We start from the raw sequence: 115,343 nt of genomic DNA on the forward strand, positions 1-115,343 counted from the left end.
TTCTTCCTAATCCCGTTATCTTGTACAAACATGAGTTGGATCTTCTGCCCGTTCAGCATACTCTAAGCCATGCGCTAAACGCCAAGCAAAGATTTCTGGTAATCCTTTTTCGATAATTGCTGCACAGGTTTTTTGATAATTATAAGTAACTTCCCGCAAAGTCACCCCTTGAGTCTCAGTTTCATAAATTACATAAGTTGCATTTGGTCGTCCATGTCGAGGTTCTCCAACAGAACCAACATTAACAATATTTTTCAGCGCAGATGAAAAGTTAATTTTCCGTGATTCTGCTGGATTATTAACCTGAACTTGTAACTCACCAGCATTAAGATTACGAGTATAAGGAACGTGAGTATGTCCACAAAATAGCACGTCTGCACCTGTGGAAAGTACCCTTTCTAAAGCTACAAAAGCATCCAATTCAGGTAATAAATATTCATGGTTGCTATGGGGACTACCGTGAACAAAGGCTAAGTTTTGCCATTGGAGACTATGGGGTAAATTAGCTAAAAATTCCCGGTTTTCTGGATGAATTTCTTTATTAGTCCATTCATGAGCTTTTAGTCCTCTTTTTTCTGCCAATATTGAAGGATAACTACAATCGCAAGCATTCAATCCTTCCACAATATCTTCATCCCAACAACCAGCGCAGGTAGGAATATCTAAGGAGCGAATTTGGTTAATTACAGCATTGGGGTGGGGTCCATATCCCACTAAATCACCAACACAAAAAATTTTTTCCGCTTTTTGATTGTCAATATCTAATAATACAGCATCTAAGGCTTCGTAATTACCATGAATACATGACATGACAGCTATTTTCATACTTCTGGACCTTCTAATAAAATTTGTTGTACTTGTTGTTGATATTGCAAAATCAATGATTCAGATAAACAGCAATCTGATAATGTTGCTTTTAAAGCGGTTTCATTTAAGTTTTTTCCGGCTATTTCTATGCCACTAAACCGCTGAGGTCTACCTTCTAAATAGCGTGGTAAGTCTAATTCTAAAAAATCTGTTTGGGGAACACCAGAGACAAAATCACAGTAAAGAGAACGTCCATCATTAACATCAAAAATTGCCTTAGCACGGGTAACAATACCATAAGCACCGTGAGTTATTTCATACCAAAATTCATCTAAACTATTTTCATCAATTACTTGCCCCGTAGTTTCTACCCGCCATAAATTTTCTACCATTATAGTTGGAATTGGTGAACCATAGATAATTTCATTTGCCCAACTATCATATTCAGAGTTTTTTAACTCCGCTGGAATAATTGCTATAGCGTGGTAAGTGAGATGATCTAATATTTTTGATATGCTATTTAACTCTAGATAAGAACCTAATTCAACATAAACACTCTCTGCTGTGGAAATGTGATGGAGAAATTCAATTTCTTGACCATCACCAAATATTTTCAGATCAGGAAAATCAGTAGCTATTTTAGTTTGATCAATGGGAATATTCCCCGTTCCTGGACAAAAATAAATTACTTTTTCAATAGATTTAATATCTCGAATTTGTTGACAGATCCAGGTAGTTTTCCCAGATCCAAATAATCCAGCGACAACGGTAATAATTGGTAAAGACATAATCAATATAAATTATAATTTATGAGGTAAAATTTCCACAGAATTAAAAAAACAACTTCTTACTCCAGTATGACAGGCAATATCACCAACTTGCTCAATTTTGATGAGAATTGTATCACCATCACAATCATAAAAAAGCTCTTTTACTTTTTGAATATGTGCAGATGTTGCCCCCTTATGCCACAACTGAGAACGGGAACGACTCCAATAATGAACTTCACCTGTAGCCAGGGTTTTTTGAATTGATTCTGCATTCATCCAAGCCATCATTAAAACAGTACCATCGAGGTAATCTTGAGCTATAGCCGGAATTAACCCTTGCTCATTAAACTTCAAATTTCCAATCATGATAAATTATCCCTTTTCATCTGCGTTTATCTGCGTTTATCTGCGTTCAAATATCATTATAATGTAGAGATAAAAAATATCCTATCTCTACATTACGCAAAATTGTTAAATTTGCATCAGCCAAGACCTGTTATTTAAAATTAGCACTGTGGCGAATTAAACTCATAAATTCTCCACGAGTGCGTGCGTCTTCAGAAAACACACCACGCATAGCACTGGTAACAGTCCAAGAACCTGGTTTTTGCACTCCTCTCATCACCATACACATATGAGTTGCTTCAATTACCACTGCAACTCCTTGAGGTTTGAGTAAACCTTGCAGTGCGTCAGCAATTTGTAAAGTCAGCCGTTCTTGCACTTGTAAACGTCGAGCATACATTTCACAAATGCGGGCAATTTTTGATAATCCTATCACTTTACCATTAGGAATATAAGCGATATGAGCGCGGCCAATGATTGGTAATATGTGGTGTTCACAGGAACTGAAAAGATCAATATCCCTGACTAAAACCATTTCATTTGCATTTTCTGTAAATACTGCTCCATTTAGCAGTTCATCTATAGATTGATCATATCCACTTGTAAGAAACTTTAACGCTTTAACAACTCTTTTCGGAGTATCTTTTAGTCCCTCACGGTCTGGATTTTCTCCTAATCCAATTAGCAAAGTCCGTACAGCTTGCATCATTTCTGCTTCTGTTACAGTTGGCTGTTGCTGATTAGATAAAGATGAAATTACATCAGCAGCAGAAGTTAGTTCTGGACGAATAGATAGAGTCATTATTTGAGTTTGATAGGATGAGTTATAACACAAGTTAATAGTTAAATATCTATGAATTTCTATTAACTAAAGAAAGAGAATTTATGAACACTTTTAAACTATAACAAACATTTGTTAAGTTTTGTGTAAATCTCATTAGTATCCAGTTTTCTGCCAACAAAAACTACCTGATTTTTCGGTGCAGCACACCATTCGTCAGCGTTTAATGTGTAACGATGTCCACTCAGTTGAAAGATATGACGTAAATCACTATCACTAAACCATAAAATACCCTTAGCTCGAAATACATTGTCTGGCAGTTCTTCAGTGAGGAAATTCTCAAACTTATGCACATCGAATGGTTTATCACTTTGGAAAGAAATGGAAACAAACCCATCATTGTCTAAATGATCGGAGTGATGATGATGATGTTCATGATGATGTTCATGTTTATGAGTATCTTCATCATCAATGGCAATGTACTTATCTTTTGGTGTTAAACCTACATCTAAAATTAGAGGTAAAGCAACTTTACCATATTGAGTATGTAAAATTTTCGCTCCATCTTTCACGTCATGGATGCAATTTTCTACTTCTTGTAGTTTTTCTGGGGTAACAAGGTCTGTTTTATTGAGGAGAATAATATCCCCATAGGTAATCTGTTTTAAAGCTGCTTCACTCTGGAAATGTTCTTCGTCAAATGCTTCAGCATCTACCACTGTGAGAATCGAATCTATGTTAGTTAAATCTCTCAATTCTGTGCCAAAAAAAGTTAAGATAATTGGTAAAGGGTCAGCAACACCAGTGGTTTCAATTACTAGATAATCAATGCGTTCTTCTCGTTCTAAAACTCGATAAACAGCATCAACTAAACCATCATTAATTGTACAACATATACAGCCATTACTAAGTTCTACCATATCTTGATCTACAGAAATTAGTAATTGACTATCAATGTTGATATCACCAAATTCATTGACGAGAACAGCGACTTTTAAATCTTGTTTATTCTGAAGAATTTGATTTAAAAGCGTAGTTTTACCACTTCCAAGAAATCCCGTAATAATAGTAATTGGCATTCCTTGTTTGGGAATTTCAGGAATTGTATTTGTTGTATTGAGAGTGATGGTATTCATATCAAAATCTAGTGGTTTTATTGGTTGAATGTTTAAATCAGTGTTCTTAAAAGATTACTGACTTCTTTGATCCTAATCTTTTGCTGCTTGTAAATGATCTACAAGTTCAGTTAAAGTCAGAATTCCTAAATCTCCAGCTTGTCTACTTCTAATACTCAAAGTTTTGCTTTCTACTTCTTTCTTACCAACAACAGCAACAACGGGAATTTTTTCTAATTGTGCTATGCGAATTTGTTTGCCTAACCGTTCACCACTGCTATCTACTTCTACCCTAAATCCGGCTTTTTTTAAGTCTGTTGCTACTGATTTTGCATATTCTCGAAAGTCATCACTTACAGGTAACAACCGCAATTGTACAGGTGCTAACCACAAGGGAAAATCCCCTGCATAGTTCTCAATTAAAATGCCAAAAAAGCGTTCCAAAGAACCAAAAATAGCCCGATGAATCATAATTGGTCTTTGCCGACTACCATCAGCAGCAATATATTCCATATCAAACCTTTCTGGCAAATTAAAATCTACCTGAATAGTTGAACATTGCCACAAACGACCAATAGCATCTTTTATTTTAATGTCTATCTTTGGTCCATAGAAAGCTCCACCACCTGCATCAACAACATAATTCCAGCCTTTAGTATTTAAAGCTTGTTCTAGTGCTGTTGTGGCTAATTCCCAAACATCATCAGTTCCGACTGATTTATCAGGACGGGTAGAAAGATTGACCTCATATTCTTTAAAACCAAAATCTGATAAAATCTGCTCAGTGAGATTTAAAACTCCTAATATCTCATCAGCAATTTGGTCAGGTAAACAGAAGATATGAGCATCATCTTGAGTAAATCCTCTGACTCGCATTAAACCATGTAATGCTCCAGATCGTTCGTAACGATAAACTGTTCCTAATTCTGCCCATCTTAATGGTAATTCTCGATAGGAATGAAGTTGATGTTTATAAGTTAGAACATGAAAAGGGCAATTCATGGGCTTAATTTGATAAGCCTGATTTTCCACATCCATCGAGTCAAACATACTTTCTTGATAAAAGTCAAAATGACCCGATGTTTTCCATAGGTTGAGATTGGCTATATGAGGTGTATACAGTAATTGATAACCAGATTCTAGATGAGCTTCGCGCCAATAATCTTCAATTATGTAGCGAATAATTGCGCCATTGGGATGCCAAAATACTAAACCACCACCGGCTTCTTCTTGAATACTAAATAAGTTAAGTTCCTGACCTAACTTGCGATGATCTCGACGGAGGGCTTCTTCTCTTAGTTGGAGGTAAGCTGCTAATTCTGCTTTTGTTTGCCAAGCTGTCCCGTAAATCCGTTGTAGCTGAGGTTTAGTTTCATCACCTTGCCAATAAGCACCAGCAACATTTAATAATTTAAAGGCATGAGGATCAATTTCACCAGTAAAGTTAATGTGAGGACCCGCACACAAATCCCACCAATAGTTATTCGCTGGTTGAATATCTGTGACAAACAATGAAGTTTCTGAATTACCAGTTTCAGGAGTACCAATGAAGTAGCGGGTGATAATTTCTGATTCGGGTATACGTTCTAAGATTTCTAGCTTGTAAGGCTCGTTTAATTCGGCAATTTCGGCGCGAATTTCGGCTCGTTCCACCTCTTCCCGGATAATAGGTAGGTTAACTTTGATTATCCGTTGCATTTCGATTTCAATTTTGCCTAAGTCATCAGGGGTGATGCTGACTGGACAATCAAAATCGTAGTAAAATCCAATTTCTGTGACAGGTCCAATTGCTACCTTAGTCCCTGGAAATAGTCTTTGTACCGCCATTGCCATGATATGGGCGCTGGTGTGACGAATTCGTGTAAGTTTGTCGTCTTCGTGCAGGTTCAAGCTGTCTTGAGACTGGGTTAATGAACTGACCATATCAAACAAAAATGAGAATCGTTATCAGTCTAGCGCAAAAAAGTGTGAATGTTACTAATTTTGGAGTTGATTTTGGGGAAAATATTTTGAAGTGTTGTTAGCTGGCTTTGACTTCAGTGATACTATGAGAAAAAGATACACTGGGCTTAACGATCGCTGGGACAATTTTTTCACAAGCCATTCTTGCACCGGATAAATTTCTGGCTGTCGGACTAACTTGCAAAGCTGCTAAACCACCCATGATAAATAATTCACAACCAGGCCAACGCAGATAGCTGTCTAAAACTGGCAAACCTTTAACAATTTGGATGGGATAAGCGGTTAAGATATCCTGCAATAATGGTTCAGTGGTGACATCGAATTTAGTACCTGTGGCTAACCAAATATAATCACACTCGAATATATGACCATCGCTACATTCTACCTGCCAATTATGACTTAACCATTCAGCTTTAACTATTTGACAGTTTTCATCAATTCTAATATTACCACGATGATGTTCTTTGCGTAATTGGGTGGCGATTGCTGGTGTCATAGAACCACCGTTTCTAGCTTGCTGGATCATCATCCACCGTTGTTCCCAATCTCCTTCAAAAAATCCTTTCAGATATTTTGGTCCCAACCAACCCGGTTCAGCATCAAATAGCTTTTCTGATAACTGTCTTCGCATCATTAAATTAACTTTTGCACCACGAGCGATCGCACCTACAGCCAAATGTCCACTTGTCAAACCACCACCGACAATTAAGACTCTTTGAGACTTTAACTGTAATTTACGTAAATCTACAGTTTGAGAATGGCAAAGTTTATGTTCTGGATAGGGTGAAGAAATCTGATTTACCCAATCAGGGATATGTATCTTACCACTACCAGTGGCCAACACAACTCGCCGGGCAGTTACCATTTGTCCATCTTCTAACAATAGCTGGAATTGAGGACGAAAATGATCAAATGACGGTTTAACGCTGCGTACAGCCAAAGGAATAACCTGCTCCTGCAACTGATAGGATGTAATCACATCCTCACAAAAATCTTCAAATAGGTGCGTTCCCGGTAAATCATAGGGGGGAAATAGTTCCTCAGACCGAGATTCAGAAAATTTTCTTAACGCGAAGGGGTTGGGGTGGGGATGATGAACAGCAGGAGAACGCAAATGAGGAATTTCCAAGGCCGCAAATTGCTGTTTCCAGCTACTTATCCATGTACCACTGGGGTCAAACACTACAATTTTACCCTTCATTGTTTGCCGTTTTTGCAGCAAATGGGCAACTAAGGTAAGAGCATGAGGACCAGCACCAATAATTGCTAAGTCAATTTTTGCAGGAACTGTAGTCATAATAGATAATAGGGAGATAAGGACTGGCAACCATTACATCAACATCAAAGCCACTTCCTTGGCAAAGTAAGTTAAAATCAAATCAGCACCAGCCCGTTTCATACTGGTTAAAGTCTCTAAAATCACCTTTTTCTCATCAATCCAACCATATTGAGCAGCAGCTTTAATCATGGCGTATTCACCACTCACGTTATAAGCTGCGACTGGTAAATTTGTGGCTGCTTTTACCTGACAGATTATATCTAGATAGGCTAATGCGGGTTTGACCATAATGATGTCTGCACCTTCAGCAATATCCAATTCAATTTCCTTTAAAGCTTCTTTCGCGTTAGCTGAGTCCATTTGATAGGTTTTTTTATCGCCAAATTTGGGAGCAGAATCCAAAGCATCCCGGAATGGTCCATAATAGGCAGAGGCATATTTTGCGGAGTATGCCAAAATCCCTACATTGATATAACCTTCAGCATCTAAAGCCGTGCGAATTGCCCCAATTCTACCATCCATCATATCAGAAGGGGCAACAAAATCAGTTCCCGCTTCCGCTTGGGAAAGTGCCATTTTGACTAACACTTCTAAAGTTTGATCATTGAGAATTTTGCCATTTTCATCAACCAAACCATCATGACCATGAGTAGTAAAAGGGTCAAGAGCTACATCAGTAATAATCAAGATTTCCGGGACTGCTTTTTTAATAGCTTTAACAGTTTCCTGGATTAATCCCTCTGGGTTGTAGCTTTCTGTACCTGTGTCGTCTTTTTGATCTTCGGGGATAACCGGGAAAAGCGCAACAGCATTAATACCCAACCGTGACACTTCCGCAATTTCTTCCAGGAGTAAATCTAGAGAATAGCGATAACATCCTGGCATAGAAGCAATTTCTACTTTTTCTTCTTCCCCCTCCATCACAAACATGGGATAAATCAGATCATCCACACTTAAAGTAGTTTCCCGTACCATTTTCCGTAAAGTTTCAGTCCGACGGAGACGACGGGGACGTTGAGGGAGATTTAAAGGTTGAGACGACATAATAATTCAATAAAAATGATAATCATTATTATAGTCATATTCCACAACTCCCAACAACCAGAAAAATACAACTCTTCCTTTGCGCCTTTGCGCCTTTGCGTGAGAAAAAAATCCCGATTTTTATCGGGAATCAACACTAAGGAACATCAATCGGAATCAAACCATTTTCCGGCACATAACCAGAAAAACAACCATCATCAGAAGAAACCAAAATCAACCGCAGAGGATAATCTGGAGGGACTTGCAAATCAGCCCAGGGTACTGCTATTTCTAAACAAGAACCTAACGCAACTTGGGCGCGAGTAGCACGAGGATACCATAAATGATCGTCTCCTGCTGCTCGAAACTGCACAGATTGACTGAGTAAATTCACTTCTAAATGATGGTGAAATAGATAATTTAAAGGTGCGCTGTCCGGTACTTCTGCCAGAGGTATGGAACTATTCACCATTGTTCTATCTGGATAATACCAAAATAGGTGTAAATCTGGTGGTAAATCCTGACCAGGAACAGCGCCAGTTTTAAAATCTACTCGCACATAAAAATTCAAATGGTCTACCCCATACCATAGCTTTTGAATGACGCTGCTGTTGTGCATCGTTCCCCTTGCGCCACCAACTTCTATCCGTCCGGCTTTGTCCCAATCCTGTTCATCACCTTTACCATCTATAATCGGATGAATAAAGCCTTCTGGTCTATGGTCGGAACGGGCTTCATGGATTTCTAGGGGACTGTGCAGATATGGGGGTATGGGTTCATTTAAGGCTGTGTAAATGCCATAAAGATGTTCCCGAAATAATTGGTCAAAAATGGCATCTTGGTTAGAAGAATGTCCCTCTCCAAACCACCAAAACCAGTCTGAACCTTCAGCCGCATATAGGGCTTCCCAAGCTGCGGGATTGTTTTCTTCTGTGGCTTCGGGATGATTTGCTAAGACTTGTCTAGCTGCGGTGAGATAATCCCAAGCGCGGTTTTTGACTGGATCTCCTATCCATGTGGTAAAATTACCATCTACCCAAGAACCGCTATGGAGTTGTTCACTCTTGATAGTGGCTGTGGGGGGGAATTCGTCAATAAATTCGGAAACGGTGACAAGTTTGATATGGGGTTCATTACTCAAACTTCCATACAATGTTTCCAGGAACTCTTTCCCATCTTGGGGATAAAATTCCCAACAATTTTCTCCGTCAAGGGCAATTGTCACTAACCAAGGTTGATCATCGTCACTTTCTTTTTGTTGTTTAGCGATCGCTTGCAAATGTCCGACTAAATCCGCTGCTGCCTTTTTTGCCGGCATTGCACTGTATGTAAAACCAATTAAATCTGATAATCTGTGATCACGGAAAACTATAGATACATCACCGGCTGGAGTTTGCAGACGGTAGGGACGATAAAGCAATTTTGGTTCTTGGACATTTCCCGCAGTGTCACGATGAAAAAAGTGTTTTAATGACCAACCTAAAACCGCTTCATCTGAGCAAATCCATTGAAAACCTTGTTTAATAATATACGGTAAAATTTCTGGACTAACGGACTGTTCTGAAGGCCATAAACCTCTAGGATCTTGTTCAAATCTATCTATATATAAATCCCAAGATTTTTGTAAATGTCGGGGGATATCTTCTACCCACTGAAACCGCTGGTTGGGTAATGTCATCTGTGGTACTGCAACCCGTCCGGCGTTAGTATCAGCTAATAGAGGTAAAATTGGGTGAGTGTAGGGAGTAGTGGTAACTTCCAATTGTCCACTTTTCTGCATTTTCCGATGTTGGGGAATAATCTGACTGAGGATTTGCCGCTGTTTGGAATAAATGCGCTGGCGATCGCCTAAACTAAAATTACGTCCTTGTTCTAACCATGCTGCAATTTCCGGGTCATTCCAGAACAAAGGATCAATCCAAGCTAAATTATGCCAGGCTAGTAAATCACCATAATCTGATAATTGCCAATTTGCTAAACACCAACTTTGTCCTTGCTCCTGTCTTTGGTAATATAACTGAGCATAACGAGGATGAGGATCAATTAAGGTATGATGGTTAGCATCAAAGAAATGTTGAATAATAAACTCTTTCTGTTCACGGCTTAACTGTTCTACAGGAGTTAAACTAGCAGTTAAATAAGGGTCAAAAGCCGTACCCGCAACATAATCTTCCAGTTGCAAAATTAACGAAGGTACTAAATTTACCGTTTGGTGCAATTTAGGATACTTCTCTAACAATAATACTAAATCTAAATAATCCTTAGTTCCATGTAAACGTACCCAAGGCAAGCGATACTGCTGACTTGTTACCAGTGAACTACCATTCTCAGGAGACTTGTACAAAGGTTGGTGTTGATGCCAGATAAATGCAACGTGCAGAGGATGAGACATAGTTAGGTGACTGTTGACTGGTGACTGTTGACTGTTGACTGGTGACTGGTGACTGTTGACTGGTGACTGTTGACTGGTGACTGTTGACTGTTGACTGGTGACTGGTGACTGTTGACTGGTGATGGGTAATAGGTGATAGAAATATCTTCCCAATTGCCTATTGCCTATTGACTGTTAACCGTCAACCGTCAACCGTTAACCGTCAACCGTCAACCGTCAACCGTCAACCGTCAACAGTGATTTAAATAACTTGTTCGACTTCAGCAATTTCGGGAATCATTTCCTTGAGACGGCGTTCAATACCCATTTTCAGAGTCATGGTTGAACTAGGACAAGAACCACAAGCACCCTGTAGCCGCACTCTCACAATAGGTCCATCCAATTCTACAATTTCTACGTTACCACCATCAGAGATGAGATAAGGACGCATTTCATCTAATACCGTTTCTACATTCGCTATCGTTAGTTCCATAATCTCAGACCTGCTTAGTTAATAAATTGGGAATTATTCAAGTTGCTAATGATCTAGTGTAGGCTGGGAATGGAGAATTGGTCATTAGTCAGTTGTCAGTAGCTGAATATTGGAATAAACAAACTCAGTAATTGATTGAGGAGTTTCAATCTTTCCATTTTCATATTCTGCGACTACCTGCTTGGTTAAAATGTAATAATCACCAAACTTTTGATATGTATCCGTAAACTTGAGGATGCTATTAACATCACTTGTTTGCGAATTCCGAAAAACTACATGATATGCAGAAGGCAGATAACCAGAGTCTGTATCTAGGAATTCCCCAGAATTAATCTCTAAAGCCATCCGACCTATCACCCGAATTTCCTGATAAATTTTTTGGTTATGGATATTATAACAAGAATCAGTAGTTTCACTTTTGACAAAAACCGTTACTGCGTCTGTTTCTGCTGTCTCACCTAAACTAAACTCATGTTGACCGTAAGCAGTTTGAAAATTGCTTCTTTGACAGCGGGTAACTATTTCCTGTAACTGAATATCAATTCCTGCTTCTATTTGTGGATTTGCAACTCCTGTAATTTCTACATTCAAGTTACGGTCAATCTGAATTTTACCAGTATAAACTTCGCCTTCCTGTAGCAGTTGCACATCGGCAGCATAACCAGGAAAGTTTTCATCCCAAGTATAACGACTTTCATGAGCAGTTTGGAATAAAGTTTCTGCCGTTGACTGAATTGCCATATCACCACTTTGACTGCGCTTTTCTACTAGTTTAATTTAAAGCTGATAATTCCTTGTTATTTTAACATATTAATTGTCTGAATCAGGATTTCCAGGATTTAAGGATGTACAGGATGGGTATTTACTGTTATTTTCACATATTAATTGTCTGAATCAGGATGTCCAAGATTTAAGGATGTACAGGATTTTTATTATCTCAATATTGTCAAGATTATCCTTAACTACCCCTTGACAAATTTCTGAATTTAGCCTATCATTAAATTATAGTGGGAATCTATGTCGCCATATATAGTCAGGTTATTAACAAGATCATAGAAAAACAGATATCAAACATTCCCAAAAACTCATCAACCCAACCATTATCAAACATCCTGAAAATCCTTAAATCCTGGACATCCTGATTCAGACAAAATTCCGTAGGGGCAAACCCCCCGTGGTTGCCCCAAAAACGCGGATTCCCCCCGTGGTTGCCCCAAAAACGCGGATTCCCCCCGTGGTTGCCCAAATAACGGGGTAGGCACGGGGGCGCTACCCCTACATCAAATCCAAATCTGGCCTGTTTATCTCACCCAAAGACGCAAAGACAAACCAAAAATCTCACAATCACATCCTGTTAATCCTTTAATCCTGGACATCCTGATTCAGACAAAATTCCGTAGGGGCAAACCCCCCGTGGTTGCCCCAAAAACGCGGATTCCCCCCGTGGTTGCCCCAAAAACGCGGATTCCCCCCGTGGTTGCCCAAATAACGGGGTAGGCACGGGGGCGCTACCCCTACATCAAATCCAAATCTGGCCTGTTTATCTCACCCAAAGACGCAAAGACAAACTAAAAATCTCACAATCACATCCTGTTAATCCTTAAATCCTGGACATCCTGATTCAGACAAAATTCCGTAGGGGCAATCCCCCCGTGGTTGCCCCAAAAACGCGGATTCCCCCCGTGGTTGCCCCAAAAACGCGGATTCCCCCCGTGGTTGCCCCAAAAACGCGGATTCCCCCCGTGGTTGCCCAAATAACGAGGTAGGCACGGGGGCGCTACCCCTACATCAAATCCAAATCTGGCCTGTTTATCTCACCCAAAGACGCAAAGACAAACCAAAAATCTCACAATCACATCCTGTTAATCCTTTAATCCTGGACATCCTGATTCAGACAAAATTCCGTAGGGGCAATCCCCCCGTGGTTGCCCCAAAAACGCGGATTCCCCCCGTGGTTGCCCAAATAACGGGGTAGGCACGGGGGCGCTACCCCTACATCAAATCCAAATCTGGCCTGTTTATCTCACCCAAAGACGCAAAGACAAACCAAAAATCTCACAATCACATCCTGTTAATCCTTTAATCCTGGACATCCTGATTCAGACAAAATTCCGTAGGGGCAATCCCCCCGTGGTTGCCCCAAAAACGCGGATTCCCCCCGTGGTTGCCCAAATAACGGGGTAGGCACGGGGGCGCTACCCCTACATCAAATCCAAATCTGGCCTGTTTATCTCACCCAAAGACGCAAAGACAAACTAAAAATCTCACAATCACATCCTGTTAATCCTTAAATCCTGGACATCCTGATTCAGACAAAATTCCGTAGGGGCAAACCCCCCGTGGTTGCCCCAAAAACGCGGATTCCCACCGTGGTTGCCCAAATAACGGGGTAGGCACGGGGGCGCTACCCCTACATCAAATCCAAATCTGGCCTGTTTATCTCACCCAAAGACGCAAAGACAAACCAAAAATCTCACAATCACATCCTGTTAATCCTTAAATCCTGGACATCCTGATTCAGACAAAATATTATTGTTGTCATCGAAAGCCTCCCGTGAGCATTCCCCAGCAGACCCAGGGAACGAGGGAAGATTGATATTAACGCAACTGGGATAACAAGGTTTTCATTTTAGGAGTAGATAGCAATTTCTGAGTATCAGCAATTATTTTATCACCCCAAAGATTCTTTTTTAGAAAGTTGACATCAGCAAAGTTTTTGTCTAATTTTAATGCCGTTTCTGCTAATTGATAAGCCTGTTGTTCTTCTCCTTTTCCATACAAAGCAACAGCTAAAGCTAACATAGGTTCAGAAAATTGATTGTTAATTTTCATAGCTTGTTGCCATTGTTTAATCGCTGTTTCTTTGTCCCCTTGTTCATATTTTATAAGGCCTATATTATTGACAGCGGCTAAACTGTTAGCATTTTTGGCAACTGCTTGATTATAATCAGATATTGCGGCTGTGTAGTTTCCTTGCTTATGATAAATAATTCCCCGGCTGATGTAGGCATCGGCATTGTTAGGATTAATCTTGAGAGCTAGGTTGAAATCATCTATTGCTCCTTGCTTATCTCCTAATTCATTACGGACAATTCCCCGGTTGTAGTAGGCTTCGGCATCGTTAGGATTAATCTTGATAGCTTGGTTGTAATCATCTATTTCTCCTGGCTTATCTCCTAATTCATTACGGACAATTCCCCGGTTGTAGTAGGCTTCGGCATCGTTAGGATTAATCTTGATAGCTTGGTTGTAATCATCTATTGCTCCTTGCTTATCTCCTAATTTATAACGGGCATTTCCCCGGTTGTAGTAGGCTTCGGCATCGTTAGGATTAATCTTGATAGCTTGGTTGTAATCATCTATTGCACCTTGCTTATCTCCTAATTCATTACGGACAATTCCCCGGTTGTAGTAGGCTTCGGCATCGTTAGGATTAATCTTGATAGCTTGGTTGTAATCATCTATTGCTCCTGGCTTATCTCCTAATTCATTACGGACAATTCCCCGGTTGTTGTAGGCACTTGCATAGTTAGGATTAATCTTGATAGCTTGGTTGTAATCATCTATTGCACCTTGCTTATCTCCTAATTCATTACGGACAATTCCCCGGTTGTAGTAGGCTTCGGCATCGTTAGGATTAATCTTGATAGCTTGGTTGTAATCATCTATTGCTCCTGGCTTATCTCCTAAATCCTTACGGACATTTCCCCGGTTGTTGTAGGCACTTGCATAGTTAGGATTAATCTTGATAGCTTGGGTGTAATCATCTATTGCACCTTGCTTATCTCCTAATTCATTACGGACAATTCCCCGGTTGTTGTAGGCTTGGGCTAAGTTAGGATTAAACTTGATAGCTAGGGTGTAATCATCTATTGCTCCTTGCTTATCCCCTAAATCATCACGGACAATTCCCCGGTTGGTGTAAAATGCTGCACGGGGACTGAGTTCAATGGCTTTATTTATCGCTGCTGCTGCTTCTTTATATCTTTTTAAATCACTTAAAACTCCACGCTTCTGATTATACAAATTAGGATTATTGGGCTGGAGTTGAATGGCTTGATTTATGGCTGCTAAGGCTTTATCCAGTTGGTTTGATTCTCGATAAACTAAACTTAAATTATTCCAAGCAGGCACAAAATCAGGTTGAGATTGCACCGCTTGCTGTAATGCAGTTATAGCCTCTGGATATTCTCCACTCATAGCTAACGCCAAACCCTTGCCATAATAAGCCAGGTGAATAAACTTTGGTTTTTGCTTAATTGCTGCGTCAAAAGCCTGTATTGCTTCTGGATAACGACGTAACCGCCACAGTTGATTTCCTCTTTCTAACCATTGACTGGCGGTAGTATTGCCTTGGGAAACATCTACTGATAAAATCGCTGTTTGAATAGACTTAACTTCTTGTTGATTTAGTTCTGGTGGTGGGGTGGTTTCTACCTTTTGTGCTTGGGTATTCAGTCGGGTAGCTAATGCCAAAAATGTACTCACCGGAATACCCAAACTATTACCTAATTGGATAGTTTCTTTACTACTACTATTATTATCAATAGCAGCTTCTCCCTCTGTTCTGCCATGAATACCAATTACCCGCCCTTGGGAATCTAAAACAGGTCCCCCACTCATACCGCCAAAGGTGATACTACTATAAACTAATTCATATCCTCCTGTTAAGGAAGCTGCACTTTGGGCTGTACCAGAACTGTTATTGTTAAAATCTGATTGGGTAGTTTGAAATAATCCTTGTTCCTTACTATAAATCTGTCCCAATGTGAACCGCCAAGGTGATTTTTCTCCTAACCTGGGATAACCCGCCGTGAACATATATTCATAATCTTGTATGGGATAATTTGCTAGGGTCGCAACTTGATAATTTTCCCGACTGGTGAATTTAACTACTGCTAAATCTACCCCTTCTTCTAATTTAATGGTGCTTGGTTCTACAGGATATGGTTCACCATCTACTGTGAGGATTTTATAGGTATTTGGCTCACATGGTCCTACTTTATCTGGTGGTTTACAAACTACATGAGCAGCAGTTAAAACGGTGTAAATATCTCCTTGCTTCGCAATAATTACCCCTGAACCATTAGCACCGCTACTACTATCAATTCTGACGGTAATTTGTCTAGCTTTTGCTTCTAATTCTCCTAACCACCCTGTTAATGGTACTTCTGCTATTTGCTGTTTAATATCTGGTATAGGTAAATTATAAGCGGTGAGAATTTCTGGTTTGACCTGAGCTAAAACGGTTTTAATGGGTATTCCCCAACTCAGTTTTCGCAGTTGTTGAATTTCTGTATTTGTGGGGCGGTTTCCGTTGGTATAAACATAAGCAGAATTAGACAAAGGATAGGAACTAATCCCATTAATTCCTATTAAATTTCCTGTATTACTAATAATTGCACCGCCACTCATTCCCGGTTGAATATCGCTAGTATAGCCAATTTCATAACCATCTTTTAAACTGGGTTGAGAAATTATTTGTTGTATTTTTCCTGTTGTTAATACTAATTTATCCTCAGATACAGCATAGCCTGCGGCCATAACTTGTGTTTCTAAGTTAATATCAAAAGAGGCGATTCTGTCAGCAATTTCTGATGGTAAACAATATTTTTGATTAGATGTAAATTCTACTATAGCTAAATCGAATTTATCAAAATTAGTATTAGGTAAAATTTTACCTGCATATTTTTGACCATCGGCTGTGATAATATTGATATTATTAATTCTTCTGACAACGTGGGAATTAGTAACTACTAAATAAGAATTATCTTTTCTAGCGAAAATTGTCCCGGAAGCGCCTCTTTCTTTGTCTCTGACTCTAACTGTAATTTGTTTAGCAATGGTTTGTAATTGTGGGTCTGAATAAATACCGTTTTCTGGGTCTGCTGGTTGTAATTTGCACCTTTGCGATGTCTGTGTAAGTAGTTTTGTTATCTTGGTTTGGGTTTCTGTTGCTGACACTGGATAAGGTAGCAGCAGTAAGCAGGAGATCATGGCGATTTGACGTTTCATGATTAGTTAAATAGTGTTTTTATTAGTAGTGATTTACCCACGCTTAATCCCCATTGGAAAGGCTACGGTGTACACACAAGTCCTATTTAAGATTAAATCGGCGGTTAGAAACCGCAACTACACAGGCAAAACCCACACTTCGACAAGCTCAGTGACCGCCTCCGTGGGTTGAAAATAAGTATTTTTTCTTAGTCCACGGAGGTGGACTTTGTTTGTGTGGTTCCGTGATTTCTAATCGCTAGGGCTTGTCTTGGGTAATCAGATCATTTGTGTGTACACCGTAGCCTTGTAAAGGGGGGAAACCGGAGTTTAGTCCCCCCCGTGAAGCAGGGAAACCGGAATCTTATCCCCTCCCCTTTACAAGGGGAGGGTTAGGGTGGGGTAATTTGTTATTTAGAGATTTTTTTGAGATATTCACCCAGATTCAAGTAAGTATTTTCACCTGAATTTTGCCAAGTTAGGTCTGAAGTTCTACCTTCTTTGATGTCATTAAGTTCGGCTAAAACTGTAGTGGGATTTACACCTGGCCTGACACTAAATAAAATATTGTTTTTATTGCATTCACCAGGTTTAGCCGCACAGATAACTCCCAAACCATTCAACTTACCGGTAGTTAAATAATCTAATCGGCCTTGTTGGTGAAATTGCTGGAATTTTTTACTTACTTGTTCACAGCGTTTTTTAGGAGTCCATTCGCTACTGGGAAAGGAGTCAGATTTCCAAGCAATAATGGGTACATAAGGCTCAGGTTTTTTGTCGGGAACGAAGGCCATGGTAGTGGGAACTCTTTCCGTATTACTTTTGTAAGAAATTGAACGACAAGCAAAACTAACTTCTTGCTTGGGAATCTCTTGACTCAAACCAGGGTTAACACTAAGGGTAACTGTCAATGCGGTGAATGCTAAGACACTAGTTAATGCTGGTAGTTGCATAATGCTTGACCTTTGATTACTGAATTTTGGTGATTATGGTAGTATTTAACTAGATTTATGTTATCTAAACTTTATACTTGGCGTAGAAATATGCACGCCTATAACTGATTATATACTAATTCTTATCAAAGATTAAGGCGTTTACCCAGAAGTTAACTTTATGATACAATCCTGTTTAATAGGTGAAGTGAACAGACTTATATATATAAATACCTGTTTTTGGTTAATGGATTAACTCTGTACCTTTATCATTTACCATACTATCTGTTATGTACTACTATTGTACCAGACCGCACTGCCCTAGTCCAGAAAACCGTTTTCCCGACTCTCCAGATTCTAATACTACCTCAGAAATATTCTGTCAAGCTTGTGGAATGCCCCTAATATTAAAGGGGAGAAAAGGACATTATCAAACTATTAACAGTAAACCAAAAAGTTTTTCCCAAAGAGTGATTTTTACGGAGTGCTGACGCTATTGCTACAGACGCAGCAGGCATCACTAACAAAATACGACAGATACTCATGTACTATAGAATACCAAATATATAAGAAATAGTTATCATAATTTGCACTGGATCAAAATATGAAATGATGAAAGTAGTGTGTAGCATATTGGCTGAAAAAATTGACTGTTTCATCTCTAACAAAAGCCACGCGGGGCGAGTCTACAGAAGAACTCGTTTTAACCGACTCAGAAACTCTTGATGAGGTTATTCAGTGTTTAGTAGAAAATTTTTCGATTGAAACGCAAGGAGCCTGTGACCAACAAACTTTATTCGAGATTCTGGTTAAAGCAGCCAGCACTGGAGACAGTATTGAAAACACAGCTAAATTGTTAAAAAATATTCCGACAGCTAATGATATTAGATATCATCTCAATAAAATTAACAATTTTGAGGAATTAGAAGCGCAAATAAATCAAGCATTAAAAAGTCGAATTCCTTTAGGATTAAAAAAAGGGTGTTTGAAAATAGCGATTGATTTAAATTTAATTTGTTATTATGGTCAACCAACATCGTCAGAATTACCCTACATATATCGAAGTGAAGCTAAATCTGGTACTAATTCATTTTATGCCTATGCCACTTTATATGTTATTAGTAATAATAAGCGTGTAACTCTAGCAATAAGAGGTGTTCGCCAATTAGATACTAGTGTGGCTTTAATTACTTATTTATTAGCAGAACTTGAATCCCTAAAAATAAATGTAAAAAAACTCTATTTGGATAGGGGATTTTTTAATACTCCTGTAATTAGATGGTTACAGGCATTAGATATTCCCTTTCTTATGCCTGCTATCAAGACTGGAAAAAAAGGAGGAATCAAACAATTCCTCAAGGGTAAAAAAAGTTATAAAACTACCTATACTATTACAAGAGACAAAGATGATTTTGTCACATTTGATTTATGGATCGTCTGTAAATATAGAAAGGGAAAGCATAAAAAGCATGGGGTTCAATACTTTGTTTATGTTGCTTATAAGGTCAAAACAAATTTAAATTATATCTATCAAGATTATCGAAAAAGATTTGGCATTGAAACCAGTTATCGTCTGAAAAATATTTGTCGAATTAAGACGAATAACAAAAATCCAGTCTTGAGATTACTATTCATTGGAATATCCTTTCTTCTAATTAACATCTGGGTGAATCTACTATGGCTCAAAATCAGTCGTAAAAGGAAAGGTAGTAGATTAATTTATCGCACACTTTTTACACTCAAACAGATGTTAGCCTTTTTATCTCAAGCCCTACAGAAGAAATATCAAGTCGTTGAAAGCATTTATATTCCATCCGGTTAGCGTCAAGAAATTATTAACCAGCTAATCATAAGTAATTATTATCTATACTATGTCTGCTGATTAGAGTATCGGGAATAAAAAAGTATTTTATACTACACAGTATTTGGCGATCTCCCTTCAGGAAAAAACTTTTTGGTTTACTGATTAAACCTCTGGGAAAAGGAGGATTTGGTGCTACTTTTCAAGCTATTGATTTAGATTCTGTGAATCAGCGTCAATGTGTGATCAAACGATTGAATATTAATGACAACCCGGAAATTGCTGACAAAATTGTTGAAGCAATCAAAGCAGCTTTTGATCGAGAAGCTCAGGCTTTAGAATTTTTAGGTGATAATAGCGGAAATATTCCCACTTTATATGATTATTTTTCTTTTACCGCTCCTGCTTTTGGTCAACAAGAAGAGCTTGAGTTTAAATATTTAGTACAACAATATATCCAAGGTGAAGATCTGTCTCAGGAACTCAGAAGAAAAGTTCGTTTTTCAGAAACAGATATTTTAGATTTTTTAAAGCAAATTTTACCAGTTTTACAATTTATTCATGACCAAAATTCTATCCATCGAGATATTAAACCCAGTAATATTGTTAGAGAAACAGCAACACAAAAACTATTTTTAATTGATTTTGGGGCGGTGAAACAAGTTGTTTCTGGTGAAACAAATATAAAAAAATCTGTACCTATTTTTACAAAAGTGTACGCTTCTCCTGAACAAAGACCTGAAGAAGGAAGAATAGGAGAAATTTATCCGTCTAGTGATTTATATAGTTTGGCTGTTACTTGTCTGGAGTTACTCACAGGTACAACTCCTGTTGATTACCTTGACAATAATTACCAAAATTGGCGACAACAAGCTAGTATAATTATTAGCCATTCTCTAGCTAATATTTTAGATAAAATGCTCAAGATTAACCCTAGACACCGGTTTCAATCAGCAGCAGAAGTTATGACAGCTGTAAATGAATCTCAAATAACCACACAACCAGATCATTCAGTCAATAATAATAATACAAAGCCCATCAATAAATCATCTCACAATTTAAAATATTTACTCATAAAATCGGCTTTTTTAATAACTTTAATAACTATTGGTGTGATGGGTATTAATAGTTATTTGCAACCATCAATTAAAGTAGTAGAATATGCAAAAGCTGGGGTTAAATTTAAATATCCTAAAAATTGGCAAGAAACACCAGCAATAGATAAAATAACGCGAATTATCCCGAAAAATACGATTTCATCTTCTCTAACTCCAGAATTTTTTATCACTATAGATGAGTTATTCCAGTCGGAGTCTTTGGAAGATTATACTAAGTTTTCTATCGGACAAATTGAAGCATTAGGACAAAATGCGAAAATTATCAAATCTGGACGAATACAACTTGGTGAAACACAAGGTCATCAAGTAGTTTATGAGAGCAGAGATAATATCCACAAGGTAAATTTCCAAGAAATGCAAGTATGGATTGTTAATGGTAAAAAAGCCTATATTCTCACCTATCGCGCTGAAGATAAATCCTATCCAAAGTTTGCGAAAACTGTGGAAGACACCATAATTAAATCCTTTAGACTGGAAAAATCCACATCCGAAAAATCCACAAGTCCAATCTGGTAATTAAGTCTTAATTACAAAAAAAAGGAATAAGGAACAGGGAACAGATAAAAAACACTGACAACTGACAACTTATTACTCCACATTGGGCAATAATACTACATTTTAAAGACGTGAAGACCGATCTAGCTATTCCGCTAAATATTTTTACAATGATCTCATTAGACAGTAGTTTGTTATTCTAAAAGCTTATGCAGCCGACTAACCCCGATCAATTTACGGAAAAAGCCTGGGAAGCGATCGCCCATACCCCTGATGTCGCTAAACAGTACCAGCAACAGCAGCTAGAAAGTGAACATCTGATGAAAGGGTTGCTAGAACAGGAAGGACTGGCCAGCGCGATTTTTACTAAAGCTGGGGCAAATCTCCAAAAAGTCCGAGACCGCACCGAGCAGTTCATTCAACGTCAACCCAAGGTATCTGGTAATAGCACTTCCGTTTATTTAGGACGGAGTTTAGATACACTATTAGATCGGGCAGAAAAATATCGTCAGGAATTTAAAGACGAATATATTTCTATTGAACATTTACTGCTGGGTTACGCCAAAGATGACCGTTTTGGAAAGGGTTTATGCCAAGAATTTGGTTTAGACGAAAACAAACTCAAAAATATTATTAAAGAAATTCGGGGGAAGCAAAAAGTGACAGACCAAAATCCAGAAGGTAAATATCAATCACTGGAGAAGTACGGCCGCGATCTCACAGAAGCCGCCCGCAAAGGTCAATTAGACCCCGTAATCGGTCGTGATGATGAAATCCGGCGCACGGTACAAATTCTCTCCCGGAGAACTAAAAATAACCCGGTTTTAATTGGTGAACCGGGCGTGGGTAAAACTGCGATCGCCGAAGGTTTAGCACAGCGTATAGTAGCGGGTGATGTTCCCCAATCTCTCAAAGACCGCAAACTGATCAGTTTAGATATGGGGGCTTTAATTGCGGGGGCAAAATTCCGAGGTGAATTTGAAGAACGTCTCAAAGCCGTATTAAAAGAAGTCACAGAATCAGACGGAAATATTGTTTTATTTATTGATGAAATTCATACTGTTGTCGGTGCAGGTGCAACCCAAGGATCTATGGATGCTGGAAACTTATTAAAACCGATGTTAGCGCGAGGTGAGTTACGCTGTATTGGGGCGACAACTTTAGACGAATACCGCAAATATTTGGAAAAAGATGCCGCTTTAGAAAGACGCTTTCAACAAGTTTATGTAGATCAGCCCAATGTTGTTGATACAATTTCGATCTTACGCGGTTTGAAAGAACGTTATGAAGTTCATCACGGGGTGAGAATTTCTGATAGTGCTTTAGTTGCTGCGGCTACGTTATCTAATCGTTATATTAGCGATCGCTTTCTTCCGGATAAAGCCATTGATTTAGTTGATGAAGCCGCTGCTAGACTGAAAATGGAGATTACATCCAAACCCGAAGAACTAGACGAAATTGATCGGAAAATTCTCCAATTGGAAATGGAAAAACTCTCTTTACAAAAAGAAAGTGATCCTGCTTCCCGTGAACGGTTAGAAAGATTAGAAAAAGAACTCGCAGACCTGAAAGAAGAACAAAGAACTCTCAGCACACAATGGCAATCTGAAAAAGGTATTATCACCAGAATTCAGTCAATTAAAGAAGAAATTGACCGTGTGAATTTAGAAATTCAACAAGCCCGAAGTGAGAGAAACCAGGATCTCATGAAGGCTTCGGAATTACAGTATGGCAAATTACCAGATTTACAAAACCAATTACAAGCCGTAGAAACTGAACTTTCCCACACCCAAGGAACCGGAAAATCTTTACTCAGAGAAGAAGTTACAGAAGCCGATATTGCGGAAATTATTTCTAAATGGACAGGCATTCCCCTAAATAAATTAGTGGAATCAGAAAAAGAAAAACTTCTACATTTAGAAGATGAATTACATCAGCGGGTTGTCGGTCAACATGAAGCCGTTACCGCTGTAGCTGATGCCATTCAGCGTTCTCGGGCTGGACTCTCTGACCCTAACCGTCCCATAGCTAGTTTTGTCTTCCTTGGTCCGACAGGTGTGGGGAAAACTGAACTGGCGAAAGCCTTAGCCTCCTATATGTTCGATACAGAGGAAGCTCTGGTGCGGATTGATATGTCAGAATACATGGAGAAGCACGCCGTTTCTCGTTTAATCGGTGCGCCTCCAGGATATATTGGCTATGAAGAAGGAGGACAACTCACTGAAGCTATTCGTCGTCGTCCCTATGCGGTGATTTTATTCGACGAAATCGAAAAAGCCCACCCCGACGTTTTTAATATTTTCCTGCAAATTCTGGATGATGGCAGGGTAACAGATGCCCAAGGTCGAACGGTAGACTTTAAAAATAGTATCATTATCATGACCAGTAATATCGGTTCTCAATACATCCTTGATCTAGCTGGAGATGATAACCGTTACGATGAAATGCGTAATCGAGTCATGGAAGCGATGCGAAGTAGTTTCCGTCCAGAGTTCTTAAACCGTCTTGATGAATTGATTATTTTCCACAGTTTACAAAAATCGGAATTGCGGCATATTGTCCAGTTACAGGTAGATAGGTTAAAACAAAGATTAACCGACAGAAAAATATCCTTGAAATTATCTAGTTCTGCTCTTGACTTTTTAGCAGAAGTAGGGTATGATCCCGTTTTTGGTGCAAGACCATTAAAAAGAGCGATTCAGCGGGAATTAGAAACCCAAATAGCCAAAGCCATTTTACGCGGTGATTTTAGCGATGGTGACACCATTTTTGTAGATATTCAAAATGAGCGTCTTTCCTTTAATCGCTTACCCGCAGAAGTATTTATGGGTTAGGTCATTAGTCATTGGTCATTGGTCATTGGTCATTGGTCATTGGTCATTGGTCAAATTCCTATCCATGACTAATAACTAATGACTAATAACTAATGACTAATGACTAATAACTAATGACTAATAACTAATGACTAATGACTAATAACTAATGACTAATAACTAAAAAGAAGAATTAGGTCCTGCCAAAAATTCCTCTTCCTCTGGGGTAGATATGCGTCCTAAAATGGCGTTACGATGGGGAAAGCGACCAAATCGGGAAATTATTTCTTTGTGTCGAAAAGCTGATTCAATCGCTCTTACACTATTGGGATCATGACTAAGTTGTTGAAATAGCTTAATGCAATTGCGCTGATCAACTGGGTCTTCACTATGTTCAAAGGGTAAATATATAAACCAGCGTTGCACAGACAATAGTTTACGGTCATAACCCTGACTCGTCGCGTGTTGGGCTAATGACAGTGCTTCCCAGTCAGTTGCAAAGGCTTCTGGAGTATCACGAAACATATTGCGGGGAAATTGATCTAGTAGTAAAATTAAAGCTAAACAGGTTTCTGGTGAGTTCATCCAATCATGTAAATATCCTGCTACCGCTTTTTGGTAATCTTCCAAAAAAAGGTCGCGGACTTTAGCATCGAAATCTGGTGATTTTTCAAACCAAAATGGTTGAATTTTCCCATAATTTGGGTCATTTAGATGACCAAACCAAAAATCTAAAATAGTAGTTGCCTGTGACATTGCTATTATTGATGATTACAAAGCACCTGTCGCATTTTACATAGATTTGCTGGTAATTCCAAATTCATTGCTTGTTCAATAAAAATTGAGGGAATGGGAATATTAGGGGTTGCTTGGACTGTATAGGCTAATAAAGTGCCATTACCCATGTCTTTGAGTTCTAAACTGGCCTGAAAATCGTTAAATGAGCCTTTTTCCATGCGAAACTGGACCTGCTGACCTACGACTTCCACCACACGCACATAAATTTCTACTTGGGCTGTGAAAAATAAAAAGGCTTTTTGTGCGGCTTGATACAGACGTTTAACATCTCCTTTGGAGATGATTTCGCTTTTAGTGATATCGGGAAAATATTGTACCCAGCGGGGGTAATCTGTAATTTGTTGCCAGACATGAGATCTGATCAGGGGAACATACATCCAAGCGGTAACAGCGCCACCCCAGCTAGTATGAGATCGTGTTTTTAGTAATATTTCCCCCTGCATGAGTAATCTTTGCTGATCTTGATTCCAAAAGGGATCTGATAGCAATAACGTGGGGTAGTCGGGATTTTTAAGATTTGAATTTGGCATAATATAATGTAGATATAGTGATTTTGGTAACTTTTTAACTAATTAATTGTGGTCAATTAATTGAGTTTAACTCACTTAATTTTAATTACAGTTCAATTTATCAAGTTTTCGGAGATAATTAGTCTCAAATTCATCTTAACAATGATGGAATCATTATTTTCACCAAATAGAACGAAAGGCACGGAAGCCACTTGGCAATAGATGGGTGGAGGAAGTGCCAACTTAGAATTTATTCGCCGTGACATGATAGAATTAATTAGCAAGTAGGAATAACCATCAACGCTCATAAGTGTTTTATTAAGGAGAAACCCCTGATTTATCTCGTCTCGGCATAGCCGTAGCCTGGGTAAACAAGCAATGGTAAATCATGGAGCGTTTAACATTAAAAATTGATGGACTCACAAAAGCAGCAAAAAAATCAAAAGTAAGCGCAATTGCAATACCTGTCGTACTGGTAGTTGCCTTGAGCGTCTAGGAGGATAATTGACTATCCTTTTTCTTTTTAAGCAGGTCTTAAAGAATCTGCGTGTCTTTAGACCGCAGAGTGTCAAATCCAGCGTAAATTAGAGTTAACAGGAGAAACAGTGAGTCAATCTTCTTTAAATGGCAAATTTATCCAGGGTTTTGGCATTCTTTTGGGTATGAGTGTATCCTTGTTTATACTAAGAGGGTTGGGTATTATTACTTTCCTGCCTGGGGGAGTAATTGTGTTACTGTTCTTGGGAGCGATTTCTTTGGCAATTTTCAGTTACTTACAACGAAAGTGGTGGCGTTTTTAACTAGGACTAGCCCTTTCAAGGTGACTCCCTGCTTTTTTAAGCGAGGAGTCAGTATTAATTACCGACACTGACGATATTTCACGTGGTAAACTAAACCACGATGGGCCAGATCAAAAGAGTCAAGAGTCGCCATCCCTTGACCACTAGCGATCATTGCAGCATTCACCCGCATATTTACACTATCACCACAGGCTGACCAGACATCACCTATAGTCATTAATTTATCTTGAACGTTGTAGTCAGTTTCTCCTCTGAATGTTCTAGAAAAGACGGGGCCACGCTGACCAGCAAAAAAGTATTCTGCTCTTAGTTTCCCCGTTGTCCCGGGAGCAACATAGCCCCGATAATCAGCATCGTAGAGGGAAATTTGAAACCCTTGGGGTACTTGAATAGGAATGCTCAAATTACAGCTTTTGCGTGCTTCTGATGATTTATTGCCCAGAGCGATAAATTTATCAAATAGAATACTTAGCTCTTGACCATCGGGACTAACGTTTACACTAGCAGATCCTTCAGGGCAACCACTACCACCATATCCTGCACCTACGATTTTAACTTTGCTCTCAGCAAAGGCAGGCCCCACAGAAGCTATCATCAGTGCAGCAGCAGCCAGAGAAGCTTGTACAAACTTGATAGATTTATTCTGGAAATTTTGATGATTCATAACTTATGTGTTTTGAATATTTTCAGATCTGTGATCAAAACAGTCAAACAAAAGTTGTTGTTACACAACTTTATGGACATAAGGATGAGGACGAAGATTCAGGTGAATTTGATTCATTCAAAACCAAATTAGTCAATAAACTTAACTTTTTTTAATAATTTCCATTCTGCACTCTCAACTGCCATACCATAAATAAAAAAAATCTTCTTTATGAAATCAACAAGTTTTCATGTTTTAATCAAGATCAGAAAAAGCTCTAATAATACAACGTTTTTGAATTAACTCTTAAGATGTACAAAAATGAAAAAATATATATGTACGGTATGTGGCTATGTATATGACCCCGAAGTAGGCGATTCTGATAGTGGCATAGAACCAGGAACAGCCTTTGAAGATATTCCAGATGATTGGGTTTGTCCAGTTTGTGGTGTAGCCAAAGAAGACTTTGAGTTATATGAAGAGTAATATGGAAATAGATCCCCGACTTCTTTGAGAAGTCGGGGATCTGGATATTGGATATTACGAAAATTTTTGAAGTTGTTACCCTTGCAAATTGTAGTTATCGGTGGTGGGGCAGCGGGATTTTTTGGCGCGATTGCTTGCGCTCAAGCTAATCCCCAAGCCAAAGTTACTTTAATCGAAGCTAGTCGTCAACCTTTGGCGAAAGTGCTGATTTCCGGTGGGGGACGTTGTAACGTTACTCATGCTTGTTTTGAACCAAAAACTTTAGTCCAGAATTACCCTAGAGGTGGTAAAGCCTTGTTGGGTGCATTTACTCGTTTTCAACCTTTAGACACCATAGCCTGGTTTGCAGCCCATGGTGTGAATGTGAAAACAGAAGCAGATGGCCGGATGTTCCCCATTACAGATCGGGCGGAAACTATTGCAGAATGTTTGATTAAGGCGGCTTTTGCTGGGAAAATAGAAGTCCGTATTGGTACACCTGTAACTGCTGTCAGCCACAAAAATGCTGGTTTTGAAATTCTCCTCAAATCGGGAGAAACCAAAGAATGTGATAGACTACTTTTAGCTACAGGTAGCAGTTTAGCGGGTTATAAGATCGCTAGAGAATTAGGTCATGACATCCAACCACCTGTACCTTCTTTGTTTACCTTTAATATTGCTGACCCTCAACTGCGGGAATTAGCAGGAATTAGTGTTAATTCCGTAAATCTTCGGTTATCAAATTCAGGTAAGACCCCATTACAACAAACTGGACCGTTATTAATTACCCATTGGGGTGTGAGTGGTCCAGCAGTGTTAAAACTTTCGGCTTGGGGGGCAAGAATTCTCCATGACAACCGCTATCAATCCAAATTATTGATTAATTGGTTGCCAGATTTATCACAAGAGGAAATTAGACAAAAGCTTTTAACTGTAAAAGCCGAATGGGGACAAAAAGCGATCGCCTTACATCGTGGTGTAGACTTACCTCATCGTCTGTGGCAATACATTATTACCCGTGCGAACATTACCACAGAAGACCGTTGGGCAACCATCACTAACAAAACCTTAAATCAATTAGTCCTAGAAATCTCTCAAGGAGAATACGCAATTACAGGTAAAGGTGCGTTTAAAGAAGAATTTGTCACCTGCGGTGGTGTCAACCTCAAAGAAGTTAACTTTAAAACAATGGAAAGTAAATTAGTCCCCGGCTTGCATTTTGCTGGTGAAATACTAGATATTGATGGTGTCACCGGTGGCTTTAACTTCCAAAGTGCTTGGACAACAGCCTATTTAGCAGGTCAGTCCATGATAGAAAAAATAGGAAACAATTAATTTCTTTCTTCCTTCGCGCCTCTGCGGGAGACAAAAAGATATAACTTTTTTTAGTAAATTACTATGAAATTCAGTAAAATCCTCCACTTGCTTGGTGATTCCGTCACTAAAAATAGCCTAAAACCAGACCAAGATTTAGAAATTACCGGAGTCGCAGCCATAGACGAAGCACCATCTGGAACTCTCAGCTATATAGAAAGTTCTAAATTTGCTGTATTGCTAAATTCTACGGGTGCGAGCGCTGTAATTTTACCTCCAGATGAAAAGTTACAGAGTCAAGCTACAGAAAAGGGGATTGCTTGGTTAACAACAAATGAACCAAAACTGTTGTTTGCAAAAGCGGTAAGTCTTTTTTATCAACCCTACCGTCCTAGCCCCGAAATTCACCCTAGCGCAGTTATTCACCCCACCGCTAACATCGGTAATGATGTCTATATTGGCGCTCATGTTGTAATTTCTCCAGATGTGGAAATTGGCAATCATGCGGTTATTCATCCCAATGTCGTCATTTATCCAGCCGCCAAAATAGGCGATCGCACTACCCTACACGCTAACTGTACGATTCACGAACGGACTCAAATCGGTGCAGATTGTGTTATTCATAGTGGGGCTGTGATTGGTGCAGAAGGCTTTGGCTTTGTGCCAACTCGCACAGGTTGGTTGAAAATGGAACAATCGGGTTACACGGTTTTAGAAGATGGGGTGGAAGTAGGTTGTAATACAGCTATAGACCGTCCCGCTGTGGGAGAAACTAGAGTTGGCAAAAATACGAAAATTGATAATTTAGTCCAGATAGGACATGGTAGTCAAATTGGTTCTGGTTGCGCCATAGCAGGTCAAGCAGGGATGGCTGGCGGTGTAAAATTAGGAAATCGGGTAATTTTAGCGGGACAAGTGGGAATTGCCAATCAAGTTAAAATCGGAGATGGGGCGATCGCTTCGGCTCAATCTGGTGTTCACAGCGACATCGCACCTGGAGAGATTGTCTCCGGTAGTCCAGCTATACCCCACAAACTATACCTTAAGGTAGCGGCTATTTATCGCCGCTTGCCAGAAATATATCAAAATCTCAAACAATTACAAAAGAAGGGAACGGGGAACAGGGAACAGGGAACAGGAAAAACTCATGTTTAAAAACATGAGATTGAAATAATGACACTGTTTTTTTCGGGCTACGCATCTTGTAAAAACATCTTTTTTTTAACTGAAGCTCTAAACTGGTGCAAATGAGTGTTTCTTATCTGTTCCCTTCTTTTGTAAACCTTTATCTATCAATAGTTTTACTTTCTTTCAATAAGCCCTAATTAGTAAATATCAATCCAAGATTAGATTGAGTAGTGACTACCCTGATAACCGACAATTAACTTGTTAAGGTGTTTGAGTAGCGATCGCTAATTTTGCTCCTTTTACCTGACGCACCCGATCCATAACTCCCACTACTTGATCAAGAGTAACGGTTTTATCGGCATTCATAATCACTACCACATCCGTATTTTTCCCCATTAATTTCTTTACTGACATAGGTAAAGTATCTAGTGTTACTGGCTGACGGTTTAAACTTAGATTGCCTACTGCGTCTATAGTGACAGTGATCGGTGCGGCTGATGATTGAGTTTTTGCTGTCCCAGCTTTAGGTAAATTAACTGGTAATCCTTCAGAACGATGTAAAAATAAGGTAGACATGATGAAAAATGTCAAAATTGCAAAGATGACATCAATCATGGGGACAATATTAATCTGGGCTGGTACATCTGGTTCATCTGGTAGACGCATTATGATCTATTTCCTCTTTCATACTGACGACGATAAAGTAATTCTAACTGACCACCATATTCTTGAATCCAAGCAATTTGTCGCAAATACATTCCCCTAAAGCTATTAGCAAAAAATAGGGTAATAATAGCTACAATTAATCCTGCTGCGGTGGATACTAAGGCTTCACTAATCCCAGCGGTGACACCGGCGGTTTTCGTGCCACCGACATCACCGATATTTAATGATGCAAATGAGCCAATTAAACCTAAAACTGTACCTAGCAGTCCTAACAAGGGTGCTAAACCGATAATTGTATCAAAAATGTTTTGAAATCTTTTTAATAAGGGGATTTCTGCCTGTGCTTCACTTTCTAAAGCCAAGCGGAATTCTTCTGGGTTGGCTTCTTCTAATTCTAAGGCGGCTAAAAAAATTCGCGCTATTGGTAAATCAGCATTTTTATGTAGTATGTCCAAAGACGTGACTACATTACCTTGACGATAAAAACTTAATACCTGCTTGACTACGCGATTTTGACGGCCACTAATTCCTATCCAAAAGGTAATCCGTTCAATAATCAGAGCGATTCCCACAACGGAAAAAAATAGCAGTGGCCACATGACCACACCACCAGCTTTAAATACATTGCTAATTTCCATTGACTACTTTCTAATTCTGGACACAGCTAGATTAACAGATTTTTGTTGAGAGTAAGTCATAAATAGGCGATCGCTATGGTAGAGTATATTTATATAGAAATGAGTTACGCCGTTCAAAAAAATTTAAAAATTTAAAAAAAAAGGAAAATTTTTTTTCGAGGTGAAAATTCATTGACTTTTTTGGACAAATGTGATATCTTGATAATGGAAGTGTGTGCCTAGATAATAATTTTGTTTACATCCAATTATACTAATACGACTATATTACCACATCCAGCCCGGTCTGAACCTGAAAATAAAAATTTTTCTTCAAAAAAACTTATTTAAAATAGTCTAATAGATAATTAAAACTTATTAATTAGAGAACTGAATCTAGTTTTCTAATAAATCCGGCAAATCCTTTAATCGGTGTAAATCCTGATTCAGACGATAATTAAACTCAGTCCACAGAAACCATCTTGAAATTTATAATTGCCACGTTACCATGAAAAGTGAAGATAGTCAACGAGTACAAATATTCCTAGACAAGTGGAAAGGTTCTCAGGGAAATGAAAGAGCAAATTATCAGGGTTTCTTCTTAGAACTTTGTGATGCGTTGGCTGTAGATCGTCCAGCACCTAAAGGAAGTATAACAGGCGATCGCTATTGTTTTGATAAAGACATCAAAATATTTAACAAAGATGGTGTCACCACAAACTTTGCAGACTTCTACAAAGAAGGACATTTTTTAATTGAAGCCAAACAAGGGGGAAATGCAGCTAAACGCGGTACAGCCAAACGGGGAACAAAAACCTATGATATCGCCATGGAAAAGGCTTTTTATCAAGCTCAAAGCTATACGCCTTTTGTACCAAGTAAACCGCCTTTTTTGATTACTTGTGATATTGGTTCGCATTTTGAAATCTGGGTAAGTTTTAGTGGTAATTATGGCGGTTATGGAGCGCGGGAAAAAATTGATTTAGAACGGCTTTTAGATGAAAAAGTATTTAATCGTTTCGTTGCTATATTTAATGATCCTCAAAGTCTCAACCCAGAAAAATATCGAGCGCGGGTAACAAGAGAAGTTGCTGATACTTTAGCTAAGTTAGCGCGGTGGTTGGAAGAACAAGGACACGAACCCCAAGAAGTCGCCAATTTCCTCATGCGCTGTATTTTTACAATGTTTGCGGAAGATGTAAAATTATTGAAAGAAAATGTTTTTACTAAAGCCTTAAAAGAGCGTTGGCTTGTTGAACCGAAGACATTTAAACCCCAGATTGAAAAACTTTGGAAGGTGATGAATATTGGCGGAGAATTTAACTTTGATGAAATTCCCCAATTTAATGGCAGCTTTTTTGCCAATGCGACAGCTTTTGATTTACCGAAAGCACAGTTAGAAATCTTGTATGAAGCCGCAAATAAAGATTGGACTGAAGTAGAACCGGCAATTTTTGGAACATTATTAGAACGGGCTTTAGATAAAAAGGAACGCAAAAGTTTAGGAGCGCATTACACACCCAGATCCTATGTAGAGCGTTTGGTGCGGCCTGTTGTTATAGAACCTTTGCGAGAAGAATGGTTATTAGTTGAATCGGAAGTTGATCGGTTTTTAACTCTCAAGGAAAAACAGCAAAAACCCACAAAAGCACAAACAGAAAAAGCTGAAAATGAGATTAGGGAATTTTTAGTCAAATTACAACAAATTCGCATTCTTGATCCGGCTTGTGGTTCGGGAAACTTTTTGTATGTGACCTTAGATTTGATGAAAACATTGGAACAGGAAGTACAAATGCGCTTGCTGGATGTTTTAGGTAAGGTAACAACGAATTTATTAGAGGAATTTGATCCGCGTTTGGCTGGGAGAAAACAAATCAATCCAGCGCAATTTTTAGGAATTGAAATTAATCCTAGAGCGGCTGCTATTGCAGAATTAGTAATTTGGATTGGTTATTTGCAATGGCATTTTAAACGCTATGGAAGTACACCACCACCAGAACCGATTTTACAGGATTTTCATAATATTGAATTTCGTGATGCGGTGTTAGATTATGATGGCAAGGAGTTAGATATTGATCCCAAAACTGGTAAGGTAAGAACTCGTTGGGGTGGAAAAATGATCAAGCATCCTGTGACGGGTGAAGATGTTCCAGATTCGAGTGATCAAATTCCTATTTTTCGTTACATTAATCCTCGTCCTGCTAAATGGCCAGATGCAGATTATATTGTTTCTAATCCGCCATTTATTGGTAATGCACGAATGAGAGATAGATTAGGAGATGGCTATACAGAAACCTTACGTGAAGCTTATCTAGATGTACCTGATACTGTAGATTTTGTCATGTATTGGTGGCATAAAGCAGCACAGTTAGCGCAAGATGATAAAGTTGATAAGTTTGCTTTTATCTCAACTAATACAATTCAACAAGTTCGACAAAGAAAGATAATTGATTTTTATCTAAATCACAAAAATCCTATTCGGTTAATTTTAGCAATTCCTGATCATCCTTGGACTGATGGAGATGCAGGAGTTACTGCTGCTATGACTGGTGCTGAATCAATTAATTCTAAAAGACTTTTAAATATTCCTAAAATTGGTACTTTAGTCTCACATGAAGAAGGAATAACCCCGGAACATTCGGCAGATAAAATTAATATTCAGTGGAAAAATGTAGAGAAAATTTTCAGTAATCTCCAATCTGGAGCAGATGTCGCAGGTACTAACAAGCTAAAAGCAAATTCAAAACTTGCTTGTAGAGGAATGGAAATGAGAGGAGCAGGTTTTCTTCTCACACAAGAACAAGCCCAATTTTTAGGATACACCAAAGACAATGATAATCAGTTACCAGTAATTAAAAGATTTATCAGTGGCAAAGATATTACTGATAAGAATAGAGGTTTATTTACAATTGATCTTTGGGGACTTTCTATTAAGCAAGTTCAAGATATTTATCCAGTTATTTATCAATGGATTTATGAAAGAGTTAAACCAGAAAGAGATGTAAATAGACGAAAATCATCTCGTGATAGCTGGTGGATTTATGGGGAAGCTAGAGCTACTTTTAGACCAGCACTTAATAATCTAAATAAATATATTGCAACTCCAAGAACAGCAAAGCATAGATTTTTCATTTTTCTTCCAGCAGATTTCATAACTGAAAGTGAAGTGATTATGATCGCAATTGACGATTCTTACTTTCTCGGTGTTTTGTCTAGTTATATTCATATTGTTTGGTCATTAGCAGCAGGTGGAGACTTAGGAGGAAATACACCTCGCTATAATAACTCTGTTTGTTTTGATCCTTTTCCTTTCCCAAATCCCACCCCAGAACAAAAACAGAAAATCCGAGAATTAGGAGAAAGATTAGATTCCCACCGTAAACGAGTGCAAACACAATATCCCGAAATCACAATTACCGGAATGTATAACCTGCTAGAAAAACTCCGCAAAGGTGAAACATTTACCGAAGCAGATAAAGCATATAACAATAAAGCCTTAGTTTCCACCCTCAAACAAATTCATGATGAATTAGATAACGCCGTTTTTGATGCTTACCAATGGCAAGATTTAAAAGATAATCAAAAAACAAAAGCAGAAATAGAAGAAATAATTTTAGAACGATTAGTTAACCTCAACGCTGAACGAGCCGAAGAAGAACGTAACGGGATAATTCGCTGGTTGCGTCCCGAATATCAAGCACCAAATGAAACTACCCAACAAGTGCTAACAGAAGTAATGGAAACAGAAGCAACCGTGATTATTCCCAGCGAACAAAAAACCTTTCCCAAAGAACCAAAAGACCAACTTGCAACTATCCGCGACTTACTCCGCACAAATAACAATGAGTGGACAGTTGAACAAATTGCTGCTCAATTTAAAAATGGTGGTAGATACAAAAATGCCATTGCAGACAACTTAGAACGATTAGAATGGTTTGGGATTTTAATCTGTAGAGAAACAGGAGAAACCAAACACTGGCAATATGTAGAAATATAGTGAGTATCAAGACAAGATACCCGACTTCTTTAAGAAGTTAGGGATTTAATATTTGTCAGAATCAGGATTTTATCTTTTTCCAGTCATCATCATTTTGACTCCGCCTTGAGGAGCAAGAGTAAACCCGCGTCTTTGGAGTTTAATAGGTTTATTATCTACTAAGGCTAGTTGATGATTTAGTGCATGAGGATAGACAGTGCGTTTAATAGTTGTAAAAGTAACAAGAATTGGTTTCCTCTCTGTTAAAGCTCATAACCCATTATATAATCATCCAAAACAAAGCCACTACCAAAATCTATTACCTGATTATCAATAATTCTAAAACCAAATCGAGCATAAGCTTTAATCCCTTTTTCATTCCTTTTATTGACATTGAGAATTATTTGTTTCAAATTCATTGCTTGCGCTTTTTGGTATACATGAAATAACATCTTTTGACCATAGCCAAAACCATGTAATGACGGCAACAAATAACATTTATGAAATTTTAAATAACTGATATTATCCATTGTTTCTGAACTGTAAGATAAATAACCAACTAATTTAGAATTATGCAAAACTTGATCATAAAATATCCCTTTACTATAAATTTCATCTTCAATTACCCCTGTCCCATACATTTTAGTTAGCATATACTCAATTTGTTTAGTGCTGAGAATTGAAGAATAGTGGTTATACCAAATTTCTTGACTGATTTTTCTCAGTTCTTCCAAATCAGAATCTAATAACTTAGTAATGGTAATTGATGAATCATTCATGGTGAGAATTGTATTCTACTTAAAATTAAATGTCAGGATTGCCAAAATTAATTTACCATTTAATTGAGATAACATAGGACTCATATTTGATTTCTGTATCTGGTAAACAATACAAAAAAGCAGCTATGACAATGAATGATATATTTGACACCCCAAATCAATCCTTATCTATCCCCAAGGTCAATATTTTGACCATGTTTCGGCTGGGATTGTTTCAAATGGGGTTAAGTATGATGGCTATCTTGACTCTGGGGGTACTTAACCGAGTCATGATTCAGGAAATTGCAATTCCGGCAACTATCGGCAGCTTAGTATTGGCAATCCCTTATTTTATCGCACCAACAAGAATTTTATTTGGGCAAATGTCCGATGCTAAACCATTATTAGGTTATCATCGCACCGCTTACGTTTGGATAGGAGCAGGAATATTTGCGATCGCAGCATTTTTAGCGGTACAAGTAATATGGCAGTTAAATGCCGCTAATATTGGTGATACGTGGGTATGGACTACCCAAACAATCGGTTGGACAGCAGTTCTCAGTTTAGTTTTCGCAGTTTATGGACTGGCCATTTGTGCTAGTGGTACAAATTTTGCCGCTTTATTAGTGGATATCTCTGAAGAAGACAACCGTTCCCAAGTTGTTGGCATTGTTTGGTCAATGTTAATGGTAGGAATTATAGTTGGAGCAATTATCAGTTCTAGCTTATTAAAACAATTAACCACAACCGCCCCCATAGAAACTTTACAATCGGCAATTAATCGTTTATTTGTGATTGTTCCCGGCATAGTTTTTTGTTTAGCAATTGTCGCAACTGTGGGTGTAGAAAAAAAATATTCCCGTTTCTTCAACCGTTCTAATAAAAGCAACAGAGAAGACAGTATTACCCTACAAGGTGCTTGGAAAATCTTAACAGCTAGTCCGCAAACAGGATTGTTTTTCACATTTTTATTAGTGATGACTATTAGCTTGTTTATGCAAGATCCCATTTTAGAACCTTATGCAGGGGAAGTATTTAAAATGCCCTTAGCAGAAAGTACCAAACTCAACGTTTTTTACGGAACAGGGATATTAATTTCCTATGGGATTACAGGTTTTTTCATTGTCCCCCGTTTAGGTAAAGCGCGAACTATAAAATTAGGTTGTATTTTAGTCGCATTTGCTGCTTTATTAATCGGGTTTTCCGGATTTTCTGCTAATCCATCTGTACTGAAATTAACTTTAGTTTTATTTGGTTTAGCGACTGGTTTTGTTACCACCGCAGCAGTTACTTTAATGTTAGACTTAACAATTGCTGAAGCCGCAGGAACATTTATTGGGGCTTGGGGACTTGCTCAGTCTCTCTCTAGAGGCTTTGCAACTGTAATTGGTGGTAGTGTTTTAGATTTGGGACGCAAGTTATTACCCGATAATTTAGTATTAGCTTATGGGTTAGTATTTGGATTAGAAGCGATGGGAATGTTAGTATCAATTTGGTTTTTGAATCGTGTCAATGTCACAGAATTTAAAACTAATACCAAACAAGTTTTAGCCTCTATTCTCGAAAGTGATTTAGATAATTGACAAATAAAAGATTAATTGACTAAGTAGGTATAATTAAATATAATATGGGCAGGCTAGAAGCCCACCCCACAAGAATATTATACTTATTGTGGGGTGGGCATCTTGCCCGCTTATATTAACAATATTATTTTGATATTATTTCAGCCTATCTACTTATCGTCACCAAAAAAACTTATGATAATCTAAATAAATCATAACCAGGGATTATTCTATGAGTTACTATATTGCTCCTAGTTTTCTTGATAAACTTGCAGTTCATATTACCAAAAACTTCTTAAACATTCCTGGGATTCGAGTTCCCCTGATTTTAGGAATTCATGGCCGCAAAGGAGAAGGAAAAACCTTTCAATGCGAGTTAGTTTTTGAGAAAATGGGTATTGAAGTAACTTTGATATCTGGAGGAGAACTAGAAAGTCCAGACGCGGGAGATCCTGCGCGGTTGATTCGGTTGCGTTATCGGGAAACAGCAGAATTAATCAAAGTGCGCGGTAAAATGTGCGTATTAATGATTAATGATTTAGATGCAGGTGCGGGACGTTTTGACGAAGGAACTCAATATACAGTAAATACCCAGTTGGTAAATGCCACACTGATGAATATTGCTGATAATCCCACAGATGTGCAGTTGCCAGGAAGTTATGATTCTAATCCTTTATGTCGTGTGCCGATTATTGTCACCGGTAATGATTTTTCTACTCTCTATGCACCATTAATTCGTGATGGGAGAATGGACAAATTTTACTGGGAACCTAACCGCGATGATAAAGTGGGAATTGTGGGGGGAATTTTTGCAGAAGATGGACTTTCACAACGGGGAATTGAACAATTAGTTGATACTTTTCCTCATCAATCAATTGACTTTTTTAGTGCTTTGCGTTCCCGGATTTATGATGAACAAATTCGGAGTTTTATCCATCAAGTTGGTTTTGAAAATGTTTCTTTGCGGGTTGTCAATAGTTTAGAGGGACCCCCAGCATTTAAAAAGCCAGATTTCACCTTATCTCATTTAATTGAGTCGGGTAAATTTATGGTGGGTGAACAAAAACGGGTAGAAACTTCTCATTTAGTTGATGAATATAATCGCTTGAATCGTGGTAAGGGTTATCAAGAAACCGCTCCTGTTGCGGAAGTTCCAGTTAATAAACCTGTGATTAATCAACCTACTCATTTAAGTTTAGAAACTCAAGCACAAGTTAGACAAATTTTAGCTCAAGGTCACACAATTGGACTTGAACACGTTGATGAACGCCGTTTTCGGACAGGTTCTTGGCAAAGTTGTAGTGCTTTTAATATTGATGCCCATTCCGATGCTATTTCTACTTTAGAATCTTGTTTATCTGAATATAGCGGTGAATATGTGCGTTTAGTAGGAATTGACCCACAAGCAAAAAGACGGGTAGTAGAAACAATTATTCAGCGTCCCAATGGCAAGTAATCAGTATTTTTTGAATTAATCTAGAGACGTTCCATTGAACGTCTCTACATGGAAGTTTATATTAACTAAACTGGAGTTAAAAATAGTTTAGCTTCTGCTTGTCTTCTCCGTTTTAACCCTACTTCCACATTGCTACCAGGATTTCTATATTTTAGAAAAGTTTCTTCAATCTCATCCCACTGCTTATCTCTCAAAACTCTAGTCATACTTTTGAAGTTGTCACTACCATAAAAGTTAGCACCTAAGTTATAACCAAAGCTTAATAAAGCTCCCTGTTGATTTGCATTTAATTCATTCCAAACAGGAATTTTTGCATAGGTGGTAGATAGCTATTCTCTAGCTGAGAAATCAACAGTTCCTCTGCTTGTGCTTTAGTAATTGTTTCACCCAATCTCCATTCACTACCATCTTTTTTGCGAGTAGTTCCCCAACCAATAGTGATAGGTTTACCTCCAGAAAGAGGATCAGGATAAGCCTTGAGAAATAACCCTTCAAATTCTTTAATTAGAGCAACTCCAGGAAGAGGTACTTTTCCAGATGAACCACCATAAAGACCTTTTTGATCCGTATTCAAACTTTTTTCTGGAACCATGTCTAGTTCTGGGGTTTTGTTTGGTGTTGCTATTAGGTTCTCAAGAGATTTATTTAAAGCATTCTGAGTTTTTTGTCCTACTATTCCATCTGAGGTTAAACCCTGTTGTTGTTGAAATTGTTGGACTGCTACGACAGTTTTATTTCCAAAATCACCATCTATTGCACCAGGATTCAATTTAAGTTCTGTTAAGATTCGTTGCAACTGCTCAACTTTTGCACCTTCAGAACCCTTTTTGAGACTTTCATTACTATTGAGAATTAATTTACTGACCATAAAATACTCTGATAAGTGGATATAAACTGATTATTATTTAATAATATACCATAACAATTAAGTAAGTTAGTATTAAAAGTTGTCGTTATGAAAAAGCAAATTCTGATTTGATCTTCCAGCAGTTACCATCATGAATAAGTAGAGTTAAATGAGTTGCTGTGTATTCACAATCAAACTGACGATTTACAAATTCTGGCCAAGCAATGCGAAAATTCTGCTTTGTTAAATCCCGAAATGCTACTGTGAGATGAGGGACAAAGGGACGAGTTTTCTCAACTTGATCAATAATTCCCAAGTTGGTTTCTAGATATGTGATTAAATTAGTTTGCAAACTTAAAAGTGCTTGATTTTTAACTACATTAATGTATATAACACGGGGCGGAAAGGCAGCAAACCCGTTAAATGTAATTGAAACTGACTGCTGTTGAATAGCGAATGCTTGTAGGGATGTTTCTAAACTTGATATAGAAGTATCTGCCCATTCAAAAGGTGGTTGCAAGGTAATATGGGGCGGTGATTTTTGGGCGCTGTCACTGGCATATTTATCTGCAAAATACTGTTTAATGTCGTTTGCATATTCTTGAATATCCTGTGGTGGTAATAGAGCAATAAAAAAGCGACTCATTTAATTTTAAACCTTTCATTGTCTGAATCAGGATGTCCAGGATTTGAGGATTTACAGGATGGTAATTTATCATTTTTTATGTGAATGTTTAGATTAGTTTTCTTATCATTGAAAATTCTTGTTATCTGAATCAGGATGTCCAGGATTTGAGGATGTACAGGATGGTAGTTTATCATTTTTTATGTGAATGTTTAGATTAGCTTTTCTACTTCTTGTCTGAATCAGGATGTCCAGGATTTGAGGATGTACAGGATGGTAGTTTATTATTTTTTATGTGAATGTTTAGATTAATTTTCAGACCATTGAAAAATATTCACTACCCATCAACAATTATATCCTGTTAATCCTTTAATCCTGGAAATCCTGATTCAGACAATTTCCCATCATAGAAAAAATCCCACATCCCATCAAAAATCAAATCCTGTTAATCCTTTAATCCTGAAAATCCTGATTCAGACAATTTCACACACCATCACACAACCGCTTATCCTCCTCACTCAAATCCACATTCGGATTGTGTAAATAATCCTTCAACCAAGCACAACCATCCTTAATTGCCCTATCTAAATCCCGCACAGGCCACAACCGCGCTGTATTGTCCCAGGATGCCGTAGCAATGGTTTTACCGTCGGGGCTGAAACTCACACTCCTGACTGTACCCTGATGCCCTTTAAATTCCTGAATCAATTGCCCCTGCAAGTTCCACAACCGCGCTGTATTGTCCCAGGATGCCGTAGCAATGGTTTTACCGTCGGGGCTGAAACTCACACTTATGACCCGATCCTGATGCCCTTTAAATTCCTGAATCAATTGCCCCTGCAAGTTCCACAACCGCGCTGTTTTGTCATCGGATGCCGTAGCAATGGTTTTACCGTCGGGGCTGAAACTCACACTATTGACTGTACCCTGATGCCCTTTAAATTCCTGAATCAATTGCCCCTGCAAGTTCCACAACCGCGCTGTTTTGTCATCGGATGCCGTAGCAATGGTTTTACCGTCGGGGCTGAAACTCACACTTATGACTGTATCCTGATGCCCTTTAAATTCCTGAATCATTTGCCCCTGCAAGTTCCACAACCGCGCTGTTTTGTCATCGGATGCCGTAGCAATGGTTTTACCGTCGGGGCTGAAACTCACACTATTGACATCACCCTGATGCCCTTTAAATTCCTGAATCAATTGCCCCTGCAAGTTCCACAACCGCGCTGTATTGTCCCAGGATGCCGTAGCAATGGTTTTACCGTCGGGGCTGAAACTCACACTATTGACATCACCCTGATGCCCTTTAAATTCCTGAATCAATTGCCCCTGCAAGTTCCACAACCGCGCTGTTTTGTCATCGGATGCCGTAGCAATGGTTTTACCGTCGGGGCTGAAACTCACACTATTGACATCACCCTGATGCCCTTTAAATTCCTGAATCAATTGCCCCTGCAAGTTCCACAACCGCGCTGTTTTGTCATCGGATGCCGTAGCAATGGTTTTACCGTCGGGGCTGAAACTCACACTATTGACTGTACCCTGATGCCCTTTAAATTCCTGAATCATTTGCCCCTGCAAGTTCCACAACCGCGCTGTTTTGTCATCGGATGCCGTAGCAATGGTTTTACCGTCGGGGCTGAAACTCACACTATTGACTGTACCCTGATGCCCTTTAAATTCCTGAATCAATTGCCCCTGCAAGTTCCACAACCGCGCTGTATTGTCATCGGATGCCGTAGCAATGGTTTTACCGTCGGGGCTGAAACTCACACTTATGACATAACCCTGATGCCCTTTAAATTCCTGAATCAATTGCCCCTGCAAGTTCCACAACCGCGCTGTATTGTCCCAGGATGCCGTAGCAATGGTTTTACCGTCGGGGCTGAAACTCACACTTATGACCCGATCCTGATGCCCTTTAAATTCCTGAATCAATTGCCCCTGCAAGTTCCACAACCGCGCTGTTTTGTCTGAGGATGCCGTAGCAATGGTTTTACCGTCGGGGCTGAAACTCACACTTATGACATCACCCTGATGCCCTTTAAATTCCTGAATCAATTGCCCCTGCAAGTTCCACAACCGCGCTGTTTTGTCTGAGGATGCCGTAGCAATGGTTTTACCGTCGGGGCTGAAACTCACACTTATGACATCACCCTGATGCCCTTTAAATTGGATACGTTCTTTTATGTTGTCGAGGATATTATTTAAGGCATAAATAGGGCTAATGGTGGGATATTTATCCAAAGCTTTATTTTTAACTATAGTTTTTAATGTCTTGCCATTCCGTACAGCAGACACTAAAGATGGTAATTCTTCAAATTGGAATTGTCTTAAAACATTCACTCCACCTTGTTCTAATTTGGTAACTATTAATGCTTCTTGTTGGGCTTTGAGTGCTGCTTGTTTAGCTGTCTCTGCTTTTTTTAATGCGGCATTTGCTGTTTTAAAGGTTTCTCGCGCTTCCTTAGCTTTATTTTCTGCTTGTTGTTGTTGTATCTTTGCTTGTTGTGATTTTGTTTCCGCAGTTTTTATATTATCATTAGCTGTTTTAACTTTTAATTCGGCTTCTGTATTTTTTTGTTTTAGTGTTTCAGCTTGTTTATTTACTGCTTCTAATTTGGTTTTAGCTGCTAATAGATTTTCTCGCGCTTTTTTAGTATTCTGTTCTGCTAACTTAAAGTTTTTTTCTGCTGTTTGTTTATTTTTCTCTGCTGCTTGAGACTTTTTTTCTGAATCTTGAGTTTGACTTGCTAATTTTTGCGTTTGTGCTCGTAATTCAGTTTGTTTTCGTTGAGCAACTTTAGTTTCTCTAAGTTGGTTCATACCATAAACAGAAGCCATAGCTGCAATTACTACGAAACTCATAGCTAAACCAGAACTTAATTTTAATCTTTTTTGTCCTTCATGAATTTTTTTATCAGCTTGAATTTTAGCATCTGCTAATATTTGTTTTGCTGCTTCTGCTTCCTGTAACTGCTTTTGAGTTTCTACTAATTTTTGTAATAACTCATTATCCTTTTGACGAATAAACTCCACCAAATAATCATGGACTAATTGATATCTATTTTCTGGAGATTCCTGAATTAATAATACTAACCCAGATACTACCAATATTTTTAAAACCAAATCTAAATCTTCATTGGTATATGTAGGATTTTTGGGTAGGGGTAATTCATGAATTACCCCTACAGCATTTTGCATAAATCCTGTTAAACTTAACTCTTCAGCTAATTCAGCCGAAGTTTTTAAAGGACGAGTGTTATTTTCATTGGTTAAGAGATATAAAACCAATTCTGCTAATTTTTGATTTTTTTGTCCACATTCTTGAATAACATCTTGTAAAAAACCTTCAACTAATTTTTCTTTGTTATGAATTTTTTCTTGATATTTTTCTAAAGTTGTAATTCTTTGGTTTTCTAATTGCGTTCCCACAATTTGTAATTCTATGGGTCTAATTTCGCCGATATTTCCCGCTAGTTCTGCTACTAATTTATCTATTAAATCTTTTTGTAAGCTGTATTTGCTTCTTTTGGTTAAACTGGTAAATACTGTTGTCGCATCTGTGGGGGAAAAGTTACCCAAATAATAACGAATATCTTTACTCAAGATATCTGTATTATTGACAATATCTGTATTTTTTTCATTCGCAAATTTCCGTTCTAATTCTAATAAATAATGTAAATAATCTTCTCGCAAAGATAGTACAATTTTAACATCATTGGTTATTAAACACCTTCTAAGAAAATCATAAAATGCTTGTCTCTCGGTTTGTTCTTGATTTACAAAGAAAAATTCTTCAAATTGGTCAAATATTAAAACCGTTAATAAATTATTGGTGCTATTTTCTACCAATTTTTTAATAATTGCATCTGTAGAACGTAGGGACAATTCATGAATTGTCCCTACATTTAAAGCCTTTGCTAATTCTCCCAACCAATTATTATAAGACCGTAACAATATGGGTAAAACTTGTTTAGCTTTAATTGTTTCTTGTTCCAGTGCGGGAATTAAACCAGCTTGTAAAATTGAACTTTTACCCACTCCAGACTGGCCATGAATAACAATTAATCTATATCTATCTTCAGCAATTTTACTTCTTAACCGTTTTACATCTTCTTCTCTACCAGAAGCAACTATTTCCTGGGCTATTTCACCAGTATTTTCTTTATCAGAATTTACAGATTGAATAATTTTCCGTTGGGGGTTTAAATAAGATGCACCAACAAACGCCCGAAAACTATATTGTTGTTCTATTTGTAATCTTTCTTGTTTGGTATAGAAAGCTGTTAAATATTCCTCTTGTTGAAAGTAGAGTAAATTTAATTGATTTAAGATATCAATATATAACTGGGGATTATATTCTATTTGGGTGTTGGTTTTTGCGGTTTCTAATATTTTGATACTGGTTGATATTTCACCCAAGCCATGATAGGATTTAGCCAAGAGAAATTGATAATATACTTGTTCATTTTTGGGAATATGTAAAAACCTCTCTCCAAACCTCTCTCCTACAAGGAGAGAGGCTTTATGATCATTATCTCCTGTTCCCTCTCCTACAAGGAAAGAGGCTTTATGATCATTATTTCCTGTTCCCTCTCCTCTTAGGAGAGGGTTAGGGAGAGGTGATTGAATATCATGTAATATTTGTAATGCTGTTTCTGCATGGTTTTTAGCTTCCATGAAATTATCTTTATATAAAGCCAGTTCTGCTAAAAAACCATAATCTTTAGCCAGATAATTATTTTGTTGTTGATGTATTATCAAAGATTCATTAACTAATTGTTCTAAATCATCCCATGCTTGCAATTTAAGATATACTTCACATAACGAAGTAATGTATTGAAATAATGAATCTTGGTTTTTTGTTTGTTTAAAAATCTCTAAACTTTGCTGAAAATAATTCCTTGCTTGTTTCCATAAATTTTGATTATCTACCTGATTTATTGAGGCTTTACGGTAGTAGATTAAACCAAGATTAACTAACAGTGTACCTTGTCTATCTAAATTGTTACTTTCTTGCCAAAAAATCAAACTCTGTTGATAATGTTCTAAAGCTAAATCTAATTTATCATCTAAATAATCACCATAACCAAAAACATATTCTAAACTAGCATTAATAGAGGGGTTTAATAATTCTCCCTGTTGTTCTAAATCTTGTTTTGCAATTGCTAATTCCTGACAAAGATGAGAAAAGAGTATATTGGTTATATCACCTGCAAATATTTTATCTGTTTCTTGTTGAATAAAATCAATTAATTGATGACTAGGAGGTTTAAATTCAATAGTAGTTGCCCAATTTTTAAAATCTGGCGCTAATCTAATTATTTTCTTCAAAACGGCATCATTTACCCAGAAAAATACAGGGAAATTAAAGTTATTTCTAAACTCTTCCCGCGCTTGGTTAGTTGCAGTTAACACTGCATCAATATTTTGCACTGATTCTAAACCAAAGACCATTAATGCTGATGGTGGTTCATAATCTAATTGATATGTCAACTGATCAGCTATATTGGTATATATGGTTTTGATATTTGGTAACAGGTGAATTTTTTTTACTGTTTCTACCTCCTGTAATTTACTAAATATTTGTTCTTGAAAAAAGGTGTAATTACAACGTAATAAAATCAGCGAAAATGCGCCATGAGAGAGGGTAATTACTCTGATTAATTTTCTGGAATTACCCTCGTTTTCTAAATCTAAATTGTCTGGTTGCTGTTGATTATTCATGACTTAAATTTTGGTGATTCTTGTAAAATTGGATTAATGTCAAACCAAGATACATCATTTTCTATATATTCAAAAACAAACAAATCACGAATTAATATATTATATTCTTCATGACCTGCAATGCTTTTAGTTTGTGACACATCCTTTAATAATTGCCATTCATCATTATCAATCCCCAGAGATAAGATATTACACTCTTTTCTAATCACTGTTTCTAAGCAGTCACTAGTAATTGGTAGATCATCATTTTGCAAACAAGTATATAATAAAGATAACAAACTGCGTAAATGACCGCCACTAACTTTACATAGTCTTTCTAAAGTATCCACACTATCAAAAACTTGGGTAATTAAATCCTGGTTATCTTCCCAGTCATCCCAATTGATCTGAGAATAAGGAAAAGCCCTCACCATGATCATTTTTTGTAAAAGTTTAATTCCTAAAGTAAAATCAGATTCATCTCTTTGTTTTGCTGCTACCATTGGTAAAACTTTGGGACTGGCATTAAAACGATCTCTCAATCTAGCTAAAGCATTAGAATAGACTAATACTAAAGGAATTGTATAAACAACATGACATTTTAAACCCTTTAATTTATCACCACGTTCAGCAAAAAGATATTCTGGTTGAAATTGATTATTTGGTTTGAGAGTATTATCTATTTTATCTAATCCATCAACAATAATTACTAAACCTTTTTTACCTTGCTGTTTGAGTTTTTCTTGGGCAGTTTGAATGATGTCTTGATTAATAGAGTCTAAAATTCCATTAGTCCGTGGTTCTAAACATTGTTTTACTTGACTACGACTTTTATCATTCTCTCTGGTTTTCGCGGTAATTTTAGCAATGCCTAAAGATAATTCGGCTTCTAAATCTATATCAATGGGAGTTGTGAAAAGGTCAGATACTTCTTTAAACAAATTTTTAAAATATCCAGGTTTAACATTAATTTTAACTGCTGCTAAACTTTTGCTGACTTCTCCAGCTATAGCTAATAAAATATCTGTAATATCAACATCTGCCATGTCTAAACTTTGGCTAGACTCAAAATAGACTACATGAAAATCCTCCTGTTCTAATTCTGCTTTTAATCTCAGTAATTCTGTAGATTTACCGCAACCAATATGTCCTGTAAATAATTGACAGGTCGGATCTTCAGGTGATATTCTAGCGATCGCCCGTCTTAATTGATCAATAACTTTTGCACCACGAACTTGAGAAAAATCAATATAATATTGTCTATCTTCAGCTTTCCCTATTACTAGCGTCTTAGAAGGGTTGCAAGCCTGAAAAAACCTTGTTATGCCCAGTTTCATGGTAAATTGCCTGAAAATAATCACTATCTCAGTAATTATACAGAAAATGATAGGATTAAGCTAGAAAACAAGAGATTAAAAATCTAGAATCCATTTGCGTATGCCTTGGTTTGTTAAAATTGAATCTGGTAAGGTTGAGAAACCCATCTTTGACCAATATGTACCCGGTCACAGAGCTTATGTGCAAGAGTTGATTGCTAAAGGACATAAAGCTAAAACCGGTTATTGGGCGTGCAAGGGTGGTGGAATGATGTTATTTGAGGCGGCATCAATGGATGAAGCACAGGCAATAGTATTGGCTGATCCCTTGGTACAAAACGATTGTGTCAGCTACGAACTATTTGAATGGCAAATTGTTGTGGAATAATACACAAATTTTAAAATTTAGTGTTATAGTAATGGAAGACCTGGATCTATGCGATTTCAACGCCCAAATCTTGTCAGGACCGGAAGGTAGCAGCAATACGGGATGCTTGAGGTAGGCGTAGTCTCCGGGTCGCCTTATTTGTAGGAGCTTTCAGCAGCAATGCCTGGTTTTGGAGATATTGTACAAAAAGCTTTTTATCTTGGTGTAGGCTTGGCCTCTTACGCTGGTGAAAAAGCTGGGGGGAAATTAGCCGAACTGCGATCGCAAGTCCAAAAATTAGCAGATGAAATGGTAGCCAAAGGCGAGATGAACACAGAGGAAGCTCGCCGCTTTGTCGAAGATATGATGAAGCAGGCTCAACAGCAACCAACATCTGGACAAACGCCTGAAAAAGCATCCCCTTCCGAACCCCGACGGATAGATATCCTAGAGGATGACGAAGAACCAACTGTGAAAGCGGCGACAAAAGAAAACACAAAAAGTGTCGATAATGTAGATCGGCTAAGGGATCAAGTGCTAGAACTACAGGAAGAGCTAGAGCGGCTGCAACGCGAACCGTAGAAAGCCATCCTTTGCTGTGGGGATCGGTAATATTCAATTCTAGAAAAATGACGCTATACCCAAAAAGTTTGTAAGTGCAATTACCCACTTTGTACTCTATAACTTCCAGTTCAACGGCGTGAAGCGTCATGTTTTTAGCCAGTAAGGGCATTAAGTTATGGAACAGTGGCAAAAAGACTTAATAGGCATGATCGAAACTGTGGCTGATGAAGTAGAGCAGTTTTTTGTGGAAATGAATGACATGATAGACGCTTTTTTTGAGATCACGGAAGAGATCACAGAAGAAGTACAAAGCACATTTGTAGCTGATATTGACCTGTTTTTACAAGAATTAACTGAACCAATTTTAGAAATTTATTGGGAACTAGAAGACATCACAGAAGATGTAGATCCCGGTTTTCCTTATGCAGTAGAAGCTACACGAGAAAAAAATGCTGCTTGTATTGGTTGTAGCAACTATCACGGACAGGTTTATAGTGGTAATTTGTTAGTCTGCGGTATGCACCCTCATGGTTGGGATGATAAAAATTGTCCAGACTGGGAAAAAGAAGTTTGCTAAACCCTGTCTAAGATGAAAACCATAGTTATTGAAAGTAGTGGGAGCATCTTGCTCCCTGCTGTTAACTAGCGAGCAAGATGCTCGCATTACTTCAGGTTTCAACATGGATGAGGTTTAATAATATCAGGAGAGACCAGATGCCCATCCCACAAGATTGGATTATATTCTTTGTCGAGTCCTCTAAGTAACTAATCAAGCTGGGAAGAAATGTTAAAAACTGTTAAGTTAATAATTGTGAATCTCTGCATTTCTTTTTACTAACATAATGAGTAACTTTGCACCAGAAACGGTATCCCCAGCTAGTCAAGAAATAAAATATGGTGAACGCGAGATTGCGGAAGGGAAATTAATTACATTTCCTAACCCCCGCATTGGGCGACGCTATGATATTAGTATTACTCTCCCGGAATTTACTTGTAAATGTCCTTTTTCCGGTTATCCCGACTTTGCGACTATTTATATTAGTTACATTCCCGATGAACGAGTGGTAGAGTTGAAAGCACTCAAGCTTTATATTAACAGTTACCGCGATCGCTATATTTCCCATGAAGAAACAGCAAATCAAATTTTAGATGATTTTGTTGCTGCTTGTGATCCTTTAGAAATTACTGTGAAAACAGATTTTACCCCTCGTGGGAATGTGCATACTGTAGTTGAAGTCAGACATCAAAAAGCTGTTTAAGCAATCAATACCTTAGCCATTTTTGTGTAGGTTGGGTTGTTCGCGTTAGCGTTGCGAAGCAATGGGACGAAACCCAACGCATTTGTGGGGTTTCTCTTCGTACCCTTCGGGAAGCAAGCTACAAGCCAACCTACGAATCAATGAATTTTTTAATTTGGCTAAGGTATTGAAATTAGTTATCAGAGTTTTTTCACCCTGATACAGATTAACTCACTAAAACACTGCGAGAATAACCATTTTTTTGAGCTAATTTTTCTCCAATTACCTTTTGATAAACGGCTTCATAACCATCAGTCATTTGTCGAACACTGAAATTTTCTTCCACATATTGACGACAAGCGTAACGATTTAAGCTATCTATTTTGTCAATAGAATTAATACATTCTTCGATATTATCACAGAGAAAACCCGTTTTCCCATTCCCAATCACTTCCTCTGCTGAACCCATTCGCATGGCAATTACAGGTGTACCTGATGCCATTGATTCTACCATGACTAAACCAAAAGGTTCTCGCCAAGTAATAGGGAATAAAGTTGCATAAGCACCTCCCATCAGGACATTTTTTTGCAAGTGATTGGCTTCACCTAAATATTCAATTTGCTTACCATCAATATAGGGTTTAATTTTTTGGTCGAAATATTCTAAATCTATTAAATCTACTTTACCTGCAAGTTTTAACTTCCGACCAGTTTTTTGAGCAATCTCAATTGCTAAATGGGGTCCTTTTTCTGGAGACATTCTCCCTAAAAAAGCTAAGTAAGATGGTTCTATTGGTTGAGGATAAAATTCATAACTACTGACATCAATGCCATTATAAACGGTGTCTACATAGTTTAGTTCTAATCTGGGTTCTCTTTGAGAATTAGAGATAGCAATATAAGGCTGTTTTCGGCAATGTTGAAAGATTTTTTCATTGTCTGGTGTGAAAATGCCATGTAAAGTATGCACTGTAGGAGTTGTTACCAGGTTTGCAGATGTTAATGTGGCGACTCCCATGTGAGAATGAATAATATCAAAATCTGCGGCTTTTTCATAGACTGATGCTAATTGTAGAAATTCATAAATACTTGAATCTCTGATAGTCGGATCTAGCCTTAAAGCGCGGGGATGAACTGATATTAACTTTGCTAAAGTTAAAGAATCTCCTGATGCAAATAATGTCACTTCGTGTCCCCGACGAACTAATTCATCAGTTAATAACCCCACTACTAATTCTATTCCACCATAAGCTGGTGGTGGTACTCTCTCCCACAATGGAGCAATTTGAGCAATTTTCATCTTTCATCTCCTAAAATATCAGATTTCTATTTCCAGTTATTTGAAAATAAATTGCATAACTAACAGGAAATAGCTAAAAGTTTCAAAAAAAAATCGCCCTTATCCATGATTGTACTCCCAAATCTTATGCTTTATATTTGATATCTTTTGTCTATCCTAGGTAATGCAATCATCTGATACTTAAGAAATAAATTAGACAAAATATAATAGTTATATGTTTGATTTTGAGCTTGACTTGAAGGAAAAAAATAAGTATAATATATAACGATAAATAAATAGTTGCATATATTAAGTAAAATGAATATATACAAACAAATAAATAAACCGCGTGTCTCCTGGCAAGCGGTTTTCGCACTAGTCATATTTGTGTTTATGTACCTACCTATCCTGGTACTGGCTTTTTATAGCTTTAATAAGTCACCTTACAGTGCTAAATGGCAAGGATTCACCCTGGAATGGTATGGAAAACTATTTAGTGACGAACGGATTTTATCGGGGTTATCTAATAGTTTGTTGGTGGCTTTTTGTGCAGTAGGAGTTTCCGCAGTTTTCGGAACATTAATGGCTGTGGGTTTGGCACGTTATGACTTTCCTGGTAAGAAATTATATCAGGGAATTGCCTATTTACCCTTATTAATTCCTGATATTGCGATCGCTGTTTCGACACTAGTATGTTTAGCAGCTTTTGCTATTCCTTTGAGTATATGGACTATTATTGCTGCCCATATTGTTTTTTGTCTATCATACGTTGGGTTGGTGGTTTCTTCGCGGATGAATAATATCAATCCTCATTTAGAAGAAGCAGCATTAGATTTAGGTGCAACCCCAATCCAAGCCTTTATTTTGGTTTTATTACCGCAATTAATGCCAGGGATTATTTCTGGGTGTTTATTGGCTTTTGTATTGAGTTTAGATGATTTTTTAATTGCTAGTTTTACGGCTGGGAGTGGTGCTAATACCCTACCAATAGAAATTTTTAGCCGCATTAGAACGGGAGTCAAACCGGATATTAATGCTTTAAGTGTGATGTTAATTTCTATGACTGCGATTGTCGCTTTGATAGGGGAATTGATTAGAACAGCGGGGGAAAAGAGAGAATAGGGAATGATTAAAAAAATACAGGAAATTCTTAAATTACTACTTTCTTTATCAAACAGAATTCAGGAGTCACAGAGTCAGAATTCAGTTGGGTATTCTGTGCGAGTGGCGGATGAATAACCGGCGTTTTTGCACCCCCACCAAATCGCAGATTTGGTGGTCTTTAATCAGTCGCAGGTCTGAATCCTCGACTGATTGATTCTGACTCGGTGGCTACTGACTCGGTGACTCATAATATTTCAATTTTTCCAAATAATGATGATTAACTCGGTTATAATTTAACCAGTTGTGATGATTGATGCAAATTCTTCCAAAGCCTGAAAGCTGCTAATTAGTTGAACTGGGAGTAAATCTAAAAGATGTCTAATACCCTATATGATAGCGATTTGCAATTATGGATTGAGCGAACAATTCAACAGTTACAAAATCATGAATTTGAATCGCTGGATATTGAGCATTTGATTGAGGAGTTAGTTGATTTGGGTAAATCAGAGAAGAATACGCTCAGAAGCAATCTCAAAATTTTATTAGCTCATTTACTCAAGTTAAAGATTCAGGATGATGCACCCGATTCAATGAAGGGAAGTTGGTACAGTTCAGTTGTGGAACATCGTCAGCGGGTTCTCGATAATTTAGCTGATACCCCCTCTCTCAAAAGTTTCCTAGTAGAAGCTGTAGAAAAAGCCTATCCTGATGCTCGTAAGGTAGCAATTAAGGAGGGTAAACTTGCTAAATTTGGGGTTCGTATACCGGAAGAAAGTGACTATCCTATCACCTTTCCTTTTTCGATTGAGCAAATTTTAGATGAGGATTTCTACGGGTTATAGATGACTTGGGAAGTTTCACTTTACAAAAGTAGGGTGGGAATTACCCACCACCCATTGGTGTCAACTTAAGCTTAAATTCTTACCATATCTTGTTCCCATTCTCCGACTGGCAATGCCATCCCAGAGGCTGGTGCTTCTTTATTTATTGAAGGTAGAGCCTTCTAAAATTCATTCCCATACAGAGTATGGGAACGAGAAGAACTTATTTTCCTTGCAAGACAAAGGTTTTAGGTTAAGTTGACACCACTGCCCACCACCATATTCTACACCTTAAACTTAGAGGTAATCCGTTTCATGGCTTCTTCGACATTTGCCCGACTATTAAACGCAGAAATGCGGAAATAACCTTCACCAGCAGCCCCAAAACCAGAACCGGGAGTTCCCACTACATTCACGGTTTCTAATAATTTATCGAAAAATTCCCAACTGGATAAACCATGGGGAGTTTTCACCCATACATAAGGTGCATTTACGCCACCATAAACATTTAAACCAGCATTTATGAGTTCTTCTCTGATAATTTTAGCGTTTTCTAAATAGAAACTAACTAAAGCTTTGATTTGTGCTTGTCCTGCTTCGGAATAAACAGCTTCTGCACCGCGTTGGATAATATAAGAAACGCCGTTAAATTTGGTAGACTGACGACGATTCCATAGTTTCCAAAGTTCCACATCAGAACCATCAGCGGCTTTAGCTGTGAGGGTTTTAGGAACTACAGTTAAAGCGCAACGAGTTCCAGTAAACCCGGCATTTTTGGAGAAAGAACGGAATTCAATGGCACAATCTCTAGCGCCTTCTATTTCAAAAATAGAATGAGGTAAGGTAGGATCAGTAATAAATGCTTCGTAAGCGGCATCAAAAAAGATAATTGAACCGTTAGCTTTGGCATAATTTACCCATGCTTGCAAATGTTCTCTGGTTGCAGTTGCACCTGTGGGATTATTAGGAAAGCAAAGATAAATTAAATCAACTTTTTGGCTAGGAATTTCAGCGGTAAAGTTATTTTCAGCGGTGACAGGTAAATAAACTAAACCACCATATTCGCCTTTTTCGTTAGCATCTCCGGTGTTACCCGCCATAACGTTAGTATCTACGTAAACGGGGTATACTGGGTCTGTCACGGCAATGGTGTTATCATGACCGAAAATATCTAAAATATTGCCGCAGTCGCATTTAGAACCGTCGGAAATGAAGATCTCATCGGCTTCTATAGCTGCTCCTCTAGCTTGGAAGTCGTGGGTAGCGATTTTCTCCCTTAACCAAGCATAACCCTGTTCTGGGCCATATCCTTTAAAACTTGAGCGATCGCCCATTTCTTCTACAGCTTTAATCATGGCTGTACGACAAGCTTCTGGTAAGGGTTCGGTAACATCACCAATCCCCAACCGAATAATTTTAGCATCAGGGTTAGCTTGTGCAAAGGCGTTTACCCGACGCGCAATTTCTGGAAACAGATAACCAGCTTTGAGTTTCAGGTAGTTGTCGTTAATCGTAGCCATAGTAAATTTTGAGAAAAAAGACAATGATACACTATCTTCATGGGAGAAATGTCTGATAGAGAAATTTTAAAGGGAGTCGAGTTATAATTAGTTTAGAAAATTCCCATATTCAAGAAAATATGAGTCTAATTAATGAAGCTACTAAACAACGAATTATCCAAGAGGTTTTAGAGGCTAGAAAAAATCGTCCTCAGTTTCTAGTTGCTATGAAAGAACGGCAAAAGCAAGGTTTAAAAATTGCTCAACAATGTACCAAAATTTTGAAAGAAAGATTTGGGGTCGAAAAAGTTGTTTTATTCGGTTCTTTATTGGATCATCAACAAATGAGTTGGCGTTCTGATATTGATTTAGCTGTTTGGGGTTTACCAGAAAAAGATTATTTTAAAGCTGTCGGTGTTCTTTTGGATATTGCTGAAGATTTTTCTATTGATTTAATGGAAGCGCAACACGCTAAAACTTATATCTTACCTGCAATTTCTCAAGGGATAGAACTATGATTGTATTGAGGAGAAAAATTGCTGAAGAACTAATCAAGCTTGAAGAATTGGTGAATAGAGTTAATAGATTATTATTATTAATTCAGCAAAATGATGATCCTATTTATCTTGATGGGTTGATGAGTGGTTTAGCATTATATGTACAAAATTTCTATACTGGTGTTGAAAGAGTTTTTGCTTTGATTGCTAAACAAATAGATGGTGTTACTCCATCAAGTGCAGATTGGCATATACAGTTATTAGGGCAGTTATTAGTCCCAGTTCCAAATATTCGCCCCGCTGTTATTTCTCAAGATACTTATGAATAACTTAATGAGTTTCGCGGATTTCGTCATGTCAGCAGGAATTTGTATGCCTATGATTTAGATCATCAAAGAATTATTGACTTAGCTAATAAACTTATAGGTTGTCATCAAATATTTATGGAAGATATAAATAAATTTGATGCTTTTTTAGCCAATAATTAAACAACACAAATTCCTAATTCCTAATCCCCAATCACCTAATTTACAACTTGGCTACCGTGACTACGAGGATCATCTTGATCACCATCTGTTGCAACTGGTGCAGAAAATTGGGAGGTTTTACCATTAGCTTGAGCGTGGGGAAGGGGAGAACCAGCAATTAAGGCTTCTAAGTTACTAGCCATAATGGTGCGCGGGATATCACCAATGGTTTCAGCTATAGTTTCCCCTTGTTTACCCAAAAAGACAAAGTGGGGAATCCCGTCTACTCGATACTTGAGCATTTCTGGCAACCATTTGGTATTATCAACATTCAACATCACAAAATTCAGGTTGTTGTCGTACTGTTGCCTGAGTTTAGCCATGTCGGGAGTCATTTTTTGACAAACTGTACACCAATCGGCGTAAAACTCGACGAGAGAAGGTTTACTGTTGCTGAGGGCTACTTCTAAGGGAATAGCAGTTTTACCCAATTCTGCGAGGGAAACTGAGGTAGAATCAGTTTTAAGTCCTAAGAAGAGGGCAACTCCCAAAGCGATCGCTACAATGGCAATTAAGAAGTTTTTGATGCGGTTACTGGAATTTACAGGGGCTTCGGTACTCATAATCAATTTATTAAGACTTATTAACTTAGTTCATAATCTAGTTTACTGTTTTCCCACCTTATGAAAAAAAGAGTTACCCTGACTTTTCCCAAACGTGCGATTCAAATGCCAGTTACCTACCGACTAGCAAAAGATTTTAATGTGGCTGCAAATATTATCCGCGCCCAAGTTGCCCCAAATCAAATTGGTAAACTGGTAGTAGAATTATTGGGAGATATTGATCAATTAGATGCAGCAATTGAATGGATGCGATCGCAACATATTCATGTTTCCCTGGGTTTAGGGGAAATTTTGATTGATGAAGATGTATGCGTTGACTGTGGTTTATGCACGGGAGTTTGTCCCACGGAAGCTCTTGCTATTAATCCAGAGACGTATAAACTCACATTTGTGCGATCGCGCTGTATTGTCTGTGAACAATGTATTCCTACTTGTCCCGTTCAAGCTATTTCAACTAATCTTTAAGTCAGGAGTCACCGAGTCAGAATAAATGCAACCTGCAAGAACAATTTATGAAAACTTCCCCAGAAACATTAATAAAAACCCTCGGTGAAACTGCACACCAAGCCATTGAAAAACACTTTACAAAAACTATAAAATGGGAAAAAGTAGTTAAAAAAGACGAAGATCCAGAATCACTACATCAAATGCGAGTGGGAATGCGGCGATTACGAACTGCTGTTAGTAGATTTGAGAGATATTTAAATTTACCAAAATCAGTTAGTGATCAAAATATTGGTAAATTTGCCCGGATTTTAGGTAGTCTCAGAGATTTAGATGTCCTTGAAGAAACTTTAAAAAAGAATTATAAACCGCATTTAGTTGAAAAAGAACAAGAATCTTTACAAACAGCTTTTAAAGAATTAGATAAGCAGCGAGAAATTGCATTTTCTCATGTGGAAAAAACATTTAAAGATGACCTTTATAAATCTTTCAAAAATGAATGTGAGGATTGGTTAAAAAATCCCAGTTATCGAAGTTTTTCATCCGTACCAATTCACCACGTATTACCAGATTTACTCTCACCAGAAGTTAGTGAATTTTGCTTACATCCAGGATGGTTAATTGGGACTAAAATTGTTAAATCGGAAATAGTAGTGCAAACAAAATGGACACCCAGCCAATTAGAAGAACATCTGAAAACAGAAGGTAAAACTCTGCATGATTTGCGAAAACAAGCCAAACGTCTCCGCTACCAAATGGAGTTATTTACTGAATTGTATGGTGAGTCTTTTGCCGCACATCTTCATGATGTCAAAACTATCCAAGAAATCTTGGGCATGATTCAAGATAATATGGTTTTACATGAGTGGTTAGAGCATATTTTTAAATCAGAACTTGAGATTCAATTATGTGGGCTAATGACGCTATTAGCCGCAAATCGTTATCAATTGTGGCAAAAATGGCAACCACTACAACAACGTTATTTGCAAGCAGATACTAGATATAGTTTACATTTGGTGGTATTACAACCTACTGGGGAAAATGTTAAATAAGCTCTTGCAGATTCCTAGTAGTATTAATATTTAGGGAGAGAATTGAGGGTGAGTATAATTGAGATAGTGTGTTATCCTTGGGCAAAAGTTTTGGAATAAATATAATCTAATTTAATAACCGCTTGCTGTTACGATATTATCAACTACTAGTGGTTGATATTCTGGACTAGAAAAGGGGCGAAAGTCATCTTTACACAAAGTAGTTATATGACACAATAGGCGAAACTGAAGTGGTGTAGGTGGTAGATTTACACGCTCTACTTCCAGTCTGACTGAACTAGGGTCTTTCCAAATCAGATCAAAAACTTCACTTCGTAAGTAACGCGGACAATAACCTACAATATGATGATCTTCTGTGTTTAAAGTTAATGCTTTAGTATCATGAGGGTTTTGAAATTCATGAGCTAACCATAACTTTTCTGTTGACACAAAATGATTAATTCTTTCAATGGCACATTTAGGTAGGTGTCGTAGTCCGTGAGCAAAAAAGTGTAATTGATATTCTCCTTTTTCATCTGCTTCTGGACATGGGAACACAGCAAGACTATCTGTTTCTCGTTGTCCACCACTTCTGGCTAAAATTGCGAAGGGATCTTCTTCTGCTTCTGAAATATTTAACCATTGTAGAAAATTAGCATAATCAGGACGGGAAGGAGACATCAAACGATTAGAGAAAACTGGAAATAAATGGATTGATGTATATACTTTTTCTAAATCAGGAAATGAATATAAAGGTTCAAAACCACAAGTATTTTGTGCCTCTTTGACACTTTGGGTGTAAACAAATTTGTACTTTGTGCCATCATAAGTTAATCTACCAATTGGAAACCAAGAGCGACTATGGGTATCTTGCCAAGCTAGAAATAGTGTTTGAGGTGTTTTCACTGTAATAATTCCTTTAAATTAAGTAATTTATTTTGGTTCAATTCCAGAATCTTTTGTGTAAATTCGACTGCTATATGTGATATCCGCTTTTGTGGAATCCGGTTTAAAATTGAGAGAGTATCTGTTTTAGATATGCGTTCAAGATGCTCTATCCAAATCATAGCGGCTTGGGGATAACGAAGCGCAGCCTGGTAAAATACATCAAAAGTTTTCAGTGGCTTTTTATCTTCTATAGGAAATTCTGGCTTAAATTCCATGAATTTATTAACAGTAGATATTATCTGGATTCAGTCTAGCCTGTTTACTATGTTACATAGTATTTTATTATTTCAAGAATAGTGATCGCATTCCCAATGTATCATTAATGTATTATTTTTCCATCTCTCGACGAGAAATAGATTCCCATGAAAGACGGATACTCTCAAACTGATATCGACATTTTTCAGAGAATTTATCCACTATTCTTTCCCGAAGTTCTAAAATATCTAGACACAAGCCAAATTAATTTTCCACCAATCCCCAATTCTTATGAGTGATAATATTAATCCTGCGGATTTTCGTGAATCAGATGTAGCAAATAACAGTCAGTCACTGACCTTACAACGCGGTGGTGAAGAGTTAATGCTAGAAAAGACGCTGTATCGTTTTACTATCCGTCCCAATGCAAATTTTCCCCGCGAAAAACTATCACAAATGCCTTGGGGTGTATGGCGGCAGAGTATTCCCCAAGCAAAGCTAGAACTATATACAGTTTTCCCTGATCAGCTAGATGCGGTAATGTTTCAACTCCGTGCTGATAAAAATATAGACTTTGTGAGTCACGTTTATACACTTCAAAATAATCCTGGGACTTTTGTTTATCTCAGTGACCAAATTACAATTCAATTTGCTACTTGGGTAGATAATACTAAAATTAATACTATTGTCCGTACATTAAATTTAGTTCAAGATCAACCAGTTATTGGCATACCAAATACCTTTGTTTTTCTTGTTAGTAAACAAGCCACACAAAACCCCATTAAAATTACCAATTATTTACAAACACTGCCAGAAGTTTTAGCGGCTGAACCGAATATTCTTATTCAACAAGAACCCCATTATAAACCCAAAGATACTCTTTATTCCCAGCAATGGTATCTCAACCATAATAGTACGAATCAGTTGGTAGCTGGTTCTCATATTTCTGTAGAACAAGCTTGGGATACTACTCGCGGTGTGCGTTCTATCGTGGTCGCTATGGTAGATGATTCCTTTGATTTAAAACATCCAGATTTTCAAGGTGCTGGTAAAGTTGTTGCTCCCAGAGATTTAAAAGAAAATGACTTTTTACCCTTACCTGGAGAAAAAGAAACCAGTCATGGTACTGCTTGCGCGGGACTAGCTGTAGCTGAAGAAAATGGTTCAGGAATTATTGGGGTGGCCCCTGGTTGTGCCATGATGCCAATTCGCACTACTGGTTTTTTAGATGATCAATCCATTGAAGATGCTTTTAATTGGGCAGTGGAAAAAGGCGCGAGTATAATTTCTTGTAGTTGGGGAGCTTCTGCTGTTTATTTTCCCCTTTCTATCCGGCAAAAAGCCGCTATTAATCGCGCTGCTACCAATGGACGCAAAGGTAAAGGATGTGTGATTGTGTTCGCGGCAGGAAATGCTAATCGTCCGATTAATGGCACTGTCAATGAACAGAATTGGCCGAAAAATATTGTCCAAGGTAAGACAAATTGGTTAAGTGGTTTTGCAGTTCATCCTGATGTAATGACTGTATCTGCATCTACTAGTTTAAATAAAAAGGCTGCTTATAGTAATTGGGGAAGTAATGTTTCTGTTTGCGCTCCTAGTAATAATGCACCCCCAGGAATGTGGTTTCAAGAAACGGGTTTTGTGTATACACAACCGGCTATTGTTTCTTCTCTTTTTGGCTTGGGAGTATTAACAACAGATCAAATAGGTGCGGCTGGTTATGATGCAGGTAACTTTACTAAAAACTTTGGTGGTACTTCCAGTTCTACTCCCCTAGTTGCAGGAGTAGCGGCTTTGGTATTATCAGCTAATCCTGATTTAACCGCTCAACAAGTAAAACGGGTTATTCAAGATACTGCTGATAAAATTGTTGATAATAACCCTGATCTTCAGTTGGGTATTCGTGGGGGTACTTATGATAGTAACGGTCATAGTCAATGGTTTGGTTATGGTAAAGTCAATGCAGCCAAGGCAGTTAGATTAGCACAGCAAATGAGTGTAATCGCCAAAGTTAGTAATAAACAAATACAGGTGAAAAATACTCAAGTAGTGAATATTCCCGATAATAATAGACAGGGAATTAAAAGTGCGATCGCTATTAATGAATCTGTCAATATTACCGATATCCAAGTCACAGTGAACATCACCCATGATTTTTTAGGAGATTTAGAAGTTTATTTAATTGCTCCTAATAATCAGCGAATTTTATTACAAAGTCGCACATTAGGCCGACGTAATCAATTACAAAATACTTACACAGTGCGATCGCATCCTGCCCTCAAACAATTACTTTCTTTATCTGCAAAAGGTAACTGGCAATTACAAGTTATTGACTATGCAGCCCTAGATGTGGGCAAACTGAATAACTGGGAATTGGTAATTGGAGATGGGAAATAATGATGAAAATAGCGATTCCTAGGTCGCGCTTACGCTATCGCAAATCCTGACGATATCTCGTTTATCTTGTTCCCAGTCTTTGACTGGGAATGCTATCACAGAGGCTCTGCCTCCGATGTCATTGATAGCACAGCGTAGACTTCTACGTAGTCATTGATGAAGCCTAAATTGTGCATTTTTAATCTTCGTCTTGTTTATCCTGGACTCTAATTACCAAATATATATTTAGCAAAATGTTTATTTTTCATTAACAGTGATACAACTAACCAACTTATGAAAAAACTAGGGATAGAAAAACACAACATAGACATAACCGTTACTTGGGAAGTTACTTGAGGAACGGCAAAAGTCAAAATAATTCCCATTGTCTTTTTTATAATTGGATGAATTAAGTAAATTCCAAAAGAACAGTTACCCAAATCTTTAATTATCTTACTTTCTTTTATCTGACTTGACAAACAGATACCAACAAACAACAAAGAGAAGGCTATAATAATATTACTGACTTCACTTGCTATAAATACTTTTCCTAAGGTATTGACAACAATAAAAATACATAAAAATAATAAAATTGTACTTCTGCTCTTAACTACAGATGAATTTACTTTTAAAAGCAGATGATTTAAAACTACTGCTAAACAAAAGTAAGGTAGGCAAATTAAAATCCATACAATCTGAACAAGTAAGAATCTAGCTACCAGATATTCTATTGTATTAGGTTTCATCAAGCTTAATAAGCTTGTGAAAGCAGTATGAGAACCTAAGTTAAACGAATTACCCGACCATGCAATCAAATAGTTAACAATAATCCCCACAATAGATAAAAAAGCCATTATTTTAATTCTACTGCGGTGTTTTACTAGATTATCTAATAAAAAAACTAATAAAGTTCCTGAAAATAAGAGTGGTAAAAAGTAGAGATGATAGGATGCACCACCAAAAAATATAATTGCAAATGGGTCTTGAAAAAGCTCATTTATGCGATGACTTTGATGTATAAGTGGGAAAATAATTATTCCCAAAACTATATAAAATATACTCCAAACAGTGTAGGGTATAAAAATACGTTGAAATTTAGCTAATAAAAATTGTAAAGAAATATTCTCACCCAGCTTACGGGTTGTAAAAAAGAAAGATGTTGCTAAAAAAAATGGGACAGCAAAATAAAAGAATAACCTGAACTGTAATGCCCAATAACTTACAGAAACCCCCCATGTTTCATCACCTGAATGAACAACAATTACCGCAAAAGCAGCAAGTCCCCGGAGCAAATCAATACCTAGTAGTCTTTGTTTATTAAACATCTTATATATACCTTCCTTTGAGATATAGATATCTTTGAATTTTAAGCTTTTGCTTTTAGAAACTTATTTTCCATTTAAATACAGACAAATCTAGAATATAATTTTAGATATTGATATGCTATATCTAATTTAGAAAAGCGAAAATCATCAACAGTTTTATTTAAAGGCTGTTCTAAAGTAGAAATAATGGCTTGTGAGAGATTATTAACAGCATCACCTTCCAGATCAAAATAACAACAGTTAGAACCGCCAACTTCTCTAAGTATGGGAATATTAGAACAAACTATTTGACAAGAAAAATATAAAGCTTCTGCTAATGGAAGACAAAATCCTTCCTGAGATGAAGCTGCAATAAAAACCTGACATTTTTGGTACAGCCAACATAATTCATTATCTTTAATGGCATGAATTAATATCACTTGATCCTGAAGATGAAGAGTCTGAATTAGATTATGTAAACTTTCTGTTTCTGGTCCAGTATTGCCAACAATAATTAGCTTTGTGGCATCTTTTAGATAATTATGTTGCTTTAAAAAAGAAAATGATTGAATCAACAAATCTATATTTTTGTTTTTCCGATGTTGAGCAACGCATAACAAAAAAGAATTATGATCACTCATGTTTAAATTAGTATATTTTTTAGGAACAATATTACTAAAATCTACATAATTATAAATAGCATTAATAGGTTTGAGTGATTGAATATTTGGGAAGTATGATTTCAAGCTACTTAATGTGGTCTTAGAAACACAGGTAAGACCATCACTATGTTCTATACATTGTTTTAAAAACAACTGATTAAATATAACGTTGGGATATCCAAATACTTCTGGTTTTTCATAAGGATATAAATCGTGAATTGTGGAAACAACAGGAACAGAGAAAAGTGGCCGCAGGAAAGGCAAAGGAAAAGATAAATGAACAATGTCAGAATTAAGTCCTTTCACTATTTTTGGTAACCCAAATAAAAACCAGATATTTCTAGACAACGAACTATTTTTGATATCTACACTGATTAATTCAATTTTGTGGGAATTAAAAAATGATTCAAAGTAATACTTCTGCCATGCTCCGACAATTAAAGTTACCTTGCTAACCTCTTGAGTATCGGCCAAACATTGAGCCAGATTTGCAGCATATCTACAAACGCCAGTTGGATTTGTAGGTCTGTGTAAAGCAGCAATTAGTATGTGCATATTATGAATACGAAAATTATAAAAAATCACATCTTTCATAGGGATTTAGCATTGCTAAACCCCTACCTTTTTGTTAGCAACCTCTAAATAAAGTTGATTTAAACGCTCTCCTACAACCTGCCAACTGTAGTTTTCATTTACTAATTTTCGGCCTGCTTGACCCATAGCAATTCTCAGTTGTGGATTTTGAACTAAATGAATCATGGCTGCTGCTAGGTCACGAACCGCCTGATATGGTTCGTCAGCAGGAATCTTAAAACCAGTTGCCTCTGTAACTTGAACAGCCGGTCCCCCTAAATCTAAACAAATTACAGGACGACCTGCGGACATTGCTTCCATACATACCCAACCTCCAGAATCATGTAAGCTGGGATGAACTAGGACATGACAGTCCCTTAATAAATCTAAAGCCTTTTCACGAGGTAATTTGCCCCAAAATTTAACTTTTTTAGCAATTCCTAAGTCTGATGCTAAAGTTTGTAGTTGATCCCATTCTGGTCCATCTCCTACTATCCAATACTCTGTATTTGGTAAATTCGCTTGGGCAAAAGCACGCATTCCTAAATGAAACCCTTTCCAGTGCAAAAGTCTACCCATGCTGATAAATCGGACTATTGGCTCATTAGCTATTTCATATTGATTTAGATGTTTAATGTCTTCTGCTGATAACCCTGATTCCGGCAAAATATGCACATGATTCACACCCATTTTATAGAGACACTGGGCTGTATCTTTAGTTGTGGCTCGGACTACAGCACTTCTTTGAGCAGTCAGACGGACAAACGGGTCTTTTTCTCCCAGCCAGCGAGCGCCGCTCCGAGCAATTTCGTAAATTTTGCCATTTAAGCTAAAATCCTGCCAAAAGCTTGCTGGTGCTGATTCTCCACCACCTACAGGACCCCAAACAAGGGGAATCGGTAGGAGTGAGAGGAAGCAAGGACTGGAATACTTAACAAAGGTGACATGATGGCTCAAGTCAAAGCCAATTTTCTGATGTAAGTCACGGGCGACAAAATAGGCTTGAATTTGCCAGAGGTAATAGTGAAACTGCATTCCCCCAGACTGTCCCCAGCGTCGGCTATCTTGCCAAAAGGGGAGGGTAAAGTAAACAAAGTGAAGATTGGGAATGGGGTGGCGTGCCAATTCTGCGTTAATAATATCCTGACTTTCATCGGGTCGGGTGAGTACCCAAACTTCATGGTATTTAGCAGCTTCGCGGGCAATATTCCAACCCACACCAGGTTCAGAACCCATACCTGGTTCACAGGAGTAAGCAGACATTAAAATCTTCATAGGGAATTGGTAATTGGTAATTGGTAATTGGGAAATTCTTTCTCTCTCTTGCCTCTGTGTATCTGTTTCTTCAGTTGTCGTTCTTGCCATGCTAGTCCTAGAATAAAGGCGATAGAAAGCATGAAGCCTGGTTCTTCCATTTGAGTAAAAATAAAACCCATGACGAGAACAGTTAGTAAAGTAACTTTTAAGGAATCATCTAGACCAAAGTATTGCCAAGCTAAATAGCCTAGAAATAAGTATGCTCCTACACCCAAAAGTCCCAAGTCTCCCCATATTCCAGCCCAGCCAAAAATTGGCATGAAAAAAGTAGAACCAGAACAAAGCCAAGAACTACCACAAAAATTCATTGCTTCTTGACTAATTGGATTGGTCGTAGCACCTAATGGTCCGAGTATGGACCAATAATCTTTCAGAAACCATACTCCTAAACGGCTGACAGTATGTCCAGGACCTAGACCAAACAACCAATCCAGAGAGGATTGATAATGAGATAAAATGGAACGCACTGAGTAAAATTTGGTATACCAAGCATAACCATCTGGTCCGTAAAGTTCCGGTCGCGCCCAAGCTGTAAATGCGAGAAATGCTTCTACGTTCTGTATACACCACAGAAATCCGTATCCGAAGATAGCGATCGCACTCAGCAATTTTATACTTTTACCAAGATCATGGGAATGTGCTAAAATTAAAAGACCCCAGGCGATTAGATAGGCAAGCACAATTTGTTTGGAATCAGAAAATAGAATCTGCCAGAAAGCAGCGAGAATTAGAGCGATTCTACTCCATAGAGGAAAAGTTTTTTCATTAGTAAAGAAGTAGAGAGTAAAGGCAACTGATACCGAAGCTGATACATAACCTCCGGCTCCAGAAACGAAAAAGACTCCGCCACATCCGTCTGTTCCATCAAGTCCGTTAGCATAGAGTTTTCCGGCATCAATTAGAGGTTTCTGGACAGCAGCAAGGAAAAAGTTAATTACAGCAGACCAAATGAGCCACTTTTTAATGCGTGTAATAGATTTAGCCGACATGGAAATAGAGATGATGGTCAGCAGAAACATAAAGGGTTCTGCAAGCATCATGAAAGAGACAATGGCGTTAATCAAGCCTGTGTTATTCCATAAAGCACTCGTTAATACTGCGACTAGAAAAATAAACAGTCCGAATAGGAAAGAATAGGCAATGGTAATCTGTTTATGATCTTTAGCTTTACTTGTGAATAATACAACTCCTAAAACAAATGGAACAATTCCAAAGTGAGCAAGGTTAAGAATTGAGGGAGCATGAGTAATTGAACAAAAAATTCGGGAGTAAAAAACTGTAGAAAAGGCAAAAATAACTAGGGTTATGTTATCAATTACTCCCTTTTTTATCATTTTGTTAGTTGTAGATGACTGCAAATACATAACTTGGATATTTCATTTTTTTGGCTCTTCGGTATTTGTTTGTTATGCCAAATATGAGTTTATTTACCCCAGAACCCTTATAAATAAAGGACTTTATTGTTTTTGATGCCAAATTTATGTCCAATTAACCTATAATCCTTATATGGCAAGGATTTTAAGATTTTATTGGTTAATTTAGCATAGTAAGTACCGAAGAGCCATTTTTTTTATTCTTTCTAGTCCAAATTTGTCGTTAAATAGGAATTTGTACCAGCATCATCGAGGCTTGAAGATAAAATTACAGACGTATGTTTTACCTAAAGAATGTAATCCTTGGTAATTTTTAGTATCTTGATGTTTTTCTTGGGAAAATTCTGATAAACTTTTCAATTGATCATTAATAAAAAAGTATCCTTCATAATCCAAAGCTAATATTTTTGCGAAGATTTTAGATATATCCTGATCAGGATGATGTTTTTGCTCAATTTCAATCAAGAGATTAGGGCGTTGGGTAATTAATAAATTATATGCTCCATCAATTACAGATTCTTCATGCCCTTCAACATCAATTTTTATGAAACCAATATTTGTGTGATTCTGATCGTCAAGTCGTTTTAATGGAACTTGATAACTTCTACCATTTTCATCAGTAACCCCAGTTTCTAAAGTTCCTAGTTGGTCATATAGGAAGTTATTAACAATTGGTATAGATAAAATTGCTTCTCCTTCTCTATCAGAAAGTGCTATAGAATAAAAAGTTACATTTGAGCCAACTGATTTAGTTACAAATTTTGCTAATTCTGGATTAGGTTCGTAAGCAAATACATGATGCGAGAGTCGAGAAAGAAAATAAGTATAGACACCTTTATTTGCACCGATGTCAATACTATTTTTTTGTGGATCAACCAAAGATTTTAATAGTTTTAATTCAGGTTCACCACTTTGGTAGTTCATGGCAGCCATTAAATGAATAATAACTGAAGGAGGTAATACTTTTCTAACTAATTCTTTTGTAGACATTGTAATCATTGAATCACTTTCTCTGCGATTTATAATACGGCTTATTTCTTAGAACAGGAAGACTATTATGATTGTGGAATCATGGTTTTGTCAGCAACAACTAAATAACTTCCATATATTGCCAGAATAGGAATTTTTTCACCAAATAGACGAGTCATTTTGCCACTGCCAAAAATTTTTACATTAATAAAGTTTTCCACCCCTTCCTGTGTTACATCCAATATCTAGCACATTTTTAATATGGATAGGAATGTGATGAAAAAATTGCCTGTATCTATCACAAGTAAAAGTATCAGATTCACTACATTCTTGTGATGCGTTAAGCTCTTTGTAAATTTCTTTATTTTGATAACTCATTTTCATGTTCTCCTTTTCAGTAAATGTTCATAAACTTCAGCAACATTATCTGCTGTTTTTTCCCAAGTAAATAATTTAGTTCTGGTCAAATTTTTTTGTTTTATTTCTTGGTAATAGCTAGGATTATCATAAAGATTAATCACTGCATTTGCAATTTCCTTTGCATCTCTTGGGTTAACTAAAACTCCAGCATCTCCTACAACTTCAGGCATAGCAGAAACATTTGAGGTAATTACTGGAGTTCCACAAGCCATTGCTTCTAAAATAGTAATGCCAAAACCTTCATATAAGGAAGGAGCAACCAGAATATCAGCAGCATTATAAATTTGCACCAGAGTTAATTTATCTGGGTTTCCTAAATATTTAACACAGGAAGAAATTCCTGAAGTATCGATAAAGTTTTTCTGATCATCGGTAAAATCTGCCCCAACTTTCCAAAACTGGATTGATAATCCTTTTCGCATTAAAATTTCTATTACTTGCAGAATAATCGAAATATTTTTACGAGGATGATTTGCTCCAACATTGAGAAGACAAATTGTTGCTGGTGCAATTCCTTGTTGTTGACGAAAAGATGTAATTTGTTCTGGAGGCAAAGGTTTAAAGATTGATTCAACAGCATTAGGAATTACAGTTATCTGTGATGGATTAATCTTGAGAATTTCCGTTGTATCTTTTGCTGTAGCGGTAGAAACTGCAATAATGTGATCTGCATATTTCATCCCTTTAACAGAGTATAGCCAGGCATTTCTACTAATAAGCGGTAATTGTACAGAACCTTGAAGATTATTAGGATAGAAAAAGTTAATCAGATCATGACAAGTGACAACAGTAGGTTTACCCGTTTTCTTCAACGAATAAATAAGATGAGCATCGCAGGGTTCAATGATATGGTAAATATCTGCTACTTTTTGTTGAACTGTATGAGGATATTTCCAAAAGCGTTCATAATATTTTCGGACTCTGAGAGACCAAGAGGAACTACCTCTATTAAAAGAACGGGGTGCTAATTCTATAATCTCCCAATTTGGACGAACAGCTTTTAGTCCAGAAATAAGACTATTGGTATAAATATCAATGCTGAATTCAGCCATTGTCCGTGCGATAGCTATCCGCATCAGTTCAATCCACTTTTTTTAGGTTAGCAAAATTTTGAAAAAAGTTCAGACGTTTTTTGAAAGTAGCAATATTTTATGGTGAGAACCGGAAGTGTTTAAATCTAAAAAAGTGTCATTCTATTTGACCAGAGCCACAGATCAGGATGCGGAAGTTGAAACCCTGTTCGCCCAACTGGTGAGCAGCAGCAAAAATCAAGTCAATGCCTTTACTGTTGGTTAACCGTCCCAAGAACCCAATGTGAAAGGGATGATCTGCTTTCTGTTGACGAGGGGCGAAAAATTCAGGATCAACACCCATCTGGGGCATGACTTCTAATAAACCTGTATAACCTTCAACATCAATCTTTATAAAATCAATATCCGAAAAATTAAATTCATCAAGGGTGTAAAGGGTTACATCTTTCTCTATTTCTCTATCTACCTTCTCTGTTGTTGCTGGATGATTACCAGAACTAAGACTTCCATAGCCGATAAGAGTGTAACCATCATCGCGGACAGGAATATAAAGAGTTGCATTAGCAGACTTAGAAGATAAACTAATTTGGTTTTAATTAAATTAAAGCTGTTTAGCAAAAATTTCAGCCTGTGTTGCTAAGTTGTGAGCTTGGTACCAAGCGTATGCCTGATTAGCGATTCTTTTTCCTACCTCTAAATTTAGGCTTTCAGTTGTGTGATTGATTGCCCAGTAATTCTCTCCGTTACGAAGACCATCCATACCATCTACAAGTACAGCATTTGAAGAGACAACAATTGGAATTAGTCCATATGCACTGTAAGCAGCATAAACACCAGATTTGGCTAGAAACTCAGGAGGATAGTTTAAGATACCTGCTTTAGACTTGAGTAATATTTTGCCAATTTCTGAGGTACTCCTTACCCCCATAGAAATTACAGGAACATTACTAAACTTATTGATATTAAATCCTATGGGAGGACCAATATCATATATCTTTTCAATCTTTAGTATTCGACAAGCATCTTGTAAAGCATGAGGAAACTGCTCATAAATTCTTGCTCGACTATTACGACTACCAAAAACAACCAAAATTGGATGCCGATCTTCCAATGGATATAAATCCTGTGCTTCTTCAACATTTGAAAAGACTGGCATAACAGAAATTTGAGATTTTTGCCTACGAGTTAGGTGCTGTAATTGCTGTCTAAATTGTTCTCTGCTGGTAAGACAATGATTGCTTAAAAGAACTAGACGACTGGCGATGTTTTTTTGCACTGGTGATAGCCAGAAAGCACTAATCCAAGGTGGATCTGCACCATAATAAGGCGCACCCGAACCATAAGTCTCATGAAACATTGTGACTAATTTTTTAGTAGGGTAAGCATTTTTGTAGTCTTCTAATCCTTTTACTAGCCACAATGGACAACCACGTCTGGCATAACCACAACCAACATACTGTAATACTACTGAAGAGGCATTATTACCAATTTCATTTAGTAGTGATACTAGGTTTGTACTACTATGATTTGTAATTTGACTAATGTTAAATCCATCAATTTCCTTCTTGCCTGACCAGCTTGGATCTCCAACAATAAAGTGTGTCTTGATGTTAAAGTCTCGATCCATCTGATGAGCTAAACTTAGTGCATAATCACCAACACCATCAACTTCTGGAAAAAGTCTAGGAACAATTTGGATAATTGGCATCATAACGATTACATTTTAATAAAAAAGTTATTCTTTAAAGTCAAATTACGAATGAATGTAGATTGTAAGCTTCCATACAATGAGTCAGTGGCTAAATAAACTTTTCTATTTGTCGAATTATTATGCTATCGTCACAAGTAAATCTCTTATTTTTTGACCAGCTACTCTCCAGTTGAGACGTGATTCATATTCATTAAAGGCAGAGAGAGCTAATTTTTTATATTGGGTATAGTTCGTAAATACATTTTTAATGTATTCGCAGTATTCGCTAATATCACTATCAGTATTAAATAGTTTTCCATTCAAGTCATCTTTGATCATTGTCGGAATTCCACCAACTCTTCTAGAGAGACAAGGTACACCTAATGAATTGGCTTCACAAAAAACAATAGGTGTGCAATCAGCACGGGAAGGTAAAATCAAGAAATGTGAATTAGAAATTAGTTGATAAATTTTCTTTTTACCTTCTGGATTAGACTTGGAAATATAACCCAGAGGCTTAACGAAATCAGGGAGAGCTTCTTCCACACTAGGTTGGCTGCCAACTATTGTTAATTCAGTTTTTAAACCTGAATAATTCAACTTTCTAGCTACTTTCAAAGCAACATCTCCTCCTTTACGAAACCAATCTACTCCTAGAAATAGTAATTTACATTGATTTGTAGGTCTAGATTCAATCAAGGTTTTAATTTCATCAAGACTTAGATTACTTTCAATATTTGCTCCAAAAGGGACAACTTTTACTTTTTCAGGATCGGCTTGATAATAATCAATTGCTGTTTGGGCTGCCCACTCAGAAGAGTAAATTGCTAACTTAGATTTTTTGAGACTAATACCCTGAATTAAATGGGCATTCTGGACTGATTCTTCACAAAGATTACTATATACAGGATAAAAATCTATTAAATTAGCAAAAGTTGCATCTGCCCAAAAAACTATTGGTTGATGACATTCGAGATAAGCAATGGCATCACTTCCTGCACTAAAAGCTACATCAGTTTTAATACTGTTCAGCTTTTGAGAAATTTGTCTTCCATAGTCTCTTAAAATCAATGGTTCGATATATTTTATATAGTTTTTTCCCAAATATTTATGGTAACGACTTTTAAATTTACTCACAAATTGTAAAGCTAATTTTTCTTCTAAGGGTCCAATATATTCAATCGGTATAGATTGGTTTTTAAGACTCTGACCAATGTAATAATTAATTCCTGACCAGTTGTTATGATCACAAAGAGTCCTAGAATCAAAAGTAGTAACGTAAGCTATTTTCATTGACTGTTCAATCCTTTCTGAATAAATATCATATTGTGATAGAAATATGTAGCAACAATATGCATATCAAAATATGTTGGTTGATACCCTTCTATCTTATATTCAAGATAATTGCGTGCATTCACCAAATTACTACCCTGCCCTTATTTCAGGTAATTAAATTTCTCTCTTAAACTAGTAGCTTGCTTGTATAGTTCTGAATAAGTTGATAATAATTCTTTGAGTTTATTAATATTGACTGAGTATTTAGGAGTGCTAAGTAACCGATGAAGATAATAACTAAATGTTCGTGCAAGTATAAAAAAAGGTCGTCTTTTCGGAGATGGTATATCCTTGTACTTAGAGAGAAACTGGTCAGAAAGCCAATCATCAACAAGCTTATATAGTATTTTATTATCTGACTCTGATTGAGGTCTGACATAGTTCTCCCCAGAGTAGTTAGATACACAAATGTTATTAAATTGAATTGCATCAGAATAATAAAATTGTTGAATAAGAGCCTCTTGAATTTTACAGGCAACCCACCAATATGTACTATCGAATTGATTTTGATAGGGTAACAGAATAAAGTCTTTAACTACATCTTGATGAAATGCCATTAGTTGTTCATCGTTCCTTAAAAAGGATTGATATTTCAGTCCTTTGAGGGGAGTCTGGATTATTTTGGGATTTATCGGGATAGCGATCGCTGGTTTATATGTTAAAAGCTGGTTTTCAAAAATTTCCCAACTTCCTTTAATGAATTTTATATCGTCATCACAAAATATATAGTAGAGATATTCTCCTTTAGTTAAAGCCATTTCCAGTAACTTGTTTCTTCCTTCTGCCCACGTAGATTTTGGGAAAAATATTGATTCTTCAACGGATTGGTTGATTACTGCTTCAATGGGCTGATCGTATGTTAAAAAGATAACGTCAGCGTTTGGGTTATCTGATAGATGTAAGTAATTTTTCATCAACTCAGCTTTACCTTGGACAAGATACAGGAAATCTTTCATTTTATGTTACTATTCTAACTAAGTTTGAACTACACTTTAAAAGTAATAAACGTTTTATGTCACGCATATTTAATTTCTGGAGATGTCTAATAACTACAAAAATTTCTTGTACATAATCTTCGATTAGTTTTTGATTGCTAAAATCCATTAAACCCCTTGCCATGATCAAGAATAAAATAACCCTGTTTAATTGTTATAGCTATCAAGATTTTTGTTATTAGAAGTTAATATTTGTTGTTTGGCTAAAGTTTTTCCCCTTTTAGTCGCTTGATAAAAATCGCGTTCTATCGGACTCATCTTCCACTGTCTCAAGTATTGAAGCAATTTTTCTTTGCAGCTTGTATTTTGTCTTTCTGGTAGTTTATCTCGAAAGGAATCTAATAAGGTATGGGAATAAACAATTCCTTCAACTAGCTTAACTAAATATTCTTTTTCTAAACGCCTAGCTGGCATAATATGTGTCATCTTTAGATCTGTAAACTGTCCAGTTCCTAGGCCAATATCGCAGGCAGTAAAGGCTAAATCTGTATCTCCACAGGAAAGTAATATCTGAGCTTTATGATCTAGACCCTGACGATCTAAGTACAAACGACGAGAATCATTTTGAGTTAGATTTGCATATTTCTCTGCTACAATTTTTCTTACACACATTCCCGCACCGCAAGGAGTTGTATCATGCTGGTTCAATAAATTTGACCATTTATTCTGATCAAACTTACGAATAGCTAAGTACTTCCAATAAGGTTCTGTCCATTCGGGAGGAGTTACTTCAAACTCTCCCCTAATTTGCCCCCCCCAAGCACCAATAAATGAATAATCTTTACTAATTTGTAAAGTTACTTCAAGATAGTCTAAATCTAAAACATTATCATCATCAACAAATACTAAAGTTTCTGCTCCTGCTTCCTGAATACCTCGTAAACGAGCAGAGGTTAAACCTAATTTTTCTTCTCTAATATGACGAGATTGAGGGTGCCAAGACAAATCAATTTCGGAAGATAGAATTTTGTCACTAGCATTGTCTATTAACAGCAGTTCCCATTTTTCTACTGGCAATGTCTGCGTTCGCAAAGAATCTAAAACTTTATCAAGATAATCATGACGAGGATTATGAGTACAAATAATGACACTTAAGAATGATTTCATAGGAAAAGAATAAATATTTTATGAATTTGCAGAATGTGTCCAACCTAGTCTCGACAGAATCATCAGGTGAATATTTTCGATAATTAACTTTATTGAAGATTTAACTGTTGCTATTGACAAGTGACACTTTAAAGCTTCTCGAAGTTGGTTGATTGCACCATAACTGTCACCTTTGCTAATAAATTCCCTTGCAGAATCGATCGCATAAAATGCGTAGTTTCTTAATGCTGTTCTTGAAAGTTTACTGGCAGATTCGCTTGGCAAATATTCCCTCACAATGTCAACTGCTTGACGAAAGTCTTGAATATTCTTACCAGTCCGTACAGATTGTCCCGTTAAGGAAGTGGAACCTCTACGGTATAAAGCAAGTGCCTCAACTTCGTACCAAACTGGATAATGAACAGCAATACGAACCCACATTTCCCAGTCCTCACCCCAACAAGACATACGATTATCAAACAGGCCAAGTTGCTCGTAAACATCACGTCTTACTACAATGGATGGGGTTTGAATAAGCTGCATAACAGCTATTCGCTCTAGCCAATTATCTAAAATGCCACTTTCAGACTGCTCAAGGCAGGAAGTCCAAATCCAGTTACCTTGTTCATCCATGTGGATATGACGACAGAAAGCGGCTCCTATTTCGGGTTTTTCTTCAAAACCTCGTTGCAGCTTGCGATAAAAGCTCTGTTTGACACAATCATCACCGTGTAGAAGATGAATTAATTGCCCACGAGATCGCTGTAAACAAGTCTCAAAATTTTTGATGTAACCTACGTTCTCTGGCTGTCGATAAAAACTAACGCGATCGCCCGCTAGTTCTCTCACAACAGCTTCAGGATCATCTTTTGTTGAATGGTCGTCAATTACCTCAATCTGCATTATCTCTGCGCCTAGATCTTGAGCTAACACACTAGCTAGGGTTTCTCGCAGATAGTTTGCACAGTTGTAGGTGGGAATCATGACAGACCAAAGGGGACGATGTGTTCCCTCTGGAACTGGTAGAATAGTTGCGCGGTAAGGATGTTTTTGATTCATAGACTATGTAAATATTTTGAGTATCTTTTAATTAGTAGGTTCTTTCAGCATCTAATACCTCATGAATTTTGCATTACTGAATAACTTTTTTATGTTGATTTTTTATACCTAAAGTCCGCCATAAAAAACGCGCTCCCTCTTTTAAGAGAAGTTTAGATACTAAGTGAATAGTTTTGAGAGAGCGACTACATTTGAGTGCTTCCTTCGCTTGAGTAATTACAGCAGGCATATCACCTAGATCACCAACCCGCCTAGCATCCCTAATAGCCCATCTAGCGTACTTTTCCCTAGCCTGATTTAATAACTTGCTTGTAACTACTGACGGTAAATACTCAGGTAGATAAGATCCGATAATTTCAGTTGCTAGGCGCATATCTCGAACAAGTTTGCCAGTGCGGGCAGTATTTTCGGTTAGCGCTCCCAAACGTTCTTGCCGATAAATTGCCAGAGGCTCTACTTCATATGCGACCAGGTACTGCGTGGCAATTCTTACCCACATTTCCCAATCTTCACCGGCACAGGTGATGCGACAGTCAAACCCACCTAATTTTTCATAAACTTCTCGTCGTACTACGATTGAAGGAGTTGTCAAACGTTGGCAGGCCGCAATTTTCTCTAACCACTTATTCAAAATTCCGCTTTCTGTTTGCTCTAAGTCAGAGATACCCTTCCAGTGCCCTTCTTTACTCATATATATATGACGACAAAAGGCAGCACCTATATCTGGATACTTTTCAAATATTTGCTGCATTTTGTAATAAAAAGTTTCTCTTAAACAATCATCACCATGCAGAAGATGAATTAATTGCCCACGAGATCGCTGTAAACAAGTCTCAAAATTTTTGATGTAACCTACGTTCTCTGGCTGTCGATAAAAACTAACGCGATCGCCTGCTAGTTCTCTAACAACAGCTTCAGGATCATCTTTAGTAGAGTGGTCGTCAACTACCTCTATTTGCATTACCTCTGAGCCTGGATCTTGCGCTAATACACTAGCTAGTGTTTCACGCAGATAGTTTGCACAATTGTAAGTAGGAATCATAACTGACCACAAAGGTCGGGGTATTCCTTCTGGAACTGGTAAAATGGTTGCTCTATCTGGATGTTGTTCACTCATGGGAATTTCCTATGAATATTCAAGAACTAATGATTCAACTAAAAGACGAATACCAGATGCAACAGACCATTTAGGTTGAAAATCTAAAAGCGAGACTATTCTGGAGATATCAGCTTGAGAATCTTGAATATCTCCTGGTCGATTAGCGGTAAGGTGAATTTTTGAGTTCTGTTGACGACAACAGCTTTTCAGAATATCCACAAGCTCAAGCAAGGAAGTTTTTTGACTAGTCCCAACATTGCAACTAAGACAGAAACCTTTGGGTAAAGGAACCGTTAGAGCTTTGGTAAAAGCAACGGCTACATCCTTAACGAAAATGAAATCTCTGGTCTGAGATCCATCTCCATAAATTGTGATGGGCTGACCATTTTGACTGGCTTTACTAAAAATTGAAATGACACCAGAATAAGGAGAATTAGGATCTTGATGAGGGCCAAATACGTTAAATAGTCGCAGACCAATAAAGGAGATACCTAACTTTTGAGCAAATAAATTTGCATATTGCTCGCTGACCAATTTTTGTAGTCCGTAAGGGGAAATTGGCATAGTTGGCTGGTCTTCGGAAATCGGTAAATGGGTTTTGTTTCCATAAACGGCGGCAGAACTGGCAAAGACAAGTCTGGGAATATCTAAAGATTGACAAAGTAGTAACACCGCAAGCACAGCAGAAAGATTGTTGTGATGAGACTCTAATGGTTCATCCCAGGATTGATTCACCGATGGAGTGGCCGCTAGATGAGCAATTCCATCAATAGGTTGAGAGAAATCTTCTGGTTGGCAATCTAATATATTTTTGTGTAAAAATTGCAGATGAGGATGATCGGGTAAATTTTCTATTTTCCCAGTAGAAAGGTTATCAACAACAGTAATATTATGACCTTCAAGTAAGAGTTGCTCTGTCAGATGAGAACCAATGAAACCTGCACCACCAGTTACGATAAAATGCATAATTTTAAATTAAATTGATTAAAAAAGAAAGCTGTAAATTCAAAAAATATTTGCGACCAAAAAAAATAATAGTTATAGCGATAACTAATTGCTATTATTCTTGGTATTTTTAGTGATTTAAATGACTAGGATTAGTTTTTGAGAATTTAGCCTTAAGTCTCCTAATAATCGGATCTGGTAAGGTGTAACGTGCAGTTAATTTGATGATTTTTTTTAGGTCAATTATTCTCTTTTTAATGTCTAAAAGATAGTATAAATTAGGATGATGATAGGGAAATAGAGCTTTTTCAAGGGCTTTCCAAATGACTGGATCCTTGATTTCTTGTTCAGCAAGATACCTTTCTAGCCAAGTCAGGTATTTTATATGTCCGATACGGCGTATTTGTTCTCCTTTACCTGCCATGTCTGCACGTCGCCAGTAACTATCTGGATGAATTCGATACTTGTCCCAACATTCACTAGATACATAGACAGGGGCTTTGAGAAAAAGCTTGGAGTGAAAAACCATGTCTTCATGGGCATTGTGAAAATCTTCTTCAAATAGTCCAATCTCTTCAAAAATCTGACTACGGATGAGAATACTACAGGTGCAAGGGTAAATTTCTTTGTTTTGTAGAAATAGTAGAAGCTGTTTTGTTGGTTTAATCAATGTATCAAATTTCACACTGGTTATTGTCATAAAGTCATCCTGTGCATTGTCAGGATTCCACGAACTGACAGGATTATTGTCCGTCCAACTGAACCAAAATTGAGTTCTTCCGTAAAGCATGGAAGCTTCAGGGTAGGATTCTAAGATAGGGACTTGTTGTTCTAGTTTGTGTGGTAACCAAATATCATCAGCGTCTAGAAAAGCAATATATTCTCCTCTAGCATGGCGAATGCCCAAATTGCGTGTTGCACTCATACCACGATTTTGATGCCCTTCATGTTCTAAATAGCGCACTTTTTCAGGATATTGCCCAGCATATCGTAAAGCAATATTAGTACTCTCATCGGTTGAACCATCGTCGACTAATAACAGTTCCCAATTATCATAGGTCTGGGCAAAAATGCTTTCTATTGCTTCTATAAAAAAGGTTTTACCCGCGTTAAAAAAGATGACAATACAAGAGACTAACGGTTTATTGATCTCTTCACTCATGAAACCACCTCAATAGTTGTTTAGTAAAGTCTTCTCCATTCCAGTTCTCGATCACAAACCGAGGTAAATCAAAACTATTGCTCTGTTGCCAAACAATATCAGCATTAGTAGAGCAGGCACAATTAAATCCAGAGGCTTTAGTCAGTTCAATCGTTTCTGGAGTGCGATCGCCAAAAGGATAGGAAAAACTCGTCACAGAACGATTAATAATTGCTTCCAAATCCAGTTTACTTTGTTGAATTTCATCCCTTTGTAATTCTACGGATTGTGCAGAAAGGAAGGGATGGGTGACGGTGTGGGCTCCAATTTCTACTAATTCTCCTTGAGCCAGAAGGGATAATTCATCAAGCAAAAGGGAACGGTAAGTCGAACGAGGTTTGGGATCAGCATTAGCCCATGTAAGAATTTGGTCTAAAACTTTGATTCTTTCTGCTTCTGGTAACGGGCGTAATACTTGCCAAATTGAGTAATAGAGAGACATCCGAGAGCCTGGTTTTCCTTCCCAAGCGTTACAACGGCGATCGCGCTGATAGTCTTGCTCTGTATAATGAGTTGCTTGTTCTAACTCCCAGTGATGGATTTGATCCCGAATATTCAAAACAAGCTTCTTAGGCAAGATTCCTGGTTGTAAAAGGAGTCTTTCTAACTCATCCCACCAAAACTCACGCTCTTTTCCGAGATAGCCTGTACTAACAAAAATAGTGGCTGGAATTTCGTAATGCTTTAGTAGTGGTTGAGCAGAATAGAGATTATCGGCATAACCATCATCAAAGGTTATCGCCACTGCTCTATGGGGAAACTTACCCTCCTGATGAACTTCAGTAAATTGTTGGAGACTCATCGGTTGAGTATATCTTTGCAAAACTTCCAACTGTTCAGCAAAATTTTGGGGGGTTACACATAAAGACCAAGGATCTAAATCTACTTCCGCCACGCGATGGTACATTAAAATTAGTCCTTTAGAAGCGGCTAATTGTTTCTGTAATCTCCGCATTACCTGTTGTAATTTATTGAATCCAAGAATACTCATGATGTTGGTTTAACTGCCCTGACGGTGATTGTCACTTCATAGTTGGAGTCTTGATAATCCAATTCTTCTGGCTTAAGTTCCTCAATTATCAAGCCGTGAAGAAAAGCCGTTGCTGCTAATACATTTCCATAGGTTTTGACCTGAATATTGGTAGAGGGAAAGACCTCTTCAAATATTCGCCGTGCAGATAAAGTTGTATAATTCCAATACCAGTGTTGTTTCCATTCTTTGTCGCAGAGGGAAGTAATTCCTGGAATTGTTACCAGCACTACTCCTCCTGGCTTTAGGATGCGATAAATGGTTTTTAACGCTAGTCTTACTTCGTAAATCATTTGGAGAGTTTCTGTCAAAATAAGACAATCAAAGCTGTTCGATGGAATATGTTCTGCATCGGCTAAGTCACCTACAATAGTTGCAATTGGATTACCTTCTACCGCATGGAAAACATCACTTTTTGTAACTCGTTCTCCTCCATATTGATAAGTATAGGAATTGTCTCCTATTTCCAAAACTCGTCCCTGAATATCACTAGAATACTGAGCAAGGAAGTTTTCGATATAGTAACGGTCTATCGGTTTTCCTCGATCAAAACCAAAACAACTACTAATAGGAGTTAAGCGTCGTAGATCACCCAAGCGAACTTTACCCAATGGAGGAGATACTTTATAAGTTTGCCATTGAGTTTTTAGCCAATGTTGGACAGGAGATGGTAATGTGCGCTGTGCAATTAGTTTCAATTGTTTTTTATTCATTAGAATCAAGTTATTAAAATTAGAATTTTAAAAAAACATTTTGGCAGTCAATGCTCGTTACGCTATTGATTTTCCTAAACTTTTTATTCGCCACCTAAAATGCTTCACTATTTTTTTGAGTTTGTACAGGTTTGGATAGCGGTAATTCCATAGTTTTTCTTGTAAAATTTGCCAAAGTTCAGTGTTCTTGAATCCCTGCTCGTCCCAATAACTTTCTAACCATTTGAAGAAAATTAAGCGTGCATGATAATCTTCCCCTGTGTCTATTGAAAGATGCCAACTAGAATCATTACGTTGGCGATATTTTTCCCAACACCCACTTTCAACAAATACAGGTGAATTAAGAAAAATTTTAGCTAAAAATACTTGATCTTCATAAAGTTGCTGTATGGTTTCTTCAAACCCACCAATATCTTCAACTACTTGACGTTTTACCAAAAAGCTACATATACAGGGTACAGTACCTGCGCCAACGCCAAGTAAAATTTTTAACAGTGATGGTGGCTGAAATAGTTTATTGGTTGGAATACCCAATTCCCAAATGTAGTCTCGCTGGCTATCTTTAACATTACCTGTCCAACTGTGCCAAAATAGGGTCTTTCCATAGACCATAGCAGCATCAGGATGAGACTCCAGAATTGTTATTTGTTTTTCCAATTTAAATGGTAGAAAAACATCATCAGCATCTAGAAAAGCTAGATATTCACCTTTAGCCTTGCTTATGCCAAGATTGCGTGAAGTACTTTTTCCCAGATTCTGGTGGTTATCATGTTCTAAATAATGCACTTTGTCTGAATATTTATTAGCAAACTTTTGAGCAATTGCAGTACTACTATCGGTGGAGCCATCATCTACTAATAAAAGTTCCCAATTTTCATAAGTTTGAGAAATTACGCTTTCTATTGCTTCTTGAATAAATTTATCTGTATTCAAAAAAATGATAATGATAGACACTAATAAATTACCGTTCATTTCTTTCATTTATTTATTCTAAAGGTATTGATCGATTGAATCTAATATTTTCTAATCATAACTTGCATCAAATTTTCGAGCATACAAACAAGATGATTGAGATAATTCATCGAAATGACTAGTATCAAATATTTCTGGATGATCTGAAGAATCTAGCCACAGTGTATAGGGCATATAATCAATCATTTATTACTTTTTTCTTAAAGGGTAAATTCATAATAATAGTTTGAAAGAAAATTTCATGCTAACTTGTAGTAACGTAAGTTTTATCACAATCTCAGTTCTATTCCATTTTCAGTTTTTCTCTAGCCAGGGATCGAATCTCTCTGACTAGCCGTGAGCCTATAAGTAACTTCATAAATAAGGTTATAGTTTTTCTGGTTAGCAAAATGGAAAATTTTAGATGACAAGCTCTATTAAAAAGCCGCAAAGCAGTATATTTATCTTTTTCCAAGTAGTAGCCAGTTAGTCCTAATAACTGATTGCTAAGATGAATAGAAACCTTATTACGGTGTTTTTTACATTCTTCCTGGTCGAGATTGTAGTAATGGCAAAATGCATGATGTAACTTGAATATTTCTTGTATAGTTCTATTCAATTGTTGTAGATCCATCTCCTTTAGTTCATTTGGATAACTGATCCATAACAAAGTCATTGCTCTAATGAGTGTTCCATCACTCCACCTCTTAACTTCATCACACCCAAGTAAATGTGATATATTAGTAATCTTGATTTCCAGTGGCTCATCATCAACTATATTTCCATAAGTGGCTGTCATAGATGAAGGATTTATTCGCAGCCTCATTAGATATTCGTTTAGGTTTGCAACTTGTAGGCGGCAGGAAATTCTCCACCATAAATCATAATCTTGAGCATATAAATAAGCTTCATCATAGAACCCAATCTGCTCCGCAATGGTGTATTTACGAAACATCACCGCACTATGTACAAAAGGGCAGTAAAATAAAATATCCCAACGAATTTGTATGCAATCACCGGGTAACTGGGACTTGCAAATCAGATTTCCCTGAGCATCGATTTCCTTGTACCATGTACCTACTAATGCTACATCAGGATTGGATTCTAAAAAATTAACTTGCTTGGCTAATCGTTCTGGTGCTGAAATGTCATCAGCATCTTGGCGAGCTACAAATTGCCCTTGAGCTAATTTCAGTCCTTTGTTTAGACTTTTAGTTAAGCCAATATTGTGGTCATTATTAACTAAGCAGATACGTGGGTCATCGTAGGATAGGATTATTTCTTGCGTTCTATCAGTAGAACCATCATTAATAATAAGAAACTCAAAATATTGGAAGCTTTGAGTAAGGATACTATCTATTGTTTCTCGAAGATACGATTCGCCATTGTAGACTGCCATTAGGACTGTGACTTTAAACATTAAATCTACCTCTGTATCCCAATCTCAATAGTGTAGAAAAAACCTAAAAATATTGCCAGTACTAAATTTTCAAGAAAAGAAAATATTTTCTTTTTAATCTTTGGTGTATAACTGTTTGGAAATTATTTCTATAGCACCTTTTCACTCACGCATCTGCACCATTTCAAAGACACATGGAACCAGACCATTGTGGTCTGGTGTGTTTCCAAATTCTTTCGCTTGAATATCTACCACTTCAATTTCAAATGCTGATTCAATAAAATCAAACACATTTTGAATTAATGGATCATAAAGCCACAATCCAATAACATAAATGCCAGGATTTAAGTATAGATTTTTAATTTGCAGTTTAACTATATTTTTTCCATTTTCCAAGGATATGCTTTTACCAATTGAAAGTGTATCCGCATTAACCAGCTTATTTCCAAGTTGGTCATAAATCACGATCGCAAGACTCCCCATATTCCTAAATGAGTCTGACTTAATTTCTAATAAAAATTCAAGTGTTCCACTTGAATAAGGTTGAAATGCAGATTTCTTATTGAGGCTACTATATTTAACCCTTAAAAATCTCGCTTCCCCTGTACCTATTTGTCGAATAGTCTGTGAAACATCAATCCATATATTAGGTTCAGATTTTGTAACATTATTAGACAGATAGTCAGCAAAAATAATTTCTGAATTACCTTGAGCAGTGATTTGACCCTCCTCAAGCATCACACATTGAGAACATAAACGTTTAATTGCATCCATGTTATGACTAACAAACACAATTGTTCGACCTTCAACCTGAGATATATTCTGCATCTTACCCAGACATTTTTTCTGAAAATTCACATCCCCCACTGCCAACACTTCGTCCACAATTAAAATCTCCGGCTCCAAATGCGCCGCAACCGCAAACGCCAAACGTACATACATCCCTGATGAATACCTTTTCACCGGCGTATCTAAAAACTTTTCTACTTCTGCAAAAGCCACAATCTCATCAAAGTTGCGTGTAATCTCGGCTTTGCTCATTCCCAGAATTGCACCGTTGAGATAGATATTTTCTCTCCCTGTTAATTCTGGATGAAAGCCAGTGCCTACCTCTAATAAACTAGCGACTCGTCCTTTGATCGAAATTTTTCCTGATGTTGGTTCAGTGATGCGACTTAAAATTTTTAGCAGTGTTGATTTTCCTGACCCATTGCGTCCGATGATACCTATGCGATCGCCTTGTTTAATATCAAATGAAACATCTTTTAAAGCCCAAAACTCTTCAAAAGTAGGATCTTCCTTTTTAGATCGATGATTAATTAAACTACCAATGGACTTAACTTTATTAGTAATCACATCCCGCAGTGCTGTATGGCGTTCCTGCTTTTGATGACCAATAATGTATTTTTTACCTAAATTTTCAACTCTAATAACTGTATCAGACATTTTTAAAAAATGAAAATTTCTACAAACGATAAGTTGTTTATTTCTAATTGATAGTTTGCTTTTCTATCAACTAAATCACATCTGCAAATGTCCGTTCCATTTTGCGAAAATACCAAATTCCACTCACCCATAGTAAAACTACTAACACCATAGAGAGGATAAAACCTGGTAAATATAATTTAGATTCTCCTCCTAAAATTGCCCACCTAAATCCATCTATTACTCCTACCATGGGATTTAAAGAATATATGAATTTCCACTGTTCAGGAACAATATTGCTACTAAATCCTACGGGTGAAATGTATAAACCAAACTGCACTATAAAAGGGACAATAAATCGAAAATCTCGGTATTGAACATTTAATGATGCTAACCATAAACCCGCACCGATAGAAGCAGCAAAGGCAACACCAATAAACAATGGTAAAGTCAAAATCCGCCAACTAGGAACAAAGTTATACCATGCCATTAATGCCAATAAAATTATCCCCGAAATCATAAACAGTAAACCAAAAAGTTTTTTCCTGAAGGGAGATCGCCAAATACTGTGTAGTATAAAATACTTTTTTATTCCCGATACTCTAATCAGCAGACATAGTATAGATAATAATTACTTATGATTAGCTGGTTAATAATTTCTTGACGCTAACCGGATGGAATATAAATGCTTTCAACGACTTGATATTTCTTCTGTAGGGCTTGAGATAAAAAGGCTAACATCTGTTTGAGTGTAAAAAGTGTGCGATAAATTAATCTACTACCTTTCCTTTTACGACTGATTTTGAGCCATAGTAGATTCACCCAGATGTTAATTAGAAGAAAGGATATTCCAATGAATAGTAATCTCAAGACTGGATTTTTGTTATTCGTCTTAATTCGACAAATATTTTTCAGACGATAACTGGTTTCAATGCCAAATCTTTTTCGATAATCTTGATAGATATAATTTAAATTTGTTTTGACCTTATAAGCAACATAAACAAAGTATTGAACCCCATGCTTTTTATGCTTTCCCTTTCTATATTTACAGACGATCCATAAATCAAATGTGACAAAATCATCTTTGTCTCTTGTAATAGTATAGGTAGTTTTATAACTTTTTTTACCCTTGAGGAATTGTTTGATTCCTCCTTTTTTTCCAGTCTTGATAGCAGGCATAAGAAAGGGAATATCTAATGCCTGTAACCATCTAATTACAGGAGTATTAAAAAATCCCCTATCCAAATAGAGTTTTTTTACATTTATTTTTAGGGATTCAAGTTCTGCTAATAAATAAGTAATTAAAGCCACACTAGTATCTAATTGGCGAACACCTCTTATTGCTAGAGTTACACGCTTATTATTACTAATAACATATAAAGTGGCATAGGCATAAAATGAATTAGTACCAGATTTAGCTTCACTTCGATATATGTAGGGTAATTCTGACGATGTTGGTTGACCATAATAACAAATTAAATTTAAATCAATCGCTATTTTCAAACACCCTTTTTTTAATCCTAAAGGAATTCGACTTTTTAATGCTTGATTTATTTGCGCTTCTAATTCCTCAAAATTGTTAATTTTATTGAGATGATATCTAATATCATTAGCTGTCGGAATATTTTTTAACAATTTAGCTGTGTTTTCAATACTGTCTCCAGTGCTGGCTGCTTTAACCAGAATCTCGAATAAAGTTTGTTGGTCACAGGCTCCTTGCGTTTCAATCGAAAAATTTTCTACTAAACACTGAATAACCTCATCAAGAGTTTCTGAGTCGGTTAAAACGAGTTCTTCTGTAGACTCGCCCCGCGTGGCTTTTGTTAGAGATGAAACAGTCAATTTTTTCAGCCAATATGCTACACACTACTTTCATCATTTCATATTTTGATCCAGTGCAAATTATGATAACTATTTCTTATATATTTGGTATTCTATAGTACATGAGTATCTGTCGTATTTTGTTAGTGATGCCTGCTGCGTCTGTAGCAATAGCGTCAGCACTCCGTAAAAATCACTCTTTGGGAAAAACTTTTTGGTTTACTGGTTATCAGTTGCCTCTCCCATTTTCCCAGCAATAGCACCTACCCACTGGGGATAATTGGCCTGTGCGTCGGTCAATTTCTTCCAAACTTTAGGTTTAACAGTGACGCTAATTATCCTTCCATCGCAGTCAATCTCAAATTGTTGCCAACCATTTTCTACAGTCTTAACTTCTGGCAGTTCGTTGATTTTGATAGTTAGTTCTAATTTTCCTTCAATCATAAATACATCCTTATAAATTAGCTGAATTCATTAATCCACACTTTTTACAAAAAAAGGGAATAGGGAACAGATAAAAAACTGTGATGGAATTATCTCAATCATTTGATTTCAACTTATTCGCTAATTTTTTATCTAATGTTACTAACTCAATTTGATGATACTTAGCTGTAGCCGCAATAATAGAATCTGGTAATTTTGTTTTATGGGTATATCTAAAATTAATAGTTTCGTCCTCAATTTCTGATGTAATTGCTAAATAGGTCATCTGATTTAATAAAGATTTAATCGCTTCTTTTTCCGTAGAACTTATAGAAGGAAAGCTCAGTAACTCCATCCGAGTTATAGCACTATAAGCACATTCATTAACTTTAATCAGCTTGTCTTTTAGCAGATTTAAGATTATTAAATCACGTTGAAACAACCCAATTAAAATATTTGTATCTAACAGATACTTAAGTCCATTCATCACGTAATACTTTTTGTAATTCTAAGGGGTCTTGATTTTTAAATACAGGAAAATCAGGTAAATCATTAACTATATTTACCAATAATTGAGATGATTGTTTTTGTCGTTCTACTAACAACATTTTTTTGATAACTTCTTGGACAACCATTTCCATATTAGGCAACTCTAAAAGTTGTTTTCCTAACTCATCAGGTAACTCTATCACAACTTGCATAAGTTTTATTCTCCTAAAATGATAGCTCAATTCCAAATTCTTTACAAAATAAACTGATTTTAACATCAGTTACTTTACTTTGTTGCTAATCATGATCTTGATTATACTGTAATCGAGAACATTTAAAATCTTGTCTAGCCTGTGTTTCCCACTTCAATAACCCCATCCCTCCCATCTTTTACGATAGCTATCTCTACTATTGCTCCAATGAATGCCCCTAGAATGTCTGGTGCTAATTCCCTGGTAATCCTGCTAAATGCCTGATAACCAATAGCTTTAGCCACTTCTAGCAATCCCTGGACAACTTCTGGAGGCGGGTTATCTTTGATTAGGGGTAAATAGTCATTGACTAAGAATTTTTCATCGTCTGAGAGGTCAGAAAAATTATTACTACCCCTATATAGAGCTTCTATTAGGACTAGTAATATTTTTTTGAGGGCATTGAACCCACCAAATTTACTAGCAATTTTAGAAATATAGGGCTGTGATAATTTGCTTATTTTAGCAACGGCTTTTTGTGTACACTTAATTCCTGTATCTATACATTGCTTAAATGCTTCTAATAGATAATATCTGCTTACCTGTTCTCTATCACCTGCTGTTGGTGTAATCTCAAAAGCAGTGGTTTTGGTTAAGGTTGCACCGGGGTAATAATCCAGTAGGTAACTCAGATCATCATCACTGGTGAGATAAATTGTTAGTGCTTCATCAGGGCGACGGTTTGCTCGTAGTCTTCCTCCCATCTGAATAATCTCTGCTTTTACTAAATGCTCTATATACTCCTGAAATTGGGGATTATCTTTACTGGTGTTGTAATCCCCTGTTAAAGTTGCGTATTTAGCCGCTACAGCCCCTATATCCTGATAAGGTGAACCGATAGCAAATAAAGCATCGTGATTCATATATTTATTAGTACCGCGATTATCCTTAAACCAGTAACCTTCACCATCTTGTTTGTGTTTGAGGTGGTCAATGACTCCCAAATTTCGATGATTGGATGCTAATGCTGTTTTTGTGGCATCTAATTGTTTAACTTTTGATTCACTTCTGTCTTTACCACATAATCCTAAATCAGTAATTTGTACCACTTTTAAATTTGAGTAGTTAGGTAACTTTTCACAGATGACTAAGATTTCACTGGCATCTATTCCTAATTCAAAGGCTACTGTTTTCCGGGTAGCAGTTGCATCCAGTAAAAACACATTTTGGAATTTACTTAGTACCTCTAATTGCCTGTTGTTTTTTGTGGTAATGATTAACTTGTGATGTTTAATCCTCAATGCCCCAGGACTAATATTAGCAATGATTTCTAATAATGGTGTTAACCAATTCACTATTAGGTTATCTAATAATTCATGGGATTCTTGACTTGCTTCTTTACCGAATGTATAACGAATATATTTTAAGGTTTTGCGGCTTATTCCCTCTCTTTCACTTGCGTCAATTCCATCTAAGGATACGCTATCAGCAGATTGAAAGATACCTTCTAAATCAGGTGATAGCACTTTTAAAGCCTCAATGATATTGGGGATAATTTTATGATCAATGTCTCCAAATATATCCATTACTTGATTGTGATTATAACCATAGTAATTTTCTTTATGCTGGGAAGATAAATATTGCTCCAATGGTGAGATAAAATCTTTGATTTGTTCCCAAACTTCTGGTAAATGTCTAGCAATTTCTCCTAAAGTCTTTTGGTAGTCTGTTAATGATAATTCTGTAGTTTCTACTAGATTAATTTGACGACTAGATTCATCTACAAAAGCTATGGATTTTTTGGGTATTTCTGATGGTAATGAATTAATATGGCATCTGATTCTATCTTTCATCAGTGCCTCACGCCGATCTCTCCTGAAAGTTGCACCGTTTATTTTATCCAATAGATTACCTTCAATATCTACACCTTGACAATTGGCTTTGAATTTACAAGTATGACAAATGGGATTTAATGATGATTCACTATTTGATTCTTGATGATAGCCTTTAGATGCTAATTTATGAAATAAAGGTGTTTTGTGACAATTCCCTGGAATATTGGCAGCTTGATTTTTAGGCCAGTTAATGGTGGGATTACCCAAGGGGGTTAAGTTGTTATCATCTGCATATAGTCCATTATTTCTAACTGGTAAATCAGTGTAGTTTTCTTCTATTGATTTAGTGGTGGGATTGCGGTGTTCATTGGATATGTACCAGAGTTTATTGACTTTTAACCATTCTGGTATAGTTTCTCCTACAAAGTTGGATTTACCAGCCCCAGCACTGGACATATCTAATATATATTTTTTGCCACTTTGAATAGTTTGATTGTAGGTTTCTAATCTATTAGCAGAATCAAACCATACATCAACATCTAAATTACTCCTAGATGATTGTTTAAGTGGGATAGATGCTGGTATAGATTGTGGTATATATGCTTCCTTGAGCAGGGTTTCGATAAATAGTTTACATTCCCAATCTTCCCTAGATATTTCCTGATTAACAGGTTGTTTTGTTACTGCTAATATGGCATCTATGTATGTATTCAGATGTTCTTTATAAGCTGTCTGAATTTCATTTTCTAGTAGTTGTCTACTGTATAATCCATCCGCTATTAAATCAGCGATATCATAGCCATTTGTACTGTCTGGATTTAATCTCTGGGGATTTAATTCAATGTATGGTAATTGTGCTTTATTGGCTGCTATTCTTAGTCTGTTGGCTTTGTTGTAACCTGCTTTGTCATCGTCGGGATAATATACAATGCCAGCGATATTATGAGATTTTAAGCATTGACAATATTGTTCTAGTTTGTCATCTGTCCACTGTGAACCCTGAAAGGTAGTGGTAACTAAATTTTGTTGTCTAGCAGCATCAGTACATTTTTCTCCTTCAACTACGAAGACAAATTGGCCTTGACCATGTTTGATGATTTCTTCTTGATGGTAAACAGGCCAGGGTTTGTCACCAATTCCTTTCACACTGTTACCAAGAATATCCAGATGGTAAGGAATGGTGAGCTTTTTCTGTTCACCATCTTCTATAAATTCGTATCTAATTACATACTGTGCATCTGAGTATGTATAGATGATTTGTGATCCTCTACTGTTATGTTTCTTTTGCGGAATGACACCAGGAGCAGGTAATTTGGCTAATTCAATGTTTTGGGGTAATGGTGCTGGTAACGGATCTGGTTTTTTGGCAGGGGTAATCTGTTGGTAGTTGATTCTGCCATTGTCAATACCCGCTTGTTTTAAAGCATCTTCTAAGGGATTAACAGCTTCTCGGATATCTTTTAAATGCTGTTTGTTGTCAGGTTCTCCCCAACATTGGTACTTACCAGTTTTAATATCTATGGTTAATGAACCTTCACAGACTGGGCAAATATATCTATTTTTGCCTTTTTTGGGAGTGAGTCTGTCTAGGAAGTTCCTAATATCAAAGGTTTCTAGTATTTTATTCATGCCACACCCCCACTAATTGCAATGGGTTGGCAAGAATTAGAAGAAAAATGTTTACACTTTTGTACTTTGCAGTCTATAATCAAAGGATAAGACTGCCATGAATTAGTTCTCATGGTTCTCGTTTGTTGATCCAGACTTCACTTAGGTTAGTTTTCCAGACGTAGACTAAGTAAAAAGCTGGGTTTGCTAATTTTTAGATTTTCTAAGCTCTCAAATTGTTGTCAAGACAGTTTGGGAGTTTTGATTTATACCTGTAATCAAGGGTTATCATTCTTCAAAGAGCTATAAAGCATGATTGAAAAATTGACTACTGATTACAATCATACTATATCAAAGAAAACCAATTTCAGGAAAATTTATTTTTACTATTAAAATTTCTTAATCTGTATTGTACGTGTCTAAAAGCTTATGTACATGAGAGTTTTTACTATCCTTTGGTGATGTCTGCGGCGATCGCTTATTTGTTGGGATGATAGGAGAGCGATCGCATATTTGTTGGGATGATAGGCGATTCCTCATGACAGCTTCGCTATATTTACCCCTAGATAATAGATTTTGTATAATTGTAGGTGTTATTAATAATGAATGAAATTACTATTGTATTAATTGAGGATCATGATTTAACCCGGATGGCACTCAAAACTGAATTGCAATCACACACTGGGTTTAAGGTGATTGGTGAAACGGGTAATGCAACTCAGGGACTAAAACTTTTGGAAACACTGAAACCAAATGTGGCTGTGATAGATATTAATTTACCAGATATAAACGGGATTGAACTGATCCGTAAATTTAAGCGTTATCAGGCAGAAACAGGACAATCACAGGTAAGAATATTGATTTTGACGATAAATAATAGTGAAGATGTAGTTTTAGCTGCGTTTGCGACTGGTGCTGATTCTTATTGTATGAAGGAAACAAGTATTAATAAATTTACTGAAGCTGTACAAGCAACTGCTAATGGTAACTCTTGGATTGATCCAGCGATCGCTAGTATAGTATTACGAAAAATGCGCCAAGGTGTCCCCGGTGATCATCAATTGGAAATAGAATATGAACAAGTTTTAGAAACTTACCCCCTCACCATACGGGAACAGGAAATTTTAGGCTTGATTGTAGCTGGTTGCAGTAATTCACAAATTGCGGAGAAATTATATATTACCGTAGGTACAGTCAAAACTCATGTTCGCAATATTTTAAATAAGTTATCCGCTGATGACCGTACCTAAGTTGCTGTGAGGGCTTTATGTTCGGATTTAGTGATGTAGTTAAATAATACCAATAGCTTAATTTCAAATAGCGATCGCTTATCTGTTGGATGATGAGAGAGCGATCGCTACAGGGTTTACTCTCAATGTTTCTATTACATTATTAGCAAGGGGTACAGGTTTAGTGTCGGGGTTTTAATAATCAGTAAACCAAAAAGTTTTTCCCAAAGAGTGATTTTTACGGAGTGCTGACGCTATTGCTACAGACGCAGCAGGCATCACTAACAAAATACGACAGATACTCATGTACTATAGAATACCAAATATATAAGAAATAGTTATCATAATTTGCACTGGATCAAAATATGAAATGATGAAAGTAGTGTGTAGCATATTGGCTGAAAAAATTGACTGTTTCATCTCTAACAAAAGCCACGCGGGGCGAGTCTACAGAAGAACTCGTTTTAACCGACTCAGAAACTCTTGATGAGGTTATTCAGTGTTTAGTAGAAAATTTTTCGATTGAAACGCAAGGAGCCTGTGACCAACAAACTTTATTCGAGATTCTGGTTAAAGCAGCCAGCACTGGAGACAGTATTGAAAACACAGCTAAATTGTTAAAAAATATTCCGACAGCTAATGATATTAGATATCATCTCAATAAAATTAACAATTTTGAGGAATTAGAAGCGCAAATAAATCAAGCATTAAAAAGTCGAATTCCTTTAGGATTAAAAAAAGGGTGTTTGAAAATAGCGATTGATTTAAATTTAATTTGTTATTATGGTCAACCAACATCGTCAGAATTACCCTACATATATCGAAGTGAAGCTAAATCTGGTACTAATTCATTTTATGCCTATGCCACTTTATATGTTATTAGTAATAATAAGCGTGTAACTCTAGCAATAAGAGGTGTTCGCCAATTAGATACTAGTGTGGCTTTAATTACTTATTTATTAGCAGAACTTGAATCCCTAAAAATAAATGTAAAAAAACTCTATTTGGATAGGGGATTTTTTAATACTCCTGTAATTAGATGGTTACAGGCATTAGATATTCCCTTTCTTATGCCTGCTATCAAGACTGGAAAAAAAGGAGGAATCAAACAATTCCTCAAGGGTAAAAAAAGTTATAAAACTACCTATACTATTACAAGAGACAAAGATGATTTTGTCACATTTGATTTATGGATCGTCTGTAAATATAGAAAGGGAAAGCATAAAAAGCATGGGGTTCAATACTTTGTTTATGTTGCTTATAAGGTCAAAACAAATTTAAATTATATCTATCAAGATTATCGAAAAAGATTTGGCATTGAAACCAGTTATCGTCTGAAAAATATTTGTCGAATTAAGACGAATAACAAAAATCCAGTCTTGAGATTACTATTCATTGGAATATCCTTTCTTCTAATTAACATCTGGGTGAATCTACTATGGCTCAAAATCAGTCGTAAAAGGAAAGGTAGTAGATTAATTTATCGCACACTTTTTACACTCAAACAGATGTTAGCCTTTTTATCTCAAGCCCTACAGAAGAAATATCAAGTCGTTGAAAGCATTTATATTCCATCCGGTTAGCGTCAAGAAATTATTAACCAGCTAATCATAAGTAATTATTATCTATACTATGTCTGCTGATTAGAGTATCGGGAATAAAAAAGTATTTTATACTACACAGTATTTGGCGATCTCCCTTCAGGAAAAAACTTTTTGGTTTACTGATAAAGTCTACCAAGCTAACTACTACCGCACTTGTCGGCACTACCAACCGAGGAAAATAGACTTTAGAAAGTAAGTTAGCATTACTAATTAAACTATTACTGCATTCCGAGAGGGAATTAGAAAAAAACTGCCAAGGTAACATGGCGGAAAATACGAGAATTGGATAGGGCGCACCTTCAGATGGTAATTTTGCCAATTGTCCAAATACTACTGTAAATACTACCATCGTCAGAAAGGGACGAATTAGCGCCCAAATTATCCCAATAGCAGTTTGTTTATAGCGGACTAATATATCTCGCCATGCTAGGAAATAAAATAACTCCCGATAACGCCACAAATCTTGCCAATATTGTTTTTCTGTGCGTCCTGATTCAATTATTAGCTCTTGCTGTAAACTGCTTTTTTTTATCATTTTCGATATCAAATTATCAGTGATTAACAACTTATTTGATGAAATTTATAGCTATGGTGCATTAGGTATTAATTTGTGAATTTAAAATCATTAATCTCTCTATAACCAAGCCTTTTAGATTGTCTGAGTGTGAATTCTCCAACAGAAGGATTGCTATGAGGGTGAATTACACCTGTTGCTTGTTGCCAAAGTTCTAATGATGCTCGTGATACTATGTAATTTAAGTTATCTTTACGGACATGATACCATTGAGTTTGTTGACAACTATCACACCAAAAAGCCTCTAACCATTCACCTTCTAAAGAGACAGTCGTTTTTGCTGCGACTAACATTAAGGCTTCTCGTCTAGGGATACCCCGTTGCTGTAGTTGTCCAGCTTTTTCCGTAAATAAAGAGTGTTTTTGGCTGACACTATCCATATAGCAATTATGTATTGGACAGTAGATAGCTCTCCGTTGAGAACGTTTCCGATTTCGATCACACCTTCTTTGCATTTTGGCCTCCTGATCATTAACTAAACAACAGATCAAAAGAAGGTTAAGTGGGAGGAACTGAGATCAAAAAGACCATCAAAGATCAACTCCTGTTCAATATCTAAAGTTATGAAATTTTTTCATTACAATTGACGATAAGTGAGAACAATATACATATCTAGCATTAGTTAGACATATCTAAAATTTAAGTTCTCAATTTCACGACAATATTATTCTAAGAGAGTAATATATGTGAATTTAAAAATGTAGGATTGAACTAGATTAAATGGTATTTAAATAGAAAAGTCAATAGCCAATTTGCAGTTTTTAGTTAACTTTACATAATCTTTACAATTTTGAATAGAACCATGATAACTACAGTGAAATTATAAATATTTAAAAAAGATATTACTTATCTATTGGCCAACTCACAAGCAATATATTCCCAAAAATCACGGCTTACAAAGATTTTGCCAATTTGTCCACTACAACTCATGCAACAGTGTTAGGTTACAACTTAGTTGATTTTGCACTTTCTATATTTATGTCAAATTATCCCAATATTCTGGTTATTTTATCAGGATTAAATGTAATTTGGCAATTATGATAATTGAGTTGAAATTAAATTAAAAAATATATCAGGTTTGAGATGAGAAAAAAAAGCTATTCTCAGCAAAGGTTGTCTCAAATAAATGAACATCAGCGTCAACCTAAGTCTTTTGTTTATACAGTTCAGACTGAAGAAGAGAAGGAAGGAGGATTGAACTTAGGCCAATTATTGGCAGTTATTCACCGGAGAATATTTGTAATTATAATTGGAACAACTGCTGTTGCCTCTGCCAGTGTAGGATTAGCTTGGAATAGTCCGCCAATGTATAGTGGTAAATTTGAAATTTTAACCGAACCAATCACCGCTGAAGATAAAGTAGCACGAGACGACAGATCAAGAACAGATGAGATTGCTAACAAAATTGATGAAACCAAGTTGAAGATCTTACAAAGTCCTAAACTGATGTCTCCCATTACTCAAAAAGTACAAAAATATTATCCAGATAGCAGCACACCTAAACTTAATATTAAACTTTTACCAAATACTCAAATTGTAGAAGTTACTTACCAAGATCCCAACTCTGATAAAGTTTTATTGGTATTAAATAAAGCATCTGAAGCATACCTAAAATATAGTTTAGATGAACGCCAAACAGAAACTAAATTAGGAATTGAATTTGTTGAACAGCAGGTCCCAAAACTATTAGTGAGAGTAACAAATCTTCAGTTAAGGCTACAAAACTTTTGTCAAAAATATGGAATTATTGATGCTCAGGTTCAAGGACAGCAATTGGCTAATCAACTTGATCAAATTGTCCAGAAACGGATAGATAATGAAATACAATTGGCTAGAATTCAAACACTTTATACTATTTTGCAAAAACAGTTACAACTAGACTCTAATGAATCAGAGGCTATTTCAGCGTTGAGTGAATCTCCTGATTACCAAAAGCTATTGAGCAAACTTCAAGATGTAGAATCTACAATTGCCGTAAAATCGTCTCAATATACAGAAAATAGCCCAAATATTCAAAATCTGCTGATTCAAAAACAAAATTTACTGAATTTAATTCTCAAAGAAAGATCGCAGATTTTGGGAATAAAATTGTCAAATACGAATATGAATTCTTTATATTCAGCCGCACCAAATTCTGCTCGTCTGCGAGAAATTCAGAAATTTATGGAGACAACTAAGCAAATTGAACTATTGAAAACCCAAAAACAATCTCTTAATCAATCTGAACTTTCTCTGCGGAAGCAAGTTAAACAGTTTCCCTTTTTAATCCGCCAAAAAGATGATTTAGAACGACAATTAAAAATTGCTGTTGATAATCTAAATCGTTTTTTAAACGAACGGGAAAGATTACGCATAGATGCGGCCCAAAAGCAAATACCTTGGCAGATACTTACTCCTCCTACTCAGCCTGAAAATCTTGCACTAAGTACCGTACAAACTTTAATCTTAGGAGTGCTTTTAGGGTTATTATTAAGCACAGGATTGGCTTTGCTTATAGATACACTCAACAATGTTTTTTACAATCTTGAAGAAATTAAAGATAAAACTAAACTACCAATATTAGGAAATATCCCTAATATTAAATTTAGCCAAAATGGTAAGCTTTCTCAAAGACTTAATCCATCAAATTTTTGGGAATCCTTTCGCTCTATTCACACAAATATTTCTCTCCTAAATAGTGATAATTCTATCCGTTCTCTAGCAATTATTTCAGCTACTGCTGGAGATGGTAAATCAACCATTGCTATTTACTTAGCTCAGACAGCAGCAGCAATGGGTAAACGGGTGTTATTAGTAGATGCAAATCTGCGTCATCCTAGTATCCACGAAATATTGAATTTACCCAATACGGAAGGATTAAGCAATCTTATTACTGAAGAACTAAGTTTTGAGGATGTTATCCACAGAAACAGTAGCGGTATCGGTGAAAAAAATGATGATGTGAGGAAAAAAAATTCAAAAAATATAGAACAATTATCCTTGGGGCATAACTTATCTATCTTAACTACTGGTCAAATTCCCTCCAATCCTACAATTTTACTTTCATCTCCTCAAATGAAAAATTTGACAGCACAATTTAAACAAAATTTTGACTTAATTATATATGATACATCACATTTATTAGGTTTTGCAGATACTAATCTGCTTACCAGACATATAGATGCAAGTATTTTAGTTATCAGAATAGGTAAAACAAACCGTTCTTGTTTAGCAAAAGGATTAGAGCAATTAAATTTTTCTTCCACTCCTATGTTAGGTGCTATCGCTATTGATTTATAAGAAAAAATTTACTCAGATTTTAAATATCTGGTGAATATTTTTGCAACTACAACAACATAATCTAAAAAAGATATGCTAAACGCAAACAAGGAAATTCCAATTCAAAATCTTACTTCATCCTTAGAATTTGAACCTGCAAAAATTGATATAATTGGCTCTCCTGTAACTGCCTTACCCTTTGAGGTACAAATCAATATTATTTTAGAATGGGCTATGAATAAAGTCAGCAAAGTTATTTGTGTGGCTAATACTCATATGCTAGTAGAATCTTATTGGCAGCCTGAATTTTCTTCTGTTTTAAAGAATGCAGATATTGTTACTCCTGATGGGATGCCACTGGTTTGGATGTTAAAATTAATGGGTGCTGGTACTCAAAACCGCGTTGCTGGTATGGATATTCTTTTATCTTTGTGTAAATTAGCTCCACTAAGAGATATTCATCTTTTTTTCTTAGGTGCTAATCCAATAACTTTAGCCCAAATGAGAAAGAATTTAGCACAGTTTTTTCCGAATGTGACAATTGCTGGAATGGAGCCTTTACCATTCCGTCCACTCACACCTAAAGAGGATGAAGCTATTATTAAAAAAATTCACGATAGTGGAGCAGGAATAGTTTTAGTAGCTCTAGGATGTCCAAAACAAGAGTTTTGGATGGATCAACACAAAGACAAAATTCAGGCTGTCATGATTGGTTTGGGGGGAGCATTTTCTGTTTTTGCAGATACTCACAAAAGAGCGCCCTATTGGCTACGTCATTTAGGAGCGGAGTGGTTATATCGTCTGATTCAAGAACCATTGAGACTATTCAGTCGCTACGGTACAACTATCCCAGTTTTTATATGGCTGGCTTTAAAGCAATACCTTGGACTCAAAAAAGAGTGTCAACCACCCATCACTTCCCTTCGGGTAAGTGAGGGCTTGTAAAAGTCTAGTTGACCAGACTCAGTTCTTGACCGAACTACGTTAGAGGTAAGAGTTAAAGACCTACCAGGGGATGCGTAGCTAGTTCCCTGCTCTAGAACTTTTAAGTTAAACAGGTTTAAGGGTTAAACCAGTGCTTTTAAGATAGTTACCGACCTCTAACATTGTCGTTCGCGCCAGCGTGCCGGAGGCATTCAGCTAACATTACCCGAAAGGAGGGACTTCATGTCCAAAATATTTGTAATTGACACTGACAAACGACCATTAGATCCAATCCATTCAGCACAGACTAGGCAATTCCTAAAAAACAAAAAAGCAGCAATATTTAGACAGTTTCCGTTCACAATTATTCTCAAAGAATCGCGTCCTGATTCTCCTGTTTCTCCTTTGAGATTAAAATTCAAACCGGAGACATTGTTAAAGCTGTTGTCATAAAAGGTAAAAAGATTGGGGCATATATCGGACGAGTAGCAGTGAGAACTAGCGGTAGTTTCAATATCTCAACAGCGTCTGGACTGATTCAAGGCATCTCTCATAAATACTGTAAATCAATTCACAAAAAGGACGGTTACGAATATGGAAAATAAAAGATTTGTTAATTGCTCAACTGTCCCTCTCATTGTTTGTGCTGGCGCACAAAATTACTCAAGGGACGTTTCACAATTAACCCAAATTCCTCCCATCACCAAACTAAGTACAGTTTTGGTGGGGGTCTCCTGGAGGTTTAGATGAAGAGAGAGGGTTGATGTAGTAGAGTTATATTGATAGCGTGGCTTACTTCACGCTATCAGCAAACCCTAATTATGAATTTCTGCAAAAATGCGATCGCAAATTTTTGATTCTTGATGACTTAATTGTTTTAATTTATGAGTTAAATCTGCTGTTAGCCTTTTAGCTTCTAGCTTTAAATTTCCATTCATATAATCTACAGCTTTAATAGGTTCACCAATATGAATATTCACATCAGTACCCCAATGAGGATAGGGTTCACTGTACTGAATACCGACAGGTATAATTTTAGTTCCTAATCCTGGGTAGCTTGATTCAGCAGTCATAGCTAAACGGGCGATTCCTGCTTTGAGAGGGTGAAGTTGACCATCACGATGAATACCACCTTCGGGATAAATAACTAACATTTCCCCTTGTTGCATTAACTCTACTGTATGCCGGAGAGTAGAGATCGCCGGACGTTGAGTATTCACAGGAAACCCCCCCATTCGCAGCACAAACCAACCTTGCAGCCCCTGACATTCATTACTCGTTACCATAAATCGCATATCTCTACCCGTCACACAACGACCAGTAGCGTAGGGCAAAACCAAGGAATCCCAACGGGAACGATGGGTAGGAGCAAGAATAACAGGACCACTTGTCGGAATATTTTCGCGTCCAGTCACTTTAATATGCCCAAAGAAAGATGGCAAAACTATGTAACGCCCTAGAAAATAAGCTACAGGAATTAACCACGGAGAAACCCGTGAGGTACTCTGAGCCATCAATGGTGGCCGAGCGGAGTTGAGGTGAGGATTTATCGGCACATTTGTGGTTTTTGAATGGCGGTTAGTAGAAGCAAAGTATGATTTGATCATAACGGCGGCTGATTTTTTAGCGAATAAAAGATGACACAAACTTGATTATGTCCACCGTAGATTTTCTTGGGTAATTTTTGTTTTCCCATCTGGACAGTTTGATCTGTGTCTGTTATTTTTGCTGACGTTGGGTAGCAAACCAACTTTGTAATTGTTCTCGACAATCTGATTCTAGAACACCTCCTAGCACTTTCAGACGGTGATTAGAGGCTGGGTGATCAGGGATGTTGATAACAGTACGAATTGCACCAGTTTTAGTATCGTCTATCCCATAGATCAATTTTCCTAATCGGGAATGAACTATAGCACCGGCACACATCGGACAGGGTTCTAGAGTTACATATAAAGTACATTGATGCAAGCGCCAACTTTGTAAAATTTGACTAGCAGCCCGAATCGCCATAATTTCCGCGTGCGCGGTCGGATCTTGATCCCGTTCTTTGCGATTTTCACCGACAGCAACCACGTGATTGCCTGTGTCAACAATCACAGCACCAACAGGAACTTCCCCAGCATTACCTGCCACCTGTGCTAATTCCAGGGCGTAATTCATCCATTTTCTATGTTTTAAATATTCTGGGTATTCAAGCATGGGAGGAGTCAGTTGTCAGTTGTCAGTTGTCAGTTGTCAGTTGTCAGTGGTTAGTTGTCAGTGGTTCAGAAGAAGAAAGGAAGAAGAAGGGAAAATAAGCAGAAAATTACCCAATTATCAATTACCCATTACCCGCCAACTCAGATAATAGGGGGTCAAGTTGAGCTTTTGTATCTAGCTGATACAGGTCATCACAACCGCCAATATGTTGATTATTAATGAAGATTTGGGGGACGCTGCGGCCACCGTTGGCGCGTTCTGCCATGTTTGCTCTAGCTGTTTCGTCGCCATCAATTTTGTATTCGGTGAAATTAACACCTTTCCACCATAGTAGCATTTTGGCGCGAATGCAATAGGGACAAGTTTGCCAAGTATAAATTTCAACATTGGCTTTGATTCGCTCTGGATGGCGACCTAGAAGGGAATTGAAGAATTTTAGCATATTGTTAATTAAGAGGTTTTCTTTTCATTAAATCTCATCTAGAAACATCCAGTTTAATAGATTGAGTCGCCTTAGTCGTACTCCCAACATGATATATTTTTCAAGAGTATCAATAAATGTTTCAATTATTTGGAAACTTTTTTCAGGTTCTTGTAAAAAACTGGATTATGAAATTTAGCAAATTATCTGTAATTTTACCTGGTATAGCCGCCCCTTTAATCTTGATTTTGAGTGGTTGTAGTGATGAACCACAAAATAATACAAAGAATCCTGTTAGCAAGCCCCAAGGAGAAGTTACTCGCGTCCTCTGGAACCGCATTAAAAGCCGTGGACAGCTTGTTTGTGGGACTAGCGGTGAACTACCAGGATTTAGTTTTGTGGGGACTGACGGCAAATATAGCGGTATTGACGTTGATATTTGTCGGGCTATAGCAGCAGCAGTATTTGATAATCCTGATGCTGTAGAATACCGCAATCTCAACGCTAAAGAGCGATTTACAGCTTTGCAAACTGGAGAAATAGATATTCTCAGTCGCAATACTAGCTGGACTTTTAGCCGCGCAACTTCCCAAGGTTTAGATTTTGCCCCGGTGGTATTTTACGATGGTCAAGCTGTAATGGTTCGCAAAAATAGCAATATTAAATCTATCAAAGACCTGAAAGACAAAGCTATTTGTGTGCAAACTGGAACTACCACTGAACAGAATTTAGCAGACCAAATGCGGAAACGGGGTCTTACTTATAAATCCGTTGTTTTTGAGGATGTGAATGTTACCTTTGCAACCTATGCGGAAGGTCGTTGTGATGCTGTGACAACAGACCGTTCTGGGTTAGTTTCTCGACGCACAACCCTACCTAAACCAGAAGATAATGTGATTTTAGATGATGTTCTTTCTTCCGAACCTCTTGCGCCAGCAGTTGCTAAAGGCGACACTAAGTGGAGTGATATAGTTAAGTGGACTGTTTATGCTTTGGTAAAAGCAGAAGAATTGGGAATTAATTCTCAAAATTTAGCAGAGTTTGCAAATAGCAAAGATCCCGAGATTAAACGTTTTTTAGGAACAGAAGGAAACCTGGGAGAAGGAATTGGTTTGACAAATGATTTTGCTGCCAGGATAGTAAAACACGTTGGTAATTATGGCGAAATTTATGATCACAATTTGGGAACAAAGACCAAGATAAATCTTCCTCGTGGTCAAAATCAACTGGGAATAAAAGGGGGATTACTTTATTCTCCACCTTTTCGGTAAAAAATATTGGGCGACTAGAAGTCACTACTACACAAGCAAAGTCCACCTCCGTGGACTAATATAAATAATATAAAATTAGAGATTTATTAACCTGCGAAGGCAGGTTTTGTCTGTATAGCTGCTACTTCTAGTAGCCCGGAGTAAAAATATTGGGCGACTAGAAGTCACTACTACACAAGCAAAGTCCACCTCCGTGGACTAATATAAATAATATAAAATTAGAGATTTATTAACCTGCGAAGGCAGGTTTTGTCTGTATAGCTGCTACTTCTAGTAGCCCGGAGTAAAAATATTGGGCGACTAGAAGTCACTACTACACAAGCAAAGTCCACCTCCGTGGACTAATATAAATAATATAAAATTAGAGATTTATTAACCTGCGAAGGCAGGTTTTGTCTGTATAGCCGCTACTTCTAGTAGCCCGGAGTAAAAATATTGGGCGACTAGAAGTCACTACTACACAAGCAAAGTCCACCTCCGTGGACTAATATAAATAATATAAAATTAGAGATTTATTAACCTGCGAAGGCAGGTTTTGTCTGTATAGTTCCGCGACTTCTAGTCGTTCGGAGTATAATAACCCAAGTTGCTAGTTATATAGTTGAGGCTGGTAATGGGTAATAAAATCCCAGTTTTAATCCTGTTAATCCTTAAATCCTGGATATCCTGATTCTGACAGTTTCCGTAACTAGCAACTTATGTTAATAAATTAAACCAATGACTAATTCTAAACCTCCATTATGGCGTGATAATCGGTTTTGGCAAAATGCTATCCAGCTAGTTTTTGTGTTTTTAGCAATATTGATAGTTATGATCTTGTGGGGGAATGTCAGACGAAATTTACAACAATTAGGAATTCAATTTGGCTTTAATTTTCTCAAGCAACAAGCATCTTTTGATATTGGTGAAACTCTGATTAACTATAAACCAACGGATGCTTATAATTACGCTTTATTAGTGGGATTAATTAATTCCCTACGAATAGCAGTTATGGGAATTTTTCTCACCACAATTGTGGGAATTACTGCGGGAATTGCGCGACTGTCAGATAATTGGTTAGTGAGAAATATTACTGTAGTTTATGTAGAAGTTTTTCGGAATACACCATTATTATTGCAGTTGCTATTTTGGTACTTTGCGGTTTTCTTGAGTTTTCCCAAAGCCGAAAATAAAAGTTCCTTTTTGGGTTTTGCTAAATTTAGTCAAAACGGAATTGAACTTCCTTGGTTTACCTTGTCTCCAGAGTTTTCTAGTTTGTTATTGGGGTTGACTTTTTACACAGGTGCATTTATTGCGGAAATTGTCCGGGGGGGAATTCAATCAGTACCGAAAGGACAAATAGAAGCAGCCAAATCCTTGGGATTAAAACCAGGTTTAGCAATGCGATTGGTGATTTTTCCCCAAGCTTTGCGGGTGATTATTCCCCCATTAACTAGTCAATATTTAAATTTAACAAAAAATTCCAGTTTAGCGATCGCAATCGGTTATCCTGATATTTATTTTGTTGCTTCTACCACTTTTAACCAAACTGGTAAAGCTGTAGAAGTGATGCTGTTAATTATGATTACCTATCTGACTTTGAGTTTAATGATTTCCCTGACTATGAATTTATTTAATCGTTCTGTGCAAATTAAAGAAAGATAAAAAGAATAACCCCACCCCCAACCCCCTCCCCGCTCTTCGAGAGGGGGCTATGATATACCTGATACTTTTAGGAAATACTATGATAATTAAACTTACTTGGTTAAGAAAAAATCTCTTTAATAATTGGTACAATAGTTTATTAACTGTTGTTTGTTTTATATTTCTATTTTGGCTATTTCAAGGATTTTTTACTTGGTTAATTACTAAAGCACAATGGCAAGTAATCCAAGTTAATTTACAATTATTTTTAGTAGGAAGATTTCCTCAAAGTTTAGCTTGGCGGATTTGGGTTGTTTTGGGAATATCTACAACTTTAGCCGCAATTACTGGGGGTGCATTTACCAAAAAAGCAATATTTACAAAACACAATTTTCTGATTTCTACTCTTATTATTGGCGTTTTATTATTTATTGTCCCAATACCATTAATAAACCGTTTATGGTTATTATTAATTACAGGTTTAATCTTTGCAGGTTTGATAATTGGTCAAAAATTCACTAAAATCATTACACCTTGGCTTTCGCTTATTTGGTTATTATCTTTTCCCATAATTATCTGGTTAATTGGTGGAGGTTTAGGATTACAATCTGTATCAACAAGCCTATGGAATGGGTTATTACTTACCCTATTAATGGCAATAATTAGTATTGTTCTTTCCTTCCCTATGGGAGTTTTACTCGCATTAGGAAGAACAAGTAATTTACCTGTAGTGCGGTGGTTTTCTATTCTTTATATTGAAATTGTCAGAGGATTACCATTAATTGGAATTTTGTTTTTAGCCCAAGTCATGTTACCCTTATTCTTACCAGCAGACTTACGTTTAGATAGATTACTCAGAGGAATTACCGGATTAATATTATTTAGTGCAGCATACATGGCCGAAAACGTGCGCGGGGGATTACAAGCAATTCCCAGAGGACAAATAGAAGCAGCCAAAGCCCTAGGATTAAATACACCTTTAGTCTTGATATTAGTAATATTACCCCAAGCCTTACGCGCAGTTATTCCGGCAATTGTCGGTCAATTTATTGGCTTATTTAAAGACACCTCACTTTTATCATTAGTGGGATTAGTAGAATTAACAGGAATGGCCCGCTCTATATTAGCACAACCGCAGTTTTTAGGAAGATATGCAGAAGTATATTTATTTATTGGTTTGATTTATTGGCTATTTTGTTATTCCATGTCATTAGCTGCTAAAAACCTAGAAAAACAATTAACAACATAGGTTAGGTTGACGCTCATGTTACCCAACATTTATTAAGATTATTAAAATAGGAGTAATCTATGACAGAATCAAAACCCATAATAATTGCTAAAGATGTTCATAAATGGTATGGTAAATTTCATGTTCTCCAAGGTGTCAGTTTGACCGTAGAACGGGGAGAAGTCGTGGTTTTAATGGGACCTTCCGGTTCAGGAAAATCAACCTTCATTAGAACATTTAACGCTTTAGAAGAATATCAACAGGGAATTATTACCATTGACGGAATTACAATCAGTCATGATTTAAAAAATATTGAAACCATTCGGAAAGAAGTGGGGATGGTATTTCAGCAATTTAACTTATTTCCCCATTTAACAGTTCTCCAAAATATCACATTAGCGCCAACCTATGTCCGCAAAATATCCAAAGTTAAAGCCGAAGAATTAGCAATGCAATTATTAGAAAGAGTGGGAATTTTAGCACAAGCGCAAAAATATCCAGGACAATTATCTGGAGGACAACAACAACGAGTAGCCATAGCGCGTGCATTAGCAATGCAACCAAAAATCATGTTATTTGATGAACCCACATCAGCATTAGATCCAGAAATGGTGAGAGAAGTTTTAGATGTCATGCGAAATTTAGCCAGTGAAGGAATGACAATGGTAGTTGTCACCCATGAAGTCGGATTTGCGCGGGAAGTTGCTGATAGAGTGGTGCTAATGGATAGCGGTTTGTTAGTTGAATCCTCTACCCCCGACACCTTTTTTACTAATCCCAAAGAAGAGAGAACCAGAAAATTTTTATCACAAATTCTTTAGAGGGTGTTTGAAAAGTATTAAATAAAACCAATAATCTCCAAAAACCTAACCCCCCTGCCCCCCTTCCCTAGGAGGGAAGGGGGGTTTCAAAGCCTCTCCCCGCTTCGGGGAGAGGTTTGGAGAGGGGTTAATTTATACCTTGAAAACTTTTAAAACATCCTCTTAAAGAAGAGAACTCCAAAAAATAAATTATCCAATATTGTGGGATGGGCATCTGGCCCCTCCTGATATTATTAGCAGCCTGTTTAGGCTATACCACAAACAATTCTGGAATATTTTTTTATTTGCAAGTCTCTACAAGGATAAAAACCCCCTCAATAAATATATTTAGGAGAATTTTAATTTTTCTTCTCTTCTATCTTCTTCTTCTTCTTTTCTTCCTTCGTGTCCTTCGTCCCTATCCCTGACGGGACGCTCCGCGAACGTGGTTCATTCAATCCATATTCCTCAAAGGAGTTGACCAAACTATTAATTCACCCTGTTCACCACCAGCGGCTAATAATTGTCCTTGAGGATGCCAAGATAGAGTAGAAAAACCTGCCAAAGTGTCAGTAAAAATCTGTGATACTTCTTTGTTTTCATCCCACAAACACAACCAACCGTCAGCGCCAGCAGAAGCGAGAATAAAGCTTTGAGGTGCAAAAGATATAGCTTGAATAATATCCACATGATTGGTTAATACTTGCGCTTCCCAACCTACAGATTCATCTGCGGACTTTTCCCATAAAACTATGCCCTCAACGCTGGAAACAGCCAGCAGTGGCGCACCAGTGGATGTTTTTAGTTCTGACCATGCTAGATGACGAATTTTCCCTGGAAAGCCCCGCATGACCCAAGGATCAGGGTTTTCCCATTGTAAAACAGTGAGAGTCCGATCCATATTTCCAGATGCTAAATATTCACCATCACTAGACCAAGCTATTGCTGTACTGACGGTAGACATTGCAAGTATAAATGGTTCTTGGTTCCAATCTTGAGTAGACCAAACTTTCACCCCTTTATAGCCATTAATAGCCAAATATTTGCCATCTTTGCGCCAATCAATTCCCAAAATTGAGGAATCATTAAAGGTGAGAGTGACAACAATTTCTGATGTGTCTGCATCCCAAATTTGCACATAACGCCCTAAACTAAAAGCTAGTTGATTACTAGTATGATTCCATGCTAATTGATCAACCCAAACAGGGGCATTTTCTAAGGTGGTAATTAATTTATTTTCGCACCAAATTTTCACTTTTCCATCTTGTCCACCAATGGCTAAATATTTACCATCATGGGAAAAAGCCAAACAATTTACTGCTTTATCTGTGGCAGATTGCAAGGTTATTAATTCGTCATTTTTCCATAAAACAACTTCTCCAGCAGCAGAACTAGCTGCGAGTATTTCACCTTGAGGAGACCAAGCTAAAGCAGTGACGTAATCTGCAAGTTTTGTGGAATAATGTTTGGTAAATTCTGGAGATGTACTGGTTGTTAAGTTCATAGTTTTTATATTTTATTTTCAGTATTGGGGCGACTAGAAGTCGCTACTACACAAGCAAAGTCCACCTGCGTGGACTAAATTTATAACCCACGAAGGTGGGTTTTGTCTGTATAGCTGTGACTTCTAGTCGCCTTTTTTTCTAACTCATGCAAGCAAAAAAATCTTGTTTCAATTTAGCTTCATCTAAATTTCTACCAATAAATACAAGTTCATTTTTACGCTTTTCATTGACTTTCCAAGGTCTATCGGCTTTACCCTCAAATATCATGTGGACTCCTTGGAAAACAAAACGATCATCTTCATTTTCAATATTTAAAATCCCCTTCATTCTGAAAATATCTGTCCCTTGAGTTCTGAGTAATTCTGACATCCAGGCATTGATTTTTTCACCATTTACAGAACCATCTGCAACTATAGCCACAGAATAAACACTTTCATCATGAACATGAGCATCTTCTCCTAAGAAATGAGGATCAATTTCTAAAGCATGATCTAAATTAAATGCGTTCACTCCTAATAAAGCTGACATTGCTAATTCAGAATTATGGGTGCGGTGAATTTTTGCCATTGCATTCATTGAGCGAATACGAGTTTCTAACTCATTTAAAACTTCTGGTGTTACTAAATCAGTTTTATTCAATAAAATCACATCAGCAAAAGCAATTTGTTCTTGGGCTTCGTCTGCTTCCCAATGTTGCCAAATATGTTTAGCATCAACAACTGTCACTACTGCATCTAAGGACAATTGACTTTGCAAATCTTCATCCACAAAAAACGTTTGAATTACAGGTGCAGGATCAGCTAATCCGGTGGTTTCAATGACTAAATGATCAAACTTATCACGGCGTTTCATTAAGTTGCCAATGATGCGAATTAAATCACCACGAACTGTACAACAAATACAGCCATTATTCATTTCAAATATTTCTTCATCTGCATCAATTACCAATTGATTATCAATACCTACTTCTCCAAATTCATTAACAATAACGGCGACTTTTTTACCGTGTTCGTAGGTAAGAATATGATTTAACAACGTGGTTTTACCCGCGCCTAAATAGCCTGTTAAAACGGTTACTGGTACTGGAGTGAATGTTTCTGAAGTGATCATAATGTCAAAGCAAGTTTGATAATCTTGCTTATGATGATAGCAAAAATCACGAAGAAGACATTGCCAGTAAGTCCCAAGACGGTAAAATTTCCTCGTTTTCTCGTTTTCTCGTTCCCATACTCTGTATGGGAATGAATTCTAGAAGGCTCTGCCTTCAATGACAGCAGAGGCACCAGCCTCTGTGATAGCATTCCTAGTCAGAGACTAGGAACGAGATTTTAATTAAGCTTCAATCACGACACGCAAATTACCGCGTTTTTTGGCAACACGACAAGCGGTAGTGCTACCAACTCGTTCAAATTCTAAATCTAAAATTGTTCCCCCAACCCGCAAATTGTGAAAAGATAAACGATTAATTGATTTTGGTAAAGCTGGGTCAATGATTCGCAAACAATTATTTTGCGCGTCTGGGACTAAATTCACCATCATTTGCAAGAGTTGAAAAATACTCCCTGTAGCCCAAGCTTGGGGACTACAAGCAACGGGATACTGGACAGGACTATTATCACCATTCATTTCATAGCCGCAAAATAGTTCTGGGGGGCGTTGATAGGGCTGTTTGCCGGTCATATTAAATAACCCTTGAAATAATTCCAAAGATTGATCTATTAAACCAAGCGATCGCAATCCCATGGCAATCATAGAATTATCATGAGGCCAAACTGAACCAATGTGATAACCCATGGGATTATATGCTGGTGACAAACTACTCAAAGTTCTAATTCCCCAACCATTAAACATATCAGGCGCTCGCAACCTTTCCGCCACACTATAGGCTTTTGTAGGTGTAAATATCCCCAAATTTAAACAATGACCAGGATTAGAGGTAATACTATCTACGGGTTTACCCTCACCATCTAATGCTAAAGCACAGAAATCTTCATCTTCTAACCAAAAATCCTGGTTAAACTTAGCCCTGAGTTTTCTAGCTTCAGTTTGCCAAAGTTCTGCCAAATCTAGACGTTGTTGGATTTTGGCAATTTCCGCCAGGCGGTTTTTTGCTGCATAGACATAAGCTTGTACCTCACACAGAGAAATCGAACCAGTGGCTAATTCCCCTTTGCGGTTAACAATACAGTTACCAGAATCTTTCCAACCTTGGTTAACAAGACCACCTTCAGATTTCCGAGCATAGCTGAGATAGCCAGTTTCCTGAAGTTGACGATCAATCCAACCCATAGCCGCTAAAGCATTTGGCCACAGTGCTTCCAAGGTTTCTTGGTCATGAGTCCAACTGTAGTATTCAGCATACAACATTAACCACAGAGGAGTTGCATCAACTGTACCGTAGTAGGGTGTATGGGGAATTTCTTGACATCTGGCCATTTCCCCTAACCGCAGTTCGTGTAAAATCTTACCTGGTTCTTCTTCACGCCAAATATTCTCAGTTTGACCTTGATATTCTGCCAAAAGTAACAATGTTTCTTTGGCAATTTGGGGATTTAACATCAAGGTTTGGGAAGCAGTAATCAGGGAATCCCGTCCAAACAAAGTGGAAAACCAAGGAACACCCGCAGAAACAGTTTTATGCTTGCCAAAAGACTGAAGTAACAAATATATATCTTGTTCAGCCCTTGAAACTACACGATTAAAAAGACTTTTATCCGAGCTAATCCGAGTAATTTGATGTAACCAATTTTGCTCCTCCATTAACTCAGTAGCTTTCGCTTGTGCTAAGGTAGCGGCAGCACTGATAGTAGTGCTAGGCTGCTTATCAGTTAACATACTTAAGCGATAACCTAGCTTTTTAGTTTCGTGAGCCGCCAATTCTAGCCGCCAAACTGCGGTATAACCGTGAAAATGACTTGGTTGCAGATGCTGAAATTGAACGAGAGACTCCATAATTGAACCATCTAAACCCTGATAAGCCAGAGTAAGGGATTCTTCTCTGTGAATTTGAGTGGATGAAGATGCAACACTATCAGATGTTGATTGATTTAGATATAAACGTTTGCCCTGCTTTTGTCTGTGATGACCCCTGACTTCAAATAAATCCACAAAATCAGCATCAAAACTGAGACTAAGTTCAAAGCTAATGCTGGTAGTGTTGTAATTAGCAACTTCTATTTCTTCAAATAATGCCCCATTGAGGACCATTTCTCGCCGAATCCCCACGGTATCAGCTTGAAACAGATTCTCTAAATCAGGATTAGTACATAAAACCGAGAGAGCAAATCCTTTGTCAGCGTTGCTACTCAGTAATGTAGGCGATCGCCCTTCAATTTGTAACTCTAAACGACTCAAAAACCGGGTATCGCGGCAAAACATCCCCATACTTGGGGTACTACCATAAAGATAACAACCAGAAATATTCCCCATCGTATCTGTGACTAGGAATAAATCATCATCTTTAACTGTAATCGTTGGTTGTGGTCTTTGACTGACTACACAAGGCCATTCTGCAATCTCTTTTTGATCTGCGGGAGTAAAAGTTCTGCCATCGAGGACAATTGTTTCTGGAGTCATTAATGTATTAAGTGTCATTAGCTAACGTTGCCTATGCAGGTATAAATTTGCTCAATTTGATGCAGGTAAAAAGAGAAAGTAATTAAATCTACAACAATGAATTTCTATAAATGTATACCTTATTAATTAGAAGTCAAGCCTGAAAACTGGCTGTTTTCCAAGGGTTTCTTCCTTCATAAACATTGAGAGGTGCTAGAGGTAGAGAATACTTACCCAGAGATAAAATCTTGATGTGATAGCAATGGACAGGGTTATTAGGACATCAGTTGATCATGAAACTTGGGCTATAATCGGCTTTTACTCCTAATTCCGTTAGGCTGATGCTCACAGATCAGCCCGACTTCTGTTATATCTAAATCAACTGATCAAATTCAAAAAATTGGATTAATACTTCTAAAGGTGTTTCTGAATCTGTGGGGGTAGTTGCTTCAATTTCTCTGATAGTTTCTAAATTTAAATACTTAAATACTTCTTGAGTTACAGTGGGGATGGCATCTGCTGGTAAAAAAGCCAACTCCCTGGAGAGACGATTTAAGCGAGATTTAGCAAAGTTGACTTGAAATTTCCCGCGTCGTAATAAACGCTGTCTCAGGTTTTCATAAAGTTCTGGATCATCTGTGGACAGAGTTCCTACACTTTGATTTTGAATGATAGGAATAATGTCGGGATTTTCTTCTAACAATAGCAAGCTACCCTCCCGATTATAATATGCTATTCCTTCAATGCCTAAAGAATTAATATCAGTTAAAGCAATGATGCCAGCTACTACTGAGATAGGCTGATTTTCATTATAAAGAGATGGTTGATAAATGGCTTGTTCTGCGACATCATAATCACAAATAGTAGCAATAATTGCTTCTTGAATAATTGCCAAATCCCTATCTGTGAAAATAGCGGTACTCTCTGGGTTAGATGTTAATATTTGTTGGTTAAAAACTTGAATATATGCAAATAACTTTTCCACCGTTGCATTTTCACTGACCCCTGCTTGTCTTCGTCGGGATGTGTGGTGTTCGTGAGGCATAAACACTTGTACTAGGTCATGAGCGATCGCACAAACATCCAACAATAATTCCATCCTGTTAATTGTCTCTACATCTGCTAACAAATAAGGACGAATGATCTGAAAAATTAATTGAGAGCGTTGCCGTACAGCTATTACATGATCTATTTTATGGTAGTACAATTGCTTGGCAATAATTTCCCGCTCAAACTCTGCTAGAACAAATTGATTTACCCTAGTAACACTTTCAGCAAAAGTACAATTGATGTATGTTTTACCTACTTCGACTATTGGCTGTAATTCCCATTTTTCTTGGTTTTGTGAATTCATTGCTATTAGGAATAATGAAGGATGTTTATTGTAGCAAGAAACAGGAGGAAAAGAGATCCGCTAACGCTCACGGCGAAACATAACTTCTGCTATATCTCAATACCTAAATCAACTGATCAAATTCAAAAAATTGGATTAATACTTCTAAAGGTGTTTCTGAATCTGTGGGGGTAGTTGCTTCAATTTCTCTGATAGTTTCTAAATTTAAATACTTAAATACTTCTTGAGTTACAGTGGGGATGGCATCTGCTGGTAAAAAAGCTAACTCACTGGAGAGACGATTTAAGCGAGATTTAGCAAAGTTGACTTGGAATTTCCCGCGTCGTAATAAACGCTGTCTCAGGTTTTCATAAAGTTCTGGATCATCTGTGGACAGAGTTCCTACACTTTGATTTTGAATGATAGGAATAATATCGGGATTTTCTTCTAAAAACAGCAAGCCACCCTCCCGTTTATAATATGCTATTCCCTCAATTCCTAAAGAGTTAATATCACTTAAAGCAATGATGCCAGCTACTACTGAGATCAGCTGACTTTCATCATAAAGAGATGGTTGATAAATGGATTGTTCTGCGACATCATAATCACAAGTAGTAGCAATAATTGCTTCTTGAATAATTGCCAAATCCGTATCTGTGAAAATAGCGGTACTCTCTGGGTTAGATGCCAATATTTGTTGATTGAAAACTTGAATATATGCAAATAACTTTTCCACCGTTGCATTTTCGCTGACCCCTGCTTGTCTTCGTCGGGATGTGTAGGGTTCGTGAGGCATAAACACTTGTACTAGGTCATGAGCGATCGCACAAACATCCAGCAATAATTCCATCCTGTTAATTGTCTCTACATCTGCTGACAAATAAGGACGAATTACCTGAAAAATTAATTGAGCGCATTGCTGTACAGATATTACATGATCTATTCTATGATAGTACAATTGCTTGGTAATAATTTCCCGCTCAAACTCTGCTATAACAAATTGATTCACCTTAGCGACACTTTTAGCAAAAGTACATCCGATTAGTTGCTGTAATTCCCAGTTTTTTTGGTTTTGTGAATTCATTCTACCGCTTCCCTTGTGATTAAATATCTTTTTTAGATATCCAAAACCATTGCTGTATATAGGTTTTATCTAAATTAAGAGCGATTCCTAGGTCGTGCTTCGCTCCTACTTTTGAAAAAATTAAAACCTCAAATCCAATTAGTGTAGGAATTTCAGGGATATTTTGGATATTTTACCGAAAATATCATAAAGGGAGCGGTAGAACCATTATTTTTTTAAATTAATTAATGGTCATTATCAATCGCACTAATGTGTTTTTGTTTACAAGAACGATTTTGTGTATTATACACATAGTATTGAATTATCAAACTTAATTTTGTCACTGATCAAATGACTCACTTACTTAATTTTAATACTGGCATACAAGTAATTAAAAGTAACAGCCCTTTTTCGATAGATACACCGGATACAGTGTGGATGTTGAAAGCTGGAGCAATGGCAGTGTTTGCGATCGCTATAACTAATGGTAATCCCCAGGGAGCGCGACGTTATCTTTTTGATGTCAATCCGTCAGATGTGTTGTTTGGTATCCCAACGGTATTAGAAGGACAGTCTCATGGATTAATTGCTGTTGCTTACGAAGAAACCCATTTAGTACCAATTCCTCTGACGGACTGGATCACCCAAGTAATTACCGAGGGTAATGGCCAGAGAAAATCACTTTTTCAGCCCTTGCAACTATGGAGCGATCGCTTGGTAGAATCTTTACAAGAGGCTGATATTTCCCTCAATGGCATTAACCTAGAAGCACTGCATAGTTTAGAGTCCGTCAGTGAACACCTGGAGCAATTCCATGCTGACTTTTTACTTTGCCTTCACCAACTCGACCAAAAAGAAATTGTCACCCGTGCCGAGCAATTTCAGTCTCGTCAACGGTTAAATCAAGCAGCAAGCGATCGCGCAGTTAATAATCTTACGGCTATTTTTCGCCGTCAAGAAGCCGAATTTTTTCAAGAAGGAACAGCCCTCTTAATTGCCGCCGGGGCAGTGGGTAGAGCGATGGGCATTGAAATCCGTCCACCAGCCCGATCAGAAGACCCTCACAGGGTAAAAGACCCCCTCTCAGCTATCGCTCGTGCCTCTCGGATTCGCACTCGTCGAGTCATTTTACGGGGGGCTTGGTGGGAATTTGACTCCGGTGCAATTTTGGCATACACGGCACAGGATGAACGTCCCCTGGCTTTGCTACCCGTAAGTGGCAATCATTACGAAATCTTCGATCCCGAACAGATGCAGCGGATTCGGGTGAATGCAGACACGGCTCAATTGATTTCCCCGATTGCCTATGTTTTCTATCGGCCGTTTCCGGAAAAGATGTTGAAATCCCTGGAAATTCTCAAATTTGCTACCAGAGGCATCATGCGGGATGGGGCAACAATATTAATTTTAGGTGCAGCGATCGCTATCTTGGGAATGGTAATTCCCCAAGCCACAGGGATTTTAATTGATAATGCCATTCCTAGTGCCAATCGTGGCTTGATTTTGCAAATTGCTTTAGGGTTATTAGCAGTAAATTTTGGAAGCACCCTATTAGATTTAGTTCAGAATGTGGCTACTACTCGCGTTCAAGCCCTAGCAGAAGTCCAAACTCAGGCATCAACTTGGGACAGGTTGCTGAAATTGCCCCCCGCTTTCTTTCGTAAATACACCATCGGGGACTTGCAATCTCGTGTTTCTGGTATTAACCAACTCAGCCAAATTCTCACAGGGAGTGTGATGAGGTCACTATTCGATAGTTTCTTTTCCCTGTTGAATTTGGGGTTACTGTTTTCCTACAATGCCCAATTAGCCTTAATAGCGATCGCTGTAGCCGCAATCAATATCCCTATTACCTATTTTTCTTTCTTTTTCTCCCGGCAAACCATGATTCCTATGCAAGAAATCACCGGAGAAATATCTGGTTTGACTGTGCAGTTAATCGGTGGTGTGACAAAGTTGCGAGTTGCTGGTGCGGAAGAAAGAGCTTTTGCCTATTGGTCAAAAAAGTTCGGGCAACAACTCAAATTAACCTTAAAAACTGAATCTGTGGAAGATATTGCCACACTTTTCAACACCATCTTACCAACTGTTAGTTCTATAGCGATTTATAGTGTGGCTGTTACTCTAATTGTCCAGGCACAAACCCAAGGACAAACAGGATTTTCTACAGGAACTTTTTTAGCCTTTAATGCTGCCTTTGGTACTTTCGTCTCTGGTATTACCAAACTAAGTAATACGATTATCAAAGTGATGGAAGTTAATGTAATTTGGGACCGAGTTAAGCCCATTCTGGAAGCTAAACCGGAAGTGGATGATGATAAAACTGATCCAGGGCGATTAATGGGTGGAATTAAACTTGATCGGGTGAGCTTTCGCTATGGAGAAGATAGACCATTAACCCTGGATAAACTCACAGTTGAAGCCAAACCAGGAGAATTTATTGCCTTAGTTGGACCATCAGGAAGCGGTAAATCAACAACTATCCGCTTAATGTTAGGATTTGAGCAGCCAGAAGAAGGAACAATTTATTATGATGGACAGAATTTATCAGGATTAGATATTTGGGCAATCCGGCGACAATTAGGTGTAGTTTTACAGAATGGTCGGATTAATAGTTCTTCTATTTTTGAGAATATTTCTAGTGGTGCATTAGTGACAATGGATGAAGCTTGGGAAGCAGCGAGAATGGCAGGTTTTGCCCAAGATATTGAACAAATGCCGATGGGAATGCACACGGTTATATCTGAAGGGGGAACGAATCTTTCGGGAGGACAAAGACAGCGATTATTAATTTCTCGTTCTTTGGTTTTAAAACCGAGAATTTTGATTTTTGATGAAGCGACCAGTGCTTTAGATAATCGCACTCAAGCCATTGTCAGTGAAAGTTTAGAACAATTAGATGTCACCAGAATTGTCATTGCTCACCGTTTGAGTACAATTCGGAATGCAGACCGCATTTATGTAATTGTTGCCGGGGAAGTTAAGCAAGTAGGAAATTTTGAAGAATTGATGTCTCAACCGGGAATGTTTGCTGATTTGATGGCACGACAGGTGGCGTGATATTTATTAAC

General features: G+C 37.2%; 94 protein-coding genes, 1 other RNA gene and 4 pseudogenes. 33 read left to right on the top strand and 66 right to left on the bottom strand.

Annotated features, from left to right (window positions below; all coding sequences use genetic code 11):
* Positions 1-15: 15 nt before the first annotated feature.
* The 14 genes from EZY12_05890 to EZY12_05955 form a co-directional block, all read right to left on the bottom strand.
* Entirely contained in the window at positions 16-825 is an 810-nt protein-coding gene (locus EZY12_05890) for a metallophosphoesterase family protein (protein QSX69177.1), read from the bottom strand.
* The gene (locus EZY12_05895) at positions 822-1,595 is read right to left on the bottom strand and encodes a GTP-binding protein (GenBank protein ID QSX69178.1); all 774 of its coding nucleotides are present in this window, start codon (positions 1,593-1,595) and stop codon (positions 822-824) included. The genes EZY12_05890 and EZY12_05895 overlap by 4 nt, the downstream gene beginning before the upstream one ends.
* A gap of 12 nt (positions 1,596-1,607) precedes the next feature.
* Positions 1,608-1,943, bottom strand: coding sequence for a phosphoribosyl-AMP cyclohydrolase (gene hisI / locus EZY12_05900; GenBank protein ID QSX69179.1), 336 nt, complete (start codon positions 1,941-1,943; stop codon positions 1,608-1,610).
* Positions 1,944-2,073: 130 nt separating this feature from the next.
* Complete coding sequence (gene folE / locus EZY12_05905; GenBank protein ID QSX69180.1) at positions 2,074-2,724, bottom strand: GTP cyclohydrolase I FolE; 651 nt, start codon at positions 2,722-2,724, stop codon at positions 2,074-2,076.
* A 98-nt stretch (positions 2,725-2,822) separates the two neighbouring features.
* A complete protein-coding gene (locus tag EZY12_05910) occupies positions 2,823-3,839 on the bottom strand; it encodes a GTP-binding protein (protein QSX69181.1) in 1,017 nt (338 codons plus the stop codon).
* A gap of 72 nt (positions 3,840-3,911) precedes the next feature.
* The gene (locus EZY12_05915; GenBank protein ID QSX69182.1) at positions 3,912-5,741 is read right to left on the bottom strand and encodes a threonine--tRNA ligase; all 1,830 of its coding nucleotides are present in this window, start codon (positions 5,739-5,741) and stop codon (positions 3,912-3,914) included.
* Positions 5,742-5,838: 97 nt separating this feature from the next.
* Positions 5,839-7,077, bottom strand: coding sequence for a SidA/IucD/PvdA family monooxygenase (locus EZY12_05920; protein ID QSX69183.1), 1,239 nt, complete (start codon positions 7,075-7,077; stop codon positions 5,839-5,841).
* Between the two features lie 33 nt (positions 7,078-7,110).
* Entirely contained in the window at positions 7,111-8,103 is a 993-nt protein-coding gene (gene hemB, locus EZY12_05925) for a porphobilinogen synthase (protein ID QSX69184.1), read from the bottom strand.
* A 136-nt stretch (positions 8,104-8,239) separates the two neighbouring features.
* A complete protein-coding gene (locus EZY12_05930; GenBank protein QSX70536.1) occupies positions 8,240-10,474 on the bottom strand; it encodes a glycoside hydrolase in 2,235 nt (744 codons plus the stop codon).
* A gap of 241 nt (positions 10,475-10,715) precedes the next feature.
* Complete coding sequence (locus EZY12_05935) at positions 10,716-10,946, bottom strand: NifU family protein (GenBank protein QSX69185.1); 231 nt, start codon at positions 10,944-10,946, stop codon at positions 10,716-10,718.
* An 84-nt stretch (positions 10,947-11,030) separates the two neighbouring features.
* A complete protein-coding gene (locus EZY12_05940; GenBank protein ID QSX69186.1) occupies positions 11,031-11,687 on the bottom strand; it encodes a DUF3386 domain-containing protein in 657 nt (218 codons plus the stop codon).
* A gap of 1,857 nt (positions 11,688-13,544) precedes the next feature.
* On the bottom strand, positions 13,545-16,961 hold the full coding sequence (locus EZY12_05945; protein QSX69187.1) for a tetratricopeptide repeat protein: 3,417 nt from the start codon (positions 16,959-16,961) through the stop codon (positions 13,545-13,547).
* Between the two features lie 389 nt (positions 16,962-17,350).
* The gene (locus tag EZY12_05950; protein QSX69188.1) at positions 17,351-17,893 is read right to left on the bottom strand and encodes a COP23 domain-containing protein; all 543 of its coding nucleotides are present in this window, start codon (positions 17,891-17,893) and stop codon (positions 17,351-17,353) included.
* A 386-nt stretch (positions 17,894-18,279) separates the two neighbouring features.
* Positions 18,280-18,417 (bottom strand): hypothetical protein, encoded by a 138-nt coding sequence (locus EZY12_05955; GenBank protein ID QSX69189.1) that lies wholly within the window; start codon positions 18,415-18,417, stop codon positions 18,280-18,282.
* Between the two features lie 101 nt (positions 18,418-18,518).
* Between EZY12_05955 and EZY12_05960 the strand changes: the two genes are divergently transcribed.
* From EZY12_05960 to clpB, 3 genes are all read left to right on the top strand, one after another.
* Positions 18,519-19,694, top strand: coding sequence for an ISH3 family transposase (locus EZY12_05960; GenBank protein QSX69190.1), 1,176 nt, complete (start codon positions 18,519-18,521; stop codon positions 19,692-19,694).
* Between the two features lie 101 nt (positions 19,695-19,795).
* Positions 19,796-21,307, top strand: coding sequence for a serine/threonine protein kinase (locus EZY12_05965; GenBank protein QSX70537.1), 1,512 nt, complete (start codon positions 19,796-19,798; stop codon positions 21,305-21,307).
* A gap of 188 nt (positions 21,308-21,495) precedes the next feature.
* Positions 21,496-24,120: an ATP-dependent chaperone ClpB gene (clpB, locus tag EZY12_05970; protein QSX69191.1), complete on the top strand. Its 2,625-nt coding sequence runs from the start codon at positions 21,496-21,498 to the stop codon at positions 24,118-24,120.
* Positions 24,121-24,279: 159 nt separating this feature from the next.
* Here the strand turns inward: clpB and EZY12_05975 are convergent, their stop codons facing one another.
* Positions 24,280-24,855, bottom strand: a complete 576-nt coding sequence (locus tag EZY12_05975) for a DUF924 domain-containing protein (protein ID QSX69192.1) — start codon at positions 24,853-24,855, stop codon at positions 24,280-24,282.
* A gap of 5 nt (positions 24,856-24,860) precedes the next feature.
* Positions 24,861-25,427 carry a cyclase gene (locus EZY12_05980; GenBank protein ID QSX69193.1) on the bottom strand — a complete coding sequence of 189 codons (567 nt, stop codon included), beginning with the start codon at positions 25,425-25,427 and terminating at the stop codon, positions 24,861-24,863.
* A 584-nt stretch (positions 25,428-26,011) separates the two neighbouring features.
* Here EZY12_05980 and EZY12_05985 point away from each other — a divergent pair.
* On the top strand, positions 26,012-26,206 hold the full coding sequence (locus EZY12_05985) for a hypothetical protein (GenBank protein QSX69194.1): 195 nt from the start codon (positions 26,012-26,014) through the stop codon (positions 26,204-26,206).
* A 58-nt stretch (positions 26,207-26,264) separates the two neighbouring features.
* On the opposite strand, the gene EZY12_05990 is transcribed toward EZY12_05985, so the two are convergent.
* Positions 26,265-26,870, bottom strand: a complete 606-nt coding sequence (locus EZY12_05990) for a DUF4360 domain-containing protein (protein ID QSX69195.1) — start codon at positions 26,868-26,870, stop codon at positions 26,265-26,267.
* Between the two features lie 300 nt (positions 26,871-27,170).
* Here EZY12_05990 and EZY12_05995 point away from each other — a divergent pair, with 300 nt between their 5' ends.
* The 3 genes from EZY12_05995 (at position 27,171) to lpxD (ending at position 29,783) form a co-directional block, all read left to right on the top strand.
* Positions 27,171-27,335, top strand: coding sequence for a rubredoxin (locus EZY12_05995; GenBank protein QSX69196.1), 165 nt, complete (start codon positions 27,171-27,173; stop codon positions 27,333-27,335).
* Positions 27,336-27,407: 72 nt separating this feature from the next.
* A complete protein-coding gene (locus tag EZY12_06000) occupies positions 27,408-28,649 on the top strand; it encodes an NAD(P)/FAD-dependent oxidoreductase (GenBank protein QSX70538.1) in 1,242 nt (413 codons plus the stop codon).
* 63 nt (positions 28,650-28,712) lie between these two features.
* Complete coding sequence (gene lpxD, locus EZY12_06005) at positions 28,713-29,783, top strand: UDP-3-O-(3-hydroxymyristoyl)glucosamine N-acyltransferase (GenBank protein ID QSX69197.1); 1,071 nt, start codon at positions 28,713-28,715, stop codon at positions 29,781-29,783.
* A 234-nt stretch (positions 29,784-30,017) separates the two neighbouring features.
* Here the strand turns inward: lpxD and EZY12_06010 are convergent, their stop codons facing one another.
* On the bottom strand, positions 30,018-30,422 hold the full coding sequence (locus EZY12_06010; GenBank protein QSX69198.1) for a biopolymer transporter ExbD: 405 nt from the start codon (positions 30,420-30,422) through the stop codon (positions 30,018-30,020).
* Positions 30,422-31,060 carry a MotA/TolQ/ExbB proton channel family protein gene (locus EZY12_06015; protein QSX69199.1) on the bottom strand — a complete coding sequence of 213 codons (639 nt, stop codon included), beginning with the start codon at positions 31,058-31,060 and terminating at the stop codon, positions 30,422-30,424. The genes EZY12_06010 and EZY12_06015 overlap by 1 nt, the downstream gene beginning before the upstream one ends.
* Positions 31,061-34,796: 3,736 nt before the next feature.
* Between EZY12_06015 and EZY12_06020 the strand changes: the two genes are divergently transcribed.
* Complete coding sequence (locus EZY12_06020) at positions 34,797-35,033, top strand: hypothetical protein (GenBank protein ID QSX70539.1); 237 nt, start codon at positions 34,797-34,799, stop codon at positions 35,031-35,033.
* Positions 35,034-35,275: 242 nt separating this feature from the next.
* On the opposite strand, the gene EZY12_06025 is transcribed toward EZY12_06020, so the two are convergent.
* A complete protein-coding gene (locus tag EZY12_06025; GenBank protein QSX69200.1) occupies positions 35,276-35,791 on the bottom strand; it encodes a GNAT family N-acetyltransferase in 516 nt (171 codons plus the stop codon).
* A 125-nt stretch (positions 35,792-35,916) separates the two neighbouring features.
* On the opposite strand from EZY12_06025, the gene EZY12_06030 reads away from it, so the two are divergent.
* Positions 35,917-37,353, top strand: a complete 1,437-nt coding sequence (locus tag EZY12_06030) for a BCD family MFS transporter (protein ID QSX70540.1) — start codon at positions 35,917-35,919, stop codon at positions 37,351-37,353.
* Between the two features lie 211 nt (positions 37,354-37,564).
* The gene (locus EZY12_06035) at positions 37,565-38,788 is read left to right on the top strand and encodes a ribulose bisphosphate carboxylase small subunit (GenBank protein ID QSX69201.1); all 1,224 of its coding nucleotides are present in this window, start codon (positions 37,565-37,567) and stop codon (positions 38,786-38,788) included.
* Positions 38,789-38,853: 65 nt separating this feature from the next.
* On the opposite strand, the pseudogene EZY12_06040 reads toward EZY12_06035, so the two are convergent.
* From EZY12_06040 to EZY12_06055, 4 genes and pseudogenes are all read right to left on the bottom strand, one after another.
* Positions 38,854-39,656, bottom strand: a pseudogene (locus EZY12_06040) (peptidoglycan-binding protein).
* An 85-nt stretch (positions 39,657-39,741) separates the two neighbouring features.
* The gene (locus EZY12_06045) at positions 39,742-40,281 is read right to left on the bottom strand and encodes a 2'-5' RNA ligase family protein (GenBank protein ID QSX69202.1); all 540 of its coding nucleotides are present in this window, start codon (positions 40,279-40,281) and stop codon (positions 39,742-39,744) included.
* 462 nt (positions 40,282-40,743) lie between these two features.
* Positions 40,744-44,943 (bottom strand): hypothetical protein, encoded by a 4,200-nt coding sequence (locus EZY12_06050; protein ID QSX70541.1) that lies wholly within the window; start codon positions 44,941-44,943, stop codon positions 40,744-40,746.
* A gap of 1,043 nt (positions 44,944-45,986) precedes the next feature.
* Positions 45,987-47,306, bottom strand: coding sequence for an ATP-binding protein (locus tag EZY12_06055; protein QSX69203.1), 1,320 nt, complete (start codon positions 47,304-47,306; stop codon positions 45,987-45,989).
* A gap of 100 nt (positions 47,307-47,406) precedes the next feature.
* On the opposite strand from EZY12_06055, the gene EZY12_06060 reads away from it, so the two are divergent.
* From EZY12_06060 to queF, 5 genes are all read left to right on the top strand, one after another.
* The gene (locus EZY12_06060) at positions 47,407-47,673 is read left to right on the top strand and encodes a hypothetical protein (GenBank protein ID QSX69204.1); all 267 of its coding nucleotides are present in this window, start codon (positions 47,407-47,409) and stop codon (positions 47,671-47,673) included.
* 37 nt (positions 47,674-47,710) lie between these two features.
* An RNA gene (gene ffs / locus EZY12_06065) (signal recognition particle sRNA small type) lies at positions 47,711-47,807 on the top strand.
* Positions 47,808-47,832: 25 nt separating this feature from the next.
* Entirely contained in the window at positions 47,833-48,234 is a 402-nt protein-coding gene (locus EZY12_06070; GenBank protein QSX69205.1) for a phasin family protein, read from the top strand.
* 157 nt (positions 48,235-48,391) lie between these two features.
* Positions 48,392-48,793 carry a hypothetical protein gene (locus tag EZY12_06075; protein ID QSX69206.1) on the top strand — a complete coding sequence of 134 codons (402 nt, stop codon included), beginning with the start codon at positions 48,392-48,394 and terminating at the stop codon, positions 48,791-48,793.
* Between the two features lie 265 nt (positions 48,794-49,058).
* Complete coding sequence (gene queF / locus EZY12_06080; protein QSX69207.1) at positions 49,059-49,475, top strand: NADPH-dependent 7-cyano-7-deazaguanine reductase QueF; 417 nt, start codon at positions 49,059-49,061, stop codon at positions 49,473-49,475.
* A 205-nt stretch (positions 49,476-49,680) separates the two neighbouring features.
* Here queF and EZY12_06085 read toward each other — a convergent pair whose 3' ends face one another.
* Complete coding sequence (locus EZY12_06085; protein QSX69208.1) at positions 49,681-50,754, bottom strand: glycosyltransferase family 4 protein; 1,074 nt, start codon at positions 50,752-50,754, stop codon at positions 49,681-49,683.
* A gap of 372 nt (positions 50,755-51,126) precedes the next feature.
* Here EZY12_06085 and EZY12_06090 point away from each other — a divergent pair, with 372 nt between their 5' ends.
* Both EZY12_06090 and EZY12_06095 read left to right on the top strand, forming a co-directional pair.
* Entirely contained in the window at positions 51,127-51,855 is a 729-nt protein-coding gene (locus tag EZY12_06090) for an ABC transporter permease (protein QSX69209.1), read from the top strand.
* 356 nt (positions 51,856-52,211) lie between these two features.
* Positions 52,212-52,679 (top strand): DUF29 domain-containing protein, encoded by a 468-nt coding sequence (locus EZY12_06095; GenBank protein ID QSX69210.1) that lies wholly within the window; start codon positions 52,212-52,214, stop codon positions 52,677-52,679.
* A gap of 263 nt (positions 52,680-52,942) precedes the next feature.
* Here the strand turns inward: EZY12_06095 and EZY12_06100 are convergent, their stop codons facing one another.
* On the bottom strand, positions 52,943-54,178 hold the full coding sequence (locus EZY12_06100; protein QSX69211.1) for an LL-diaminopimelate aminotransferase: 1,236 nt from the start codon (positions 54,176-54,178) through the stop codon (positions 52,943-52,945).
* A 119-nt stretch (positions 54,179-54,297) separates the two neighbouring features.
* On the opposite strand from EZY12_06100, the gene EZY12_06105 reads away from it, so the two are divergent.
* A complete protein-coding gene (locus EZY12_06105; GenBank protein QSX69212.1) occupies positions 54,298-54,675 on the top strand; it encodes a nucleotidyltransferase domain-containing protein in 378 nt (125 codons plus the stop codon).
* Positions 54,672-54,983, top strand: coding sequence for a hypothetical protein (locus tag EZY12_06110; protein QSX69213.1), 312 nt, complete (start codon positions 54,672-54,674; stop codon positions 54,981-54,983). The genes EZY12_06105 and EZY12_06110 overlap by 4 nt, the downstream gene beginning before the upstream one ends.
* Positions 54,984-55,177: 194 nt before the next feature.
* Here the strand turns inward: EZY12_06110 and EZY12_06115 are convergent, their stop codons facing one another.
* Positions 55,178-55,744: a thioredoxin fold domain-containing protein gene (locus EZY12_06115; protein QSX69214.1), complete on the bottom strand. Its 567-nt coding sequence runs from the start codon at positions 55,742-55,744 to the stop codon at positions 55,178-55,180.
* Between the two features lie 60 nt (positions 55,745-55,804).
* Here EZY12_06115 and EZY12_06120 point away from each other — a divergent pair, with 60 nt between their 5' ends.
* Both EZY12_06120 and EZY12_06125 read left to right on the top strand, forming a co-directional pair.
* Positions 55,805-56,209 carry a 4Fe-4S binding protein gene (locus EZY12_06120; GenBank protein ID QSX69215.1) on the top strand — a complete coding sequence of 135 codons (405 nt, stop codon included), beginning with the start codon at positions 55,805-55,807 and terminating at the stop codon, positions 56,207-56,209.
* A gap of 47 nt (positions 56,210-56,256) precedes the next feature.
* Positions 56,257-57,240 (top strand): CHAD domain-containing protein, encoded by a 984-nt coding sequence (locus EZY12_06125; GenBank protein QSX69216.1) that lies wholly within the window; start codon positions 56,257-56,259, stop codon positions 57,238-57,240.
* A 111-nt stretch (positions 57,241-57,351) separates the two neighbouring features.
* Here EZY12_06125 and EZY12_06130 read toward each other — a convergent pair whose 3' ends face one another.
* Positions 57,352-58,125 (bottom strand): DNA-binding protein, encoded by a 774-nt coding sequence (locus EZY12_06130; GenBank protein ID QSX69217.1) that lies wholly within the window; start codon positions 58,123-58,125, stop codon positions 57,352-57,354.
* On the bottom strand, positions 58,122-58,382 hold the full coding sequence (locus EZY12_06135) for a hypothetical protein (protein ID QSX69218.1): 261 nt from the start codon (positions 58,380-58,382) through the stop codon (positions 58,122-58,124). The genes EZY12_06130 and EZY12_06135 overlap by 4 nt, the downstream gene beginning before the upstream one ends.
* Before the next feature lie 271 nt (positions 58,383-58,653).
* Between EZY12_06135 and EZY12_06140 the strand changes: the two genes are divergently transcribed.
* A complete protein-coding gene (locus EZY12_06140; GenBank protein ID QSX69219.1) occupies positions 58,654-60,762 on the top strand; it encodes a S8 family serine peptidase in 2,109 nt (702 codons plus the stop codon).
* 206 nt (positions 60,763-60,968) lie between these two features.
* Here the strand turns inward: EZY12_06140 and EZY12_06145 are convergent, their stop codons facing one another.
* From EZY12_06145 to EZY12_06275, 27 genes and pseudogenes are all read right to left on the bottom strand, one after another.
* Entirely contained in the window at positions 60,969-62,066 is a 1,098-nt protein-coding gene (locus EZY12_06145; GenBank protein QSX69220.1) for an acyltransferase, read from the bottom strand.
* 74 nt (positions 62,067-62,140) lie between these two features.
* The gene (locus EZY12_06150) at positions 62,141-63,262 is read right to left on the bottom strand and encodes a glycosyltransferase family 4 protein (protein ID QSX69221.1); all 1,122 of its coding nucleotides are present in this window, start codon (positions 63,260-63,262) and stop codon (positions 62,141-62,143) included.
* A 54-nt stretch (positions 63,263-63,316) separates the two neighbouring features.
* Positions 63,317-64,555: a glycosyltransferase family 4 protein gene (locus EZY12_06155; protein QSX69222.1), complete on the bottom strand. Its 1,239-nt coding sequence runs from the start codon at positions 64,553-64,555 to the stop codon at positions 63,317-63,319.
* Positions 64,552-65,931 carry a hypothetical protein gene (locus EZY12_06160; GenBank protein ID QSX69223.1) on the bottom strand — a complete coding sequence of 460 codons (1,380 nt, stop codon included), beginning with the start codon at positions 65,929-65,931 and terminating at the stop codon, positions 64,552-64,554. Before EZY12_06160 ends, EZY12_06155 begins: the two co-directional genes overlap by 4 nt.
* A 285-nt stretch (positions 65,932-66,216) precedes the next feature.
* Entirely contained in the window at positions 66,217-66,960 is a 744-nt protein-coding gene (locus EZY12_06165; GenBank protein QSX69224.1) for an FkbM family methyltransferase, read from the bottom strand.
* A 183-nt stretch (positions 66,961-67,143) separates the two neighbouring features.
* On the bottom strand, positions 67,144-67,317 hold the full coding sequence (locus EZY12_06170) for a hypothetical protein (protein ID QSX69225.1): 174 nt from the start codon (positions 67,315-67,317) through the stop codon (positions 67,144-67,146).
* A gap of 2 nt (positions 67,318-67,319) precedes the next feature.
* Positions 67,320-68,435, bottom strand: coding sequence for a glycosyltransferase family 4 protein (locus EZY12_06175; protein ID QSX69226.1), 1,116 nt, complete (start codon positions 68,433-68,435; stop codon positions 67,320-67,322).
* Between the two features lie 112 nt (positions 68,436-68,547).
* Complete coding sequence (locus tag EZY12_06180) at positions 68,548-68,976, bottom strand: FkbM family methyltransferase (GenBank protein ID QSX70542.1); 429 nt, start codon at positions 68,974-68,976, stop codon at positions 68,548-68,550.
* Between the two features lie 15 nt (positions 68,977-68,991).
* Complete coding sequence (locus EZY12_06185) at positions 68,992-70,101, bottom strand: glycosyltransferase family 1 protein (protein ID QSX69227.1); 1,110 nt, start codon at positions 70,099-70,101, stop codon at positions 68,992-68,994.
* A gap of 117 nt (positions 70,102-70,218) precedes the next feature.
* Positions 70,219-71,373 (bottom strand): glycosyltransferase family 4 protein, encoded by a 1,155-nt coding sequence (locus tag EZY12_06190; protein ID QSX69228.1) that lies wholly within the window; start codon positions 71,371-71,373, stop codon positions 70,219-70,221.
* A gap of 143 nt (positions 71,374-71,516) precedes the next feature.
* Complete coding sequence (locus EZY12_06195) at positions 71,517-72,371, bottom strand: hypothetical protein (GenBank protein QSX69229.1); 855 nt, start codon at positions 72,369-72,371, stop codon at positions 71,517-71,519.
* A 186-nt stretch (positions 72,372-72,557) separates the two neighbouring features.
* A complete protein-coding gene (locus EZY12_06200; GenBank protein ID QSX69230.1) occupies positions 72,558-73,517 on the bottom strand; it encodes a glycosyltransferase in 960 nt (319 codons plus the stop codon).
* A gap of 18 nt (positions 73,518-73,535) precedes the next feature.
* Positions 73,536-74,555: a glycosyltransferase family 2 protein gene (locus EZY12_06205; protein QSX69231.1), complete on the bottom strand. Its 1,020-nt coding sequence runs from the start codon at positions 74,553-74,555 to the stop codon at positions 73,536-73,538.
* A 73-nt stretch (positions 74,556-74,628) separates the two neighbouring features.
* Positions 74,629-75,672 carry a glycosyltransferase gene (locus EZY12_06210; protein QSX69232.1) on the bottom strand — a complete coding sequence of 348 codons (1,044 nt, stop codon included), beginning with the start codon at positions 75,670-75,672 and terminating at the stop codon, positions 74,629-74,631.
* Positions 75,673-75,681: 9 nt separating this feature from the next.
* Positions 75,682-76,620 (bottom strand): NAD-dependent epimerase/dehydratase family protein, encoded by a 939-nt coding sequence (locus tag EZY12_06215; GenBank protein QSX69233.1) that lies wholly within the window; start codon positions 76,618-76,620, stop codon positions 75,682-75,684.
* A 109-nt stretch (positions 76,621-76,729) separates the two neighbouring features.
* Entirely contained in the window at positions 76,730-77,761 is a 1,032-nt protein-coding gene (locus EZY12_06220) for a glycosyltransferase family 2 protein (GenBank protein QSX69234.1), read from the bottom strand.
* Complete coding sequence (locus EZY12_06225) at positions 77,754-78,791, bottom strand: polysaccharide deacetylase family protein (protein ID QSX69235.1); 1,038 nt, start codon at positions 78,789-78,791, stop codon at positions 77,754-77,756. Before EZY12_06225 ends, EZY12_06220 begins: the two co-directional genes overlap by 8 nt.
* Positions 78,788-79,543, bottom strand: coding sequence for a class I SAM-dependent methyltransferase (locus EZY12_06230; GenBank protein ID QSX69236.1), 756 nt, complete (start codon positions 79,541-79,543; stop codon positions 78,788-78,790). The genes EZY12_06225 and EZY12_06230 overlap by 4 nt, the downstream gene beginning before the upstream one ends.
* A 57-nt stretch (positions 79,544-79,600) precedes the next feature.
* Positions 79,601-80,524 carry a glycosyltransferase family 2 protein gene (locus EZY12_06235; GenBank protein QSX69237.1) on the bottom strand — a complete coding sequence of 308 codons (924 nt, stop codon included), beginning with the start codon at positions 80,522-80,524 and terminating at the stop codon, positions 79,601-79,603.
* 274 nt (positions 80,525-80,798) lie between these two features.
* Positions 80,799-81,893: a glycosyltransferase gene (locus tag EZY12_06240; protein ID QSX69238.1), complete on the bottom strand. Its 1,095-nt coding sequence runs from the start codon at positions 81,891-81,893 to the stop codon at positions 80,799-80,801.
* Between the two features lie 162 nt (positions 81,894-82,055).
* Positions 82,056-83,339 carry an ABC transporter ATP-binding protein gene (locus EZY12_06245; GenBank protein QSX69239.1) on the bottom strand — a complete coding sequence of 428 codons (1,284 nt, stop codon included), beginning with the start codon at positions 83,337-83,339 and terminating at the stop codon, positions 82,056-82,058.
* Positions 83,340-83,409: 70 nt separating this feature from the next.
* A pseudogene (locus tag EZY12_06250) lies at positions 83,410-83,841 on the bottom strand (ABC transporter permease).
* 143 nt (positions 83,842-83,984) lie between these two features.
* A complete protein-coding gene (locus EZY12_06255; GenBank protein QSX69240.1) occupies positions 83,985-85,160 on the bottom strand; it encodes an ISH3 family transposase in 1,176 nt (391 codons plus the stop codon).
* Positions 85,161-85,358: 198 nt separating this feature from the next.
* On the bottom strand, positions 85,359-85,583 hold the full coding sequence (locus tag EZY12_06260) for a fertility inhibition FinO-like protein (GenBank protein ID QSX69241.1): 225 nt from the start codon (positions 85,581-85,583) through the stop codon (positions 85,359-85,361).
* Between the two features lie 94 nt (positions 85,584-85,677).
* Complete coding sequence (locus EZY12_06265) at positions 85,678-86,049, bottom strand: type II toxin-antitoxin system VapC family toxin (protein QSX69242.1); 372 nt, start codon at positions 86,047-86,049, stop codon at positions 85,678-85,680.
* Positions 86,036-86,263 carry a hypothetical protein gene (locus EZY12_06270; GenBank protein ID QSX69243.1) on the bottom strand — a complete coding sequence of 76 codons (228 nt, stop codon included), beginning with the start codon at positions 86,261-86,263 and terminating at the stop codon, positions 86,036-86,038. The genes EZY12_06265 and EZY12_06270 overlap by 14 nt, the downstream gene beginning before the upstream one ends.
* A 134-nt stretch (positions 86,264-86,397) precedes the next feature.
* Positions 86,398-89,706, bottom strand: a complete 3,309-nt coding sequence (locus tag EZY12_06275) for a hypothetical protein (protein ID QSX69244.1) — start codon at positions 89,704-89,706, stop codon at positions 86,398-86,400.
* A 581-nt stretch (positions 89,707-90,287) separates the two neighbouring features.
* Here EZY12_06275 and EZY12_06280 point away from each other — a divergent pair.
* Positions 90,288-90,935 carry a response regulator transcription factor gene (locus EZY12_06280; protein ID QSX69245.1) on the top strand — a complete coding sequence of 216 codons (648 nt, stop codon included), beginning with the start codon at positions 90,288-90,290 and terminating at the stop codon, positions 90,933-90,935.
* A gap of 386 nt (positions 90,936-91,321) precedes the next feature.
* The gene (locus tag EZY12_06285) at positions 91,322-92,497 is read left to right on the top strand and encodes an ISH3 family transposase (GenBank protein ID QSX69246.1); all 1,176 of its coding nucleotides are present in this window, start codon (positions 91,322-91,324) and stop codon (positions 92,495-92,497) included.
* A 142-nt stretch (positions 92,498-92,639) separates the two neighbouring features.
* Here the strand turns inward: EZY12_06285 and EZY12_06290 are convergent.
* Positions 92,640-93,053: pseudogene (locus EZY12_06290) on the bottom strand (ABC transporter permease).
* A 68-nt stretch (positions 93,054-93,121) separates the two neighbouring features.
* Positions 93,122-93,547, bottom strand: a complete 426-nt coding sequence (locus EZY12_06295; GenBank protein QSX69247.1) for a hypothetical protein — start codon at positions 93,545-93,547, stop codon at positions 93,122-93,124.
* 628 nt (positions 93,548-94,175) lie between these two features.
* Here EZY12_06295 and EZY12_06300 point away from each other — a divergent pair.
* The 3 genes and pseudogenes from EZY12_06300 to EZY12_06310 all read left to right on the top strand — a co-directional run bounded on the left by EZY12_06300 (position 94,176) and on the right by EZY12_06310 (position 97,691).
* A complete protein-coding gene (locus EZY12_06300) occupies positions 94,176-96,371 on the top strand; it encodes an AAA family ATPase (protein QSX69248.1) in 2,196 nt (731 codons plus the stop codon).
* A 72-nt stretch (positions 96,372-96,443) separates the two neighbouring features.
* Positions 96,444-97,295: a WecB/TagA/CpsF family glycosyltransferase gene (locus EZY12_06305; GenBank protein QSX69249.1), complete on the top strand. Its 852-nt coding sequence runs from the start codon at positions 96,444-96,446 to the stop codon at positions 97,293-97,295.
* A 222-nt stretch (positions 97,296-97,517) separates the two neighbouring features.
* A pseudogene (locus tag EZY12_06310) lies at positions 97,518-97,691 on the top strand (RRXRR domain-containing protein).
* Between the two features lie 398 nt (positions 97,692-98,089).
* Here EZY12_06310 and EZY12_06315 read toward each other — a convergent pair.
* Positions 98,090-98,881, bottom strand: coding sequence for a 1-acyl-sn-glycerol-3-phosphate acyltransferase (locus tag EZY12_06315; protein ID QSX69250.1), 792 nt, complete (start codon positions 98,879-98,881; stop codon positions 98,090-98,092).
* Between the two features lie 112 nt (positions 98,882-98,993).
* Positions 98,994-99,473 (bottom strand): tRNA adenosine(34) deaminase TadA, encoded by a 480-nt coding sequence (gene tadA, locus EZY12_06320; GenBank protein QSX69251.1) that lies wholly within the window; start codon positions 99,471-99,473, stop codon positions 98,994-98,996.
* Here tadA and EZY12_06325 point away from each other — a divergent pair.
* Positions 99,410-99,571: a hypothetical protein gene (locus EZY12_06325; protein QSX70869.1), complete on the top strand. Its 162-nt coding sequence runs from the start codon at positions 99,410-99,412 to the stop codon at positions 99,569-99,571. The genes tadA and EZY12_06325 overlap by 64 nt on opposite strands.
* 23 nt (positions 99,572-99,594) lie before the next feature.
* On the opposite strand, the gene grxC is transcribed toward EZY12_06325, so the two are convergent.
* Positions 99,595-99,915: a glutaredoxin 3 gene (grxC, locus tag EZY12_06330; protein QSX69252.1), complete on the bottom strand. Its 321-nt coding sequence runs from the start codon at positions 99,913-99,915 to the stop codon at positions 99,595-99,597.
* 164 nt (positions 99,916-100,079) lie between these two features.
* Here grxC and EZY12_06335 point away from each other — a divergent pair, with 164 nt between their 5' ends.
* The 4 genes from EZY12_06335 (at position 100,080) to EZY12_06350 (ending at position 104,837) form a co-directional block, all read left to right on the top strand.
* Complete coding sequence (locus tag EZY12_06335) at positions 100,080-101,165, top strand: amino acid ABC transporter substrate-binding protein (protein ID QSX70543.1); 1,086 nt, start codon at positions 100,080-100,082, stop codon at positions 101,163-101,165.
* A gap of 717 nt (positions 101,166-101,882) precedes the next feature.
* Positions 101,883-102,809 (top strand): ABC transporter permease subunit, encoded by a 927-nt coding sequence (locus EZY12_06340; protein ID QSX69253.1) that lies wholly within the window; start codon positions 101,883-101,885, stop codon positions 102,807-102,809.
* A 79-nt stretch (positions 102,810-102,888) separates the two neighbouring features.
* The gene (locus EZY12_06345) at positions 102,889-104,037 is read left to right on the top strand and encodes an amino acid ABC transporter permease (protein QSX69254.1); all 1,149 of its coding nucleotides are present in this window, start codon (positions 102,889-102,891) and stop codon (positions 104,035-104,037) included.
* A gap of 59 nt (positions 104,038-104,096) precedes the next feature.
* Positions 104,097-104,837, top strand: a complete 741-nt coding sequence (locus tag EZY12_06350; GenBank protein QSX69255.1) for an amino acid ABC transporter ATP-binding protein — start codon at positions 104,097-104,099, stop codon at positions 104,835-104,837.
* 433 nt (positions 104,838-105,270) lie between these two features.
* On the opposite strand, the gene EZY12_06355 is transcribed toward EZY12_06350, so the two are convergent.
* The 5 genes from EZY12_06355 to EZY12_06375 form a co-directional block, all read right to left on the bottom strand.
* Positions 105,271-106,320 carry a hypothetical protein gene (locus tag EZY12_06355; GenBank protein QSX69256.1) on the bottom strand — a complete coding sequence of 350 codons (1,050 nt, stop codon included), beginning with the start codon at positions 106,318-106,320 and terminating at the stop codon, positions 105,271-105,273.
* Between the two features lie 139 nt (positions 106,321-106,459).
* Positions 106,460-107,431, bottom strand: coding sequence for a GTP-binding protein (locus EZY12_06360; GenBank protein QSX69257.1), 972 nt, complete (start codon positions 107,429-107,431; stop codon positions 106,460-106,462).
* A 222-nt stretch (positions 107,432-107,653) separates the two neighbouring features.
* A complete protein-coding gene (locus EZY12_06365) occupies positions 107,654-109,915 on the bottom strand; it encodes an amylo-alpha-1,6-glucosidase (GenBank protein ID QSX69258.1) in 2,262 nt (753 codons plus the stop codon).
* 334 nt (positions 109,916-110,249) lie between these two features.
* Positions 110,250-111,191 (bottom strand): hypothetical protein, encoded by a 942-nt coding sequence (locus EZY12_06370; GenBank protein QSX70544.1) that lies wholly within the window; start codon positions 111,189-111,191, stop codon positions 110,250-110,252.
* A 142-nt stretch (positions 111,192-111,333) separates the two neighbouring features.
* Positions 111,334-112,293 carry a hypothetical protein gene (locus tag EZY12_06375; protein QSX69259.1) on the bottom strand — a complete coding sequence of 320 codons (960 nt, stop codon included), beginning with the start codon at positions 112,291-112,293 and terminating at the stop codon, positions 111,334-111,336.
* Between the two features lie 330 nt (positions 112,294-112,623).
* Between EZY12_06375 and EZY12_06380 the strand changes: the two genes are divergently transcribed.
* Complete coding sequence (locus EZY12_06380) at positions 112,624-115,332, top strand: NHLP bacteriocin export ABC transporter permease/ATPase subunit (GenBank protein QSX69260.1); 2,709 nt, start codon at positions 112,624-112,626, stop codon at positions 115,330-115,332.
* The last annotated feature ends 11 nt before the right edge of the window (positions 115,333-115,343 follow it).

Source organism: Dolichospermum sp. DET69, assembly GCA_017355425.1.
In the GTDB taxonomy this organism is placed as follows: Bacteria; Cyanobacteriota; Cyanobacteriia; order Cyanobacteriales; family Nostocaceae; genus Dolichospermum.

What these genes read in the sequence shown, in the direction of transcription:
- EZY12_06155 (QSX69222.1), bottom strand. Translation starts at nt 64,555, where the DNA reads ATGAAGATTTTAATGTCTGCTTACTCCTGTGAACCAGGTATGGGTTCT.
- EZY12_06220 (QSX69234.1), bottom strand. Translation starts at nt 77,761, where the DNA reads ATGAGTGAAGAGATCAATAAACCGTTAGTCTCTTGTATTGTCATCTTT.
- EZY12_06050 (QSX70541.1), bottom strand. Translation starts at nt 44,943, where the DNA reads ATGGAAGCTAAAAACCATGCAGAAACAGCATTACAAATATTACATGAT.
- EZY12_06295 (QSX69247.1), bottom strand. Translation starts at nt 93,547, where the DNA reads ATGCAAAGAAGGTGTGATCGAAATCGGAAACGTTCTCAACGGAGAGCT.
- EZY12_06185 (QSX69227.1), bottom strand. Translation starts at nt 70,101, where the DNA reads ATGATGCCAATTATCCAAATTGTTCCTAGACTTTTTCCAGAAGTTGAT.
- EZY12_06300 (QSX69248.1), top strand. Translation starts at nt 94,176, where the DNA reads ATGAGAAAAAAAAGCTATTCTCAGCAAAGGTTGTCTCAAATAAATGAA.
- EZY12_06360 (QSX69257.1), bottom strand. Translation starts at nt 107,431, where the DNA reads ATGATCACTTCAGAAACATTCACTCCAGTACCAGTAACCGTTTTAACA.
- EZY12_05915 (QSX69182.1), bottom strand. Translation starts at nt 5,741, where the DNA reads ATGGTCAGTTCATTAACCCAGTCTCAAGACAGCTTGAACCTGCACGAA.
- EZY12_06280 (QSX69245.1), top strand. Translation starts at nt 90,288, where the DNA reads ATGAATGAAATTACTATTGTATTAATTGAGGATCATGATTTAACCCGG.
- EZY12_06135 (QSX69218.1), bottom strand. Translation starts at nt 58,382, where the DNA reads ATGGAATTTAAGCCAGAATTTCCTATAGAAGATAAAAAGCCACTGAAA.
- EZY12_06095 (QSX69210.1), top strand. Translation starts at nt 52,212, where the DNA reads ATGTCTAATACCCTATATGATAGCGATTTGCAATTATGGATTGAGCGA.
- EZY12_06075 (QSX69206.1), top strand. Translation starts at nt 48,392, where the DNA reads ATGGAACAGTGGCAAAAAGACTTAATAGGCATGATCGAAACTGTGGCT.
- EZY12_06150 (QSX69221.1), bottom strand. Translation starts at nt 63,262, where the DNA reads ATGCACATACTAATTGCTGCTTTACACAGACCTACAAATCCAACTGGC.
- EZY12_06165 (QSX69224.1), bottom strand. Translation starts at nt 66,960, where the DNA reads ATGTCTACAAAAGAATTAGTTAGAAAAGTATTACCTCCTTCAGTTATT.
- EZY12_06340 (QSX69253.1), top strand. Translation starts at nt 101,883, where the DNA reads ATGACTAATTCTAAACCTCCATTATGGCGTGATAATCGGTTTTGGCAA.
- tadA (QSX69251.1), bottom strand. Translation starts at nt 99,473, where the DNA reads ATGCTTGAATACCCAGAATATTTAAAACATAGAAAATGGATGAATTAC.
- EZY12_05895 (QSX69178.1), bottom strand. Translation starts at nt 1,595, where the DNA reads ATGTCTTTACCAATTATTACCGTTGTCGCTGGATTATTTGGATCTGGG.
- EZY12_06350 (QSX69255.1), top strand. Translation starts at nt 104,097, where the DNA reads ATGACAGAATCAAAACCCATAATAATTGCTAAAGATGTTCATAAATGG.
- EZY12_06115 (QSX69214.1), bottom strand. Translation starts at nt 55,744, where the DNA reads ATGAGTACCGAAGCCCCTGTAAATTCCAGTAACCGCATCAAAAACTTC.
- hemB (QSX69184.1), bottom strand. Translation starts at nt 8,103, where the DNA reads ATGTCGTCTCAACCTTTAAATCTCCCTCAACGTCCCCGTCGTCTCCGT.
- EZY12_05990 (QSX69195.1), bottom strand. Translation starts at nt 26,870, where the DNA reads ATGAATCATCAAAATTTCCAGAATAAATCTATCAAGTTTGTACAAGCT.
- EZY12_05920 (QSX69183.1), bottom strand. Translation starts at nt 7,077, where the DNA reads ATGACTACAGTTCCTGCAAAAATTGACTTAGCAATTATTGGTGCTGGT.
- EZY12_05955 (QSX69189.1), bottom strand. Translation starts at nt 18,417, where the DNA reads ATGAGTATCTGTCGTATTTTGTTAGTGATGCCTGCTGCGTCTGTAGCA.
- EZY12_06090 (QSX69209.1), top strand. Translation starts at nt 51,127, where the DNA reads ATGTACCTACCTATCCTGGTACTGGCTTTTTATAGCTTTAATAAGTCA.
- EZY12_06355 (QSX69256.1), bottom strand. Translation starts at nt 106,320, where the DNA reads ATGAACTTAACAACCAGTACATCTCCAGAATTTACCAAACATTATTCC.
- EZY12_05950 (QSX69188.1), bottom strand. Translation starts at nt 17,893, where the DNA reads ATGCAACTACCAGCATTAACTAGTGTCTTAGCATTCACCGCATTGACA.
- EZY12_06160 (QSX69223.1), bottom strand. Translation starts at nt 65,931, where the DNA reads ATGATAAAAAAGGGAGTAATTGATAACATAACCCTAGTTATTTTTGCC.
- EZY12_06060 (QSX69204.1), top strand. Translation starts at nt 47,407, where the DNA reads ATGCCTTGGTTTGTTAAAATTGAATCTGGTAAGGTTGAGAAACCCATC.
- EZY12_06125 (QSX69216.1), top strand. Translation starts at nt 56,257, where the DNA reads ATGAAAACTTCCCCAGAAACATTAATAAAAACCCTCGGTGAAACTGCA.
- EZY12_06070 (QSX69205.1), top strand. Translation starts at nt 47,833, where the DNA reads ATGCCTGGTTTTGGAGATATTGTACAAAAAGCTTTTTATCTTGGTGTA.
- EZY12_05945 (QSX69187.1), bottom strand. Translation starts at nt 16,961, where the DNA reads ATGAAACGTCAAATCGCCATGATCTCCTGCTTACTGCTGCTACCTTAT.
- EZY12_05980 (QSX69193.1), bottom strand. Translation starts at nt 25,427, where the DNA reads ATGCCAAATTCAAATCTTAAAAATCCCGACTACCCCACGTTATTGCTA.
- EZY12_06035 (QSX69201.1), top strand. Translation starts at nt 37,565, where the DNA reads ATGAGTTACTATATTGCTCCTAGTTTTCTTGATAAACTTGCAGTTCAT.
- hisI (QSX69179.1), bottom strand. Translation starts at nt 1,943, where the DNA reads ATGATTGGAAATTTGAAGTTTAATGAGCAAGGGTTAATTCCGGCTATA.
- EZY12_05890 (QSX69177.1), bottom strand. Translation starts at nt 825, where the DNA reads ATGAAAATAGCTGTCATGTCATGTATTCATGGTAATTACGAAGCCTTA.
- EZY12_06245 (QSX69239.1), bottom strand. Translation starts at nt 83,339, where the DNA reads ATGTCTGATACAGTTATTAGAGTTGAAAATTTAGGTAAAAAATACATT.
- EZY12_06315 (QSX69250.1), bottom strand. Translation starts at nt 98,881, where the DNA reads ATGATCAAATCATACTTTGCTTCTACTAACCGCCATTCAAAAACCACA.
- EZY12_06205 (QSX69231.1), bottom strand. Translation starts at nt 74,555, where the DNA reads ATGAATCAAAAACATCCTTACCGCGCAACTATTCTACCAGTTCCAGAG.
- EZY12_05995 (QSX69196.1), top strand. Translation starts at nt 27,171, where the DNA reads ATGAAAAAATATATATGTACGGTATGTGGCTATGTATATGACCCCGAA.
- EZY12_06265 (QSX69242.1), bottom strand. Translation starts at nt 86,049, where the DNA reads ATGAATGGACTTAAGTATCTGTTAGATACAAATATTTTAATTGGGTTG.
- EZY12_06230 (QSX69236.1), bottom strand. Translation starts at nt 79,543, where the DNA reads ATGAATAAAAAACAATTGAAACTAATTGCACAGCGCACATTACCATCT.
- EZY12_06210 (QSX69232.1), bottom strand. Translation starts at nt 75,672, where the DNA reads ATGAGTGAACAACATCCAGATAGAGCAACCATTTTACCAGTTCCAGAA.
- EZY12_05930 (QSX70536.1), bottom strand. Translation starts at nt 10,474, where the DNA reads ATGTCTCATCCTCTGCACGTTGCATTTATCTGGCATCAACACCAACCT.
- clpB (QSX69191.1), top strand. Translation starts at nt 21,496, where the DNA reads ATGCAGCCGACTAACCCCGATCAATTTACGGAAAAAGCCTGGGAAGCG.
- EZY12_06345 (QSX69254.1), top strand. Translation starts at nt 102,889, where the DNA reads ATGATAATTAAACTTACTTGGTTAAGAAAAAATCTCTTTAATAATTGG.
- EZY12_06235 (QSX69237.1), bottom strand. Translation starts at nt 80,524, where the DNA reads ATGAAAGAAATGAACGGTAATTTATTAGTGTCTATCATTATCATTTTT.
- EZY12_06100 (QSX69211.1), bottom strand. Translation starts at nt 54,178, where the DNA reads ATGGCTACGATTAACGACAACTACCTGAAACTCAAAGCTGGTTATCTG.
- EZY12_06375 (QSX69259.1), bottom strand. Translation starts at nt 112,293, where the DNA reads ATGAATTCACAAAACCAAAAAAACTGGGAATTACAGCAACTAATCGGA.
- EZY12_06015 (QSX69199.1), bottom strand. Translation starts at nt 31,060, where the DNA reads ATGGAAATTAGCAATGTATTTAAAGCTGGTGGTGTGGTCATGTGGCCA.
- grxC (QSX69252.1), bottom strand. Translation starts at nt 99,915, where the DNA reads ATGCTAAAATTCTTCAATTCCCTTCTAGGTCGCCATCCAGAGCGAATC.
- EZY12_06145 (QSX69220.1), bottom strand. Translation starts at nt 62,066, where the DNA reads ATGTTTAATAAACAAAGACTACTAGGTATTGATTTGCTCCGGGGACTT.
- EZY12_06305 (QSX69249.1), top strand. Translation starts at nt 96,444, where the DNA reads ATGCTAAACGCAAACAAGGAAATTCCAATTCAAAATCTTACTTCATCC.
- EZY12_06030 (QSX70540.1), top strand. Translation starts at nt 35,917, where the DNA reads ATGACAATGAATGATATATTTGACACCCCAAATCAATCCTTATCTATC.
- EZY12_06105 (QSX69212.1), top strand. Translation starts at nt 54,298, where the DNA reads ATGAGTCTAATTAATGAAGCTACTAAACAACGAATTATCCAAGAGGTT.
- EZY12_06120 (QSX69215.1), top strand. Translation starts at nt 55,805, where the DNA reads ATGAAAAAAAGAGTTACCCTGACTTTTCCCAAACGTGCGATTCAAATG.
- EZY12_06085 (QSX69208.1), bottom strand. Translation starts at nt 50,754, where the DNA reads ATGAAAATTGCTCAAATTGCTCCATTGTGGGAGAGAGTACCACCACCA.
- EZY12_05935 (QSX69185.1), bottom strand. Translation starts at nt 10,946, where the DNA reads ATGGAACTAACGATAGCGAATGTAGAAACGGTATTAGATGAAATGCGT.
- queF (QSX69207.1), top strand. Translation starts at nt 49,059, where the DNA reads ATGAGTAACTTTGCACCAGAAACGGTATCCCCAGCTAGTCAAGAAATA.
- folE (QSX69180.1), bottom strand. Translation starts at nt 2,724, where the DNA reads ATGACTCTATCTATTCGTCCAGAACTAACTTCTGCTGCTGATGTAATT.
- EZY12_06200 (QSX69230.1), bottom strand. Translation starts at nt 73,517, where the DNA reads ATGAAATCATTCTTAAGTGTCATTATTTGTACTCATAATCCTCGTCAT.
- EZY12_06170 (QSX69225.1), bottom strand. Translation starts at nt 67,317, where the DNA reads ATGAGTTATCAAAATAAAGAAATTTACAAAGAGCTTAACGCATCACAA.
- EZY12_06275 (QSX69244.1), bottom strand. Translation starts at nt 89,706, where the DNA reads ATGAATAAAATACTAGAAACCTTTGATATTAGGAACTTCCTAGACAGA.
- EZY12_06225 (QSX69235.1), bottom strand. Translation starts at nt 78,791, where the DNA reads ATGAGTATTCTTGGATTCAATAAATTACAACAGGTAATGCGGAGATTA.
- EZY12_06140 (QSX69219.1), top strand. Translation starts at nt 58,654, where the DNA reads ATGAGTGATAATATTAATCCTGCGGATTTTCGTGAATCAGATGTAGCA.
- EZY12_06045 (QSX69202.1), bottom strand. Translation starts at nt 40,281, where the DNA reads ATGAGTCGCTTTTTTATTGCTCTATTACCACCACAGGATATTCAAGAA.
- EZY12_06260 (QSX69241.1), bottom strand. Translation starts at nt 85,583, where the DNA reads ATGATTGAAGGAAAATTAGAACTAACTATCAAAATCAACGAACTGCCA.
- EZY12_06175 (QSX69226.1), bottom strand. Translation starts at nt 68,435, where the DNA reads ATGCGGATAGCTATCGCACGGACAATGGCTGAATTCAGCATTGATATT.
- EZY12_06270 (QSX69243.1), bottom strand. Translation starts at nt 86,263, where the DNA reads ATGCAAGTTGTGATAGAGTTACCTGATGAGTTAGGAAAACAACTTTTA.
- lpxD (QSX69197.1), top strand. Translation starts at nt 28,713, where the DNA reads ATGAAATTCAGTAAAATCCTCCACTTGCTTGGTGATTCCGTCACTAAA.
- EZY12_05975 (QSX69192.1), bottom strand. Translation starts at nt 24,855, where the DNA reads ATGTCACAGGCAACTACTATTTTAGATTTTTGGTTTGGTCATCTAAAT.
- EZY12_05910 (QSX69181.1), bottom strand. Translation starts at nt 3,839, where the DNA reads ATGAATACCATCACTCTCAATACAACAAATACAATTCCTGAAATTCCC.
- EZY12_06025 (QSX69200.1), bottom strand. Translation starts at nt 35,791, where the DNA reads ATGAATGATTCATCAATTACCATTACTAAGTTATTAGATTCTGATTTG.
- EZY12_06110 (QSX69213.1), top strand. Translation starts at nt 54,672, where the DNA reads ATGATTGTATTGAGGAGAAAAATTGCTGAAGAACTAATCAAGCTTGAA.
- EZY12_06195 (QSX69229.1), bottom strand. Translation starts at nt 72,371, where the DNA reads ATGAAAGATTTCCTGTATCTTGTCCAAGGTAAAGCTGAGTTGATGAAA.
- EZY12_06055 (QSX69203.1), bottom strand. Translation starts at nt 47,306, where the DNA reads ATGAAACTGGGCATAACAAGGTTTTTTCAGGCTTGCAACCCTTCTAAG.
- EZY12_06380 (QSX69260.1), top strand. Translation starts at nt 112,624, where the DNA reads ATGACTCACTTACTTAATTTTAATACTGGCATACAAGTAATTAAAAGT.
- EZY12_05940 (QSX69186.1), bottom strand. Translation starts at nt 11,687, where the DNA reads ATGGCAATTCAGTCAACGGCAGAAACTTTATTCCAAACTGCTCATGAA.
- EZY12_06010 (QSX69198.1), bottom strand. Translation starts at nt 30,422, where the DNA reads ATGCGTCTACCAGATGAACCAGATGTACCAGCCCAGATTAATATTGTC.
- EZY12_06215 (QSX69233.1), bottom strand. Translation starts at nt 76,620, where the DNA reads ATGCATTTTATCGTAACTGGTGGTGCAGGTTTCATTGGTTCTCATCTG.
- EZY12_06190 (QSX69228.1), bottom strand. Translation starts at nt 71,373, where the DNA reads ATGAAAATAGCTTACGTTACTACTTTTGATTCTAGGACTCTTTGTGAT.
- EZY12_06240 (QSX69238.1), bottom strand. Translation starts at nt 81,893, where the DNA reads ATGGCAGTCTACAATGGCGAATCGTATCTTCGAGAAACAATAGATAGT.
- EZY12_06365 (QSX69258.1), bottom strand. Translation starts at nt 109,915, where the DNA reads ATGACACTTAATACATTAATGACTCCAGAAACAATTGTCCTCGATGGC.